Annotated in this window: 68 protein-coding genes and 4 pseudogenes; 31 read left to right on the top strand and 41 right to left on the bottom strand. The window is 63.3% G+C overall.

The features are described 5' to 3' along the window. The 4 genes and pseudogenes from QJT78_RS53160 to QJT78_RS14405 all read left to right on the top strand — a co-directional run. A pseudogene (locus tag QJT78_RS53160) lies at window positions 1-156 on the top strand (IS21-like element helper ATPase IstB); the annotation flags it as partial. 432 nt (window positions 157-588) lie between these two features. Next, window positions 589-1537, top strand: a pseudogene (locus tag QJT78_RS14415) (AraC family transcriptional regulator). Between the two features lie 52 nt (window positions 1538-1589). Beyond that, entirely contained in the window at window positions 1590-2540 is a 951-nt protein-coding gene (locus QJT78_RS14410; RefSeq protein ID WP_038944742.1) for an AraC family transcriptional regulator, read from the top strand. A gap of 101 nt (window positions 2541-2641) precedes the next feature. Beyond that, window positions 2642-2929 carry a hypothetical protein gene (locus QJT78_RS14405; RefSeq protein WP_038944743.1) on the top strand — a complete coding sequence of 96 codons (288 nt, stop codon included), beginning with the start codon at window positions 2642-2644 and terminating at the stop codon, window positions 2927-2929. Between the two features lie 29 nt (window positions 2930-2958). On the opposite strand, the gene QJT78_RS14400 is transcribed toward QJT78_RS14405, so the two are convergent. From QJT78_RS14400 to QJT78_RS14390, 3 genes are all read right to left on the bottom strand, one after another. After that, window positions 2959-3825 carry a PhzF family phenazine biosynthesis protein gene (locus tag QJT78_RS14400; protein ID WP_038944744.1) on the bottom strand — a complete coding sequence of 289 codons (867 nt, stop codon included), beginning with the start codon at window positions 3823-3825 and terminating at the stop codon, window positions 2959-2961. Between the two features lie 68 nt (window positions 3826-3893). Then, window positions 3894-4103 carry a hypothetical protein gene (locus tag QJT78_RS14395; RefSeq protein WP_038944745.1) on the bottom strand — a complete coding sequence of 70 codons (210 nt, stop codon included), beginning with the start codon at window positions 4101-4103 and terminating at the stop codon, window positions 3894-3896. Beyond that, the gene (locus tag QJT78_RS14390; protein ID WP_038944746.1) at window positions 4100-4942 is read right to left on the bottom strand and encodes an AraC family transcriptional regulator; all 843 of its coding nucleotides are present in this window, start codon (window positions 4940-4942) and stop codon (window positions 4100-4102) included. The genes QJT78_RS14395 and QJT78_RS14390 overlap by 4 nt, the downstream gene beginning before the upstream one ends. 452 nt (window positions 4943-5394) lie before the next feature. Here QJT78_RS14390 and QJT78_RS14385 point away from each other — a divergent pair, with 452 nt between their 5' ends. The 7 genes from QJT78_RS14385 to QJT78_RS14355 all read left to right on the top strand — a co-directional run bounded on the left by QJT78_RS14385 (window position 5395) and on the right by QJT78_RS14355 (window position 13287). Further along, on the top strand, window positions 5395-7272 hold the full coding sequence (locus tag QJT78_RS14385) for a PAS domain-containing sensor histidine kinase (RefSeq protein WP_240537724.1): 1878 nt from the start codon (window positions 5395-5397) through the stop codon (window positions 7270-7272). Then, window positions 7269-7940, top strand: coding sequence for a response regulator transcription factor (locus QJT78_RS14380; protein WP_038944749.1), 672 nt, complete (start codon window positions 7269-7271; stop codon window positions 7938-7940). The genes QJT78_RS14385 and QJT78_RS14380 overlap by 4 nt, the downstream gene beginning before the upstream one ends. A gap of 100 nt (window positions 7941-8040) precedes the next feature. Then, complete coding sequence (locus QJT78_RS14375; RefSeq protein WP_038944750.1) at window positions 8041-8421, top strand: response regulator; 381 nt, start codon at window positions 8041-8043, stop codon at window positions 8419-8421. A gap of 152 nt (window positions 8422-8573) precedes the next feature. Further along, the gene (locus tag QJT78_RS14370; protein ID WP_038944751.1) at window positions 8574-10475 is read left to right on the top strand and encodes an FUSC family protein; all 1902 of its coding nucleotides are present in this window, start codon (window positions 8574-8576) and stop codon (window positions 10473-10475) included. Further along, window positions 10472-10675 (top strand): DUF1656 domain-containing protein, encoded by a 204-nt coding sequence (locus tag QJT78_RS14365; RefSeq protein WP_038944752.1) that lies wholly within the window; start codon window positions 10472-10474, stop codon window positions 10673-10675. Before QJT78_RS14370 ends, QJT78_RS14365 begins: the two co-directional genes overlap by 4 nt. Window positions 10676-10685: 10 nt before the next feature. Beyond that, complete coding sequence (locus QJT78_RS14360; protein ID WP_038944753.1) at window positions 10686-11984, top strand: HlyD family secretion protein; 1299 nt, start codon at window positions 10686-10688, stop codon at window positions 11982-11984. A gap of 256 nt (window positions 11985-12240) precedes the next feature. Beyond that, complete coding sequence (locus QJT78_RS14355; RefSeq protein WP_038952556.1) at window positions 12241-13287, top strand: AraC family transcriptional regulator; 1047 nt, start codon at window positions 12241-12243, stop codon at window positions 13285-13287. A 196-nt stretch (window positions 13288-13483) separates the two neighbouring features. Here QJT78_RS14355 and QJT78_RS14350 read toward each other — a convergent pair whose 3' ends face one another. From QJT78_RS14350 to QJT78_RS14315, 8 genes are all read right to left on the bottom strand, one after another. Further along, on the bottom strand, window positions 13484-14422 hold the full coding sequence (locus QJT78_RS14350; protein ID WP_038944757.1) for an ACP S-malonyltransferase: 939 nt from the start codon (window positions 14420-14422) through the stop codon (window positions 13484-13486). Between the two features lie 9 nt (window positions 14423-14431). Continuing rightward, window positions 14432-15382, bottom strand: a complete 951-nt coding sequence (locus QJT78_RS14345) for an AEC family transporter (RefSeq protein ID WP_038944758.1) — start codon at window positions 15380-15382, stop codon at window positions 14432-14434. Beyond that, window positions 15379-16260, bottom strand: coding sequence for a triphosphoribosyl-dephospho-CoA synthase MdcB (gene mdcB / locus QJT78_RS14340; protein WP_038944759.1), 882 nt, complete (start codon window positions 16258-16260; stop codon window positions 15379-15381). The genes QJT78_RS14345 and mdcB overlap by 4 nt, the downstream gene beginning before the upstream one ends. After that, window positions 16257-16937 carry a malonate decarboxylase holo-[acyl-carrier-protein] synthase gene (gene mdcG, locus QJT78_RS14335; RefSeq protein WP_038944760.1) on the bottom strand — a complete coding sequence of 227 codons (681 nt, stop codon included), beginning with the start codon at window positions 16935-16937 and terminating at the stop codon, window positions 16257-16259. The genes mdcB and mdcG overlap by 4 nt, the downstream gene beginning before the upstream one ends. After that, window positions 16912-17634 (bottom strand): biotin-independent malonate decarboxylase subunit gamma, encoded by a 723-nt coding sequence (gene mdcE, locus QJT78_RS14330; protein WP_038944761.1) that lies wholly within the window; start codon window positions 17632-17634, stop codon window positions 16912-16914. Before mdcE ends, mdcG begins: the two co-directional genes overlap by 26 nt. Beyond that, the gene (locus tag QJT78_RS14325; RefSeq protein ID WP_038944762.1) at window positions 17621-18559 is read right to left on the bottom strand and encodes a biotin-independent malonate decarboxylase subunit beta; all 939 of its coding nucleotides are present in this window, start codon (window positions 18557-18559) and stop codon (window positions 17621-17623) included. The genes mdcE and QJT78_RS14325 overlap by 14 nt, the downstream gene beginning before the upstream one ends. Further along, a complete protein-coding gene (gene mdcA / locus QJT78_RS14320) occupies window positions 18556-20355 on the bottom strand; it encodes a malonate decarboxylase subunit alpha (protein ID WP_080586750.1) in 1800 nt (599 codons plus the stop codon). The genes QJT78_RS14325 and mdcA overlap by 4 nt, the downstream gene beginning before the upstream one ends. Window positions 20356-20520: 165 nt before the next feature. Next, the gene (locus QJT78_RS14315; protein WP_038944764.1) at window positions 20521-21306 is read right to left on the bottom strand and encodes an alpha/beta hydrolase; all 786 of its coding nucleotides are present in this window, start codon (window positions 21304-21306) and stop codon (window positions 20521-20523) included. A 271-nt stretch (window positions 21307-21577) separates the two neighbouring features. Here QJT78_RS14315 and QJT78_RS14310 point away from each other — a divergent pair, with 271 nt between their 5' ends. Continuing rightward, window positions 21578-21952 carry a hypothetical protein gene (locus tag QJT78_RS14310; RefSeq protein WP_240537725.1) on the top strand — a complete coding sequence of 125 codons (375 nt, stop codon included), beginning with the start codon at window positions 21578-21580 and terminating at the stop codon, window positions 21950-21952. 336 nt (window positions 21953-22288) lie between these two features. Here QJT78_RS14310 and QJT78_RS14305 read toward each other — a convergent pair whose 3' ends face one another. Further along, on the bottom strand, window positions 22289-22693 hold the full coding sequence (locus QJT78_RS14305) for a hypothetical protein (RefSeq protein ID WP_080586519.1): 405 nt from the start codon (window positions 22691-22693) through the stop codon (window positions 22289-22291). 22 nt (window positions 22694-22715) lie between these two features. On the opposite strand from QJT78_RS14305, the gene QJT78_RS14300 reads away from it, so the two are divergent. From QJT78_RS14300 to QJT78_RS14285, 4 genes are all read left to right on the top strand, one after another. Then, the gene (locus tag QJT78_RS14300) at window positions 22716-23888 is read left to right on the top strand and encodes an efflux RND transporter periplasmic adaptor subunit (protein WP_038942629.1); all 1173 of its coding nucleotides are present in this window, start codon (window positions 22716-22718) and stop codon (window positions 23886-23888) included. Further along, a complete protein-coding gene (locus tag QJT78_RS14295; RefSeq protein ID WP_038942628.1) occupies window positions 23885-27025 on the top strand; it encodes an efflux RND transporter permease subunit in 3141 nt (1046 codons plus the stop codon). The genes QJT78_RS14300 and QJT78_RS14295 overlap by 4 nt, the downstream gene beginning before the upstream one ends. Continuing rightward, window positions 27012-27428, top strand: coding sequence for a thioesterase family protein (locus tag QJT78_RS14290; protein WP_038942627.1), 417 nt, complete (start codon window positions 27012-27014; stop codon window positions 27426-27428). The genes QJT78_RS14295 and QJT78_RS14290 overlap by 14 nt, the downstream gene beginning before the upstream one ends. A 170-nt stretch (window positions 27429-27598) precedes the next feature. Beyond that, a complete protein-coding gene (locus tag QJT78_RS14285; RefSeq protein ID WP_080586518.1) occupies window positions 27599-29542 on the top strand; it encodes an ATP-binding protein in 1944 nt (647 codons plus the stop codon). Between the two features lie 29 nt (window positions 29543-29571). On the opposite strand, the pseudogene QJT78_RS14280 reads toward QJT78_RS14285, so the two are convergent. Further along, window positions 29572-31845, bottom strand: a pseudogene (locus QJT78_RS14280) (FdhF/YdeP family oxidoreductase); the annotation flags it as partial. Between the two features lie 236 nt (window positions 31846-32081). Here QJT78_RS14280 and QJT78_RS14275 point away from each other — a divergent pair. Continuing rightward, window positions 32082-33329, top strand: coding sequence for an oxalate decarboxylase family bicupin (locus QJT78_RS14275; protein ID WP_028153089.1), 1248 nt, complete (start codon window positions 32082-32084; stop codon window positions 33327-33329). Window positions 33330-33424: 95 nt separating this feature from the next. Here the strand turns inward: QJT78_RS14275 and cydB are convergent, their stop codons facing one another. From cydB to QJT78_RS14210, 13 genes are all read right to left on the bottom strand, one after another. Further along, on the bottom strand, window positions 33425-34411 hold the full coding sequence (gene cydB, locus QJT78_RS14270) for a cytochrome d ubiquinol oxidase subunit II (RefSeq protein WP_028153088.1): 987 nt from the start codon (window positions 34409-34411) through the stop codon (window positions 33425-33427). 2 nt (window positions 34412-34413) lie between these two features. Further along, the gene (locus QJT78_RS14265; RefSeq protein WP_028153087.1) at window positions 34414-35823 is read right to left on the bottom strand and encodes a cytochrome ubiquinol oxidase subunit I; all 1410 of its coding nucleotides are present in this window, start codon (window positions 35821-35823) and stop codon (window positions 34414-34416) included. A gap of 18 nt (window positions 35824-35841) precedes the next feature. Beyond that, window positions 35842-37380 (bottom strand): malate dehydrogenase (quinone), encoded by a 1539-nt coding sequence (gene mqo / locus QJT78_RS14260; protein WP_038942624.1) that lies wholly within the window; start codon window positions 37378-37380, stop codon window positions 35842-35844. 42 nt (window positions 37381-37422) lie between these two features. Next, entirely contained in the window at window positions 37423-37827 is a 405-nt protein-coding gene (locus QJT78_RS14255) for a hypothetical protein (protein ID WP_038942622.1), read from the bottom strand. Further along, on the bottom strand, window positions 37824-38249 hold the full coding sequence (locus QJT78_RS14250; protein WP_049807514.1) for a hypothetical protein: 426 nt from the start codon (window positions 38247-38249) through the stop codon (window positions 37824-37826). The genes QJT78_RS14255 and QJT78_RS14250 overlap by 4 nt, the downstream gene beginning before the upstream one ends. 14 nt (window positions 38250-38263) lie before the next feature. Continuing rightward, window positions 38264-39700, bottom strand: coding sequence for a class II fumarate hydratase (gene fumC / locus QJT78_RS14245; RefSeq protein ID WP_038942620.1), 1437 nt, complete (start codon window positions 39698-39700; stop codon window positions 38264-38266). Window positions 39701-39864: 164 nt separating this feature from the next. Further along, on the bottom strand, window positions 39865-40530 hold the full coding sequence (locus QJT78_RS14240) for a YoaK family protein (protein ID WP_038942618.1): 666 nt from the start codon (window positions 40528-40530) through the stop codon (window positions 39865-39867). An 18-nt stretch (window positions 40531-40548) separates the two neighbouring features. After that, window positions 40549-41385, bottom strand: coding sequence for a formate dehydrogenase accessory sulfurtransferase FdhD (fdhD, locus tag QJT78_RS14235; protein ID WP_038942616.1), 837 nt, complete (start codon window positions 41383-41385; stop codon window positions 40549-40551). Between the two features lie 3 nt (window positions 41386-41388). Then, window positions 41389-41988 (bottom strand): HdeD family acid-resistance protein, encoded by a 600-nt coding sequence (locus QJT78_RS14230; RefSeq protein ID WP_038942615.1) that lies wholly within the window; start codon window positions 41986-41988, stop codon window positions 41389-41391. A 137-nt stretch (window positions 41989-42125) separates the two neighbouring features. Beyond that, complete coding sequence (locus tag QJT78_RS14225) at window positions 42126-42749, bottom strand: histidine kinase dimerization/phosphoacceptor domain -containing protein (protein ID WP_049807513.1); 624 nt, start codon at window positions 42747-42749, stop codon at window positions 42126-42128. A 38-nt stretch (window positions 42750-42787) separates the two neighbouring features. Then, complete coding sequence (locus QJT78_RS14220) at window positions 42788-43288, bottom strand: DNA starvation/stationary phase protection protein (RefSeq protein ID WP_028153529.1); 501 nt, start codon at window positions 43286-43288, stop codon at window positions 42788-42790. 126 nt (window positions 43289-43414) lie between these two features. After that, window positions 43415-43978 carry a cytochrome b gene (locus QJT78_RS14215; protein ID WP_028153530.1) on the bottom strand — a complete coding sequence of 188 codons (564 nt, stop codon included), beginning with the start codon at window positions 43976-43978 and terminating at the stop codon, window positions 43415-43417. Then, window positions 43975-45027 carry a catalase family peroxidase gene (locus QJT78_RS14210; protein WP_038942613.1) on the bottom strand — a complete coding sequence of 351 codons (1053 nt, stop codon included), beginning with the start codon at window positions 45025-45027 and terminating at the stop codon, window positions 43975-43977. The genes QJT78_RS14215 and QJT78_RS14210 overlap by 4 nt, the downstream gene beginning before the upstream one ends. A gap of 357 nt (window positions 45028-45384) precedes the next feature. Here QJT78_RS14210 and QJT78_RS14205 point away from each other — a divergent pair, with 357 nt between their 5' ends. Both QJT78_RS14205 and QJT78_RS14200 read left to right on the top strand, forming a co-directional pair. After that, window positions 45385-46278 carry an SDR family NAD(P)-dependent oxidoreductase gene (locus QJT78_RS14205; RefSeq protein ID WP_028153532.1) on the top strand — a complete coding sequence of 298 codons (894 nt, stop codon included), beginning with the start codon at window positions 45385-45387 and terminating at the stop codon, window positions 46276-46278. Window positions 46279-46508: 230 nt separating this feature from the next. Beyond that, window positions 46509-49412: a winged helix-turn-helix domain-containing protein gene (locus QJT78_RS14200; RefSeq protein ID WP_028153533.1), complete on the top strand. Its 2904-nt coding sequence runs from the start codon at window positions 46509-46511 to the stop codon at window positions 49410-49412. A gap of 259 nt (window positions 49413-49671) precedes the next feature. Here the strand turns inward: QJT78_RS14200 and QJT78_RS14195 are convergent, their stop codons facing one another. Continuing rightward, window positions 49672-52527, bottom strand: coding sequence for a winged helix-turn-helix domain-containing protein (locus QJT78_RS14195; RefSeq protein WP_240537537.1), 2856 nt, complete (start codon window positions 52525-52527; stop codon window positions 49672-49674). 124 nt (window positions 52528-52651) lie between these two features. Further along, window positions 52652-52933, bottom strand: coding sequence for a hypothetical protein (locus tag QJT78_RS14190; RefSeq protein WP_028153535.1), 282 nt, complete (start codon window positions 52931-52933; stop codon window positions 52652-52654). 300 nt (window positions 52934-53233) lie between these two features. Here QJT78_RS14190 and QJT78_RS14185 point away from each other — a divergent pair, with 300 nt between their 5' ends. From QJT78_RS14185 to QJT78_RS14175, 3 genes are all read left to right on the top strand, one after another. Beyond that, window positions 53234-53488 carry a hypothetical protein gene (locus QJT78_RS14185; RefSeq protein WP_309248364.1) on the top strand — a complete coding sequence of 85 codons (255 nt, stop codon included), beginning with the start codon at window positions 53234-53236 and terminating at the stop codon, window positions 53486-53488. Between the two features lie 386 nt (window positions 53489-53874). Then, a complete protein-coding gene (locus tag QJT78_RS14180; RefSeq protein WP_240537536.1) occupies window positions 53875-55140 on the top strand; it encodes an ABC transporter substrate-binding protein in 1266 nt (421 codons plus the stop codon). Between the two features lie 131 nt (window positions 55141-55271). Next, complete coding sequence (locus QJT78_RS14175) at window positions 55272-55505, top strand: hypothetical protein (protein ID WP_028153537.1); 234 nt, start codon at window positions 55272-55274, stop codon at window positions 55503-55505. A gap of 318 nt (window positions 55506-55823) precedes the next feature. Here the strand turns inward: QJT78_RS14175 and QJT78_RS14170 are convergent, their stop codons facing one another. After that, window positions 55824-56714, bottom strand: coding sequence for a helix-turn-helix transcriptional regulator (locus tag QJT78_RS14170; protein WP_028153538.1), 891 nt, complete (start codon window positions 56712-56714; stop codon window positions 55824-55826). A gap of 579 nt (window positions 56715-57293) precedes the next feature. Here QJT78_RS14170 and QJT78_RS14165 point away from each other — a divergent pair. The 3 genes and pseudogenes from QJT78_RS14165 to QJT78_RS14155 form a co-directional block, all read left to right on the top strand. Then, a pseudogene (locus QJT78_RS14165) lies at window positions 57294-57533 on the top strand (winged helix-turn-helix domain-containing protein); the annotation flags it as partial. A 208-nt stretch (window positions 57534-57741) separates the two neighbouring features. Continuing rightward, window positions 57742-60195 (top strand): transcriptional regulator, encoded by a 2454-nt coding sequence (locus QJT78_RS14160; RefSeq protein WP_281460256.1) that lies wholly within the window; start codon window positions 57742-57744, stop codon window positions 60193-60195. Beyond that, window positions 60113-61483 carry an ABC transporter substrate-binding protein gene (locus QJT78_RS14155; protein ID WP_312016836.1) on the top strand — a complete coding sequence of 457 codons (1371 nt, stop codon included), beginning with the start codon at window positions 60113-60115 and terminating at the stop codon, window positions 61481-61483. The genes QJT78_RS14160 and QJT78_RS14155 overlap by 83 nt, the downstream gene beginning before the upstream one ends. A gap of 83 nt (window positions 61484-61566) precedes the next feature. On the opposite strand, the gene QJT78_RS14150 is transcribed toward QJT78_RS14155, so the two are convergent. From QJT78_RS14150 to QJT78_RS14120, 7 genes are all read right to left on the bottom strand, one after another. After that, window positions 61567-62268 carry a hypothetical protein gene (locus QJT78_RS14150; protein ID WP_028147275.1) on the bottom strand — a complete coding sequence of 234 codons (702 nt, stop codon included), beginning with the start codon at window positions 62266-62268 and terminating at the stop codon, window positions 61567-61569. 10 nt (window positions 62269-62278) lie between these two features. Continuing rightward, complete coding sequence (locus QJT78_RS14145) at window positions 62279-63550, bottom strand: efflux RND transporter periplasmic adaptor subunit (RefSeq protein WP_028147274.1); 1272 nt, start codon at window positions 63548-63550, stop codon at window positions 62279-62281. Beyond that, window positions 63547-66729 (bottom strand): efflux RND transporter permease subunit, encoded by a 3183-nt coding sequence (locus QJT78_RS14140; protein WP_028147273.1) that lies wholly within the window; start codon window positions 66727-66729, stop codon window positions 63547-63549. The genes QJT78_RS14145 and QJT78_RS14140 overlap by 4 nt, the downstream gene beginning before the upstream one ends. Before the next feature lie 139 nt (window positions 66730-66868). Further along, entirely contained in the window at window positions 66869-67789 is a 921-nt protein-coding gene (rpoH, locus tag QJT78_RS14135) for an RNA polymerase sigma factor RpoH (protein ID WP_162136475.1), read from the bottom strand. A 182-nt stretch (window positions 67790-67971) separates the two neighbouring features. Then, window positions 67972-69393, bottom strand: a complete 1422-nt coding sequence (locus QJT78_RS14130) for an ATP-binding protein (RefSeq protein WP_038942607.1) — start codon at window positions 69391-69393, stop codon at window positions 67972-67974. Window positions 69394-69452: 59 nt separating this feature from the next. After that, entirely contained in the window at window positions 69453-70133 is a 681-nt protein-coding gene (locus tag QJT78_RS14125) for a response regulator transcription factor (RefSeq protein ID WP_014496376.1), read from the bottom strand. Between the two features lie 77 nt (window positions 70134-70210). Beyond that, on the bottom strand, window positions 70211-70390 hold the full coding sequence (locus QJT78_RS14120) for a hypothetical protein (protein WP_028147269.1): 180 nt from the start codon (window positions 70388-70390) through the stop codon (window positions 70211-70213). A 232-nt stretch (window positions 70391-70622) separates the two neighbouring features. On the opposite strand from QJT78_RS14120, the gene QJT78_RS14115 reads away from it, so the two are divergent. Next, window positions 70623-70871, top strand: coding sequence for a hypothetical protein (locus QJT78_RS14115; protein ID WP_028147268.1), 249 nt, complete (start codon window positions 70623-70625; stop codon window positions 70869-70871). Between the two features lie 289 nt (window positions 70872-71160). Next, entirely contained in the window at window positions 71161-71559 is a 399-nt protein-coding gene (locus QJT78_RS14110) for a hypothetical protein (protein WP_038942606.1), read from the top strand. A 120-nt stretch (window positions 71560-71679) separates the two neighbouring features. On the opposite strand, the gene QJT78_RS14105 is transcribed toward QJT78_RS14110, so the two are convergent. The 3 genes from QJT78_RS14105 to QJT78_RS14095 all read right to left on the bottom strand — a co-directional run bounded on the left by QJT78_RS14105 (window position 71680) and on the right by QJT78_RS14095 (window position 75391). Further along, on the bottom strand, window positions 71680-71880 hold the full coding sequence (locus QJT78_RS14105; protein WP_155257706.1) for a hypothetical protein: 201 nt from the start codon (window positions 71878-71880) through the stop codon (window positions 71680-71682). Between the two features lie 412 nt (window positions 71881-72292). Continuing rightward, window positions 72293-74116: a glutamine--fructose-6-phosphate transaminase (isomerizing) gene (glmS, locus tag QJT78_RS14100; RefSeq protein ID WP_038942605.1), complete on the bottom strand. Its 1824-nt coding sequence runs from the start codon at window positions 74114-74116 to the stop codon at window positions 72293-72295. A gap of 288 nt (window positions 74117-74404) precedes the next feature. Beyond that, the gene (locus QJT78_RS14095) at window positions 74405-75391 is read right to left on the bottom strand and encodes an aldo/keto reductase (protein WP_038942604.1); all 987 of its coding nucleotides are present in this window, start codon (window positions 75389-75391) and stop codon (window positions 74405-74407) included. A 373-nt stretch (window positions 75392-75764) separates the two neighbouring features. Here QJT78_RS14095 and QJT78_RS14090 point away from each other — a divergent pair, with 373 nt between their 5' ends. Together QJT78_RS14090 and QJT78_RS14085 are read left to right on the top strand one after the other, a co-directional pair. Next, entirely contained in the window at window positions 75765-76772 is a 1008-nt protein-coding gene (locus QJT78_RS14090) for an NAD-dependent epimerase (RefSeq protein WP_038942603.1), read from the top strand. A gap of 390 nt (window positions 76773-77162) precedes the next feature. Next, window positions 77163-77399 (top strand): hypothetical protein, encoded by a 237-nt coding sequence (locus tag QJT78_RS14085; protein ID WP_028147263.1) that lies wholly within the window; start codon window positions 77163-77165, stop codon window positions 77397-77399. 115 nt (window positions 77400-77514) lie between these two features. Here the strand turns inward: QJT78_RS14085 and QJT78_RS14080 are convergent, their stop codons facing one another. Continuing rightward, window positions 77515-78207, bottom strand: a complete 693-nt coding sequence (locus QJT78_RS14080; RefSeq protein WP_080586515.1) for a response regulator transcription factor — start codon at window positions 78205-78207, stop codon at window positions 77515-77517. A 590-nt stretch (window positions 78208-78797) separates the two neighbouring features. Here QJT78_RS14080 and QJT78_RS14075 point away from each other — a divergent pair. Next, window positions 78798-79604: a response regulator transcription factor gene (locus tag QJT78_RS14075; RefSeq protein ID WP_049807512.1), complete on the top strand. Its 807-nt coding sequence runs from the start codon at window positions 78798-78800 to the stop codon at window positions 79602-79604. Window positions 79605-79918: 314 nt separating this feature from the next. Then, window positions 79919-81166 carry a hypothetical protein gene (locus QJT78_RS14070; RefSeq protein ID WP_038942600.1) on the top strand — a complete coding sequence of 416 codons (1248 nt, stop codon included), beginning with the start codon at window positions 79919-79921 and terminating at the stop codon, window positions 81164-81166. Window positions 81167-81184: 18 nt separating this feature from the next. On the opposite strand, the gene QJT78_RS14065 is transcribed toward QJT78_RS14070, so the two are convergent. Further along, window positions 81185-82183: a glycosyltransferase family 2 protein gene (locus QJT78_RS14065; RefSeq protein WP_028147261.1), complete on the bottom strand. Its 999-nt coding sequence runs from the start codon at window positions 82181-82183 to the stop codon at window positions 81185-81187. Window positions 82184-83190 lie beyond the last annotated feature (1007 nt).

The following is an 83190-nucleotide window of genomic DNA, read 5'->3' as shown; positions in this document are numbered from 1 at the left end:
CGATTCAAAAGCCGCGACGATGTTCAAACAACCCGCGCTCGCGCCGTCTCCGCAACCCCGACCAGCTCCGACGACCCGAGCGCTACCAGCAGAGCACGCCGATCAAAGGGGTCCCTTTTGGAGGCCGATAGGGGGTCCCAGTCAAACGCCGATTGACAGAATTTTGACCAGGCAACCCATCTGACTGCCGTCGCCCTGGAGGTCGGTAGCATTATCCGCTTCGGAGTACGGCGGTCCAGTCGCGTCGCGGCGTGATTTGCGATTGCGACGGGCCGCCGCGGTCGATTGTGGCAAGGCCATTTCGGAAGCGATTTCAATATCTAATGCGCAAATCGTGAACTTGATTCTCCGCAGTCGTCCGGGGATCGCCGATCACAAGATGTCGCGTCCAGGTGCTTTGAGCAGAATCAGGACAAGCACCGCGGTTTCAGGAAAGACCCCGTAGCCCTACGTGGCTAGAAACGCACACCGAGAACTCGCGGCGCGCCGCGGCACCCCTACGGGCGCAAAAGAAGCGATGGCTTCACGCCGGGCGCGCAAATCGCGCCCAGCGGCGCGAGTGCAAGGCCCCTGAAGCGAGCACCTCCAATGAGCAAACCGATCTCGCACAATTCTGCGCGTGAAAATCCTCCGGCCGCATCCGAGCCAAGCCAAGGCCGGTCGTCGGCGACCGGGCGGCGTGCCGCTGATGCCGAGATGGCGCGTGTGCTCCACACCGAACCATTTCGCGTGGCATTGGACTCCTCCGGTGCCGGGATCGCCCACTGGAAACACGAACCGTTGCACGACGTCGTCGAGCCCATGAGCCACCACGTCATCATGGCCTACAACGGCGCGGTGCAGCACATGGAGCGGCGCTCAGGACGGTCGGTTGCGATTGGAACGTTTCGTCGCGGGGTTGTGATCATCATTCCCGAAGGATCGAGCTCTCGATGGGATATTCCGAAGCCTGTCGACGTCGTTCAGCTCTATCTCCCTCACGCAACGCTGAAGTGCGTCGCCGACGAAGCCGCGAGCGGCACATCGAGCGAACTCCTGGAGCGAACGGCGCATCCTGATCCCATTACGTCCCGATTGATCCTGAGCGCGGTCAACACGCTGGAGAGCAATGCGGCCCTGGACACGCTGTTCAGGCATCAGTTGATCGACCTCCTGGCGATGCGTCTCCTGGTTGCCCATACCGGCTCGCAAGCCCCATTCCAGCCGACCATCGGTGGGCTTTCGCCCAAGGTCCTGGCCCGTGCCATCGAACGCTTGCGCTCGGACAGCGATACCGACGTCTCCCTCGATGCCCTCGCCTCCGATGCCGGTCTGTCGCGTTTCCACTTCTGCCGCGCATTCAAGGAAAGCACCGGGCTCTCGCCTCACGCCTGGCTGCGCCAATACCGGCTCGAGCAAGCCATGAACCTGCTTCGCGATACCGACGCATCGATCGCCCTGGTTGCGGCAGAGCTTGGTTATGCCTCGCAAACGGCCTTCGGCGTTCAAGCGATTGAACGGCGAAACGCCGAGCGATTGGCGACGACGCGTGCGTTAGCAGCAATCGCTCCGCAGGTCCCGAAGTGCCTTCCGAACGCGAGACTAACTCCATGGACAAGCCGATCCTGCACGATCCTTTGGGGGCTCTGCTTGCCGCACCCGGTGCGCGCCACAGCGACTCGCCGAACGTCGAGCGGCGGCGTGCCGATGTGGAGATGGCGCGCATCCTGAAGACCGCGCCGCTGCAGATGGCTTCGGACCCCTCCAATGGCGCCATCGCGCATTGGAAGCACGGCGCTCTGCACGACGTCGTCGAGCCCATGACCGACCACGTCATCATGACGTACCCCACAGGCGTTCAGCGCCTGGAGCGACGCGCCGGAAAATCGGTTGCGATTGGAACGGCCCGTTCCGGAGTCGTGACGATCATCCCGGCTGGTTCGAGCGCCAGATGGGATATTCCCGGTCCTGTCGATGTCGTCCAGCTGTATCTTCCGCACGCAACGCTCGAACGCGTCGCCCGCGAAGCCGACGCGCCCATTCCCGGTGATCTTCTGGAGCGAACCGGGCATCTCGACCCTGTCACATCCGGACTGCTGATGAGCGGGGCGGATGTGTTGGAGGGCAACGCGGTCCTGGATGCACTCTTCAGACAGCGACTGACCGATATCATCGCCACGCGCATCCTGGCCGCGCACATCGGCGAGCCAACCGCCATCGAGCCGATCATAGGCGGGCTGGCTCCCCATGCCCTGCGACGCGCGATCGAACGCTTGCGTTCGGATAGCGATTCCGACGTCTCTCTTGCGGCGCTCGCTTCGGACGCCGGCCTGTCTCGCTTCCACTTCTGTCGTGCTTTCAAGGAAAGCACCGGTCTTTCGCCGCATAGCTGGCTACGCCAGCACCGGCTCGAGCAGGCCATGAACACGCTGCGCGACACCGAAATCCCGATCGCCACGGTGGCGGCTGAGCTTGGCTATGCCTCTCAAACCGCCTTTGCCGCCGCGTTCAGGCGATTGACGGGAGAAACGCCGAGCGATTGGCGACGTCGCACGCGCTAAGCAGCAATCACTCTACAGGCCGAGCAATCGCTCTGGCGCAACCGCAGGTCCGCTCCGCTAAATGATCAGGGTGCCCTCGATCCAATAGACGGAGACGAACAATGACCTGGAAGAACTTCGTTAGTCCGGTCAAACTCGTGGCGCGACGAAGGATGGCCGCAGGCGCCATCATGTACGGACTTTCATTGGCCGTTCGCTTCACATCGGCAACCGGCGAGGAAGTGGAAATACCGGCGCAGTCCGTCCACAACGCAAGTCCGGTGATGCCCATCATCGACAGGGATGGCGGCCAGCTTCCGTACGCCGACTGGCGTCCGTACGCCATTGAGCCAATTTTCTTTCGTCACCGCTGGCCGCCGCCGATGGCTTCGACGCCAGGCTGCCCCTGAAGAATTGCAGCGCGGCAACGACCTACGGCTTAACCGGCAATCTCACCATCCACGCACGTAACGCAAGCGCCGCCAACGCTGATCTCGCTGTTCGCTTCGATCGCCAAGGCGATGCGGCCATCGCGCCCGACGCAGCGCCCCTGCGCCGCCGTGTAGCTCGTCCCGGCCTTGAGGAGACCGCGGTCGCGATGGAACACGGCGATGGCGCCGTTTCCACTGCCGCATACCGGGTCCTCGTCGACGCCGCATGATGGTGCAAACGACCGCACCTCGATAGCCGCCTCGCCACCAGCATGACGACCAAAAAGCGAGAGCCCGGTCACACCCAGGCGCTTCTCGAAGGCAGCCGAGCGCCGGAAGTCGGGCGTCAGCGCCAGAACCCTGTCCGCGTCGGCAAGTTGCGCGACGACCCAGACGGCCCCGACATCCACAATCGCTGGAGCCACTTCGCGAACGATCCGATGCCCGATGACTGCCTCCAGTTCGTCGACGTCTGCGACTGATAGAGCCGTTACCTTCGCTGGCGGCAAGGCAAGCGTCAGACGCCTCTCCGCGCCGTCGCCCTCCACGGCAATCCGCACCAGCCCGACACCGCATTCCTGGACGAGACGGCCGCCCCGGGGCATCACGCGGCCCGCCTCCAACACGGCATGGGCGCTGCCGAGCGTCGGATGCCCGGCAAACGGCAGTTCGCTGCAGGGGGTAAAAATGCGCAGGCGGTAGTCCGCCTCGGAACTCGTGGGCGGCAAGAGAAATGTCGTTTCCGACAGGTTCGTCCAGCGGGCAATTGCCTGCATTTCGGCCGTCGCCAGCCCCTCAGCGTCAAGGACGACTGCAACGGGGTTTCCCAGGAAGGGTTTGGAGGAGAAGGCGTCGACGACTTTGTAGGCTCTCATGACTCTCGCTCTGCGGTTTGCCATCGCTGGTTAACGCTTGACCAGCCCCGCTTGTAAAGGGCTGGAGGCTATCGCGCGAGCACCGTGACGATGGTTCGGCAGAAATCGAAAATGAACCGGCCATAGAGAGCGCCGGATCCCGGATCTGAGGATGCCAGGCGATAGGAGTTGCCGAGGGCACGGGCGATCTCCAGCACGCCCGTGACTTCATGCTGCGTCATCGCCAGGTGAATGCCGGCCAGCGGCAGCATCAGGGCCTCAATGCCGACACTGCTCATGACGGCCCCGCTTCGGCGCGAGGCAGCGGCAGGAATTGCGCAAGATAGGCGCTCCTCCATTGATAAGGCGTATCGCCGACGAAACGCTTGAATACTGTCGTGAAATGCGCCTGAGTCTGGAAACCGACGGTCAAGGCAACATCGACCAGCGAGACGTCGGCGCGCCTCAGCAGTTCCTGGGCGCGCTCGATCCGCCGTTTCAGCAGATAGTCGTGAGGCCGCATGCCGACGGCGACCCGGAACTGCGCAGCAAAGTGCATGCGGCTGAGGCCGGCGACCGCCGCCAGATTCTGCAAGGTGATCTTGCCAGCCAGATTCTCGTCGACATATTGCAGCACGCGCTTGAGGCGCCATTTCTGCAACGACCGCACAGACCGGCACCGCTCGTCGTCGACCTGATCGGTCTCGTTGCGCGCGACGGCCGTCGGCCGGCTGGCTCTGCGGGTCAGGATGGCAAGACGCAAGGCGTCCGCAAGGATGGCGGAGTGAGGATGATGGGCCGCTTCGGTTGCCGCGAGCGCATCGGAGAGGCTTCGCATCACCGGGTCCGGGAACTCGCCTGCACCGGCCTCCCGATCGGTCTCGACTGAGATGCGCGCGAGGCGTTTCGCCGATACCTTGAAGCTGGGGCCGTCGCCGGCGGATCGCCGCACACCCGGCGGGGGCGTCTCGATGGCCAGAGCAACATCGAGGTGAACGAGGGAAAGCGTCATCGCCTTTTCGCCGGCGCGATCCGGACGTTCCGCAAGCCCGGACTGGCAACCATCGATGGCCGAGACGCCGATCGAGCCGACGACATGATCCTTCGCGCCTAGCGGGTGTGACATCTGTAGCAACATCGTCGAACTCCTTGTCCCATTTTCGATCCGGCGAGACCCAATGGCTCGTCCGAATGTGGGAGCAGAGTAGTTCGGCGGTCCCCGCGCTCCATTCTACGCGCGGGTGCACCGGATAGGTTCTCGGGTTGATCGCGTCATACCTAGGTATGACCGCGGCGTCGCCGGCCGCGCGGACGTCCCGCTCGCAGCGATGGCGGAACTGGTCTCGCCCTGCGGTAAGTTGACGCGCTCGCCAATGGTCGGAAACTCACGCAAAACCCCTTTTTTGCCGGGGAATGTGCCTCGTCGGCACGCGCGCGGGATCGAACCGCGGCAACGTCTTTCAAGAGAGCACGAAAATCATGTTGCCGCATGTTGTCGGCCCGATCAAATCGCGGCATCAACGTGACCGAAAATGAGCAGAGCGACCACCAGCGACGATGACCAGTCTTGATCGGGCCACGGGTTCATCGATGAGCCGCGCCGGCTTGCGGTTCTGGTCTGCCGTCCTCGCTTTCGCGGTTTTCCTGGTCGATGTGCTGACGCCGCTCGAGGGCGCAGTCGCGGTTCTCTACGTCGTTGCGATCCTGCTCGCGGCGAGGACGCACCGGCGTAACGACATCATCGCCGCCGCGGTCGGCTGCAGCGTCCTGACCATAACCGCCTATCTGCTGTCGCACGATCTGGAGGAGATCGCCTCGCCTGCCCTTCGTGCGCTGGTGAGCCTCGCCGCCATCGGAATCACCACCTTGCTGGCGCTCCAGAATCAAGCGGCGACGAAGCGTCTCGCGGCGCAGGCGCGCCTGCTCAATCTCTCGCACGACATGATCTTCGTCAGGGATCGCGGCGGCGTGATCACGTTCTGGAACAGGGCCGCGGAACAGGCCTATGGCTGGTCGGCCGACGAGGCGCTCGGGCAACTCGCCGACGCGCTGCTGAGAACCAAATATCCCGACCGGCGAGAGGTCATCGAGGCCGGCCTGCTCGACATCGGCCGATGGGAAGGCAGGCTGGAGCAGCGGACGAAGGCCGGCGGCGCACTCACCGTCGATGCAAGATGGGCGCTCCAGCACGACCATCTCGGCAAACCCGTTGGAGTGCTTGAAACGCACACCGACGTCACGGACCGCGTGGCGGCACACAACGCGCTGGTGCAGAGCGAGCAGCGATACCGCCGGATGTTCGACGCAAGCCGGGTCGGCGTCGTCGAAGAGGACTGGAGCGCCGTGCGGTCCGCGCTGAATTCGCTGGAGACCGGAGGTGCCACCTTGCGGGACTATCTTGCACGAAATCCTGAATTCGTGCGGCATGCCCGCCGGCTCGCCAAAATCACCGACGTCAATCCGGCCCTCCAGAAGATGGCGGGAGCAAGCGGCTCTGCGGTCTTCATGGAAAACGCGGACAGGCTTCTGGGCGAGAACGACCGCAGTTTCCTCGGCGCGCTGGTCGCATTCGCGGAAGGAGAGCGGTTCCACGAAGGCGAGACCGATCTCGTAAGCCTCGACGGACGCAAGGTTCCCGTCCTGTTTACGATCACCTTTCCGGCCGAGCCCGACGGAGATCGCAACGTGCTCGCCTTCGTCATCGACATCACCGAGCGCAAGCAGGCACAGGATGCGCTGCTCGCGGCGCAGGCGGAGCTGGCGCATGCCGCGCGTGTCGCCACCCTCGGCGAGCTCAGCGCGTCCATTGCCCACGAGGTGAATCAGCCTCTGGCAGCGATCGTCACCAGCGGCGAGGCCGGCTTGCGGTGGCTGCGCCGCGACGTGCCCGATCTCAAGGAAGTTGCGACGACGATCGGTCACGTCGTTGCACAGGGCCGCCGCGCCAGCGAGATCGTGACCCGGATCCGGACTTTCCTGAAGAAGGCCCCTACCCAGCAGGATCTGCTGCAGATCAACGAGATCATCGAGGAAGCGACCCTCCTGGTCGCGCGCGAGCTCGTCAAGGACGACGTCACCCTTATCGTCAAGACGGAGCATGGCCTGCCGCCGGTTCGCGGCGACCGGGTCCAGCTTCAGCAGGTCCTTGTCAATCTTCTGATCAATGCCGGCCAGGCCATGTCAGGCCGGCCTGGTTCCCGCACCGTTACGCTGCGCGCCGGAACCGTGGACGGCGAAAACCTTGCCATCACGGTCGAGGACAGCGGCCCGGGCATCCGGCCTGACGACCTGCCGCGCCTGTTTGATCCGTTCTTCACCACCAAGGGCGGCGGCATGGGCATGGGACTTGCGATCTGCCGAACGACGGTGGAAGCTCACGGCGGCCGATTGTCCGTGGAGAGCTCTCCGGGCTCGGGCGCGACATTCCACCTGACACTGCCATTTAGCCAAGAACACGCCTTGCCATGACACGACCAAACCAAGTGCAACCGCCGGCCCAATCCTCCAGTTCAGTCGTCATCATCGTTGATGACGACGCGAGCATTCGTGCCTCGCTCGACAGCCTGTTCCGATCCGTCGGCCTCGAGACACGCCTGTTCGGCTCGCCGGCCGAGCTGCTTGGCGGCGTCATGCCCGACAAACCGGCCTGCATCGTGCTGGACGTCCGGCTCCCGGGCGTGAGCGGCCTCGATCTCCAGGGGCAACTGACCCGCCAGGGCATCAGATATCCGATCATCTTCATGACCGGTCATGGGGACATCCCAATGTCGGTGCGCGCCATGAAGGCTGGCGCCGTGGATTTCCTGTCCAAGCCGTTTCGCGATCAGGACATGCTCGACGCCGTGACGGCAGCCCTCGAGCGCGATGCGCAGCGCCGCGCGGAAGCCGCGACGAAGGAGGATATCCGCATCCAGTATGAGAGCCTGACGGCGCGCGAGCGCGAGGTGATGGGCCATGTGACCGCCGGCTTGATGAACAAGCAGGTGGCAGGCCTGATCGGCCTCAGCGAGATCACCGTCAAGATCCACCGCGGCAACGTCATGCGCAAGATGGAGGTCCGGTCGCTGGCCGACCTCGTTCGCAAGGCCGAAGCGCTCGGGATTTCCCAGAACCGAAAGACTACGGACCAAACCTGAGTATAATTCCGGCGGGACTGCCGCACGGTGCATAAGGCCCCATCGGCCGCCCAATGGGAGATATCCTCCCTGCGGAACACAGCGGTCAGGATGTGTGCCAATGGCCAAAACCCCGGTGATTGCGATCGTGGACGACGACGAAGGCGTGCGCGCGTCGCTGGCGAGCCTGGTGCGTTCGCTCGGCTATGAAGCCCACGCCTACGAGTCCGGCGTCGCCTTCCTGCGGGAACCGGCTGACGAAGATCCAGCCTGCATGATCGCCGACGTTCAGATGCCGGTCATAACCGGCGATGAATTGCAGGCGCGCCTAGTTGCCTCCGGCCGCCTTTTCCCAATCATTTTCATGACCGCTTTCCCGAGCGAACCCGTGCGCCAGCGCGTCATGGCGGCTGGCGCGCACTGCTATCTCGGCAAGCCGTCCAGCGGCGACGAGATCATCCGCCGCCTCGAAGAGGCCCTGGCGGGCCACGCGCCGCAATAGTCGGGCCGGGCTCGGGCAAAGTGCGCCTTCTCGGCGTGCGTTCCCGAAAGCAGGTTGATGGACCGAAAATACCGGTCGGCACAGCTCATGCTCCCCTTCGATTTCGCGACGCCGGCAGGCCGCGCGCTTTGCCGCGGATGGAGGGAGCATAATTGCCAGGGGACGCCACCAGCGCTGCCGACGACATCCGCCCGCGGGTCTTCGCCGGCTTCCCGGTGAGTTCCTGGGCATTCGCGCTGCGCGTCCTACTTGCAATGCTCCTCGCACTCTATGTGAGCTTCTGGCTCGAGCTCGAATCCCCCTCGTCGGCTGCCGTCACCGTGGCGATCCTGGCGCTGCCCACGCGCGCGCAGGGCATGGAAAAGGCAGGCTACCGGCTGCTCGCAACCGCCATCGGCGTGATCGCATCGATCGCCATTGCCGGCACGTTTTCCCAAACCGGCGCGCTCCTGCCCGCAGTGTTGGGGATCTGGGTCGGACTTTGCGTCTACGTCGCCGGGATGCTGGACGGCAATCGCGCTTATGCGGCGGCTCTCAGCTGCATCACCGTTGCCCTGATTGCCATCCAGCAGATCGACAGCCCGTTGCAAGTGTTTCCGACCGGCGTCGCCCGGGGCGCCGCCATCGCCATCGGCGTCCTCGCGGTCGCTCTGGTCAACGAGGTGCTCGCCGCGCCGGACTATCATCCGGTTCTGGCGAGCCGCCTCGAAACACTGCATCGCCGGGTCACGGAGTTCGCGCAACGCGCCGTCCGCGGTGAAGCTTCATCCGCGACGGCCGCTGCGGACATGTTGCGCGATGTCGCGGCCCTGCACCCGGAGATCGCGAGCCTCGTCACGGAGTCGATCAGCGGCCCGGCCAGAACCGCAGCCGCACGCTCCGCGATGGTGGGCCTCGTGAGCGAGCTGGCGCTCGCCCGTACGCTTGCCGCGCTGCCGGCCGCATCCGCGACATCTCGGGACGACCGAGATCCCGGCGCCTCCGGTCTGGTCGCGATCAGCCGGACCTATCTGCGCGATGCGATCATCCGCAGGAATGCAGACGTGCGCGACAGTCTCGAAGCACTGCGGGCCGGGAACCATCCACTCCGGCAATGGCGCGCGCCGCTTTACCGCTCGCCTCGCATTGCAGCGGCAGCCGGCGTCAGGGCCACGATCCACTTCATCCTCATTGCGATCATCTTCGTGATGGCGGGATGGCCGACCACCGCGCTCTGCCTCTCGCTTGCCGCAGTCATCATCGGCCTGAGCGCGACGGCTCCGGATCCGCGCGCCTTCACGACACTGGCGGTTTTTGCCATGCCGATCGCATGCCTGCTCGCCGGCATCCTGAAATACCTCGTCTTCAACGGCGTATCCGAGTTTCAACTGCTGGCGATCGGCCTTGCGCCTCTCGTGATCGGCGCAGCGCTGCTGATCACGCTTCCGAGCGGCATCCTGCCACCGCTCGGCCGGCTCTCCCTCGTGTTCACGCTTGTCATTCTCGCACCGAGCAATCCGCAGAGCTACGACCCCGACGTATTCCTTGTGACGTGTCTGTTTGCCCAGCTTTCCTCAGTTCTGGTCTTCGCGGCGCAGCTCCTGCTGCCGTCCTTGTCCGGCGAACGGAGGATCCGGCTGCTGCTGGACGAGGCCCATCGCGAGCTGAGCCGCCTCGATTCCGGGCGAGCCCGGCATCTCGCGCCGGAGGAAGCCGCGTTTCGCGATGCCGCCCGGATCGAGCAGATCCTGACGACGAATGGCGCCACGGCACCTCTCCCTCGGGTCGTCGCGGAAGCGCTGCGCTGCTTCGACGAGGCCGTGGTGCTGCGACGGTGCCATGCCGAACTGGACCGCCTGGCCGAGACCTCACTCGGCGAGGCGGTGCACGCCGCGCGAGCCGCGCTCACCCTACGGGATGGAGGCGCAATCCTGACGGCCGCCGAGGCGCTGCGCCAGACGGCTGCCCAAGGCAACCTGTCCGTCGAGCCGGTGCTCGCCGCGCTCGTTCCGGCCAGCATCGTCTTCGAACCATGGCAGAGTTTCGCCGGTTCCGGCCAGGGGGCGCATCCGTGACGAATACTTATCGTGAACTCGTCGTGGGCGGCGTGCTGATCGCCCCGATCGTGTCCTATGCGGCAACGGCGCTGCTCGCATTCCTGCTGCTCCGCCCGTTGCTGCGCTTCGTGGGATTTACAAGAATCTTCAGCAACCCGTCGCTGGCCGAGCTCTGCCTCTACGTGTCGATCTTCGGCCTGCTCGCGCTCTTTTGCTAGGGAGAAAGCCATGGACGCGGCTCTGCCTCGAGATGCGGCCTTTCCGCCCCACTCCGAATCTTCAACCGAAGCACGCGCGGACGCAGCCGACGCCGTCGCGTGTTCCAGCCCGACGGAGGCCGCGGCGCGCGCGACCAGCGACCACGCCGCGAACGACGGCGAAGCTTGCCGGCAGGCGACGCCATTGACGCGGTCGCCGCGCAAGGTCGCCGGGCGGTTCATGGCCGGCGTCGGCAAGCATTTCGCCACTCTTGCCATCGCCCTGGTCGCCATCCTGATATCGGTTGCAACCTGGCAGCACTATGTCACCGCGCCCTGGACGCGCAATGGCAGCGTGCGCGTGCAGGTCGCCAATGTCGCGCCGCAGATCGCGGGCAAAATCGTGGAGCTGCGGGTGGCCGACAACCAGTTCGTCCACAAGGGTGACGTGCTCTACGTCATCGATCCCTTCGACTTCGACGTAGCCGTCCGCATCGGTAAGGCCGTCGTCGACCAGCGGGCGGCGGACCTGGAGGTGAAGCAGGCCGAGTCCGACCGGCGCCGGCGTCTGTCCGACCTGGCGACGACGCCAGAGGAGCAGCAGATCTTCGCCGGCAATGCCTCGCAGGCGAAGGCCGCCTACGCAGCGGCCGCTCACCAGCTTGCACAGGCGGAATTGAACCTGAAGCGCACCAATGTGCTCAGCCCCGTCGACGGCTATGTCACCAATCTCCTGCTGCGCGTCGGCGACTATGCGCTGACCGGCGTCACCAACGTCTCCATCATCGATTCCAACAGCTTCTGGATCGACGGTTATTTCGAGGAAACCAAGATGGCGCATGTCTGCGTCGGCGATCGCGTCGAGGCACAGCTCATCGGCTACTCCAAGCCGATCCTGGGACATGTGAAAACCGTGACCCGCGGCATCAGCCCGTCAAACGCCGCGGCGGGCACGCAAGGTTTGCCCAACGTGGACCCGATCTACACCTGGGTGCGGCTTGCGCAGCGCATACCGGTTCGCGTCGCCATCGACACAGTGCCGCCGGGCGTGCCGCTCGTCTCCGGCATGACGGCCACGGTGACGATCCGGCAACCCAATGCGCTCGATCGCCAGACCTGGTCTCATCGGCTCCGCACGACCTTCGTGGACCCAATGTTCGATGTGTTCGGCGCAGGAGATCCGCCCCGCCCCAACTGCCTCCAATCCCCGTCCCAGCAGCCTCCCGGGGTGACGGCGCTTCCCTACGCGCGGGTGCCCGCAATTCCGCCGGCGGAGAAGATCGCGCCCGGCCTCACCCCTGGCATCGATGCCTCGCCACGCCTTCCCTGAACCCGGTCAGATCGCCCGACCTGAAGAGAGCTGCATCGCGCCGCAACATCGGAACTCACAGCGCAGGCCTTTGATTCTTCTTGCTGATTTCGGAGTTTCGCGACGTTCCGACGCACCTGCAGCTTTCGCAAAATCTAACACGATTTCAGCAACTCTAACGGGCCTTGTGGCGGCATCAGACATATCGTTCGAGCGTCAACCAATGGCATTCAGCGGCCGTCACTGCGGCAGCGGAATCCAAAAGACGGGACGAACGATGCTCACCGATATGCAAGCGGCCGGCGCCCGATTGACACATCAACCCGGCGCCCGCGAACCGGATTTCTCTCAGGGGGCACGCGCATTCCCCCACGAACGAAAATGGCGCCAGCCCGAGCAACGCGCGGGCGTCGCGCGCGAGGACATCACGATCTCGCGCTTTACCTATGCGCAGACGGCCGTCAGGCGCGAGGACGCAACGACGCCTCCCGACCGGTACTTCTTCGCCATCGCCCTGAAGAGCACACGTCTCAAGCTGACCAGAGGCAGTCAGACGATTTTCGACGGCGCCATGCCGGCAGGCACACTCTATGTCGGCGCGCCGTCGAAGCCGCTCCGCGCGCAGTTTCTTGCGCCGTGCGATTTCCTGCACTTCCACATCTCGGCCAATTGCTTTCCATCTCCACAGCAGGGAACGGAGCCGCTCGCGCCCGAATGCCTGAACGATCTCCTTCTGTTGCGCGACCCGTTCGCCGAGCAGCTCGCAAAGGCGCTGACCGAACAAGGCCATTCGGCCGATCGCGAATTTGCGTGCTGTATCGCCCAGACGCTGGTGATGCACGTCGCTCGACGCGAGCCCCCGCGTACGAAAGTCAACGCCTTGCCGAAATGGCGGCTCCGACGCGTCGAGGAGTATGTCAGGGCGCGCTTCGACCACTCCATCAGCCTGTCCGACCTCGCCGGCGTCGCGGGATTGTCCCGGATGCACTTTGCAGCGCAGTTTCGCGCCGCGACTGGATACCGGCCGCGCGAGTATCTCCTGCAACAGCGCATCGAGCATGCAAAATCTCTCCTGTCGAATACCGAGACGCCGCTGGTCGAGGCGGCGCTGGCCGTCGGTTTCTGCACGCAGGCGCATTTCTCGACCGTCTTCAAACGTCTGACAGGCGACACGCCGGCACGTTGGCGATGCACCAGCCGGAACGCATTGGCGTCACCCAGGCTCGCTGAATGCGACCCGGTTCCGTCACGCGAGCCGGTGTCTCATGTCCTGCCGGCGGACCTTCGTGAATCATGCGAAATGAGAAACAGCGTGGGGACGTGAAATACTTTGCACGCCGGATCGGCGATGCTGGCAGTGTTAGTGACTGAGTCCCCCAAGTCACGGCTCGAGCCTTCTCCTCCCAGGCATGCGAGCATTGGGCCGTCCTCCCCACAAGGACGGCCCCTTTTTTTTGCTTCGCCGCACGTCGATCCGGAGCGCGCCGTCCGTCCGATTCCGGAACGAAGCTGTTGCCATTTCAGTCGCTGAGATGCCGCGCAAGCCAGTCACGCACGCCCTGAAGACTCCTGAAATCGTCCAGGGACCGCACCGGAAGGCCGGGCTCGATACTCGCAACCATCCGGCTCAGTGCATGTCCAGGTCCAAATTCGAGAAATGCCGTGGCACCCGCTTCGAGACAGCTTTGCAGGCAATTTCCCCACTGCACGGTTTGCGAGATCTGCGCGGCGAGCTTGTCGTGGCCCGTCTCGGCGGAGACGACCGAACCGCCATCGATGCCACTCAGGATGCGCGCACCGGCGGCCGACGGGAACGCCACCGGCGCCGACCGCAAGACTTCGCGAAACACGACCGACGCCTCGGCGAGCCGTCCGGTGTGGGAGGCAACCCGAACCGGCAGTTCGACGATCCTTGTGGCGCGCATCGCCCTCGCCTCTCCGGCAATTCCGTTCAATGCCTCCCGGCCACCGCCGATCACGAAGGCATCGCCTGGATTGACGATGGCGATCGCCGCGCCGTGGCGCTCGCAAAGGCGGGTCATATCGTCACATGAAAGACCACGGACAAAGATCAGCCCGTCACCGGCGCAGGTGGCGGCGTCCATCGCTTCCGCGCGGCGCACTGCGAGGTCGAGCGTGAGGACCGGTTCGAACAGATCTCCCACGCCCCATGCCGCCACCTCACCGACGCTGTAGCCTGCGATGATGGCGCCATGTGGAATGATGTCCCTGAGCCCGGCAGCGGCGGCCAGTGCCTGCAACGTGCATAGAATCTGGCCGGACCGATTGCGATGCAGAGCCTCGTCAGATTCGTCGCGCACGAAATCGCGCGGATCCCTGCCGCCCAGCAACGTTGCCGCGTGAGCAAACAGATGCGTCGCTTCCGGCGCATCACCCGTCAGGGCGAACATGTCCCGATGCTGTCTGCCTTGTCCCGAGCACAGGATCGCAAGTGTCATGATCGCCGCCTAGTGCGGAAAGAGCACGGCGATCGCGACCGCCATGGTCGCGACGCTGAATCCGGTGCTCGAAATAACCATCGATCCGACCGCTGCGGAGTCCAGCCGGTAGTTGACTGCAAACAGGATGCCGAAAAAGCCGGAAGGCACCGCGGCGAGCAGAATAGCCGTCCTCGCTGTGTCGGGAGCGATTGGAAAGACGTGAGTGATTGCAACGGCTGCGAGCGGCCGAACCACGTCCGCGGCGACGGTTGCGGCCGCGATCTTCCAGTTCAGGCGGAACGACTGTGCCGACAGGATGGCTCCGGTGAGGAACAGTGCGACGCCGGCGGCCGAACTCCCGATCAGCGCGAGGCACGCATGAGCGAGCGCGTCGAGGCTCAGATCCGACACCGAAAACAGGATGCCGAACACGGGCGCGAGCACGACCGGCTTGGTGATCGCACGCCCCACTGCCGTCAGCATCTGCCGCGCCGCCATTTCCTCGCCACGGGCCCTGGCGGCGTCCATTTCCGCCATGATCAGGGTCACCGGGCTGATGAGGACCGAACCGGTTGCCAATGCGACGGCGACCGGAACGGCACCCGCCTGTCCCGCGACGGATGTCAGGATTGGAAGACCGACGCCGGCAAGATTTGGAAAGCCGACCGTGAGTGCCTGAATCGACGCATCGGGCCGCGACGCCTTGAACAACCTGCGCGCGGCAAGATACCAGGCGGCGTAGAGCAACGACATCGTTATGCCGAGCACCAGAAACAGCGGAACCTGCTCGATCATCTCGCTGCGCGACGCCGAAGCGGTCGCGGCGAACAGCGACGCCGGCACGGCGAAATCCATCACGAGTGCGTTGAGAGCATCGACATGGAGATTGTCGACGACATGAAACCTTCCGGCGGTGTATCCCAGCAGCAAAACGAAGAACACCGGCACCAGCGCCATCAGGATTGCATTGGACATCATGGCCCCGGCGCGTCGTGGGCATCGACGAAGAGCGACATCGCAAGCAGGTCAGCCGAGCCACCGGGACTGAGACGACGGGCGACGAAGCTTTCATGGATCCATCGCGCGCTGACGCGCCAGCCGGGAGCGCGCACGCCGCCGGCGTCGATGAAGCGACGTGCCGCGCGACGCGCAAAACGAAGCCCCTCGAGCCCGCCACGATGCAGCAGATTCGTGTCTTCCACCGACGCAATCAGGGCAAAGCACGCTTCGACCCGGGCCGCTTCCGCATCCTCGGGCGTGGCAGGCATTGTTCTCCGCAGGGCCGGCAAGCCGATCCGGTAGACGCTGGGAAACCCGCTCGCCGCCTCGATACGGGCTCCGCCTGCGCGAAAGCGGCGGCGAGCAGCACTACCATGGCTGTGCAGCAGCACCGGACCGTCGAGTATGCTGGCGCCCCAGAGGCGTGCCACGACGTCGCCGAGCGGACGCGCCGGATCGACCAGCCCGCCGGCCCTCGCACCGGCCGCCGCGCACAACAGGCCAAGACCGAAGATCGCGCCGCGATGCGTATTGACGCCCGAGGTCGCCTCGAGCATCGCATGTTCGGCCTCCAGGCCGATGACCCGCAGCACTCCCATGCCGCAGCCGAGCGCGCCCGCTTCGGCAAGACTTTGAAGGTAAGGCCTGATGGCCGCAGCGCTGCGACGAAACGTGCCGGCATCCATGTCGACGTGACTACCATTGTCGACATGGCTCACGAGCCCCGGCTTGGGCCAGGTTTCCAGCTCCATGGCAAGGCAATCGGCAGCGAAGCCGCCGATGGCCCGGACACCGGACGCCATCTGCCCCCGGCTGGAAACAAGCGGTTCAATGCTTCGCGCGGCCGCTGTGATCATGATCCCATCGCTCCCGAAATGAATCGATCCCTGTCGAGCAGGCCCACGCACCTGATGGTCTTGACCAGAAGCTGGTCCGTGCCGGCGTGGAATTCGCGCCAGTTCACCGCTGCACCATCCGCGCGCATCAATTCGCCATCGAGCCGCATCGGCGCATCGGTCTCGATCGCAGCCAATTCGGCGGCAAGACGATCCAGATCGGTTTCGCGGGGGAACGCGAACAGGACATCGAGGTCGGAACGAGCGGTCACGTAATCGAGCCCGGTCAGCGATTGCCATGCGAGGCTGCCGAACACGCGCACGTCCACCGAATGACGAAGCGCGAGCCCGTCGAGCCGATCGAGCGTCGGCCACCAATTGCGCGGCGCCGAGGCGCGCACCTGCCGCAGCGCGGGCGGCCTTGCGATCGAGGTGACGTGGTCGATATCCGCGAGAAACGACAGCCGCTTCTTGCCGGCGGAGGGCGGCAACGGCAGGCCGAGCGCAAGGCCGGTCGCTTCGCAAGGCAGAGCGCGCCGCCTGATCGTCGGCCATCCCATTTCGGACCAGCGCGACACCAGCGGGTCGGCTGCGAGATCGTCGCGCATCCCGATCATCGCGCGCCACCCCTGCGGGCTGACAAAGACGAGGTCGTGGCGACCGGCCGGCGGTTCACCGGGTTTGCAGGGCGAGATCACGAACGCGCTCCGCGATATCGGCGGCCTTCGGCCGGCCACCGCGCTCCTTGCCGAGCGCATCTCTTCGATCCCGCGCAGCCGGCATGTCGGCGAGCAGCGCATCCAGCTGGTCTGCGAGTGAGGTGGCGTCGCTCCATGTCATATGAACGGCACCCATCTGCTCGAGATTGGAGAGCCCCGGCGCGAACACCGGCGTCGATTTGGCTTTCTCCTCAAGAGCGGCCATCGACAATTTGGTGACCTTCGCCATCGACGGCAGATCCATCACCGCGGGAGAGGCGCCGGGCAATCCGACCAGCACGCGCGTTGCAAGGCCCGTCGCAAGCAGGGCCCCCGCCGCCGAGTGGCCGTAGAGTAGACCGATGGTGGGGCGGCCGTGCATGTCCGCGTGGATCAGCACTTTCGCCAGATGCGCGAGGAATTCGTTGAGCCCGAGCAGCTCGTCACGCTTGCTCATGCGCTGGCTGTCACTGTCGACGAGCACCATGATCGGCCCGCTCCCCCGGTCGATCGACTCCAGGACGTGCGCGGAAAGTCTGATCGCCTCGTCGACGCCAAGCGCAGTCCGATCAGCAACACCAATCACGAGTATCCTGCCGCCGGACCGCAGCGTCGCCGCGCCGGCAATGACGCCATTGTCGTTCCTGACCTCATGGCCGTCGGGAAACAGCGAGGCGAGAATGTCATCGAGCGTCACGGCTGCTCCTCCCGATCCTGTTAGCGAGCGCAATGAACTGGTCGGCCGGCAATTCCGGCACCGTTTCCGCATGCGCAACACCTTCGGCCGTCCAGATATCGACGGCGTCCTGGCAAGCGCCGAAGCGGCGCAACCTGTCGGCCAGACGCCCCTGCTCCGCCCTGAGCCGGTCGAGGCCGAAGGGGCCGATCAACCCGATCAGCTCGAGTGCGGCCTCGCGAAAGTCCTGCACGGTGTCATCGGCGAAGACGTCGGCCGCACCAAGCAGCCGCCGGTGCTTGCCGCCCATGGTGCGCCAGACCAGGGCACGGTCACGGGAGTCGAACTCCTCGACGCCGCGATTGGTCTCGATCACCTCGGGGCCCGAAACCGCGATGCGTCCCGCCTCCGACACGGCGAGCGCGGAGCAACAGCCTGCGATCAGGCCGCCGCCGCCATAGCAGCCCGAGCGCCCGCCGATCAGGCCGATGACCTTCACGCCGGCGCTACGCGCCTCCATCACCGCGCGCATGATCTCGGCGATGGCGAGCTCACCGGCATTGGCCTCCTGCAACCGGACTCCGCCGGTATCGAGCAGGATCAGAACGGGGATCGATCCGATCTCGCGCGCTGCGCGGAGCAGACCCAGCAGTTTGGCGCCGTGCACCTCGCCGAAGGCGCCGCCCATGAAACGTCCTTCCTGCGCGGCGACGAAGACCGGCGCGCCACCGAGCCGGCCATGGCCGACGACGATGCCGTCATCGAACTGCTCGGGAAGGCCGAATATCTCCAGATGCGGACTGACCTCGCGCTGTTCCGGCCCGATGAACTCGACCAGGCTGCCGGCATCAAGCAGCAGATCAAGCCTCGTCCGCGCCGATGCCTCGTTGAAGCTTGTGCTGCGGGCCCGTTCGGCCGGGGCGACGTGCTGGAGCGGCGCCGTCATTGCTCGCTCCCCGCGATCAATCGCACCGCCTGCGCCAGCCGAAGCGAGACCGTGTCGGGGCGCGCGCCGCCGTCATTGATGGAGAATTTCAGCCCGCCGGGCGAATAGCGCTCGACGAAATCGCCAATGACGGCGCTCCAGACTTCGCCGAAGCCCATCGCCGCGGTTTTGATCTCGACGGCGCATTCAGCATCCGGCAGGACGCGCTCGACCAGCACTTCCGCCGCCAGCATGTTGCGATCCGCATCGAGCGGATTGATGCCGATATCTTCCGGCCGCCGGATCACGCCGCGCTCGCGCAGCTGCGCGACCATGCTGCGATCCCGCCCGCGACCGACATCGGTGTATCCGGCGACGCCGCGGATCGCCTGCTCGCGTTCTTGCGCCGTACGGCACAACAGGAGGTTCGCCACGCCCTCCTCGGTGACGATGTGCGTGACGTCGTCGCCGTAGATCATCACCGGCGCGAGCTCGAGGTTCAGCTTCTCGGCGAGTTCGATCGCATCGAGCTTCTCGACGAACAACGGGACGTTCTTGTCGCCGAAAGTCTCGCCAATCTGCACCACCAGCTTGCGGCCTCGGCGCAGCGGCGCCGGGCTGTCCGGATCGGCCTCCGCGCCGGCCTTCAGCCAGGGCTCGCTCGGATGCCTGCGCCCGCGTGCGTCCGAGCCCATGTTCGGCGCGCCGCCGAACCCGGCGATGCGCGAGGTGGTGATGGTCGAGGAATTTCCCTGGAGATCGATCTGCAGCGTGGAGCCGATGAACATGTCGCAGGCATAGAGCCCGGCGGTCTGGCAAAACGCGCGGTTGGAGCGCAGCGAACCGTCGGGACCGGTGAAATAGACGTCGGATCGCGCCCGGATGTACTCGTCCATGCCGACCTCCGAGCCGAACGAGTGGATCTGCCGGACCCAACCGGACTCGATCGCGGGAATGAGCGCGGGATGCGGATTCAAGGCGAAATGGGTTGCGATTCTGCCCTTCAGGCCCAACCTCTCGCCGAACGTCGGTAGCAGGAGTTCGATCGCGGCCGTGCTGAAGCCGATCCCGTGATTGATCCGCTGCACGCCATAGGGCGCGTAGATCCCCTTGATCGCGAGCATCGCGGTCAGGATCTGCCCCTCGGTGATCGCCGCCGGATCGCGCGTGAACAGCGGCTCGACGAAGAACGGCTTGTCGGACTTGACGACGAAATGGACGCGGTCGGCCGGGATATCGACCCGCGGAACCGTCTCGACGATCTCGTTGACCTGGGCGATCACGACGCCGTCCTTGAACGCCGTTGCCTCCACCACGGTGGGCGTGTCCTCGGTGTTCGGACCGGTGTAGAGATTGCCGTCACGGTCGGCGCTGACGGCGGCGATCAGGGCGACGTGCGGGGTGAGATCGATGAAGTAGCGCGCGAACAGTTCGAGATAGGTGTGAACCGCACCCAGCTCGATCTTGCCGCCGAACAGCATGCGTGCGATGCGCGCCGATTGCGGCCCTGAATAGGCATAATCGAGCCGCTTCGCGACCCCGCGGTCGAACAGGTCCAGATGTTCGGGCAGAACGACGCCCGACTGCACCATGTGCAGATCGTTGACCTTGGACAGATCGACCGCCAGCAGCGCGCGGCTCAAGAGATCCGCCTGCTTCTGGTTATCGCCTTCGAGGCAAACCCGGTCACCCGGCCGGATCACGGCCTCCAGCAGACGCGTTGCGTCGGACGCTTCCACGACTTTGCCGCGGGCAAGTCCAGCACCGGCCGCGATGCGGGCATCGCGCGCGGCGCGGTTATTTTGCCAGCTCGTCACGACGTTTGCTCCTTTGTGGCGTTGGCTCCGCTCCAATCCGGAACTGTGCCGGTCGCCTCGGTTATGCTCATGGAACTCTCCAGAGGTGGAGTCGGGCCGGCGGGAGTGCTGTCTCTCCCGCCGTCCTTCCTTCTGCCGGCCGTGCGTCAGGACCGGCAAAACGCGTCAGCGGGTGGCCGGTTGATCGATGCTGCGAGCGGCACGGGTGATGATCTCCGCCACTTCCTTCGGATGCGACTCGTAGACCGAGTGGCTTGCACCCGGGATCACGGTGGTGTGGCTCTTGGCGCGCTCGTAATACCAGCGCTCGAGATCCGGATTGATGATCTGGTCGTTGCCGGCAACGATGCCCCAGCTCGGCTTGGTCTTCCACGCGGCCGCCGTCAGCGGCGTGCTGAACACCTGCGTCGCGGCCAGAACCTGGGAGCGTGATTCGAACTCCGCCTGCTCGCGCGGCAGATCGGGCGCGAACAGCTTGGGGAATTGCACGGGATCGAGATAGGTGAATTTGTCGGGCGTGACCTTGATGGCGCCTTCGGTCTTTCCAAGTACGCTCGGCGTCTTCTTGCCCAGCGCCGCTTCGTCCTCTCCGACGTCGGGCGCATGCGCAGCGACGTAGACCAGGCCGACGACATTGGGATGAACACCCGCCTCGGTGATGATCGAGCCGCCATAGCTGTGGCCGACCAGAAGCGTCGGGCCATTCTGGAGATCGAGCAGCCGCTTCGCCGCCGTGACATCATCGCCAAACGACGTCTCGGGCTCCTGCAGCATGCTGACGCGGAAGCCTTCCTTGGTCAGGATCTCGTAGACCGGCTTCCAGCCGGACGCATCGACCCAGGCGCCGTGCACCAGGACGATGTTCTTCGGGGGTTCAGCGCGCGCCGGGGCGACGGTCGCGAACAGGGAGAGAGCGGCAGCGAAGGCGAGGCCAGCGTTGAGGTGTTTCATGTCGGGATCACTCCGGGTTGGAATGGTGCGACAGTAGTGTCGACACTTGCCGGCGTATTTCGGCAAACAACGGCCCTTGCCACTTCGCACGTCGGGACATGCCGATCGAGACAGCGGCTCCTCGCGCATCCTCGGGACGCTGCCTAGCTAGGGCGCGCACTTCAAAACGCAGCTTATATGTCAGGCGTACAGACCTCTCATTACTGTGAACGGCCGGCGTTCATACGCGAAAGACGAACGATCCGCTTTGTCGTTCAAGAGGCCCCATCTGATGCTGCTTGAACTCCATGCATGGGATCGGACACATGACATCCACGGCAAATCTTCAGATCGCGCTTCTCATCCTGTTGTGCGCAGCTTCGCCCGCGCGTGCAGGCACCTGTGCGGACGACATAGCGAAACCCAGGTCCAACTGGATCGGGCCATCGAAAAAGACGCGGGCGCCCACGGCTGGCAGCGGGAAAGCCTCAGCGCACTACGCAGTTATCAACCGACGCCTCGCTCGATTGCAGGGGCCGAAGGCAGCCGCGGAGCCGTTTTCACGGATGCGCTTGATTCGCTTGATCGCGCGCGTACCGCCGATCAAAACGGCGACACAGGCACATGCAGCCGGGAACTCGCGCATGTGCGGGACATTCTGAAATAGCGAAATCGAACCAAAGCCAAGGCCGGCCAACGGCGCTGTCATCGGCGAGGCAACTCGGCGACGCGGCCGAACGAAGACGAATGGCCGCTCTCGACGCGTCGAATGCCCGTTGCCGTCGTGCTGCCGGGTAGCGGGACGTGCGTTCTGGAAATACCCCACCGTTCCGCACCTCTCTAGTGCTCGACAGCATTCAGCCGGAGCATTTTCCATGCGAGAGCAGCACTCATCGAACGACGTCGGCTCGGGAAGATCCAGCTCGCGCCGATTCACCCTGATGCAGCCCGCCGTGGCGCTCACGGCCGGCATGCTGTGGCTCGTCCCGGCTGCTACGATCGCTCAAACGACCATGCCGGGAACGCAGCCTTCCACCGGCATGCTGGCGACGTCGCCGCTCAATCCGCAATCCACGCGGCCCGTCGGCGTTCCACTGGGATCGACCGAGATCGCAACGCCCGGCATTTCGCCGCTTAATCCGGCGCAAAGCACGGCGGGTTGCGCCGGATCCGGCAATACCGCCTCGTCCGGAGCCTTGTTCGACGGCGGCGGACTGTCCGGGGGCCCATCCGTCACCTGCAACGGCAGCATCACGGCGGCGTCTCCGCTGCCTTCAGCATCGACGGTCGGACGCGTCGGGATACCGCTCGGAGCCACCGAGCTCGGCGGTGCCGGAATCAGTCCGTCCGTCCCGGTGCAAGGCCCTGCCGCAACGGACAGCACGACTTCGATGAGCGGCTCAAGCAATCCCTGACATCAGGACGATCTCATGAAACGAAATCTCGCCATCGCGCTTGTCGCTCTCGCCGCGATCCTCGTCGGAGCCGGCCTCTGGTTCTTCGCCGCGGACCGGAAGCCGGTCGTCGCCGCCGCGCCAGTGCCCGCGGCCGTACCGGTGGTCACCGCCGCGGTCATCGGCAAGGACGTTCCGATCTATCTGCGCGGCATCGGCACCGTGATCGCCTACAACACCGATGTCGTGCGCAGCCAGATTCAGGGACAGATCGTCAAGATCGCCTTCACCGAGGGACAGACCGTCAAGGCCGGCGATCTGCTCGCCCAGATCGACCCGCGTCCCTACGAGGCCCAGATCGAGCAATTGACGGCCAATCGCGACCGAGATCAGGCCCAACTCACCAATGCCGAAGCCAATCTCTCCCGCTACAATAAGCTCGGTGACAAGGGCTATGCGACCCCGCAGCTGATCGAGACGCAGACCGCGCAGGTGGCCCAACTCAAGGCCGCCGTGAAAGCGGACCAGGCGCAGATCGACGAGGCCAACGTCCAGCTCAGCTACACACGCCTGACATCGGCCATTCCCGGCATCACCGGCGTCCGCCAGATCGATGTCGGCAACGTGATTCATCCGACCGACCCGAACGGTCTCGTCGTCGTCACCCAGATCGAGCCGATTTCGCTGCTGTTCACCCTTCCGCAGACGGATCTGCCTGTGATCCAGGAACACGAAGCAAAAGGCCAGTTGAAAGTCATCGCCTACAGCCAGGACAACAAGATGAAGCTCGGCGAAGGCACGCTGCTGCTCGTCAACAACGAGATCGCAGGGACGACCGGCACCGTCCAGCTCAAGGCCGAGTTCGCCAATCACGATCACCGGCTGTGGCCGGGACAGTTGGTGAATGCCCGGCTGCTGCTGAAGATTGAGCAGGATGCGCTGACGGTCGCCGGCTCCGCAGTCCAGCAGGGCCCGAACGGCAGTTATGTCTATGTCATCTCTCCGAACCAGACCGCTTCCTTGCGTCCTGTTCACGTCGCGCAGATCAGCGAGGGGCAGGCCCTGATCGACCAGGGACTGAAATCAGGCGATACCGTCGTCGTCGACGGTCAGTATCGGCTGACGGAAGGAAGCCAGGTTCGGGAACTGCACGGCAAGGCCGCGCGCGAAGCCGACCTGCAAAGCTCCGTGCAGGACGCGCTCCCATGAACCTGTCCGCGCCCTTCATCCTGCGGCCGATTGCAACCGCTCTGCTGATGGCGGGCCTGCTGCTGTGCGGCCTCGCGGCCTATCCCCTGTTGCCGGTCGGCGCGCTGCCGAACGTCAATTACCCGACGATCCAGATCTCGGCGCAACTGCCCGGCGCCGACCCCGGAACCATCGCCTCGTCGGTTGCCACGCCACTCGAACAGCAGCTCAGCCAGATCCCCGGCGTCACGCAGCTCACCTCGTCCAGCGCACTCGGCGTCGCCCAGCTCACGGTCCAGTTCGAGTTGTCGCGCACGGTGGACAGCGCGGCGGTCGACGTGCTCTCCGCGATCAATGCCGCGAGCCCGTTCCTGCCGCAGAACATCCCCTACCCGCCGACGATCAGGAAGGTGAACCCGGCGGAAACGCCGATCATGCTGATCGCGCTGACGTCGGACTCGCTGCCGATGACCACGGTGGATGCCTACGCGGAAAACATCCTGCTGCCCAAGATTTCCCAAGTGCCGGGCGTGGGCCTGGTCGGTATCGGCGGCCAACAGAAGCCCGCGATCCGCATCCGCGTCAATCCGCAGGCGCTGGCCGCCCGCGGCATCGGCCTCGAAGACGTCCGCACCGTGATCGCCGGCGCCAATGTCGACCTGCCCAAGGGCACGCTCAACAGCCCGCGCGTGACCTATACGCTGAATACCAACGACCAGTTGCTGAAGCCCGCCGCCTATGAAAACCTCATCATCGCCTATCGCAACGGCTCGCCGGTGCGGCTGCGCGACATCGGCTCGGCGATCGAGGCGCCCGAAAACGACCTGCTGGCCGGCTGGTACGGCAAGGACCCCGCCATCATCCTGGCCGTCCAGCGCGTTCCCGGCGCCAACGTCATCGAAACCGTCGATCGCATCAAGAAACTGCTGCCGCAGCTGCAGGCCTCCGTTCCGCCGGCGATCAAGGTGACGATCGCCGCCGACCGCACCGCCACGATTCGCGCCGCGGTTTCCGATGTGCAATTCACGCTGATGTTGACCGTCGCCTTGGTGGTGATGGTGATATTCCTGTTCCTGAGGAATTTCTGGGCCACCGTCATCCCGGCGATCACGGTTCCCCTGGCGCTGATCGGCACCTTCGCGATCCTCTATGTGCTCGGCTACAGCCTCGACAACCTCTCGCTGATGGCCCTGTCGATCGCGGTCGGATTCGTGGTCGACGATGCCGTGGTGGTGATCGAGAACATCGTGCGCCATCTCGAGCAGGGCATGACCCCGATGGAGGCGGCGCTCAAAGGCTCCAGCGAGATCGGCTTCACGATCGTCTCCATCACCCTGTCGCTGATCGCGGTGTTCCTCCCGCTGTTCCTAATGGGCGGCTACGTCGGAAAACTGTTCCAGGAATTCGCCGTCACGATCACCGCATCGCTGCTGCTGTCGCTGGTCATCTCACTGACTTTGACCCCGATGATGTGCGCGCGCCTCTTGAAGGACGAATCGCGGAGAAAGCACGGCCGGCTCTATCTCCTGTTCGAGCGCGGCTTCGACGGCCTGCTTGCGCTGTACGCGCGCGGCCTGCGGGTCGTGTTGCGTCATCGCTTCGCGACGCTGCTCGTGATGCTCTCGACCATCGCGCTGACCGGCTATCTCTATGTGATCATCCCGAAAGGCTTCTTCCCGCAACAGGACACCGGACAGATCGTCGGCATCACCGAGGCTGCCCAGGACATTTCCTTCCCCGCCATGTCCGAACGCCAGCAAGCGATCGTCGACGTGCTGTCAAAGGATCCGGCAATCCAATCGGTGGCCAGCTATATCGGTCCAGGCGGGCCGACGGCGACCCTCAACCAGGGACGCATCTTCATCGTCCTGAAGCCGAAGCCCGAACGCAAGGCAAGCGCCGACCAGGTGATCGCGCGGCTGGAACCCCGGCTCGCCCATATCCAGGGCATCAAGCTTTACATGCAGTCGGCCCAGGACATCACGATCGGCGCACGCCTGTCGAAGACGCAGTATCAGTTCACGCTGACGGACGCCGATTCCAACGAACTCAACCACTGGTCGGCGATCTTCCTGGAGAAGCTCCGCTCGCTCGACCTCATCACCGACGTCGCCAGCGACCAGGCCAATGCCGGCCCGAGGCTGCAGGTCACCGTCAATCGCGAAGTCGCCTCGAGCTTCGGCATCCTGCCCACGACGATCGACAACACCCTCGACGACGCGTTCGGCCAGCGCATCGTCTCTACCATGTTCACCTCGCTGAACCAGTACCACGTGGTCATGGAGGTCGATCCAGCCTTCCAGTATGGGCCCGACGCGCTCAAGGACATCTATCTCAACTCGGCGACCGGCCAACAGGTCCCCCTGAGCACGCTAGTCCACAGCGTCATCATGCCGGCGCCGATTCTGATCAATCACCAGGGCCTGTTTCCCTCCGTCACGATCTCGTTCAACCTGCGGCCCGGCGTGGCGCTCGGCGATGCGGTGACGGCGATCCAGAAGATCGAGAAGGACACCGGCAAGCCCGCCTCGCTGTCGACCTCGTTCCAGGGCAACGCGCAAGCCTTCCAGTCTTCCCTGTCCGGCACACCGTTGCTGATCGGGGCGGCGCTGATCGTGATCTACATCATCCTCGGCGTCCTCTATGAGAGCCTGATCCATCCGATCACGATCCTGTCGACGCTGCCTTCCGCCGGCATCGGCGCGCTGCTGCTGCTCCTGGCAGTCCACATGGATCTCAGCGTCATCGCCATCATCGGCATCATCCTGCTGATCGGCATCGTCAAGAAGAATGGCATCATGCTGGTCGACTTCGCCCTCGAGGTGGAGCGCAAGCAAGGGCTGAGCCCTGAGGAAGCGATCTACCAGGCCTGCACGCTCCGCTTCCGTCCGATCCTGATGACGACCATGGCCGCGCTACTCGGCGGTGTGCCTCTGATGCTCGGCAACGGCACCGGCGCCGAACTGCGCCAGCCGCTCGGCTACACGATCGTCGGCGGCTTGATGCTCTCGCAGATCCTGACGCTCTACACCACGCCCGTGGTTTATCTCTATCTCGACCGGCTCGGCAATTGGCTGACCGGGCGCAAGCCGCGCGCGGCCGCGACACCCACTCCATCCACGAGCGAGGCAGATACGTTGAGCCATGAATCCGCTTGAGAAGTTGACCGCCGGCATGACGGCAGAGAAGCTGGTGACCGTCACGGCGGAGATGACGGTCGGCTACGTGGTCCCGGGAATGCCTGAAGTCTACGGCACGCCGATGATGATCCTACACATGGAGATGGCGGCGGGATCGGCGATCCAGCCGTCCCTGCCGACCGGCTATGTCAGCGTCGGGATGATGGTCGACGTCCGTCATCTGGCGGCGACGCCGGTCGGCCGCACCGTGCGCGCGGTCGCCCGGGTCGTCGCCGTCGAAGCCAGGAGCGTTCTGTTCGAAGTCGAGGCCTGGGACGGCGGCCGCAAGATCGGCGACGGGACCCATCGGCGCGGCGTTGTCGATGTCGCCGAGTTCGAACGGCGATTCGGGGTGACGAGGCCCACCGCGGCGTTGGCTTAAGGTCGCGGAATCCTTCCCGCGGCAATACCCCGGATCTGCGCGCAGGCTCGCATGGTGACGCCGTGCGTTTTGACAAAGGGTCCGCGAAAAAGCAAAAGACCGGTTTTCCACGGCGCGGTACATCGCTTGGGCATCCCGCGTCCGGACGTCCGGGCTCGGGAATTGGTCTCATGCCCGGCGAGTATCTCTTGGACCTCTTCAATCTGCTGGCCCAACCCGGACTCGCTCACGAATGCAAGGAACCCGCGACGGTCCGTCACACGGGGACGCTCTGTCGCGCATCGTGGCCCGACCATTCGCGCTACGCCCATCCCGCCCTTTGGGTCCTGGGAGGCGTTGCGCTCGGCGTGTTGTCAGTCGCTTGCTTCCTGCTCGGGATCGACCTCACCACCAGCGCCCTCGCCCTGCTGGCCGTCATTGTCGTATTGTCGCTGCTTGCGATCGCCGGCTTGGTCAGGCGGCAACACCGGCTCGAGCGAGAGGACATCTTGCGGCGGCGTCAGGTTGCCTATCTCGCCGAGGCCCAGAAGCTCAGCCACACCGGCAGCTTTGGCTGGAACGTCGCCAGCGGCGAGCTGTTCTGGTCCGAAGAGACGTTCAGGATCTTCGATCTCGAGCCGACCTTGCCGCCGTCGCTCGACACCATCCTGAAGCGTACGCATCCCGATGATCGCAATGCCGTACGCGACGCGCTCGATCGCGCCGCGAACGACAGGAACGACTTTTCCCTGGAACATCGGCTGATCCTGAACGATGGCTCGATCAGGCACATTCGCGTGGTCGCCCGTGGAACGTCGGAAGAGCATGGACAATTTCGATTCATCGGCGCGGTCATGGATATCACCGCCCAGAAGAAGGACCACACCGAGCTGGAGCGGAGCGAGCAGCGCTACCGCCACCTGTTCGGCCGCATGCCGATCGCCCTCCGTCAGCTCGACGCCAGCAGACTGGTGGTGCTGTTCCGAAAGCTGCGAGCCGAGGGCATCAAGGACCTCGGCAGCTATTTCGACAGCCATCCCGACTTTCTCCGGACCTGCATGGACGCGCTCTCGTTTCAGGAAGCCAACGAACGGGCCATCCAGATGTTCGGAGGGGGCGTCGACGGCTATGTCGGGCGTTCCATGTCCGACACCTGGAAGGCACGCCCGGATACGTTTCGGCGGGCCATGGAGTCCCGCTTTCGCGGTGAAACGAACTTCGAGGAAGAAACCAAGATGGTGACGTGGGACGGCCGCGTCGTCGACGTTCTCTTCACCACGGCCCGCGTCGGTCCAATCAATGACCTCGAAATAAGCCTGGTCGCGACGATCGACATCTCGCAACGCGTCCGCGCCCAAGAGAGACTTCGGCAGGTGCAGGCGGAGTTCGCGCATGCGGCGCGCGTCTCGATGCTCGGCGAGCTCACCGCCTCCATCGCGCACGAGGTCAACCAGCCTTTGGCCGCCATCGCGACCAACGCCGCTGCCGGTCTGCGCTGGCTGAACAGGCCGATTCCCGACATGGCCGAGGTCCGCAGTACAATCGAAAATATGGCCACGGATACGAAGCGGGCCGCGGACATCGTGGCGCGTGTTCACGGGATGGCTTCGCGCAAGGCGCCGGAACGTGCCGTTCTGTCGCTTGACGATGTCATTCGCGAGGCGCTTCTGTTCCTGCGCCACGAGATGGAATCCCGCGGCGTAACGATCCTGCACCGGCCCGATGCGAAAGCTGCACTCGTGCTCGGCGACCGCACCCAGCTCCAGCAGGTGATCGTCAATCTGGCCATCAACGCCGTGCAAGCGATGACTCAGGCGGGACGCCAGCATGGCAGGATCGTCATCACCACCGCCGCGCAGGACGCGACGACCCTGTGTTGCTCCGTGGAGGACAACGGTCCCGGCATCTCCGCCGAACATGCCGGCCGGCTGTTCGAAAGCTTTTTCACGACCAAGGAGTCCGGCATGGGCATGGGACTGCCGATCTGCCGGTCCATCGTCGAAGCGCATGGCGGCCGGATCGACGCCGAAGGACTTGGCACCGAAGGCCTTGGCACCGGCGCCCGGTTCTGGTTTACGCTGCCGATCGCGACGCCGGCGTCATCGCCGCCATCCGGTCGGGATGCCGACGCCTGACCCCGCCTGCTCTTATGCGCCGGAGCGGTCGAGCGCACCAGGCGGATCGGGATCCCTTTGAATGACGGCGTGAAGCTGAGGGGATCGCGGGCATAGAGCGGCACCAGCGGATTGGTCTCCGGATAGTACGCGGCACAGCAGCCGGTCGGAAACGAATACGCCACCACGCGGAAGTTGCGCACGATCCGCTCGGCGCCGTCGGTCGACTCCGTGATCAGGTCGACGCGATCGCCGTCCGCGAGCCCGCGCTTCTTCAGTTCATATTCGTTGAGGAAGACCACGTCGCGCTGGCCGAAGACGCCGCGATAGCGATCCGACAGCGAATAGAGCGTCGTGTTGTACTGGTCGTGGCTGCGTATCGTGCTGAGCCACAGAAAATCCGGATCGGCCTGCGGCGGGTCCTCGCCGCATCCCTCAAACACCAGGAAATTGGCCTTGCCGGACGGCGTTGCCCAGATGCGCTCCCGCGCGGTCGAGGTCAGGTGGAAGCCGCCGGGAATGCGGATACGGGCATTGTAGCTCTCGAAGATAGGGAAGACGGCCTCGATCGCATCCCGGATGCGATCGTAGTCGCCCACAAAGCCGTCCCAATCGACCACCGTGCGCTCGCCGAGCGTCGCCTTGGCGAGGCCTGCGATGATCGCGACCTCGCTGAGAAGATGCTCCGATGCCGGCTTGTTGCGACCGCCCGAGGCGTGGACCATCGACATCGAATCCTCGACCGTGATCGACTGCGGTCCCGATTCCTGAATGTCGATCTCGGTTCGCCCGAGGCACGGCAGGATCAGGGCGGCGCGGCCATGGATCAGATGGCTGCGGTTGAGCTTCGTGGAGACGTGGACGGTCAGATCGAGCTTGCGCAGCGCGGCCTGCGTCGCCTGCCAGTCGGGTATGGCCGCGGCAAAGTTGCCGCCCATCGCGAAAAAGGCCTTCACTTCGCCGCGGATCATTGCTTCCAATGCCGTCACGACGTTGTGTCCCGGCGCGCTCGGCGGCTTGAAGCCGAAGCGGTGCTCGAGGCGCTCGAGGAAATCCGCCTTGGGGATCTCCGTGATTCCCACGGTCCGGTCGCCCTGCACGTTGGAATGACCGCGAACCGGACAAACGCCGGCGCCGTCGCGTCCTACATTGCCGCGCAAGAGCGCAAGATTGGCGATCTGCTGCACGTTGTGCGCACCACACTGGTGCTGGGTAATGCCCATGCCGTAGACAATGATGGCGCGCTCCGCCTTCATATAGGCGCCCGCGGCATATTCCAGGTCCTCGCGCGTCAGGCCGGACTGGCGTTCGATGTCGGGCCATTGCGTTCGCTTGAGATCGCCGATCAGCGCTTCGATGCCGGCGGTGTGCCCGCGAATGAAATCCCAGTCCAGGATCTCCGGCTGCTCGGCCGCACGGGCGGCCTCGTCCGTTTCGACGAGGATCTTCATGATCCCCTTGAGGACGGCGACGTCGCCACCGACACGCACCTGGAAAAGCTTCGAGCTGATCGTCGTCGACGACAGCGTGATCATCTCAACCGGGCTCTGCGGCGCCTGGAAGCGCTCCAGCGCCCGCTCGCGGAACGGATTGAACGAGATGATCGAGGCCCCTCGGCGGGCCGCGTTGCGCAGGCTGGTCATCATCCGCGGGCTGTTGGTGCCCGGATTCTGGCCGAAGATGAAGATGCAATCAGCCTTGTCGAAATCCTCCAGCAGCACGGTGCCCTTGCCGACGCCGAGCGATTCCGGCAGGCCGACGCTGGTCGCCTCGTGGCACATGTTCGAGCAGTCGGGAAAGTTGTTGGTGCCGTACTCGCGCACGAACAGCTGATAGAGGAAGGCGGCTTCGTTCGAGGTTCGCCCGGACGTATAGAACTCCGCCATGTTCGGATCCGGCAGCGCATTGAGCTCGCGGCCGATCATGGCGAACGCTTCGCTCCACTGCACCGGGAGATAGCGGTCGGATGCGGCGTCATAGGCCATCGGATGGGCGAGCCGACCGACCATTTCGAGATCGTAATCGTTCCAGCTCGCGAGCTCCGTGACCGTGTGCTCGGCAAAGAATTCGGGCGTGCAGCGCTTCGATGTCGTCTCCCAGGCGATCGCCTTGCCGCCGTTCTCGCAGAATTCGAATGACGAGGTGTGCTTCGGATCGGGCCAGGCGCAGCCGGGGCAATCAAAGCCCTCCGGCTGATTCATCCTGCTGAGCGTCGCTGCGCCCTTCAGCGGCGCCCGCTGCACCAGAAGCGCCTCGCTCAGCGCCTTGAGTGCGCCCCAGCCGCCGGCGGGTTCACGGTAGGGACGAACCGATTTCGTGGTCATCTCGATATCTCGCGATATGGCATCCGGGCCAGTTAAGGATCGCGCGGGCCGAGCCGTCTTTTCAAAACGACGCCGAATTTCGCAATTGCACATGTTCGGAGCCGGCCGCAGCAGCCAGTGCGTTCCGGCAAAAAGAGCGCGTTCACGGAAGCTGAAACGGCGACCGGAAACTAGGTTTGTCAGTTGGAGCCCCGTCGCTACGGAGGGCTTTCGACATTTTTCAGGAGCGACCCAAGATGTTCTCAAGACGTGATTTGCTGGCCATGTCCGCGGCAGGCGCCGCCATGGTCGGCTCCAGCGCGCAGGCCGCAACGTTCGGCAATCCGGACGAGCCGCCGCAAGGCGCCGTGAACGCCAAGAGCCCCGGAAGCCTGTCCGATCCCGGTCCTCAAGATCCGGACCTTGCCAAGCACTTCCCCTCAGCCCAAACCCCGCCCCCGACGGATGTCGGCGGCCTGCCGATGGATTGGGCCTCGTTCAACAACGCGCCGAGGCGCATCCAGAATGGCGGCTGGGCCCGTCAGGTCACGGTCGAGGATTTCGCCATCTCGAAGGAGATCTCCGGCGTCAATATGCGGCTGGCTGCCGGCGGAATCCGCGAGCTGCATTGGCACCAGGCTGCCGAATGGGCGATCCTGACCTACGGCTCCTGCCGCGTCACCGTGCTCGACACGCAGGGGCGCCCCTATGTCGGCGACCTCAAAGTCGGCGACCTCTGGTATTTTCCGCCGGGCGCGCCGCATTCTCTGCAGGGCTTGGGCCCCGATGGTTGCGAGTTCGTGATCTGTTTCGACGACGGCCACGCCAATGAATTCAACACGCTCCTGGTAACCGACTGGTTCGCCCACACGCCGCCCGAGGTGCTGGCGAAGAACTTCGGTGTTCCGGCCGACGCGTTCGCAAAGATCCCGCTGCACAACCGCTGGATCTTCCAGGGGACCGTGCCCGGCGATCTCGCCGCCGATCGCGCAGCCGTTGCAAAGCACGCCGAAGCGCCGCCCTACCCCTTCATCCACTCGCTCGGCGGCTCGGCCCCGGTCAAGGAGAGCTCCGCCGGCAGCATCCGCGTCGCCGACAGCACCACCTTCAAGGTTGCCACCACCGTCGCTGCGGCGCTGGTGTCGATGCCGCCGGGGGCTGTCAGGGAGATGCACTGGCATCCGAATGCCGACGAGTGGCAGTACTATATCAAGGGCAAGGCGCGGATGACGGTGTTCGACACCGGCCCCAATGCGTTGACGACGGACTTCGCGGCCGGCGACATCGGCTATGTCCGGCGCAATCTCGGCCACTATGTCGAGAACGTCGGCGACACCGAGCTGCAGTTCGTCGGCGTGTTTCGGGCCCCTCGCTACGAGGAGGTGTCGCTCTCTTACTGGCTGACGCACACGCCACCCAAGCTGGTCGCCCAGCACTTCAACATCGACGAGAAGCTGATCGCCCAATGGCCGGACAACAGTCCCGGCGTCATGCCCAAATCCTGAACCAGCCTCGCAAGAGGTCTGAACGAGAAAGGCGCCGAAACCGGCGCCTTTCTCTTTATCCGTGACAGCTCACGGCAACTTCGGGCGTGCAGCCGTCAGTAGTGATCGGCAGCAGGGGCCGACTTGCCGCGGAAGACGCGGTAGCCGATCGCCACATAGAGCAGCATCAGCGGGAACACGAACAGGCCGGCGCCCCAGAACATGAATGCAAGACTTGCATGAGGCGCCGCGGCCTCGTCGATCGTGACGACGAACGGAATCATGTAGGGCCAGAACGACAGGGCGAGCGTGGCGAAAGCCGCGACGAAGATCAGGGCGACCATATGGAACGGCCAATAGTCGTCATGGCGCAGGATGCTCTTGGCCAGCACCGCGGCCGCACCGGCGCCGATCACGGGAAACACGAACAGATAGGGCCGGTCGGTCCAGCGCTGCAGAATCGGAAGATGTTCGACAAGCGCATATGCGAAGACGATGACCAGGAAGACCAGGACGCCGATCGCCAGCGGCGGGATCTGGCGCCGTGCGACATCCCGAACGGGACCGTCGCACTTCCGCACCAGCCAGCAGGCGCCGAGCAGCGAATAGCCGAAGCAGAGCCCGACCCCGCACAGGGCGGAAAAGGCGGTCAGCCAGCCGAGCGTTCCGCCGGTATAATCGCCGTTGGAGAACTGGAGCCCTTCGACCAGAGCGCCGACCATCGCGCCCTGCATGAAGCTGGCGGCAAACGAGCCCACGACGAAGCTGACGTCCCAGACCCAGCGCGAAGTGAGCGCCTTGCCGCGAAACTCGAACGCCACGCCGCGCAGGATCAATCCGAGCAGCATCACGAGAACAGGGATATAGAAGGCCGACATCACCATGGCGTAGACCACGGGAAACGAGCCCCACATGATCACGCCCGTGACGATCAGCCAGGTTTCATTGCCGTCCCAGACCGGAGCGACCGTGCTCAGCATGGCATCCCGTTGCGACTCGCCCCCGGCCGCCCCGAACAGCATGCCGACGCCAAGATCGAACCCGTCGAGGAGGAGATAGATCAGGATGCTGATGGCAAGAAGGGCAACCCAGTACATCACCATAGCTATTCTCCCGCCCCGAGATAGCTGCGTGCGGCCGGCACCTGATCGGCGAGCGACATCGGCCGATTGGGCACGGGAACGTGGAGCGGCCTGCCGCCGAGTCCCGCCGGGCCGGCACGCAGCAGCTTATAGATGTAATACGTCCCGAACGAGAAGATGAAGGCGTAGACCGCGACGAACAGGATCAAGGAAGTCATCGCAGCCGACGCGGTCAGGAACGGCGTCACGGCGTCTGCAGTCCGCAACACGCCATAGACCGTCCATGGCTGGCGCCCCACTTCCGCGGTGTACCAGCCGGTGAGGATCGCGACCCACGGCAGCGGGAAGCTGAGGAAGATGCCCCACAGCAAGAGGCGGTTCCGATCGAGCCGATGCTTGAGGCCGAGCCAGGTCCCGAGCCAGGCCAGCCCCAGCATCACGAAGCCGCAGCCGACCATGATGCGGAAGGCAAAGAACGGGATCAGCACCGGCGGGCGGTCCTGCGGCGCGAAGCTGGTGAGGCCGACCTCTTTCGACGTCAGGCTCATGCTACCGATGATGCTCCCGAGCACGGGAATCGATATCGCGTATCTGTTCGATTCGGTGCTCGAATCCGGGATCGCGATCAGCACCTCGGAGGCCGGTTGCTCGTTATGCCAGCGCGCCTCGATCGCGGCGAACTTGGCCGGCTGGTAATCGTGGACATAGTCGCCGACGAGATGCCCGATGAAGAGCTGAACCGGCAGCAGCACCGCCGCAAGCGCAAGGCCCATCCGCAGCATGACATGAGCCTCGGGGCGATAGGTCCGCCGCAGCAGATACCACGCGCCGGTTGCCGCCACGCAGAACGCGCCGGTCAGGTAGGACGCGAGCAGCATATGCGGAAACCGGACCCAGACCACGCGATTGAAGATGATCTGCGTCCAGTCATCAGGCACGAACTGGTCGTTCTGCAGGACGTAGCCGGTCGGCACCTGCATCCAGCTGTTGTTGACCATGATCCAGAACGCCGAAAGCGTCGTCCCGAGCGCGACCATCGCCGTCGAGAACAGGTAGAACCACGGCGGCACCCGGGGGCGACCGAAGATGAGGATGCCGAAAAAGCCCGCCTCCAGCATGAAGGCGGTGAACGTCTCGTAGGAGAGCAGCGGGCCCTGGATCGGGCCCGACATCTTCGAGAGCACGCTCCAGTTCGTTCCGAACTGGAACGCCATCACCACGCCCGATACGACCCCCATACCGAACGCCACGCCAAAGATCTTCAGCCAGAACGCGAACAGGGTCCGGTAGACGGGCTTGCCACTGTACTGGTGCATCGCTTCGAGCACGGTGAGCCAGGCGGCAAGCCCGATCGTGAACGCCGGGAAGATGATGTGGAACGAGATGGTGAAAGCGAATTGCAGCCGCGACAGAAGGAGCGCCGTCGGGTCCATCGAACATTCTCCGTTGGTTCACGCCCGCTTCGCGGCCGCCGGCGCGCGTGCGGCCGGCTGCGGAATGTTGTCGACCTTGAGGACCGCGGCCGTCGTTGCACGAATCTGGCGACAGAAATCCGCATCGTCGATCAGCGACACGCCATAGGACGGGATGATCTGCTTCAGCTTGGGCAGCCAGGCGCTTGCCGTCAGCTCCCCGGCGAAGCACTTCTCGAGCACGCTGATGGCGATGAACGCGGCGGTGGAAGCCCCCGGTGATGCGCCGAGCAGGGCCACCAGCGAATGGTCGTCCGCGCCGACGAGCTCGGTCCCGAACTCGAGCAACCCACCACGCTTGACATTGGGCTTGATGATCTGGACCCGCTGGCCCGCGACCTGCAATCTCCAGTCCTTCGGGTCGGCCTTCGGGAAATATTCGTCGAGCGCCGCGAGCCGGTGTCGCTCGGACTGCAGCACTTGCCCGACCAGGTATTCGGTGAGATCGAAATTGTCGCGCGCCACCGAAAGCAGCGGCTTGACGTTGGCGGGACGAATGGACTCGAAGAGATCCAGCAGCGAGCCGTGCTTGAGGAATTTGCTCGAGAAGCCGGCATAGGGACCGAACAACAACGAGTGCTGGCCGCCGATCACCCGTGTATCGAGATGCGGCACCGACATCGGCGGCGATCCGACCGCGGCCTTGCCGTACACCTTGGCATGGTGACGCTTGTTGATCTCGGGATCGTCGCAGCGCAGCCAGATCCCGCTGACCGGGAAACCGCCATAGCCGCGCCCCTCCGGGATGCCGGACTTCTCCAGCAGCGGCAGCGCACCACCGCCGGCACCGATGAAGACGAACTTTGCGCGCACCGATCGCGTCTCACCGCTCGCAGTATCCCGCACTTCGACGCGCCACCGGCCGCCCTGCTCCCGGTCAAGACCGGTGACGCAGCTGTTGTAGTGGACGGCGCAGCCGGGCTGGTTGACCAGATGCTTGACCAGAAGATGCGTCAACGAGCCGTAGTCGACGTCGGTGCCGGTGATGATCCGCGTTGCGGCAACCGGCTCGTCGCCACCCCGTCCGTCCATCACCAGCGGCGCCCATTCGGCAATCTTCCTGGGATCCTCGGTATGCTCCATGCCCTCATAGCAATGATGGGCCGACATCGCCTTGAACCGCTTCCGCAAGAATTCGACGTTCTCCGCGCCGTGCACGAAGCTCATATGCGGCACTGGATGGATGAAGGCCCGCGGATCCGCGATCGCTCCGCGCCCGATCAGGTAGGACCAGAACTGCCGGGACAGATCGAACTCGACGTTGACCTGGAGCGCCTTGGAGATGTCGATGCTGCCGTCGGGCCGCTGCGGCGTATAGTTCATCTCGCAATTTGCTGCGTGCCCGGTACCAGCATTGTTCCAGGAGTCGGAGCTTTCCTGCGCGCAATCCCCGAGAATCTCGCACATCTGGATCGACAGAGAGGGTTCGAGCTCCTTGAGAAAGACGCCGAGGGTCGCGCTCATGATGCCGGCGCCAATGAGGACGACATCGGTTTCGCGGTCGGAAGCTGCTGACATGGCTATTTCCTTCGTCGGGTGTTGCTGCTTTGGATGGCTCGATCAGGCCCGCACCGATTGCCGCGCCTTGGCGCGGAACGGCACATTCGCTCCCGGCTGCAGGATCACGTAGGCACGGCGCCAGGATGAATCGTCGGTCAATTTCCAGCTATGCCCCGAGCCAGCGGTGTCCTCGGCCAGCAGGACGTTGCCGGGGTGGAGCAGGAAGTGATGGCCGTCACGCGTCTGGAAATCGAGCGTTCCGCTGAGCGTGATCACCAGCTGCCGGATCGGCGCGGTGTGCCAGGCGAACGCTCCGCCCGATTCCGTTTCCTGAAAGGAGACGCTGGCGGCATCGATCTTTCCGGTCAGGAAGTCGCCACGCTGTCCCGCCTCCAGCTCGAGGAAGCCTTCCTCGAAATGCGAGTTGTTGTCCTCTCCGGTCCATAGACGCACACAGCGGATCATCGTGTCTCTCCTTGCATTGTGGTTGCGTCGCCTGCGCGGCGTTGTGAGGACCGGAACGGCACCTCGGCGCCCGGCTCGAGAACCGTGTAGAGGCGGCGCCATGGCTCCGCGTCCGTCATGATCCAATTGTGGCCCGTCCCGCTGGTATCCTCCGTGAACAGGACATCGCCCGGACGCAGCGTGACGCTTCCATCCGCCGTTTCGAACCGTAGCGTCCCGCTCAGGGACATGACGAGCTGGCGCGCCGCGTCGGGACGCCAGCCGAGTTTCGGATCTGCATCCGTTTCGTGGAACGAGGCGGCATCGATCCGAAGCTTTGCGCTGAGCGCATCGCCCCTCGCCCCGCGCGCAAGCTCGACGGCGCCTTCCTCGAAGTGCGACTTGCCATCCGCACCCGTCCAGAGTCTGACGCACCGGATCATTGCCGCCGCCCTCTTCAGCCGGCCTTCGCGCCGATTGCGAGCGGCACCTTGACCTCGGCCACATAGGGCTTGACCATCTTGGCGGGATCCACGATGCGGTCGAACTCCGGCTCGGTAACGAAACCGAGCTTGAGCGCCGCCGACTTCAGCGTGAGGTCGTTGTCCATCGCATAGTGCGCAATCCGCGACGCCTTGTCGTACCCGATCACGGGCGCCAGCGCCGTCACGAGCATCAGCGATCTCTCGACATACTCCTTGATCTTCCTATGGTTCGGCTCGGTGCCCTCGACGAGGAAGGTGCGGAAGTTGGTGCAACCATCGGTCAGGATGGTGACGGACTGCGCGATGTTGTGGATGATCAGCGGCTTGTAGACGTTCATTTCCAGATAGCCGCCGGCTCCGCCGAACCCGACGGCGACGTCGTTCGCCATCACCTGCACGGCGATCATCGTCAGCGCTTCGGCCTGCGTCGGGTTGACCTTGCCCGGCATGATCGACGAACCCGGCTCGTTCTCGGGGATCAGCAATTCGGCGAAGCCCGCGCGCGGGCCGCAGGACATCAGACGGATGTCGTTCGCGATCTTGTAGAGCGACCCCGCGAGCGTGCGGAGCGTGCCGGATAGCTGCACCAGCGCGTCATGCGCCCCCTGGACGGCAAACTTGTTCGGTGCGCTGACGAAGGGCAACCCCGTCAGCCGCGCGATTTCCGCAGCGACGGCCTCGGCGAAGCCCGGCGCGGCATTGATGCCGGTGCCGACGGCCGTGCCGCCCAGGGCGAGCCGGAAGACACCCTTGAGCGCGTCGTCGATGCGGGCCAGATCGTCGGCGAGCATGCCGGCGTAGCCGGACCATTCCTGCCCGAGCGTCAGCGGGGTCGCGTCCTGCATGTGGGTTCTGCCGATCTTGACGACGTCGTCCCACTGGCTCGATTTTTCCGCGATTGCGTCGTTCAACGCCTCGACCGCCGGAACGAGGCGTTCCGTCACGTTCATCGCGGCTGCGATATACATGGCCGAGGGAAAGCTGTCGTTCGAGGATTGCGACATATTGACGTGATCGTTCGGGTGAACCGGATGCTTGCTCCCGAGCGGCGTGCCCGCGAGCTGGCAGCATCGGTTCGAGATCACCTCGTTCACGTTCATGTTGAACTGCGTTCCGCTGCCCGTCATCCAGACGTGAAGCGGAAACATGTCCTGATGCTGGCCGGAGAGGATCTCGTCGCAGACATGCGCGATCAGCTTGTGGAGCTTGCCGTCGAGGCGGCCGCCGGCGCAATTGGCGTTCGCGGCCGCCTTCTTCAGGATCGCGTAGGACTGGATCATTTCGCGCGGCATCAGGTCCTTGCCGATGCTGAAATGCTCGAGCGAACGTTGCGTCTGCGCCCCCCAGAGCTTGTCCGCGGCAACGTCCACTTCACCCAGGCTGTCCGTCTCTTTGCGAAGGTTGTTCATCCGTGCCTCTTGGCAGTTGACGTCGAAAGGCCATCTCGGCGCTGTTAGAAAGTGTATGCACCGCATGACGCGCGCGCTTCCACGAATGAACGTCCTTTTGCCGAATGGCATGGTGCGCGCTCCGCACCGTCAACGAGCGAAATCACGAGACCTGGATCGACGGTTCAGCTTCGCAGTTGCGGCCGGCAGAGCCAAAGAACGCACACCGACGATGCGGTCGGTAGGACCAGGCTCCAGGCGTGCAGCCATTTCGTCACGCAGGCCCCGATGGCGGCCCCCGACAGGAACATCAGGCAGAGCAGAAGCATGACTGCGGTGCCGCGCGCCGCATCGCGATCGGTCGCAACTAGTTGATCGAGGGCACGGAGCATGTTGCCGGTGACGGTGACGGAGAGATATTTCCAGCGCTCGACCTGCCTGAAGCTGGCCGACTGCAGCGCGGCGCCAAAGGAGATTCCGAGGATCGTGATCATGTCCGGAATCCGATGATACAACAGCATCACCGCGACCAGGCAGACGATCTCTCCGGCGAGGCAGAGCAGCGGCGCCTTGAGGCGGATTGCCAGCGATGCGCCGAGCAGAAAGGCGGCAAGCGGAAGAAGATGATGGGTGGCCTGCCGCCACTGTCCGGACATGGCGTCAATGCCGAGGAAGATGACATTGCCGGTTTGCGAGCTTGCAAACACGCCGCCGAGCGAGAGCCATGTGAAGGCGTCGAGAAAGCCGCCCGTCATGCTCAGAAGAGACGCCACGAGAACTGATCGCTCCGGAGCATGGACGACGCTTCCGGTCTCGGCGACCGGCTCCGGAGATACGGCTTGCATCGCCATGTGCGCCGGCCCGCGAGGTCAACAGGCGGCGCGCGTTGCGGCCTGATCCGGCAGCAGAACGCGACGCGGGTGCGTGAATACGCCGTATCCGTCATCGCGCGCGACCGCCAGCAGCGTGATCCCCGCTTCATCCGCGGTCTTGATCGCGAGTGCGGTGGGTGCGGATACGGCCACGATGACCGGTGCGCCGAGCATCGCCGCTTTCTGCACCATCTCGACCGAAACCCGGCTGGTCAGCAGCACGGCGCCATCGCACGCCGATCTCCCCTCGCGTAAGATCGCACCGGCGAGCTTGTCGAGCGCATTGTGGCGGCCAACGTCCTCTCTGACCAGGCCGATGCCGGCCCGCGGATGCCAGAAGGCCGCCGCGTGGACGGCCCGCGTTTGCTGATTCAGAATTTGGTGCGGAGAAAGGGCCTGCATGGCGCCCAGCAGATCGCGCGCGTGAAAAACGATGCCCCGGCCTTTCACCCGCGCCGGCGCGCGGCGAGCCTGTTCGAGGCTCTCGATGCCGCATAGCCCGCAGCCAACGGGGCCGCTAATGGTTCGGCGCCGTGCAGCCAGGGATGCCGCGCGGTCGCCATCGAGCCACATCCGAACCTCGACACCGAGATCGTTCGGGATCAGCTCGATGCTGCTGATCTCGCTCGCGCGTTCGACGATCGCCTCGGTGAGGCTGAAGCCGATGCCGAAATCCTCCAGATCTCCCGGCGTGCCCATCATCACCGCATGGGTCGAGCCGTTATAGGTGAGCGCGATCGCGGTCTCCTCGGCAACCAGCCGCGAGGTCGACTTCGTCTGACCGCCGCGCCAGGCAATCTCCCAATGCCGGGTGAATGTCGAGCCTTTCGCCATGACTCATACCGTCGCCGGCTGGGACGAATGGCGCGACGCGCGGCTCCTGAGCGCGATCCCGAATGCGATGAATCCCCATCCCTGGAAGATCAGGTCGACGACCAGCATCACACCAAGCAGCCACAAACCGATGGCGGGCCAAGCCGCAACCAGCATGACACCGACGCAGAAGGTCAGGACGCCCGCAGCCACGATCCAACGCCAGCCCGCGGCCGGCCGGATATGGAAACCGGCCCAGATCCTTATCACCCCGGCTACGATCAGGAAGGCACACACTGCGAGAGACAGCGTGAACGAAGCCAGGATCGGATCGTAGAGTATGATGGCCCCGGCGGCCGTATAGACGATCCCCGCCAGTAGCCAAAGCAGGAATCCCCTCAAGCCGCGCACCGAAAACGCTTGCACGATCTGAAAAATGCCGGCGACCGCCATGGTGGCGCCGATGACCAGTACGGACGCGAGGCTCGCCGCCATCAGATTGGGAGATGCAACACCACCAAGGATCAGTTCGCCGACACCCAGCGCAACGAACCAGCCCCATTTTCCGGTGATGGCGTGGATGGCCCATCCGAGCGAGGCCTTCGAGTTCGACATGTCCGTCATGGCTTGACCCTTGTTCGCACGACGATCCGCAGATCATGAATAGGGCAAGCGTATCGAGATCTGTCCCAAGCCATCTTTCGAGGACGCAGCGATATTATTTGATCCGCACGATACGGATCGTTGCGCGCGGATCGCAACTAGCGCGGGATGGTCACGACGGTCCTGAACCCGTCGGGGCCGCTGCGGACGTCGACGGTCCCGTGCAGACGCGCCGCAAGCGTCTCGACGATGGAGCGGTCCTCTTCCCGGTATCTGCTCTCGTCGGACGAGCCGTTGTCCATGACGCTGCACGCGACAGACGTCGCCGTGAGCCACACTTCGAGACGAATGGCGCCTGCTCCGCAGTGGGACACGTGGCGTACCGCACCGGTGATCAGTTCGAAGACGATCATCCCCAGCAGCCAGCAGCGCTCGGAGCTCATCTGCAGCGGATGCAGCAGCAGCGAGAGCGCAATACCCTTGTCTTCGAGGCTCGAGCGGCTGATCGAGCGGCACAATTGCTGAAGATAGGCCGCCAGATCGACGGTGGTGGTGAACTGCGGCATTTGCAGCGCATGGTGAAGTTGCGCATGGCCTTCCAGCCGATCCTGCACGGAAGCGAGGGTCGCCCTCGCTTCGATGCCGTCGCAACGATCGGCCGCCTGCGCCACCAGATCAATCGCCGAGGCGAGCTCGTCGTCGATCCGATGCGCAAGCTCACGCAGCAGCAGGCGCTCCGCCTTGACGCCGCCATCCGGCAGGAATTCCGAGAGGCTGCTCATCCTTCACCCGTCTCCCGGCCCAACGGCGTGCTTGGCGCTTACGAGTTCTGGCCGCTTCGGCCGGTCTCGTAGAGGAACCAGATTCGCCGTTCCGTCTCGTCGATCCAGTTTTCCAGGACGCTCGCGGTGGCGACATCGCCGTATTCGTCGCAGAGCTCGTGGACCCGGCGCATTTCCCGCGTCAGCTGCTGGTTGTCGCTGCGCAGCTCGGCGAGCATGTCCTGCGGGTCGACATAGTCGGCATCGTTGTCGAGAATGCGCTGCTCGCGCGCGATGTGGCCGATCGAGCGTAGCGTCGTACCGCCGATCTTGCGTGCGCGTTCGGCGATGTCATCAGTCATGGCGAATATCTGGTCGGCCTGCTCGTCGAGCATAAGGTGGTAGTCGCGAAAGTGGCTGCCCGACACGTGCCAGTGGAAATTCTTGGTCTTCAGGTAGAGCGCGAAAACGTCGGCGAGCAGCGCTCGCAGCGCGGCTGGAACGTCCCGGTTCGCATTCGCTCCGAGATCCGTCGGGCTTTGGAGGTCTGCTTTGGTCATGGTCGGCATCCTTTGTGTTGGAGGTTGGAGAAATCTAACCGCGCGGCGCGCGAGGAATCTTTCCAGCGCGAAAGATCCTTTTGGGATCGCACGCCTGCGAGGGGCGCCCGCCGGCGCGCAGCGGGTTCATTTCGCTTGTGTCACCCTATCCCGCAGCGGCAGAAGCGACATCGATGCGAATACGCCATCGCGACGGATCAATGCGTGGAATAGCCCCGCCGCCAGATGCAGCAGCACGAGGGCAAAGAACGCGAAACCCAGATAGACGTGGGCATTCCAGAGCAGCGTGTGCATCTGGTCGCTCTGCGGCAGCAGCGCGGGAATTCGGATCCCGCCATACAGAACGACCGGATAGGCCCCGGCCCAGAGCATGCCGAGACCGAGCAACGGCATGACGATCATGAGGCCATACAGGAGCTGATGCGACAATCTTGCTCCAAACTTCATGGGTCTCGAAAGATCGGCCGGCAATGGCGGCGCACCGTAATGCAGCCGCAACGCCAGCCTGATCAGCACGAGGACCAGCAGGAGGACGCCGATTGTCTTGTGGACCAGGATGAGCGGCAGATATTTCGGCGTGACCGTGGAGACCATGCCGACGCCAATGAACAACATGGCGAGGATGCAGACCGCCATCAGCCAGTGCAGAACGCGCTGGATCAGGGTAAAACGATGAGGAGCGCTGGTCATGGCTTGGCGGTCTCGGTTCGCGGATAGTCCCCGGCTTCGGCCGCGCGCAGATCGTAGGATTTGCGGTAGACCGATGAGCGTGCAGCCGGGAATGGATCGTCCGACACCCGGATTCCCTGTGGCAGGACCGCCGGATCGAAATTGATGTCGCGGCATGGTCCATCGCGCTCCGGCTCGATCCGCTGCACGATCAGCGTTCCGACCGCCACCTTGCGACGGTTCTCCGGCCAGGCCTTGCTCGGATCCGCGGTCGGGTCGCCGGGATTGGCGACGGTCGTGACCATGGTCCATCGCAGCGGACCGGCGGTCCGGACCCGTTCGGTGATCTCCTGCTCGAGATAATCCGGCCCGCGCTTTTCGAGGTCGGCCTGCGAGATCGGAATGGGTTGCGTCGAGGGCAACAGCGACCATCGCACGGTGTGATCGCCGCCCCCGGCGTCCGTGAAGACGAAGCTGTTGAGGCCGTTATAGGGCTCCTCCGCATAACTGCCGGTCCAGGGCGCCGTCTTGGCCCAGGCCGCGAAGGGGCCGAACTCCGGGTTGGCCTGAATGAACGCCTTCATCGCCTCCGGATCCTTCTTGCCGGATGCGATCAGCAGGTCGTGAAATGCCTGCGGCGTGGAAACCGCAAAGATCGGTGGGTTGATCATCGCCATGCGCCATTCTTCGCCGTCTGCCGTCGTGATCTGCAATCCCAGGCCGCGGACGCGCACGGTCGCATCAACCGCGTTCGGATCGGCCGTGCCGAGATTGAAACGGCCCAAGGCCGGATAGCGCCCCTGCGCGAAGACCTTGGCCCGGGAGAGCTCCGCGCCGGTTCCATTCGCCTCGAATGTCCCGGTGAAACAGATTCCCTTGGCATGATTTCGCCGGTGCCCGAGCGGCGGGCCGCTCGGAGGCGTCAGCGCGGCGATCAACCGTTCCGGCGTCAGACGCCCCGGCGAGAGCCATCCCGCAGTGTATGCGAACGCAGCCGCGCCGCCGCCGACCACGGCCGCAATCAGGACGAGGGACCCAAGCCCCGAACGTGGTAGCTTGCCTTGGTTCATCCGGTCTCCTTTGCGATGCGCAGATCGCCTGGCGATCGGGTGCGCGCGACGCTCTTTCGAGCGACGCAGCCTCCTTGTAGCCGGCGGCCAAGGCCCGATCTTCTCGAACCCACCGCCAATTTCGCGAAGGCACGCCTGAACTGTCTTCGGCGTTCGCCGGACAGGATCCGGCTTCGGGCATTCTCGAACTTTTTCGTGTAATTTGACAATCGATCGTGATGCCCGAAAAGACCCACCCTGCGCCCCGCCCTATTCCAGATGCGCTTCGCACGATGGCGGCGGTCGACTCCCGAACGATGGACCGTGTCGCGACGGGGCCGCCAGCGCCACAGAGGCTGGAATGCGATTGGGAATCGAATGAGCAAAGTGATCATCGTCACAGGTGCTGCAAACAGCATCGGACGAACCACCTGCCGGCAACTGATGCAGGCAGGCCACACGGTCTACGTTTCAAGCCGGGAAATGAGTGGTCCTATTGCGCAAGGGATCGAGGAGACTGGATCAACTTCCGGCCAGCCCGGTTCCGATCTCCGCACGATCGAGTTCGACCTCTCTTCGGAATCCTCGGTGACCTCGGCCGTTGAGACCATCATCGCCGAAAACAGCCGCCTCGACGTGGTCGTGCACAATGCCCGGCAAGTCGTTTACGGACCCGCAGAAGCCTTCACGCCGGAGCAGCTCGCCGAGCTCTACGATACCAACGTCCTGATCGCACAGCGCCTCAATCGCGCGGCGTTGCCACAATTGCGCAAGCAGGGTCAGGGCTTGCTGATATGGATCACGTCGAGCAGCGCGCGGGGCAGCTCGGTTCCGTTCCTCGGCGCCTGTGCTTCAACGGAAGCCGCCCTGGATTCGCTGGCGCTCAGTTACGCCGGCGAACTCGCACGTTGGGGCGTCGAGACGACCATCATCGTTCCCAGCGCTCTCGGACCCGGCCACTATGTCCGATCCGGCCGGCCGCAGGATACTGTTCGAGCGGAAGAATACGCGGATGGTCCAACCGCCGACGTGAGTGAAATCGCGCTTGCGGGACTCGCGCAGCTTTCGCCGAAGGATACGGCTCCACAAGATGTCGCAAGCACAGTTGCGAATGTCGTGAACATGCCGTTCGGACAACGTCCGCTGAAAGTTCATTTCGGCCCGGATGACGATGGGGCGGCAGCTGTCGACGCCGTCGCCGACCGCGCTCGCACGGAACTGTTCGGCCGAATCGGCCTGGAGGATCTTCTCAAGCCGGTGTTGATCCGATGAGATCGTCCATTGGCGGAGATTTCCCCAATCGACGGTCGTTTCCTGAATAATCAGGACTCTCCCCGGAGTTCCCTACCCTTTGGACGAAAGTGATCGGCGACATCCATCGGTGGTCCTTTACCGCGATACTGCCGGATGTTACGTTTGAAGTTGCCACCGCGGTCACACGTTTCGGCCCGAGTTCAAGTCATAGAGTACGACGAGTTGGTCGTCGGATTTGATATTTCCAAATGGTCCACCGCTGGCAGAGCAACGCCACATCAGCCACGACCGGGCCCTCTCTCCAGGAGAGCTCCGCTCAAGAGATTTTCGTCTTTGGGCCGTTTCGTCTGGACGCCTCGCAGAGACGGATCGAGAAAGATGGCAATCCGGTCCAACTGTCGGCTCGCGCATTTGACCTTCTGCTGACACTGATCCGGCATGCGGGCGAAGTCGTCAGCAAGGGCGATCTGATCGCCAGGACATGGCCAGGCTCCAGCGTCGATGACAACAGCCTGCGCGTCCATATCGCAGCGCTCCGCAAGGCGCTCGGGGACGGCAATGCCGGCGCCAAATATCTGAGCACGGTCTCGGGACAGGGTTATTGTTTCGTCGGTTCGGCGGCGATCCCGGAGCAGAACCAACCTGCACCGACCAAGCCTGTTCGCGCGCACAACCTGCCGGCACATCCCTGGCAGATGGTGGGCCGCGAGCAAACCATCCAGGATATATCGGAAAGGCTCAAAGCCCAGCGTTTCATCACGGTCGTCGGCCCGGGCGGCATCGGCAAGACGACGGTCGCTGTTTCCGCGGGCCACGCCCTTCTCGCGGAATTCGCCGGCCAGGTTCACTTCGTCAGTCTCGGCGAGACCCGCGATGCCGCTCTGGTACCGGCCATTGCAGCATCTTCCCTCGGGCTGCGGGCGCGATCGGACGATCCCTCAAACAACCTTGTGGCATTCCTGCGCGACCGGCGGATGCTGCTCATTCTGGATTGCTGCGAGCATGTCGTCGACGCCGCGGCGGCGCTGGCCGAACGGCTCTACCAGGAAGCACCGCAGCTGCACATCATGGCCACGAGCCGGGAGCTGCTGCGGGTCGAAGGCGAGCACACATATCGCCTCTCGCCTCTGACAAGCCCGCCGGAAGATGCCGCTCTGACGGCCGAGAGCGCGATTGCCTACCCCTCCGTAAAGCTCTTCGTGGAGCGCGCGGCCGCAGCTGGAGGTGGGTTCGGATTGACGGATGCGAACGCGTCGGACGTCGGCAACCTCTGCTGTCGGCTCAATGGCATCCCGCTCGCGATCGAGCTCACCGCCGGCCATGTGACCGCCTACGGCGTCAAGGCGATGGTCCAACTCCTCGACAAGCACTTCAATCTGTTGTGGGAAGGACGACGCACGGCGCTGCCCCGGCACCGGACGCTTCGCGCAACCATCGAGTGGAGCTACGATCTTCTATCCGGGCCCGAACGGGTGGTTCTCAGCCAGCTATCCGTGTTCGTCGGCAGCTTCACCGCCGATGCCGCCCGAGCGATCGCCGGCAGCGATCCCACTAGCGACGACACGACCATGGCTGCGCTCGACAACCTCGTGGCCAAATCGATGCTTGCCCTGAACCAGGGCTCGCAATCGATTCGCTACAGGTTCGCGGACGCGACGCGGGCCTACGCGCAGGAGAAGCTCGCCGCCAGCACCGACGCCGAGATCGTGCGGCTACGCCACGCCTCCTACTTTCGGGATTTGCTTGAAAAGACCGCCGACGAGCCGAATGAAGGCCTGTCGTCGATGGCCGATCAATTCGGCGACATACGCAGTGCGCTGGCGTGGTGCTTCTCGGATCGAGGCGACCGCAGGACCGGCGTCGGCCTCGCTGCCGCAGCGATCCCCCTGTTCTTCAAGCTGTCGCTCTTCACCGAATGCCAGCTCTGGGTCACGCGCGCAATCGAAACGCTTCATGAGACGGGCGGAAGTGTCAGGCACGACCTCGCACTTCATGCCGCGTTAGCGTCGGCCCGGATGCTGACGGGACAAATCGACGAATTGGGCGTCGGCTATCTCGACAGAGCGGTCCGGTTGGCCGAGACAATTGGCGATGTCGCCGGCCAAATCCGTCTGATTGGCCGACTGCATCTGCTCCAACTGCTCGTCGGCAATTTTGACGATGCGCTGGCCACCGCTAAGCGCGGCGAAGCGATTGCCCTCGCCAGCAACGATTCCGTCGGGGTGGCGCGCATGCGCATGTTGCTCGGCACGTCGTGCCACTATCTGGGCGAGGTTGCCGCGTCTCGCTCGTACGTCGAAGCGGCGCTGTCCCATCCGGGCCTGGAAGGCGACTCCCGTGGCGGCCTGACGTCCGATTACCCGAGGCGTCCTCAAATCACCCTCGCCCGCATCTTGTGGCTCGAGGGACATCCCGATCAGGCCACGGCGACGGCGCGCCAAGCCATCTCCGATGTGATCGCCATCAACCATCCGACCATATTGTGCATAGCGCTGCCCTGGGCATTCGGCGTTTTCCTTTGGAACGGGGATGTGGGCGTGTGCGAAGAGCACATTGACAGGCTCCTCGTGGAAACCCGCAAGCACAATCTCGCCACGCTCCAGACGGTCGGCGACGCCATGAAAGGGATTGCGCTGTTGGCCCGCGGCGAGAGTGATATCGGGCTGGCCATGCTGAACGCCTCCGTCAAGAAGCTGCAGAGCCAGCGCTACGGCGCGGCGGCCGGACTTTGCGTGCCGCTCGCGGAAGCTCTGGCGGCGACAGGTCGTGGAGACGAAGCACTCGACATCCTCGATCAGGCGATTGCCCGGGGTCGGCGTCGCAACTTCATGGTGGAGATGCCGGACATGTTGCGGGCAAGGGCAGAAGTGCTGATCCGCAAGGACAATCCCGACTTCCTGGAGGCGGAGCGGAGCCTGGCGCAATCACTTGACCTTGCCCGACATCAGGGGGCGCTCGGTTTTGAGTTGCGCACGGCAATCGGTCTTGCAGGGCTATTGCAGCGGCGGGGCCGCCGCAGCGAAGCGCAAGACGTGCTTGCACCCATCTATGGACGATTCACCGAGGGGTTCAATACGCCCGTCCTGAAAGCGGCCGGCGAATTGCTGGCCGAATTGGCGTCTCCACCTTCGGGCTCGCTCGCCGCGAGTTGATAGCCCCGACACACTCGCGTGGGGGGCGCGAACCCGCAGTGGCCCAGGTCGTGCGGCTGGCGGCGATGCCGTGCAATCCGGATAGAAGCGCGCGGCGTGGAAAGACCGCGGCAAGGAGCCGGCGCATTCTTGGTCCGGCAATAGGACTTCGAAGCCAACGTTCTGGAGCACGGGGGATGCGGCGCTCGCCGAGGCCGCACATGCGTCCGATGACATGTATCGGACGCCGCCCCCGGGGCATCCTGTAGCACCGCCCGTACTATGAGGTCGAAAACTCCGTCATCATCGCTCTCGCGAGCCTGAGATCCGCGGTCTCGAAACCTTCGGTGAATTGGCCGTAAACGAAAGCCAGGATTTGGTGTGCATCGGCGGGACGGCCCTGACTCGCCCTCAACCGTGCCAGGCTGATGGCCGCCCTCAGCTCCCAGAACAGCGCACCTTGGCCGCGCGCCACTTCGTACGCCTTGTCGAAGCACTGCTCGGCAGCGATAGCCGAGCGATGCTCGCCGGGATGCCGGAGCAACTCGCCCTTGATGCGCCAGAGCTCGGCCGCGTACCACCGCTCATCCCTCGCCTCGCAGCGCGCAAGCGCCTCGTCCGCGGTCGCAAGCCCCAGCGATACTTCGCCGACCTCTCCGAGACATGCCGCCAGTTCGCCGAGAGGAAGCAGGAAGCGCGGCAGGAAACGCGCCTCGCCCGCCAGCTCGAGCGCCTTGCGCAGCAACGTCAGTCCGGCGGCGATATCGCCACGTCGCGCCATCACCATGCCCCTGAAGGCGCGCGCCCATACGTTCCACAGTCGGATCGGATGACGTTCGGTGTGCTCGAGCAGCATGGTGCAATAGCCTTCCGCGGCATCGAGATCGCCGGCCAGGAAAGCAACCGGACAGGCTCCCTGGCCAAGCACGCTGCAGAAGGTCAGAGCATGACCACTCGCACGGCCCTCCTCGACATTGCGCTCGACGACGTTCAGTGCCTGATCCGCCAACCCGAGAAGCCACAGGATGCGCGCCTGGAAATAGCGCGCCGAGGCTCGCAGGTCGAACCTGAAACGGATCACCTGCGGCTTCGTCGCCAGATCGGAAAGGCGGGACAAGGTCCGCCCAATGTGATGATGCGCCAGCCGCTGGTCGCCGAGGTAGTGCAGCGTGGTGGCAAGCAGGCGATCGCCCATCATCCGGTCGACGGAATTGCTGGAATCGGCCACGATATCCGCGAAGCGGTGCGCGAATTCCAACGCCTTGCGGAACTCGCCGTTGTTGAATTGATCGATGCACAGCCCCCAAAGCGCGCGCAGGAGATAGTCGCTGTCGCCGAGCTGCTCGGCCAGCTGCAGGGTCGCAGCCCAGGCCGGACCGGCCTCCCGAGCCCTGCCAACGCCGTACATCAGTGACCAGCCAAGCGCGGCCGACAATTGCATGCGGAGCCGCAATGCGCCTGCGGCGCTGTCGTCGAGGCTGGCCAACGCCAGTTCGGTCCGCTCGCGGCACTCGGCGAGGAGCGACAATTGTACCCATAACGGAACGGCCCCGGCGGTCAGCGCCACTCCGATCTGCGCATCTCCGCCGGGCGAGAAAGCCCAATCGAGGCTGGATCGTACGTTGTCGATGTGCTGGCCATAGAAGCCGAGCCACTCCGCCTGCGGCGTCACTTCGCTGTCAGTTTCCGCATTCGCAAAGAACCCGTAATAGTATCCGGCCTGGCGGCGCGCTACGCCGGAAAATTCGCCGCTGGCGTGAAGCTTTTCGAGCGCATAGGCGCGCGTGGTGTCCTGCAGGCGATAGTACGGGCGCTCGCCGCGAATATCCGCAAGGACGAGCGACTTTGCCACCAGGTTGGCAAGCTCCGCGGTAACATCGCCCATCCCTTCGCTCGCGACCGCGATCACGGCATCGAGCAGAAACTCTCCGGCAAACACGCCGAGCCGCCGCAGAACCCGCGCCTCTGCGTCCGACAGTAGATCATAGCTCCAGTCGAGCGTCGCACGAAGCGTTTGCTGCCTTGGCAACGCAGTACGGCGGCCAGTCGTCAGAAATTTGAACCTGTCGTCGAGAAGTGCCGCGATCTTCGGCGGACTGAGCATCACGGCGCGTGCCGCCGCGAACTCGATCGCGAGCGGAATGCCATCCAGCCGGCGGCAGATGGCTGCGACGGCATCGAGATTCTCTTCGTCGAGCGCGAAGCTGGAGCCCAGCGCTTTCGCCCTGGTCGTGAACAATTGCACTGCCGTGTAGGCCGATGCGGCGTCAGACCCGAGCCGGACTTCGGGCGGCACGCCCAGGGGCGGAACACGATAGACTTGTTCGCCGTCAATGCGCAGCGCTTCGCGACTTGTCGCCAGGACGGTCGTTCCGGGACAGTGGCTGACGATCGTCTCGGCCAGTTGGGCCACGGTATCAACGACGTGCTCGCAATTGTCGAGAATGAGCAACAACTGCCTGGCGCCAATCGCGCGCGCTATGGAATCCGGGGTGATCTCCTCCCCTTCGAGCTTGATACCGAGCATGCTGGCGACGGCCGAGCACACGAGCTTGGGATCGGGCAGCGAGGCCAATTCGACCAGCAACCGGTCGGCCGCAAAACCGGTTGGCGGCGTCCTGGCGGCCTGTAGTGCAAGTGCCGTCTTGCCAATCCCGCCAGGCCCGACGAGGCTCACGACGCGATAAGCCGACAGAAGCTCCCACAAGCGCGCGAGCGCGATGGTGCGGCCGATGAGAACGAATGATGCATTGGGAATGTTGGTCGACGGCAGCGGCTGGGGTGCGGCAGATTGTAGCGGGGCATCCATCTGCCGGGTCCGCCATGAACCCAGCAGGCGATAGCCCCGGCCGACCGTTGTCGCCAGCATGTCACGATCCGAACCAAAGGCCTTCCGGATCGCCGCGATATGGACCCGAAGCGCACTCTCCTCGACGAAGACGCCGCGCCAGACACGCTCCGTCAGGTCATTCTTGGTGACCAGCCCGCCTTCGGCCTGAGCCAATTCCGCAAGAATCTCAAAGGCACGACCGCCCAGAGGAACGGCCTCTCCCATCGAGCGCAGTTCGCGTCTGGCAAGATCGATCTCCCATTCAGCGCAGGCGTAGACGGGGCGCTGGTTTGGCTCGGCCATCATCGGCATAGCCCCAGGCGGTTGCTTGATCTTGCGCCCAGCGTATCACCACCGCTTTCAAAATACACAACGTGTCCGGCGACCAAGGCCGCCAGACACTCGCCGCAAATATCGCAATGCTCGCGCGTCAGCAGCCGCGACAGATGGATCCTTCCAGCATCTTCTCGACCCGCGCGTCCTCCTTGTCGATGGTCGCATCCGAGCCGAGCAGCGGTCCCTTCGTCGGGTGACCAACTCCCTCCGATGACGGAAGCGCGGTGCCGAGCGAGTTCGTTCCCGGCGCAGCAGCGCTGGTACCGAGCGCGCCGCCGCTCTCCATCGACATGTGGGATCCCATGCCGCCGCGGGCAGATGCAACGCCCGAGAGCGCAAGGCTGGCGACGACGCAGAGAAACCAGAGCAGTCTCATGGCTCACACTCCTCATGTTGTATGACCTGCACCTTGAACTGGGCGTCGCACACGATTCGACCATGCACGATCGCGCGAGCAACTCTGACAATTGTGACAGAGTTCGGCTTCGAAGACGCATCAGACCTTGGTAACCGCGCGCACTGCCTGATATTCCCGTGATCTTCTCGCAAGAGTGATGCACAGCAAGCGGGGTTTTCCGGCCGGACTGCCTACATAGCCCGGTATAGAAAACAATTCCGGAAACGCCATCAGCGGAGCAGCGACCATCGCCAAGCGACTCTCCGCACGTCACCAGCAATGGAGAATCGCTATGAGTGCATTCAAAACCCTGATCGCCGCAGTGCTGCTCTCAACGGCAACGATATCTTCCGCCTCGCCGCCTGGTCCTATGCCGATCAGGAGCCCGCCGCATTTGCATCAATGTATCCCAATCGCGACGTGCTGAATGGCGGCGCATTGACGCCGGCAGGGCGAATGGGTCTCGAGCGGTCCGGTGGCGCGGCTCCGGTGTTCGGAGCGGGCCACATCTACAACCGCCACGGGCATCGGTAAGCGGCGGCAACACGCAAAAGTAAATTGCCGCGTAACCATGCCTGTCTGCGACCCCGCTCGGAGTGCGACCGCGCCATGCGGCGCACCCCGCGGGTCCGGAGCCTCGATCGATATCATCGGCTCCGAACGTTTGTTCGCGACGACGAGGGGACGGCGTCGAGGCAGCGCAAATCAGGCGCCGGTGACGGGCCAATTCGACGCACACCATTGTAAAACTTCACAGTTCTTCAGCTACTGTAATCCGGCTCGCGGCGGGTCCCGCGCTACACTCCAGCTATCGACTGTTGGACGAGCAGGCCCTCCATTGGCGCCATACCGCCGCCCGGCAGGCACGATGACCAGCAACGCTATGGAGGCATCGCTTGATCACCGGTGGAAGTGGCCATTTGAGTCCGGACATTGCGAGGCGCCTGCGAAAACTGGCGATCGTCGCCGTCATATTTGCGGCCGGCGCAGCCAGCGCCTCTGCGCAACAGCGATACGATCCCGGTGCGAGTGACACCGAGATCAGGATCGGCAACATCATGCCCTATAGCGGCCCGGCATCGGCTTACGGCATCATCGGCAGGACGATGAGTGCGTATTTTCGCATGGTCAACGACAATGGCGGCATCAACGGCCGGACACTCAAGTTCATCTCCTACGACGATGGCTACAATCCGTCCCGAGCGGTCGAGCAGGCACGGCGGCTCGTCGAGGACGACGAAGTACTCGCGATCTTCGCCCCCTTCGGTACCGCGAGCAACGCCGCCATTCAAAGGTACATGAACAATCGCCACGTGCCGCAATTATTCGCCATATCGGGAGCATCTCGCTGGGCTGATCCCGTCCACTTTCCGTGGACGATCGGCTGGCTACCGAGCTACCGAACCGAGGCACGCATCTACGCGGACTATATCCTGACGCATCACCCTGGCGCCAGGATCGGCATCCTCTACCAGAACGACGACTTCGGACGCGATTATCTGGCTGGCCTGAAGGACGTGCTGCAAGACAGGTACGCGCAAATGGTGGTTGCGAGCCTGCCATATGAAATCAGCGAGCCGACAATCGACTCGCAAATCGTGTCGATCAAGGCGGCCGCCCCCGACATTTTCATCAATGTCGCCACGCCAAAATTCGCGGCTCAGGCGATCAGGAAGCTCGCCGAGCTGGACTGGCATCCCGTCCACATCATGACGAACGTCTCGGTTTCGGTCGGCTCAGTGTTGAAGCTCGCAGGACTGGACAACGCGAAGGGAGTTCTGAGTGCCGGGTACCAGATGGACGTGACCGACCCGCAGTGGGACTCATACCCGGGCATGCAGCACTTTCGCGCGTTCATGACGAAATACTATCCGGACGCAGATCGATCCGAAAGCGGCCCGCTGGTGGCGTTCAATATGTCGAGCGCGCTCGTTGAGGTGCTTAGGCACTGTGGCGACGATCTCACGCGCGAGAGGATCATGCAGGTGGCGACGAATCTCGACATCGAGGGGGCGGCCTATATTCCCGGCGTCCGGGTCAAGACATCGCCGACGGACTTTCGCCCGATCGAGCATCTCCAAATGATGCGCTTCACCGGCGAGAAGTGGGAATGGTTCGGTCCGCTCATGAATGGCCATGCGGACCAGATAACGCTTTCACCTAGCGAGCAATCGCTTTCGAGATGAAGCGCGGGCGACGACTTCGTGCAAAGGCGAAAACGATCGTTCAATTGATACTGCTCATCCGACACATGCGTACACATGTCTGGCAGGCGAGCCGAGGCGTTCCCGGCGTCGCTTTGTCAAGGAGACGTGCAATGACTACACTGAAGCTCTTGTCGGCCGGACTGATGGTTGCGGCCATGATCGCCTCCCCCGCGATGGCTCGCGAAGGCAACAACCAAGCGCGCCGGACCAATGCCGACGCCTATGCGTCGGTTCAGCGCGTTCCGGTGACGTCCATGCGCAACTGTGTTCGCGCTCCCGACGTCGGCGCATACGCGAGCGACCCCTACCGTCGGCCTCCGTGCGAACCCACGTCGGGCTATTGAGCACCCCAAACGGGGCGAGCCCCCTTGCCGCGAGGCAATCGTCAGCGCTGACTTGAAGAGGTTCATCTTGGCGTTTGGCTTCCGTCTCACGGACGTGACTGGAGGAAGAATGGCGGCCCTATGAAGCCCCGTTCTTCCGACCGGCCATGTCCGAGGCGCATTGATCCGTACCAACAGCGTAGCCTCGGCATCTGCCGCGTATACGATAAAAATGTGGAATGATGGATGGCGAAGCCAGCTCCATCGCGGACTCCACCAACCTCGCCATTGCCGTCTCAGACCCCACGAGGACAGGCCTACTCGCTCGAGGCAAGGGCATCAAAGATCGAATCCAGCCGCAGCGGCATCTCGCCATCGACTCGGCGTGTCACCCGCGAAGCGCCTGAACGTCGTCGTGAAGTGGGCCTGGCTCTGAAAACCCACTGTGAGCGCGACCTCAACAATCGGCATCTCGCAGTCCCGCAGCAGATCCTTGGAGCGCTGTATCCGGTGCCGCAAGATATATTCGTGCGGCCTGCAACCCGTTGCGGCGCGGAACTGGGCGGCGAAATGCATCCGGCTCAGGCCGGCGGCCGCGGCAAGATCCGCCAGCACGATTTTCTTGCGGAAGTGAGTCTCGATATAGTCGAGCACCCGCTTGAGCCGCCACTTCTGCAATCCCTGGGCCGGCCTTTCAGAAGTGCATTGGCCGACGCGGGCTCGCTCGTCGAACCTCGGCTGCGCCTCGGAACTCAAGGCAAGGAGCCGGGCAATGACGGCAAATCGCAGAGCGTCGACGCAAAGGGCGCTATCGGTGGCCTTCAATCGCTCCATCGCGACGAGAGCTTCGGACAGGCGCTGAACAACCGGATCGTCGTTACAAATGGGCGCCGTTGTCACAGAGCTAGGTGCAGTCATGGCCGCGCCTTGCCACGGGATTTCGATGCGCAGCCAGCCGGTGTCGCGCGCCGGATTACGCGGGCATATGCCGGAGCTGCGCCGTGGCTGCCCTCCGATCGCAATGACCAGACGGAGCCGCTCGAAGGCAATCGTCGTTGCGTCAAGGGGGGACAGATCGTCCCTGCGCGAAACGGTGGTAGGCGCGATAACCTTCGGAAGCGGCGCGATCGAGGCCATTGCGATGGCCGAGCGGAAATCTGTTTCGTCCGCGGTGACGGTCGCCTGGGTGTAGCCATGCTTCGGTTGTCGCGACGATATTGGCTGAGACATGATCTTACTCTGGCAAGGATAATCCCAACGATGACGCCCCATTCCGGCGAAGCGCATCGATCGAAGAGTAAGGTAGCAAGCTATGGCCCGATCGCGAGTGAAGAGGCGCAAAATCAGGAAACTTCAGGCTCTCCGTCGTCGACATGCCGACACCGTCGAAGTGATGCGTCGTGCCATCGCTTCAAGCGAGATGCCGCGCGATATCCTGCAACCCGCGATGTGAGCATGTGTCGCTTCGACCGCTCGATAACGAAGAGACCAAGCGGGCCGCCGAGCTTCTGAACCGTCGCGACGCGAGATCCCCTGCCCTGTGTTGCTGCCGGGATGTGCTGCGCGCTCCTTCCGGCCCGCTCTCCCATTTTGGCACTCCCATTGGTCCTCACGAACTCGTGTAGCAGGCAACGAGCTAGCCATTGCGAACAGCCGGCTACTGAGAAGGTCGTCTTGACACCCCAACGGCCTCCCCTGTAGGACACCCGGGCATACTGACGCTTTCAGAATCTTGCAGGGGCGGTGATCTTTGGGGGTCTCGTCACTCTCCTAGATTGCGGCAGTGAGGCTGATCCACGGACCCCCCTTATGTCGCCTTCGCCCGCTGTACGAACCTACTCTTTCGGTAACTGGCTCATCGATTGCCAGCGGAGAGAGCTGAAGTGCGACAACATCACGGTCCCGATCGGAAGCCGCGCATTCGAGATTCTCGAGAAACTGGCGGGTTGCGCCGGTCACCTGGTGACCAAGGATGATTTGATCGGAAGTGTCTGGTCAGGCCTGGCCGTCGAGGACAACACGCTACAGGTCCATATCTCCGCCGTTCGCAAGGCGCTGGGCAAAGATCGCGATCTCCTCAAGACGATCTCGGGCCGTGGATACACCCTCGCCGGGACCTGGCGGAGCGGGCATTTGGATCAGCCCGCAGCGACATCGGTATCTGTCCCGGCCATCGAATCCTTTTCGAATAACCTGCCGAACAACGCGCGCTCCTCTTATCGGGCGCGAGGATTGCCTGAGCGAAATTGCCGAACTTATGTTCGCATATCGAGCCGTGACTTTGGTCGGCCCGGGAGGCATCGGGAAAACAAAGCTGGCCATCGAACTTGCGCGCCTGGTCGCATCCTCATTCGATGGTGCGGTGGCGCTGGTCGAGCTCGCGACCTTGCATGATCCGGCACTTGCGACATCGACCACCGCGCGTGCGCTCAAGCTGGCCTTGAGTGACAAGGAGGTTTCGGCCGCCTGTATCGCGCAGGCTATCGGGTCACGGCGTCTGCTTCTCATCTTGGACAATTGCGAGCATGTCATCGACGTCGCTGCACAGATCGCGAGTGCTGCACTTCGCTATTGTCCCAATGTCACTATTCTTTCGACCAGTCGGGAAGGCCTCCGCATCGATGGCGAATACGTCGCGGCCATCCCGCCGCTGTCGGTTCCGGACTCTGGTTTGCGTGATCCCGGTTTGCTGTTGCAGGCAAGCGCCGTGCAGCTCTTCGTCGCTCGCACACAGGCGCTACGCGCGAACTTCTCTCCAGGCGCAGACGATCTGCTCAAAGTGGCTGCCATCTGTCGCCGGCTCGACGGAATTCCGCTCGCGCTGGAATTCGCCGCGGCTCAGACCGCGAATCTTGGGGTAGACACCGTCTTGCTTCGCCTGGACAGGCGAATGGAGTTGCTGAGCGGCGGCCGCAGGGACCAACTGCCGCGGCACCAGACCCTGCGAGCGACGCTGGACTGGAGCTACGATCTGTTGTCGCCCGACGAGCAAAGGCTGTTGTGCTGGCTCGCGGTGTTTCCGGCAGGGTTCACACTCGATGCGGCCATTGCAATGATGGACGACGCGTTGTCCCGGTCGGACGTCATCGAAACACTGTTCAATCTGGTCGGAAAATCGCTGGTCTCGCTCGATCCCTCCTTCGAAGGGCGGTGGCGTCTGCTGGAGACCACCCGCGCTTACGCCCTCGAGAAGCTGGCAGAAGCAGGACTGTGCGAGCAGGCCAGCAGACGGCATGCGAGCTTTCTCAGGCAGCTCATCATGCCACCTGGCGATGCCTCCCCCGCCTCCGACGATCTCACCCGCCTTGCGCAGGAAATTGGAAACGTGCATGCGGCGCTCGACTGGGCCTTCGCGCCCGGCGGCGATGCCGCGCTCGGCGTAGAGCTGACGGCCGGCTTTGTGCCGGTGTGGATGCAACTGCTGTCCTTCATGGAATGCTCGACCCGGATCGAGCACGCTCTCGCCCATCTTGACGGAGAGCTGACCTGCAATCCAAGGCTCAAGGCGCAGCTCTATGTCGCGCTGGGGTTCGCGCTTCTCAATACGACGGGCTCGGCGGATCGCATGAAGGCGGCCCTGAACATCGGCCTTGCGCTCGGCGAAGAGCTGTCCGATCTCGAGCTTCAGCTCAAGGCTGTTTGGACGCTGTGGAGCTATAATCTCAACTCGGGCCAATACGACGCGGCCAAGAATGTCGGAGAGCGATATCTGGAGATCGCCCTTCGCACGGGAAACCCCGCCAACGAGACGGTCGGCCGCCGCCTGATCGGCGCCGCCACCCATTTTTACGGCGCGCAGGAGGAAGCTCGACGCGAACTGACCCTCTCCCTGGACCACTCGGCTCACGGATTGAAGGACGGCACGAACCAGATGTGGTTCCTGCTCAACCAGAGCGTCCTGGCAAAGGCCATGTTAGCCCGCGTGCTGCTGCTCCAGGGAAAGATCGCCCAGAGCAGATCCCTGGCCGCGGAATGCCTCGAGGAGGCGCAGCGTGAGAAGGACAAGCTCGCGATCGCTTACGCGCTGCGGAACGCCGTGTGCCCCATTGCGCTGATGACGCATGATGTCGCCACTGCCGATCAGGCGATCGCGTCTCTCCTCGAGCTCGTCACGCGCGAGGGAATAGCTTTCTGGACGAGCTGGACGTCCTGCCTGAAGGGGCAGTTGCTCGTCCTGCAGGGCAGACATCACGATGGAATAGAGCTGCTGCACAGCGGGCTGAAAGCGCGGGCCGAGAATGGCTGGCTGATGCGCAATCCCGAATTTCTCGGATCGCTCGCCGAAGGACTGTTCGCGGCCGGCGAGACTGCGCAGGCCCTGGCCGCCGTGGAAGATGCCCTGACCATCTCCCGGCAAGGCCAGCAATTGTGGTGCCTTGCTGATCTGCTGCGGATCAAGGGCGAGATCCTGCTTGCCGATGGCTCGTCAGATCGGTCCCGCTCGGAAGTCCTGTTCTCCGAGGGCCTGTCCGTTGCCAGAGAGCAGCAATGCCGCTTCTACGAGCTGAAGGTCGCGGCAGCGTGGGCAAGGATCATGGCGGCGTCCGACCGCCAGCAGACCGCGCTTGATCTCGTCGGTCCGGTCAGCGCGCTGTTCGATCGGGAGGTCGATCTTCCCGCGCTCGCCTTTGCGCGCGGTCTCGCTGCAAGTCCCGGCATCTCGATCTCGACATGCGGCGACGACCGGCCCCCGTCCTGCACCTGCCACTAGGTTGCTGATCTTTCGACCGGCACGACATGTCCTGCAGCGCTGGACCAGCCCTCGCACTCAATCCTCCGGATCGCACCAGATGAGCATCTCTCGACGACAGGTCTTAGGCAGTGTTGGCGCGTCGATGTTCTCGCCCGGCATCATCCGCGCCCAGGGCACGAGACCGATCAGGATCGGCGAGATCAACTCCTATAGCAGCGCGCCCGCGTTTACCCTGCCCTATCGTCGCGGCTGGCAGTTGGCGGTCGAACAGCTGAATGCGAGCGGTGGCCTGCTCGGGCGAGAGCTGCAGCTCATCAGCCGGGACGATGAAGGCAAGCCGAGCGTCGCGCTGCGTGCCGCCGAAGAACTGGTGCGACGGAATGACGTCGATCTTCTGGCAGGCGCATATCTGTCGAATGTCGGACTGGCGATCAGCGACTTCGCCCGGCAAAACCGGATCCTCTTCGTGGCGAGCGAACCGCTCACCGACGCCCTCGTTTGGGAGCAAGGACATCGATACTGTTACCGGCTCCGCCCCTCGACATACATGCTGGCAGCCATGCTGGTGGACGAGGCAGCTCAATTGAAGGCGACGCGGTGGGCGACGATTGCCCCGAACTACGAATACGGGCAGTCGGCCGTAAGATGGTTCACGCAGCTTCTGAGCCGCCGCCGTCCCGACGTCGAGTTCATCAACAGTCAGTGGCCGCCGCTGGGTGCCATTGATGCCGGCGTGGTCGTCAACGCCCTCGCGCAGCAGAAGCCCGAAGCGATCCTCAACGCCACCTTCGGACCCGATCTCGCCAGATTTGTCCGGCAAGGCAATGACCGCGGCCTGTTCGAAGGGCGACACGTCGTGTCGTTCACGACCGGCGAACCCGAATACCTTCTTCCCCTCGGGCAGGACGCGCCGGAAGGATGGATCGTGACCGGCTATCCGGTGACCGAGGTCCAGGATCACGCCAACAACGCCTTCGTCTCGGCCTATTCCGCACGATATGGCGAGGCTCCCACGATGGGATCCGTGGTCGGTCACGCCTTGATCAGCTCCATCGTGGCGCCGATCGCGAAGCTCGGGAAATTCGATACCGAGGCGATGGCCGACGGCTTTGGCAACGTCGGCTTCGAAACGCCATTCGGCCCGGCGATTTGGCGTTCCATCGACCATCAGAGCACCATGGGGACCTTCGTCGGCCGCACCACTGTACGGGGCAACAAGGGTGTGATGGTGGACTGGAAATACCGGGACGGTGGAACGATGCTACCGCCCGACGCCGAAGTCTTGAAGCTACGCCCGGCAACGTGAAGCGCTGGTGCGCCCCGGCTATGCCAGCCGACGTGTCGTCCCCCGATCCGCACGCGGTACGAGAGTCCTGTCGCGGCGACGCCTCAGCATCCCGGCGGCAAGATCGGCGACACTCCCGGCGTTGGCGCCGCGCCTGAGGCGTTGGCTGGCAACACGGTCGCAGGCGCTGCGAGGTTCATCGAGACGCCTTCCGCGCAGGCCGTGCTGTTCGGGCTCGGCATGACGGCGGCATTTGGATCGATGCCGGTACCGCCCGCCGCGCTGGTGTCCGCCAGGATCGTGCCGGGCGCGAGACTGGACGGCACCTGCGGGATCGAGAGCGGCAGGGACGCAGCGCTTGTCGCGAGCCCTCCCGGCGTCGAGCTGCATGCGACCGTCGTCCCCGTTCCCGCCGGTGCCGCTGCGGGAAGCGTTCCGGTGGAGCTGCCAGTTTGGCCCGTGACCGGCAATAGCGGAGCGCCGATGCCTGACGCTGACGAGCCGATGCTCGATACGATCGGGGTCGCCGGCACCGGCATCGGGGACGTCGATGGCGTGGCGCAGACGACGACCGTGCCTGGCGTCGTCGGATCCGAGGCGAGCGGAACAGGCGCCAGCGTCGTGTCGGGAACGCCAGGCTCGGTTGTTGCGGAAAACGGCCCCGGACTGTTGAGCGGCGACGTCACGATCGCTCCCGGTACGGTTGGAAGGCCCATCGCCGTGGTGCCCATCGTTGAGACCTGCGCCTCACTCGAAGAACAGCCCAACAGCAGGGCGATCGTTGTTGCGAGCACGATTCGGATCATCTCTATGCTCCTAACTGACCTCGACCTTGCGAATGGTGACCTTGCTGCCCTCCGCCAGGTTCACCGCCGGATTGAGCACGACCTGGTCGCCGGGCTGTAAGCCCTCGCGCACTTCAATTGTGGTGCCGAGGTCCCGTGCGATCGAGATGTGCTGCAAATGAACGGTGCCATTCCGCACGACCGCGACATGAAGACCGTTTTGGTCGAAGACGAGCGCATCGGACGAGACGGTCATCGACGGCGTCTTGCGCGGGATCGACAGCTCGACCGTGCAGTAGATACCGGGACTTAAGGCACCGTCCGGATTGGGCACGTCGATCTCGGTAAGCAGAGTCCGGCTTCCCGGCTGCAATGCGCTTGCGATGCGCGTGACCTTCCCCGGAAACGTCCGTCCCGGAATCTCGGGGACGCGAATATCCGCATCGACGCCCGGCGCGACCCCGAAGGCCTCGTCCTGCGGCACGAAGACCTGGGTTCGGATCACGTTGGGATGCATCAGCGTGAACATGAAAGTCGACCCGGCCTGCACCAGGCTGCCATTATCCACGTTGCGCTGTGTGATCACGCCGTCGAACGGCGCCACCACGCGCTGATAGGCCTTCTCCTGCTGGAGGACCCGAATCTGGGCCTCCTGCGCCGTGATGTTCGACTGGGCGACGCCCACGGCCGCCTGCTGTGCTCGCAGGGTGAGACGATCGTTGTCCCCCTGCTGTGCCGTCAGCCAGCCTTGCTTGACCAGATTGCTGTCGCGCGCATTGGTGACGTCGGCAAGCTCCCGGCTCGCTTGCGCCTGCTGCAAGGCGGCCTGGTTTTGCGCCAGCGTCGCCTGGGCCTGGGCGATCTGCTGGTCGAGTTCCGGAGCGGTGATTTCCGCGAGAAGATCGCCTTTCTTGACCCGGTCGCCGATATCCACAAAGCGCTTTTCGATATAGCCACTGGTCCGCGCGAAGATATTGGCTGCCTCGAACGCCGTCGTCGTCGCCGGCAAGGTAACCTTCATCAGGTCACCGCTGGGCCGGACCGCCGCCACTCGCACTTCCGGAATGGCGGTTCTCACCTGCTCCGCCACTGCAGCGACCTCACGCGCCGCCTGATAGTGCCGCCAGCCGCCAATGCCGAGACCGCCCACGAGCAGCAGAAGCATCCCTCCTCCGAGCAGCGCGCCGCCGTAACGGCGTTCGGATGGCGCGGCCTTGCCGGGGAGCTCGACGATGCGGCGGCTCTCCGCATCGGGCGGGTCCCTCGCCTCGTCGTCTTTGGTCCGCACACGAACGTCGCTCATTCCGGTTGCTCCTCGAATACGCCGTGGTGAGGCTTGCCATCGTTGCCTTTGCGCAGCATGGCAAAGAGGTACGGCACGATCAGCAATGTCGTCGGGGTTGCGAACAGCAGTCCGCCGATCACTGCGCGCGCGAGCGCGGCGTTCTGCTCCTCGCCCGGACCTCCGAGCGCCATCGGGATCATGCCCACGATCATCGCGGCAGCAGTCATCAGGACCGGACGGATCCTGGTGCGGCCCGCGCTCAGCGCGGCCTGGAACGCGGAATGTCCCTTCAATTGCTCATCACGCGCGAACGTTACGAGCAGGATCGAATTCGCGGAGGCAACGCCGACCGCCATGATCGCCCCCATCAACGAAGGCACGTTCAGTGTCGTTCCGGTGATGAACAGCATCGTCACGATGCCGCACAGGGTCGCTGGCAGCGCCAGGATGACGACGAAGGGATCGCCGAAGTTCTGGTAGTTCACGACCATCAGCAGGTAGACCAGGATGGCGGCAAACAGCAGGCCGATTCCGAGATTGCGGAACGACTGATTCATGCTCTGGATCTGTCCCAGGACCTGGATCGAATTACCCGGCTGGAGCTGCTTCTGGAGTGTGGACGTGACCTTGTTGATATCGGCCGCGACGCCGCCGAGATCGCGACCCTGGACGCTCGCATAGACGTCAAACACCGGCTGGACGTTGGCCTGGTTCGAATTGGTGGGGACACTCCCCCGCTTGAACGTCGCGACATTGCTGAGGAGGCCGGGCACCGTCTGCCCGCTCGCGGCAAGCGAGGCCGACACCGGCGTGTTTCCCAGTGCGTTCAGAGAATTGGCCCTGTATTCGGGCGTCTGTACGGCCAGATAATACGGGATTCCCGACGTCGGATCGGTCCAGAAGTTCGGTGAGACCTGCGCCGACGAGCTGAGGCTGACATTGATATTGGTCGCCACCGTGCTGGCGTTGAGCCCGAGCTGCGCAGCCCGCGTGCGATCGATGTCGGCATAGAACGCCGGAGCATCGACTTCCTGCTGCAGATGCGCATCGACGACACCGGGGATCGCCGCGAGGCTCTTCTGCAGTTCCTTGGCCACGGCCAGATTGTTGGCGCCGTAGCCAACCGTGCGGACATCGATCTGCGCCGGAAGGCCGAAGTTCAGGATCTGCGTCACGATGTCGGCCGCCTGGAAGTAGAACGTGTCCTCCGGGAACGCCTTCGGCAGCACCTGGCGCAGTTTCCTGACGTAGTCTGCGGTCGGCTTGTGCCCGTCCTTGAGCGACACGAGAATGGTGCCGTCGTTCACGCCAATCGTCGAGCCGTCGGTGAATGCGAGATTGTAGGGACGCGCCGGAAGCCCGATATTGTCGACGATCAGCGCCCGGTCCCGCTCCGGAATCACTTCGCGGATCTTGTCTTCGACCGCCTGGAAGATCGCTTCCGTCTTCTCGATGCGGGTGCCCGCGGGCGCGCGAACGTGGAGCTGGATCTGGCCGCCGTCGATCAGGGGATAGAAGTCCCTGCCGACATAGACGAACATGGTGGCCCCGAGCGCCAGCACCAGGACCGCGACGACCGGCACGACGACGCGACGCCGAAGCAACGTCAACAGCAGGTCGGAATAGCCGTTGCGCAGACGTTCGAACCCACGCTCGAACATCGCCGAGGCGCGACCGAAGATTCCCGACGGGATTCCGCCCTCGCCATGGCGCCGTTCGCCTTTCAGCAGCAGGCCGATGGTGATCGGAGTCAGTGTTCGCGACAACGCATACGATGCCAGCATGGCGAACACCACCGCCAGACCCAGCGGGGTGAAGAGGTACTTGGCGGGTCCTTCCAGAAAGACGACCGAGGTGAACACACAGCTGATGGCGAGCGTGGAGACGAGCGTCGGCACCGCGATTTCAGCCGCCCCGTGCAGCGTCGCATCGGGCAACGGCATGCCTTCCTCGGTCCAGAGCCGGTGCGTGTTCTCGATCGTCACCGTGGAATCGTCGACCAGGATACCGACCGCGAGCGCAAGTCCGCCGAGCGTCATCGTGTTCAAGGTCTCGCCGAGACAATACAGCACGACCAGCGAAGACAGCATCGCCAGCGGGATCGAGATCAAGACGACCAGTGTCGATCGCCACGATCCCAGAAACAGCAGGATCATCAGTGCCGTGAGGCCGGCCGCGATCGCGCCCTCGCGCAGCACGCCATCGACCGAATGGGTGACGAAGACCGACTGATCGAACAGCTCGTTGATCTTCATCCCTGCAGGAGCCGACGCGCGAATCGAACTCAAGGCCTTCTTCACCCCGTTGACGACAGCGAGCGTCGAGGCATTTCCGTTCTTGATCACGCTGAGCAGGACGGCGCGATGACCGTCCTCGCGCACGATGTTCTGCTGGACCTGGGAGCCGTCCCGGACCTGGGCCACGTCCTTCAGGAAGATCGTGGCCCCGTTCACGAACTTGACCGGGATCATGTTGAGATCCTTGATCGAGGCTGGCGTGGCGTTGGTTCGAACGGTGTACTGGGTGTCTCCGATTTTCGTCGTGCCGGTGGGCAGCGTCAGATTCTGGGTGTTCACCGCATTGACGATGTCGAGTGGCGTCAATCCGCGCGACAGGAGCTTGTTCGGATCGATGTCGACCATGATCTGGCGGTACTTGCCGCCGGCAGGCGTGGGCAGCGTCACGCCCGGAACAGGCGCCAATTGCTGCCGGATACGGTAGATGCCGAAATCGTATAATTGCTGCTCGTTCAGACTATTGGACTCGAGGCTGAGCTGCAGCACCGGCACGCTCGATGCATTGAACTGCACGATGATCGGCGGCTGAATGCCCGGCGGCATCAGGGCGCGGATGGCGTTGGTTGCCGAGACGATCTGCGAGATCGCGAGGTCGAGATTGACGTCCGGCTGAAAGTAGATCTTCTGAACCGACAGGCCGTTCAGGGTTTGCGCCTCGATGTTCTTGATGCCGCTGACATTGGCGCTGATCGAATACTGGCTGTAGGTGCTGACCCGCTGCTCCATCTCGGGCGTCGACAGGCCGGTGTAGCTCCACACCACCGTGACGACGGGGATGCGGATCTCCGGAAAAATGTCCGTCGGCATCGACCAGATCGCGATGCCGCCGAGGAACAGGATCAGCGCCGCAAGCACATAGAACGTGTGCGGAAACCGCAGCGCGAAGCGAACAATTCCCATGGTAATTCTGCCTGAAGCAAGTTGCGCGGGATCATTGAACAGATGAGGACGGGAGAGCATCCGTTCAAATGAAAACGAATTCAGATGCTCCGTGGCATGACAGACATCATTCGTACCGGCATCACCGCTTCTCGATCGCTCATGGAGCGGTGAGCTCCCGCGGCCGTGAGCCGGAGGCACCGTCGGGGCGCTTGCGTGCCGCATCCTGCACGGCAAGAATTGCGGCTCGCCTGACCTTGGCAAAGGCGCGGATCTCGATCTGCCGAACCCGCTCGCTGGAGATCGAAAGCTCGAATCCGAGTTGGTCCAGCGTAACCGGGCATTCCGCCAGCCGCCTCGCCTCCAGAATATGACGCTCGCGCGCCGTCAGCATGCCCAGCGCAACGCGCAAGGCGTTGGTACGGCGCTCCGTCTGCTCATGATCGGCGAGCACTGTCTCCGCGTCGATCGCCTGATCGACCAGCAACGCTTCCCACTCGGTTCCTTGCTCGTCGTCGCCAACGCGCGCATTCAGCGACATGTCACCGTTCAGGCGGGAATCCATCTCGATCACCTCACGCGCCGTGACGTCGAGCCTTTCCGCGATCGTCTCGGCGACATCGGGCGTGAGCGCCGCCATCGCGCCGCCCGCAGCTTTCCTCATCTCGCTGCGGAGCTTGAAGAACAGCTTCTTCTGCGCTGCCGTCGTGCCGATCCTGACCAGAGACCAGGACCGCAGGATGTATTCGTGAACCGAGGCCTTGATCCACCACACCGCATAGGTGGAGAACCGCGCACCGCGGCCGGGTTCGAAGCGTGACGCCGCGATGACGAGGCCGAGATTTGCCTCCGCAATCACATCGGCCAAGGGCAGACCGTACCCCTTGTAGCCGCGCGCCACCTTGGCTGCGAGCCGGAGATGGCTCGTGACGAGCGCGTTCACGGCACCACGGTCCCGCGTCTCGCGCCAGCGGCGCGCAAGCTGCTGCTCGTGACCGGGCTCGAGCAGTTCATAGCGCTTGATGGCCGCGGAATAGGCGCTGAGGAATGAGGGCGATGGAGCTCCGGCCGCGACGGCCATGACACTATTCCTCGCTACTTCCAGGCGGATCTGCATCTGTCACTCCCACATACGAAACCGGCGAGCGGACTCTAGGAAGCCTCCGAAGGCGGCGGCCACTGAATTGAGCGTAACAAACCTGAATTCGCCTTCAGACATTCGGCATGTCCTGGCATCGAGAACATCACGCATCATGAGGGGCATCACATCTGATTGACGGTTGCGAGAGTTGGGGTCCGGGACCGGCATGTGGCGGCTTTGCTCGCCCTCCCGGTCCAGGCAAGGATCTCGATCTGCCCGCCGGGAGCCGGACCGATGATCAATCGAAAGCCATGCAGCTTGACGATGGCAGCCACCAGGCTCAGTCCAAGCCCAACCCCCGGCGTGTTGCGCATCTTGTCGGAACGATAAAATCGCCGCAGCACCGCTTCGCGCTCCTGCGTGCTGATGCCGGGTCCGGTGTCACTTACCCGCACGAGCGCGGTGTCATCTTCCGACACCAGTTCGAGCCTCACCTGGCCGCCGGGCGGCGTGAACTTGACGGCATTGTCGACGAGATTGGCCATCGCTTCGAACAACAGGTCTCGATCGCCCCACACCAGCACATTGCGATCGATGACGACGCCAAGCCCGATGCCCTTGTCTTCGGCGATGGGCTCATAGACGTCGCACACCTCGCGCAGGATCTCGTCGAGCGCAACGTTACCGAAGCCGGCGGTGCGGCGGCTGTTCTCGATCTCGGTGAGGCGCAGCAATGCGGTGACGATCGCGAGCGACTGATCGATTCCGGCCATTGCCTTGTCCGTGACCTCCTGGAGCTGCTCCAGGGTGGTCGCATGCGTTCGGCCGCGCTCCAGCGCCAAGCGTGCGCGCGTGAGCGGCGTCCTGAGATCATGGGCGATATCGTTGCCGACGCCGGCAAGCGCGTTGATCATGGTCTCCATCTCGGCGAGCATGCCGTTGACGATGCTGGCCAGTCGCGCGAACGGATCGTCGGAATTGTCCTCCGGAAGCCGCTCGCGCAACTCCCCGGCCACGATCCGCTGCACCCGCTGGTTCACCTCTTCCACGCGCCTCTGGGCGCGAACGCTCAGCCACGCGCCGGCCAGCAGACAGAGGCAGAACGCCGGCAGCAGGCCGAGCGCGAGCGCCTGCCCCACGACACTCGAGATCTCGTGCGTCTCATCGACATTCCGTCCCATCACCAGGACATCGCCGTTCTCAAGACGCCTGCCCACGACCCTGATGACCGGTCCGTGGACCGCCGATTTCTCAATGAGGTCGAGCCGCACACCCTGCGCCGCTCCGCCGAGATCGAGTGCGCGCGGCAAGCTGTCGATGTTGCCGGCAAGCCGGGTGCCGGCACCATTGAAAAGTCCCGCGTACTGCACGCCCCTGGAATCCTGCTCGAGATGATCGGAGATCGCTCCGATGCGGCGCGCCGACGGCAAATCGGCGATGAAACTGATCCGGGTCATGATCATGCGGTCGGATCGCGCGATCAGATAGTCGTCGAGCTTCCAATAGGTGAACGCGAACAGCCCGACCACGAACAGCGCAAATGCGGCCGCCACCGCCAGGGCCCAGAGGAACGTGTTCGAACGGATGAACTGAATCTGGCGCATCGAACCGGCACTCGATATTCGTCCGAGATGTGCTCCGCGAGCCCCTGGGTTTCGCGTCTCTATGCGCGCGAACGCAGAATGAAGCCGGAGCCGCGAACATTGTGGATGAGCTGGGTGTCGCCGGGACCATCGACCTTGTGGCGCAGCCGGCCCATATGCACGTCGATCAGATTCGTCGTTGCCGGAACGAACTTATAGTTCCAGACCTCTTCGAGCAGCATCGCGCGCGTGAGCAACTGATCGCTCCGGCGCATCATGTATTCGAGCAGGCGGAACTCACGCGGCAACAGGTCGATCTCGCGCTCGTCGCGTCGCGCGGTCCGCTCGATCAAATCGAGCTCCAGCGGCCCGACATGCAACGTGGTCTCGCGGCTGTCCATCGGACGGCGCAGCAATGCCTCTATGCGTGCGACGAGCTCGATGATCGCGAACGGCTTGGTGAGATAGTCGTCTCCCCCCATGCGCAATCCGCGTACCCGATCGTCCACGGCGCCGAGCGCACTCAGAACCAGCACCGGTGTCCCGACCCGATCCTTGCGCAGGGCCTCGATGACGGTCAGCCCGTCCATTCCGGGCAGCATGCGATCGACGATCATGGCATCCGGACACGCCGCGCGCGCCCGATCGAGACCGTCGACGCCGTCAGGGGCCCATTGGACCTCAAAACCGCGATCGGCGAGTTCGGCGACGATCACCTCGGCGGTTTCGGCATCATCTTCGATCAGAAGAATCCGCGTCATGATCCTGCTCCCACGTTCTGCGAGGCGTTTCGGCCTGCGGCGGAGGAGCACGGGCTCGGCGGTCCGGAGCGTCATGTTCAATGCCCGCCCGCTCTGAACGCGCGGCGCCGCGCCAGCCTGCCATAGGCCACTCGTTGTCTGACGAGATAGTCCTGCGGAGCATGGGGCACCACTAAATAGCGATTCAGGAAGCGCGCCGAGCCCGTCGCCAACAGGGCCAGCGCGATGGCCATAAGTCTCGCTGTCGTCGTGATCATCTTCCGCCTCCATTCTGAACTGCGCTTTCATCAACATATGCCTGCGATGCGCTCCCCGTTACTCTCAAGGCAACGGATGTTGCGCATTCGCACGATCGTGCTTGCAACGCCGCGCCGGCTCACAGGCCGTTGAAATCCGGTGAGCAATTCGTGCATTTGGACGACGCCCGGCCGTCCACACGTTGATGCGGAGCCGCTTGGTCGGCCTGATGTCATCAAAGGAGAAGCCGAAATGACCACTCTCAAACTCTTGTCGACGGGATTGATTGCAGCCGCCGTGCTCGGGGGACCCGTCATGGCGCGCGAGCACCATGCCGTCGTGCGACAGCCCGCGATGACAACCGATGCGGCCGCATCGGATGCGCCCTTCTATCAGCAGGGAGGCCGCGTCTGCGTTCCTGCGCCGCGCGTCGGCGCTTTCGCGACAGCGCCGTGGACCGGCAACAACGTGCCTTGCGAGCCCGGCACGGGCAGCTTCTGATTACGGCATTTCCCTGGCCGGCCGGGCGCCTCGGTCGGCCGCTCCTCATCGAACGACGTGGGCGGGCTGGAACGTTCAGCCCGCCCCTTCTGTGGGCCGCGGCCCCCGCGGCGGGATCATCTTCCCTACCGGCGCGCCTCGTTCCTGAAGTCGAATTTAGTGGGATTGCCGCGCATCGCTCCTACCTCTCCTTTCATCACGAGCCTTGTCATCAGGAGCTTCGGCGACGGCACGACGCGGGAGCGGACTGCATGGATGACCAGGCAGATCGACACGAAAGGAGTGTCCCATGAAACGAGCAATCATGATTTTGGCAACGGCGGCGCTTGCCTCGACCCTGGCCATCGGCGCGGCCGAGGCGCACGGCGGTGGCGGTGGCGGCGGCCACGGTGGTGGCTTTGGCGGTGGCGGCCACGCCAGTTTTGGCGGTGGTGGCTTTGGCGGCGGACATATGGGCTTCGGCGGCGGCGGCGCGCATTTCGGCGGCATGGCGCGTGATGGAGGCTTTGGCGGCGAACATCTCGGATTCGGCGGTCATGCCGGCGCCGGCGGCATCGGCCTGCGCCAACATGCGTTCCACCGCTTTGGTCGCTATCGACCCGGATACGGATTCTACGGCGCCTATCCAGATTGCTACGATTGGTACGAGTTGCACCCCGACCAGCCGTTGCCGCTGAGCTGCAGCTAGTCTGCACACACAGCGCTCCGCCGTCGGTCCAGACCTACCGCGGAGGTTGCGTCGCCGGCCCACTCACGACTTGGCCGAGCCTGGCTCGGCCATTTTGCGATGCTGCTTCGCCAATAAGCTCTAGGAGGGGCGGAAGCCCGGAGGCATCGTTCGCCAGACTTTGTCTTTGAGGCAATAGGCACGGGCGCCCTCGGGAATATCTTCGGCGGCGCCGCCCTCATGTTGCTCGTAAAGGAGCGCCGGGAACAGCCTCCCCTTGATGACTTTAATCATATCACCGCGTCGAATGTTCGCGCCGGCTGTTCCCGTCAAAACCGACATGATCCCTCGCGAAGCGCACGTAGGATGCTAAACGAGCTCGTCGACCGGACGGGCTTGCCTGAAGCTATCTCGAAGCAGAACAGTCTTCCAATAACCCGAAAGGACTACTCCCTGATCGGGCTGCCCTTGCGGCCTGATGCCGAAGAGTCTGCGAGGAGAAGCAGCCCCCAGGTCCTAGCTCGTTTCTTGGCAGCAGCGGCCCCGCCAACGCGGTTACAATATAGCGGGGCCGCCTGCCCTGCGGACGTCGGTGCTTAACCTGGGCCCGAAGGCCACCAGGTTTTACCCCGAGCCGCCGAGACCGCGGACTGGTCGAAAGAGGCACCCATTTCGGAGCGCCCCTGTCTGTTAGACCAGCATCCTGCTTTCGACAGCACCTCCTTCTGAAGCGCATGCGGCGCGACCGGACCGACTATTCGACGGTCACCGACTTCGCGAGATTCCGCGGCTGATCCACGTCGGTCCCCATAATCGCGGCACTGTGATACGCAAGGAGCTGTAGCGGCACCGCGAGAGCCAGCGGCGCCACGATCGGGGGCATATCCGGTAAGGCCAGGACCGAGCAACCACTGGACGCGGCGAGTGAAGCACCTCTCTGGTCGGTCAAGAGGATAATGCGGCCCCCACGGGCGATCACCTCCTGCATGTTCGACATGGTCTTTTCGAACGTCGCGTCGTACGGCGCAATGACGATGACCGGCAGGCCCTTGTCGATCAGCGCGATCGGTCCATGTTTGAGCTCACCGGCCGCATAGCCCTCTGCGTGAATGTAAGTGACCTCCTTGAGCTTGAGGGCTCCCTCCAATGCCAGCGGATAATTGGTGCCCCGGCCTATGAACAGAGCGTCTCTGGCCCTGGCGATCTCACGCGCGAGCTCATGGACTTTCGGCTCCAGTTCGAGCGCGCGGGCCATATAGTCTGGAATCTCAGCAAGGGCCCGGACGAGCGAGCGCTCGCCTTCGGCTGAGAGCACACCGCGACTGCGACCGGCCGCGATTGCAATGCAGAGCAAGATTGCCAGCTGACAGGTGAACGCCTTTGTCGATGCGACCCCTATTTCCGGACCGGCCAATGTGGGCATTACGATGTGGCTCGAACGAGCCATCGTCGAAGTTTGCACGTTGACGACAGCGAGAACGCGCTGGCCGTGGGTCTTGGCGAACTCCAACGAAGCGAGCGTGTCGGCCGTTTCGCCGGATTGCGACACGAAAATCGCCAGATTGCCCGCGCCGAACGGAACGTCGCGATAACGGAACTCCGATGCAATATCGATTTCAACCGGAAGCCTGGCGTAGCGCTCGAACCAGTACTTCGCAATCAGACCGGCGTAGAAGGAGGTCCCGCAAGCTACAATCGACACACGATCGACTGTCCCGAAGTCCACATCCACGCCCGCCGGCAACCTGATTGTCCCGTCGCGCGCGATATATTGCGCAAGCGTCTGCCCAACCACCTTCGGCTGCTCGTGAATCTCCTTCGCCATGAAGTGGCGATGCTCGCCCTTGTGAACAATCACGGCTGCACCAGCGATTTTGGCCGACGTACGGCGGAGGCTCGCGCCGTTCACGTCGATAAACTCGATCTGCTCTCGGGTCACGACGGCGAGATCGCCGTCCTCAAGGTAGGCGACAATGTCCGTCAGAGGCGCGAGCGCCATCGCATCCGAACCCAGGAACATTTCGCCGCAACCGTAGCCGACAGCAAGCGGCGAGCCCTTTCGGGCACCGATCAGGAGATTGTCGTGCCCTTCGAACAGGAAGGCGAGCGCAAACGTTCCGTTCAAGCGCGGGAGCACCTTACGCACCGCTGCGACCGGCTCGTATCCGTTCTTCCGCTCGCGGCTAACGAGATGCGCAACCACTTCGGAGTCGGTTTCGGTCGCAAAATGTGCACCGGCCGCTTTGAGATCATTGCGCAACTCTCGATGGTTTTCGATGATCCCATTGTGCACGATCGCCACGCCGTCAACCATGTGGGGATGCGCATTCGTCTCATCGGGACGGCCGTGCGTTGCCCAGCGGGTGTGACCAATTCCGATCCGCCCGGCAAGCGGCTCCGAGTCGAGCCTGCTCTTGAGGTTTGCGAGCTTTCCGACCGCACGACGTCGCGTCAGCGAGCCGTCCTCGAGAGTGGCAATACCGGCCGAGTCATATCCGCGATATTCGAGCCGCTTCAGCGCATCCAAAAGAAGAGCAGAGGCTGGGCCCCGCCCGACGACACCAACAATTCCGCACATGGTCTCTCTCCGAGCATCTATCAACGGGCCCACCAAGCGCAACCGCGATTGCGGGCAATCTCCTAACGCGACGGCAGCGGCCTGGCCCCCTCACCTTTGGCCTGCCCTGCTGCGCAGGCCTCGGCGAGACGATCACACTAGCCGCGTCGTGGCCGTCCGCGCGCCAGTCGAATATCGTCGACAACATTGGCGAGTAGTATCGTGGGACGTGAATTCTAGCACGCGCAGCCGCCGATTGTATGATGATGACGGAGTAGACCTCATGCCCATAAGCTCCGCACTTGATCGCTACACCGACGCGCGCACGACCAACCGTTCGGTTTCCCGCGGTCCGTTCGAGAGATCGGCGACGATGCGATTGAGCTGATGAAGCGCCGGGATTTGCGCTGACCGGCGCAGATTGAACGCGAGATGCTCTTTCCGAAACATCGAAAACAATGAGACTCCTTCCGAGTTCGTTGCCAGCGCATAATCTACGACAAAGGCAGCAGCGATCTCGGTGAGGTCGCCCCGGTATCCCATCTCGTAAAGGCCGTTCAGTATTTCTTTCTCCGATCCTAGCCTTGCGACGAGCGGATCGACGCTCGAGAATGATCCATAGGTGACAAACGTCCTGCGTCGCGCAATCTCGGTCGATCTCTGAAGATTCGGCTCGAGCGGATTATTCGCGATCTGAATCAGCCGGTATGGTAGCGATTCATGGAGGTCGTCAATTCCGCCTTCGTTATTGCCCGCAATCGAAATTGCGCGGGCCTTCCCGTCCTGGACGACGCGCTCGACCGCTCGAATGATGTCTTCGCGAACGACCTCTTCGCGGGTGGGACGGTGGAGCGCAAGCACGTCGACATAATCCGTGCGAAGCCGCCTCAAGCTATCCTCGATGCTCGTCCTGATCAGCTCGGCCGATAGCGGCACTTTGAAGGGCTTCGACTTCATTGCGGAGAGGCGCGGTTGGATCCCGGGAAACACCGCAAGAGCGGCGCGCGCTACCGGCTTCAGGATCCGCTTAACGGCGGAGGTATCACGTGGGCGCATCCCGACCTTTGTGCAGATATGGACGCTGCCGCGCTTCCTGGATACGAACTGGCCCAAAATAGACTCGGCCGTCCCATCGCCATACGAAGGCGCCACGTCGTACCAGGTTATTCCGGCGTCGTATGCGCGCTCGAGCCCCTCGATCCCCCTGCGAGCCCCAACGCGCCCCCCGAGCGACGCGCAGCCGAAACCGATGCTCGATACATTCGCGCCGAGGGCGTCAACACGGACCATCTTCATCGCAAACACCCCTGACCACGCCGTTTGCGCTCAAGTCACCGACGTCGATCGTTCGACAGCGCGTACTCCAAGCCGACGGCCAAGTCGGGCAAGCCCGCCGCTGAGACAACTCTGCAGGTTTGTCTGGCTTCATCTTCATGCAAATGGATGATGACGCGGTTCGCTCGAACATTACATACGCTACGCCCCTGGAATTTGAGACAGGCGAGGATGCACGGAGTAATCCGTTCGAGCGGCTGCTGGCAGCTCGGCTCCGCCGCCATCGTCAGGTGCGCTCATTTGCGCAATCGAGATGCGGCGCGATTGAGAGTTAACTTTCTGCGATCGATGGCGCCTTCTTCGCCGTTCGAACTCCATCTAACTTGGACAGCGAATGTCATCTCGCTCAGAGCAAGTTGCCGACGACGTTCTGGTGACCGGAGCTGCTGGCTTCATCGGTTTTCATGTTGCCCGTCGACTGCTCGATGAAGGGCGCCGGGTCGTCGGATTGGACAACATCAACAACTACTACGACCCAGCCCTCAAGCGCGCGCGTCTCGACATTCTGCGCCGCGATCCGCGTTTCTCCTTCGTGCAGATCGATCTTGGACATCGGTCGACGATGGCCGAGCTGTTCGCAAAACATCGTTTTGCGAGAGTGGTCCATTTAGCCGCTCAGGCCGGCGTCCGGCATTCGATCGATCAGCCGCACGCCTATGTCGACGCCAATCTTGAGGGATTCCTCAACGTCCTCGAAGGCTGCAGGCATAACGCCTGTGGTCATTTGATCTACGCATCATCATCGTCCGTGTACGGCGCCAATGCCGAGTTGCCATTTTCAACCCGGCATAGGGCCGACCACCCCGTCAGCTTCTATGCCGCGACGAAGAAAGCCAACGAGCTGATGGCCCATTCGTACAGCCACCTGTACCGACTCCCGGTCACCGGCTTACGGTTCTTTACGATCTACGGCCCGTGGGGCCGGCCCGACATGGCGATATTCCTGTTCGCCGACGCGATAGTCAAAGGCAGGCCGATCAAGCTCTTCAACCATGGCAGGATGCGGCGCGACTTCACCTATGTCGACGACGTCACGCGCGTCATCTCGCGGCTGATCGAGCGCGCTCCGGAGGACAACGCCGATGCGGCGGGCGCACCGGCCAAGCTCTACAATGTAGGCAATAACCGCCCGGAAGCGCTGATGCACGTCCTCGAATTGATCGAGAAAGAGCTGGGACGAACCACAGCGAAGGAAATGCTGCCAATGCAACCTGGAGATGTCCCGGAAACGTTTGCCGACGTTGGCGATCTCATGCGCGATACCGGGTTTTCGCCCTCCACCCCCATCGAAACCGGTATATCCAATTTCGTCCGCTGGTATCGCGACTACTACGCGATATGACCTTTTCGAGATGATGTCCCCCAAAGTCAAACCGTCCGCTCCCAACCGATCGGAGTGTCGATTGCAATTTCTGCGCGGCGGTGATGGACCACCTGACGAGACTTGCGAAAAGGGCGCGGCCCCGGCGGGGGCATTGGGGATTCGCAGGGCCGGGGCCGCAGCGCTGCGCCGAAGTGGGCTCCGTCGACGCAACATCATCGTAGTCCTCGAGAAGCAATTGTTCATTCTGAATTCGTGGTCATGCAGATCAACGTCGGGGTACCCATCAATGATGATTGAGCCCTCCTAGAATAGCCGCTTGCTATGCGCGCCCCTGCGATGCGAAATCTTGACAGTGATGCGGGGGGCTCGCTGCAGTCATCGGAATGTTCGCGTTGTCCGGAGACATCCATGCCGCGGTATTTCTTTCATATCCACGACGGTCATTCAGTGCTCGACGATGTCGGACTTGATCTCCCCGACATTTCCGCGGCGCGGACCACTGCGATCGAACTGAGCGGCGAGATCCTCAAGCACGACGTGATGGACCCACTCCTGCATTACATTTCCTGGCAGGTGGAAGTCAGCGACAGCCCCGAGCTTGGCGGCCGGTCGCTGTTCGTTCTTCAGTTCTCCATCGAGGGATAGGAGATCGAAAACGCAGCTTTGCCGGCGCTTGCACAATCTGAAGGTGCAACGGTCGCTCGGCTGAGCTTCGGTGAAATGCCCGCATATCGCACTGCAAACAGTGCGATATGATGTCTTAGCGCTCCCCGGGCACCGGATCCGATCCAGCATGCGCCGGTTTGTCCTGCGCCGAATTGGCGCGGTCATCCTGCGAGATAGCGAGGGCCGCAAGCGCAGTGCGATTGCCGATTTCAAGCTTCTGAAAAATGTTGTGGAGGTGAACCTTGATGGTGCCGTCTGCAATGTTGAGCCGGCGGCCGATTTCCTTGTTGGACAGACCACGAGAGACCAGGCGCATGATCTGCCGCTCGCGCTCGGTGAGTACCGCGAGCGCGCTTTCCGGATTCGGACTGTGCTCGCGAGGCGCGGCCTGATCGGTGGGCGATAACGGAACAACGGTCTGGCCGTTGGCAATGTCTCGCAAGCCTTGCACCACGGCTTGGCCCGTCATCTCCTTCAGAAGGACACTGTACCCGGCCGGGGCGCCCGCCAACACAAGATCGCAGTCCTCGCTCGGCGCGAAGAACACAAACCGCGTTGGTCGGCTGTCCGAATGGCTGAGTGAATTGTTCATCAGCGCGGTCAGCTCCGGCATTGCCGCGTCCATGATCGCTATGTCGGGCGCAAGCGTCAAAATTGCCTGGATGCAGCTCGCAGCATCGCCGCAGGATGCAACGACCTCGAAATCGGATTCTGAACCAAGAACACTTGCGAGACCCTGCAAAACCATTGGGTGTCGGTCTGCAATCACTACAGTCGCACGACGCATCGGGCGCTCCCTAACCTGCCGCCCCCAAAATTCCCGCGATTGAAGCTAGAGGCCCCCGCCCTTGCCGCTCCAACATCAATTGATCACCAACAAATAAACTTCGAGCAATTCCCTAAAGTATCATTTGGCGTAGCGGACCTATGAGGCAAATAACCGCACGAGTCTGTGATCGCAATATACATCAAGTTCGCCGGATCAAAGGGCCGTATGAACCCGGTGGTCTCGGCTCACAACCGCTGGCGAGCGGTCTATCCATTTGCCACTTGGCAAGCTCGAAAGCATCGCGATGGAGCAAGGCTTTCGCGAACGGATTCACCCGCTCACGGCGAACATTCAAAGGTTGAATCAGCATTCTATTTCGCCCCCAAGTCAATCTCCGACGGCCGTTCACCAAGAGCTTGGGGACCCATCGGCCTATAACGAAAGGTATATAGGCAAAATCGAAAGATCGAATCTAACCTTCAGCAATTATTAACTAAACGGTGCCCGGCTTCTGCAAATCAGAAAAAACGGGCCACGAGGCGCTTTTGTTCCTTTTCCTGCGTGTTTTTCATTCAAGTTGTGTCATTGCGTTGGTTGCGGAGGGTAAGATGAGGAGGCGGCAATCCTGCAAAGTTGTTTTGATCGGACGAAATATTTTGCTGCGAGAGGGAATTTCTCAAATACTGCATGCGGCAGATTTTCAAATTGCGGTGTCGGCCTCGAGCACCGATGAAGTTACAAGCACACTCCAGGCACATCAGCAGCTCCTGTTTGTGATTATCCACAGCACCGGCGAATTCGATGCAGCCATGAAGCACATCGGGTTTGTAAGAGAGCAGTATCCGGACGCGCGCGTAGCGATCGTTTCGGACCACTACCGGCCGGATGAGTTGATCGCGGCCTACAAGGCCGGTGCCAGCGGCTATTTCGTCGACGTCAATTCATGCGACGCTTTCATCAAGTCCATCGAGCTCGTGACAATGGGCGAGACGGTGTTTCCACCGGCTTTCCTGTCATTCGTGCTCGATAGCGGTTTCGATCGCGAGCCTCAACTTCAGCCAGCGATCGAAGAGCGATCAAATCTCCTCGTTGCGGCCGAAGAACGGATAGCACCTCATCTGTCACCGCGAGAGCGGGCGATTCTCTCCTATCTGATCGAGGGCAATTCCAACAAGTGCATTGCGCGAAAGATCGATATTGCCGAGGCGACCGTGAAGGTCCACGTCAAGGCGATCCTGCGCAAGATACGGGTCCAGAACAGGACGCAGGCCGCAATTTGGGGAATGAACAACGGATCACTGGTGCGGGTCTCGAATGGTCACGCGCTGCCGTTGTCAATGGATCGGGAACCTACGCTCAGCCTTGTGTCAAGCGACCGCGGACGTCACGAAATCGGCGCCGCAGAGCCGGACTAGCCTGGCCGATCGGCCTGACGCCCATCAAGCCCTCAACAAATGCCGGGCGGCGCCTATACGCGCCGCCCGGCTAACCGCGCCGGACTGATCTATCGATCGAGAGGATCAGAACCTGCCCGTGGATCCGCAACATTTCGCGGGGCGTCTCCTGCATTCAAATGATGCGCGCTGGGCCCGAGCAGCTAGAACGCATCGTCGAACCAATAGTCCTGGTCCCCGCGGGAGCCTGGTGACCGGCAAGCATCGAACCTCATATCGATCGCTTGCCCACCCGGATGATCCGAGCCCCCTGCTTGCCATGGAGCATGATACGGATGTCTCCGTCCCACTACACGCGAATTGGCCTGGCCGGCGCCGTGGCCGTCGTGCTTGCATTGGCGGGCATCGCCGCCGCACAGACGCTTGCAAAGACCAAGCTCTCGACTGCCAGCAGCATGAACTTGCCCGACTATCTCGTTCCGGTCACCGATCCCGACACCGGTGCCACGATCGTCCGGATAACGACCCCGGGGCCCTTGGGTGCTGGCCTGGCCTGTCAACGAGCCTATTGCACCCACCGATATTCGAGCGCGCAGGCCTGGAACGCCGACCAGACTCTGCTTCTGATCGCCAACGGTTGTAACGGGCTCTGCTTTCTGGACGGACGGACATACGTTCCGCTGTTCCGCCGGCAACGCGAAGACGAGTGCGAGTGGCACCCGCGCGATCCCGAACGCATGATATGCGCGATCGGGCGCAAGATCTCGCTCTGGACGCCGCGAACCAATGCCGAAGAGATCATGCTGATGGCCGAGGGCTATCGCGGCCTTCAGTTCGGGCCGGGCAAGGGCAATCCCTCTCAGGACGGCCGGCGCATCGCCGTGCGAGGCACGCGCGCCGACGGCGTCGTCGTCGCATTCGCGTTTGACCTCGTGAGCCGACAGAAGTTTCCGGATATCGAAGTGGGGAAACTGCCCGGGCGAGACGGCGTTTGCGAGATATCTGCCCTGGGCAGCTACATCAGATGCAGCCGATGGGTCGACGGAAAGGATGAGGCATTCATCTTTACCGTCGCAGGCGATCTGGTGCAAAGCTGGACCGAACATCATCGTCCGAGTCATGGCGACATGGCCGTGGACGCCGACGGACGCGAGGTATACGTCGGAATCAGCAAATCTGATCCCGACATATACCAGGTGATCAAGCGCCGGCTGGATGACGGCGTGGTTACCGCCCTGGCTCCGCGTGGTGAGGCCTCGCATGCGTCCACGCGCGCGATCCACTGGCCCGGCTGGGTGATTCTAAGCTATGGTGGCGATCCGGCCGAGATCGCCCGGCTACCAAAGTTTGCGCCCTTCGCTCGGGAAGTCATTGCCCTGCGAATTGACGGCAGTGGCGAATTCCGACGCATTGCGTACACACGCAACGTCCCGCACGACTACTGGAGCGAGACTCACGGCTCGCCGTCGCCCGACGGTTCCCAAGTGATCTGGTCGAGCAATTGGGGGGTAGCGGGCGGCCCCGTGTTCGACTTCGTAACACGCCTCGATGCCCCCGATCGGACCAGCGCCTTGTCCCGATAATGGTCAGCGGCGGCCCCGTCAGGCGTGACCCACGCGAGCTAATGAGCCCGCTGCCGATGTACGCGCTCGCGCCCGGATCGCCTTGTTGGCTGCCTTGATAACCGAGGGACGCAGGATCTGGAGCGCGTCCCGGATCGTTGCGCCCCAGGACTGGTGGCGAAATCTTCCGCGCAATCTTGCAACCCGCAATGCACGCACGACCGTTTCGGGGTCTGGTAGCCCTTGCTTGTCCTCGACCAGGCTCCAGGTCAGATTCTTGAGATCAAGGGTCTCCTCATCGATCTGAGAGAACGATTTGGAACCGGTAATATTCGCGTGGTCCGTCATATCGTAGAAGATCAGGCCGTCGTCGATCGCCACCATGTCGCCATGACAGGCGAGGTCGACGAAGAACAATTGGTCCACCCCCCACCTGATCGACTTGTAGTTTCGCATCAGACAACCTGCCTGGATGACCTCGCTGTTGATCAGCAGGGTCGACGGAACAATTCCCAGCACGCGGGTCTTGCCGACCAAATAGAGATCCGTCAGGCACTGCTGGCTCGAATACAGCGTGACGTGCCCTCCCCGGCGGTATTTTATGCCTTCATCCTGAACGAGATGAGATGTGGAGGTCATGAACGCAGCGGTGGGGTACGTCCTCGCCAATTCCGCAAAAGTCTCGAGCGATCCCGGCACCAGCCAGTCGTCGTCATGCAACACTTTGATCCAATGACCGCGACATGCGAGCATCGCGCTGTTCGTATTCTCAACCTGGCCCCGTCCTCGGTGGTTCTGGACAATTCGAATACGGGAATCGCTCCGAGCGTATTCAGACAGAATGCTCCAACTGACGCCTTTTGGACCTTCGTCGTCGCTGATCACCATTTCCCAGTCGGCGTAATTCTGCTGCAGCACGCTTTCAATCGTACGGCGTATCATATCCGGTCGACGGAAGGTTGGTATGGCCACCGAAATCATGGGGCGGGCGTCCGGATCTCGAATGCCCTCCGACCCGTCGTTCTGCAACAGGTTCATCGCTTTTCCCTCAAGCTCAGTTCATGTCATTCAAGCAGTCGACCCTGACGAGCCCGCAATCGGCTCCGCAGAAAACCGACCTCATCGCGTTGCACCGCGTCCTTCTTGATGAGCTGTGAACGTCAAGACCGACCGAATTACACACGACGAACGCTAGGTAGCGGCATGGGACTGGTCATCCTTCATTCGCATGACGATGATTATACCCAGACGCGAGGTCTCGAAGCGGTCAGCTCGGTCGGCAGGATCACGGCGCGACCGGGATCTCCAGACTCGACCGATCGATACCATCATGCAAACGAAGGACGGCCGGGCGTTCCGGTCAGCCTACGCTCTACCGAGCAGCTAACCGCTAGAGATGGATGGCCCCTTGCAAAAAATTGCATCAACCGCTCGCTCGAATTCAAGAGGAGCTCGACAAGGCCCGGTTCCTGCTATCGCGCGGACTGTGGGTGAGCGGACTGTGCCGCTTCATCACCTTCGGCTTTCCTGCCGGATACAGTCCGCGCATCTGAAAATACCTGCTGGGCAACATTCGCCTGAACGGATTGACGTCAATGACGCCGCGGTGGTGGCTGATCTGCGGTTGGTACTGGCCGACTTCGATCAGGTGAGAGCCGAGATGGACGCAACGATCGCCGAACGGTCCGGCGTGAGCGCACTTGCGAGTTCGAGCGCTAAGACAGCCCTGGACGACGTCATGCAAATGAATGATGACGGAATTGGTTCGAGACTCCTACGCTGCTCAGCAGCACAGACTCTCTTTCGACGATACTTGTCGCGTTGGGTCTGCGGTGCGAAATGAAAGTCGAGTCCGGAAATCCAGCTCTCGGCACCGGCTGCTCACTACCGAGGGCAGGCGTACTAGTTGAGAACAACAGCCTTCTAGACGAATGCCCCGCGGGTCACTTCAAATTCCTCCGGGTGTGGTCAGTCAAATTCCTCCACCCGCGAGGCAGGACAAGGGACTGTTAGTTTGAGTTTGTTTCCCGGGCAAGAGCTTCAGC

Source organism: Bradyrhizobium sp. Mp27 (genome assembly GCF_029953005.1).
In the GTDB taxonomy this organism is placed as follows: Bacteria; Pseudomonadota; Alphaproteobacteria; order Rhizobiales; family Xanthobacteraceae; genus Bradyrhizobium; species Bradyrhizobium barranii.
Note: the sequence above shows the minus strand (reverse complement) of the source record. Positions and strands in the feature narration are given on the sequence as shown.

Bases quoted from the DNA above. Each gene is read 5' to 3' on its own strand.
- QJT78_RS14410 (WP_038944742.1), top strand. From the start codon at position 1,590: ATGGACAAGCCGATCCTGCACGATCCTTTGGGGGCTCTGCTTGCCGCA.
- QJT78_RS14405 (WP_038944743.1), top strand. From the start codon at position 2,642: ATGACCTGGAAGAACTTCGTTAGTCCGGTCAAACTCGTGGCGCGACGA.
- QJT78_RS14400 (WP_038944744.1), bottom strand. From the start codon at position 3,825: ATGAGAGCCTACAAAGTCGTCGACGCCTTCTCCTCCAAACCCTTCCTG.
- QJT78_RS14395 (WP_038944745.1), bottom strand. From the start codon at position 4,103: ATGAGCAGTGTCGGCATTGAGGCCCTGATGCTGCCGCTGGCCGGCATT.
- QJT78_RS14390 (WP_038944746.1), bottom strand. From the start codon at position 4,942: ATGTTGCTACAGATGTCACACCCGCTAGGCGCGAAGGATCATGTCGTC.
- QJT78_RS14385 (WP_240537724.1), top strand. From the start codon at position 5,395: ATGAGCCGCGCCGGCTTGCGGTTCTGGTCTGCCGTCCTCGCTTTCGCG.
- QJT78_RS14380 (WP_038944749.1), top strand. From the start codon at position 7,269: ATGACACGACCAAACCAAGTGCAACCGCCGGCCCAATCCTCCAGTTCA.
- QJT78_RS14375 (WP_038944750.1), top strand. From the start codon at position 8,041: ATGGCCAAAACCCCGGTGATTGCGATCGTGGACGACGACGAAGGCGTG.
- QJT78_RS14360 (WP_038944753.1), top strand. From the start codon at position 10,686: ATGGACGCGGCTCTGCCTCGAGATGCGGCCTTTCCGCCCCACTCCGAA.
- QJT78_RS14355 (WP_038952556.1), top strand. From the start codon at position 12,241: ATGCTCACCGATATGCAAGCGGCCGGCGCCCGATTGACACATCAACCC.
- QJT78_RS14350 (WP_038944757.1), bottom strand. From the start codon at position 14,422: ATGACACTTGCGATCCTGTGCTCGGGACAAGGCAGACAGCATCGGGAC.
- QJT78_RS14345 (WP_038944758.1), bottom strand. From the start codon at position 15,382: ATGATGTCCAATGCAATCCTGATGGCGCTGGTGCCGGTGTTCTTCGTT.
- mdcB (WP_038944759.1), bottom strand. From the start codon at position 16,260: ATGATCACAGCGGCCGCGCGAAGCATTGAACCGCTTGTTTCCAGCCGG.
- QJT78_RS14325 (WP_038944762.1), bottom strand. From the start codon at position 18,559: ATGACGGCGCCGCTCCAGCACGTCGCCCCGGCCGAACGGGCCCGCAGC.
- QJT78_RS14315 (WP_038944764.1), bottom strand. From the start codon at position 21,306: ATGAAACACCTCAACGCTGGCCTCGCCTTCGCTGCCGCTCTCTCCCTG.
- QJT78_RS14310 (WP_240537725.1), top strand. From the start codon at position 21,578: ATGCTGCTTGAACTCCATGCATGGGATCGGACACATGACATCCACGGC.
- QJT78_RS14300 (WP_038942629.1), top strand. From the start codon at position 22,716: ATGAAACGAAATCTCGCCATCGCGCTTGTCGCTCTCGCCGCGATCCTC.
- QJT78_RS14295 (WP_038942628.1), top strand. From the start codon at position 23,885: ATGAACCTGTCCGCGCCCTTCATCCTGCGGCCGATTGCAACCGCTCTG.
- QJT78_RS14290 (WP_038942627.1), top strand. From the start codon at position 27,012: ATGAATCCGCTTGAGAAGTTGACCGCCGGCATGACGGCAGAGAAGCTG.
- QJT78_RS14285 (WP_080586518.1), top strand. From the start codon at position 27,599: ATGCCCGGCGAGTATCTCTTGGACCTCTTCAATCTGCTGGCCCAACCC.
- QJT78_RS14275 (WP_028153089.1), top strand. From the start codon at position 32,082: ATGTTCTCAAGACGTGATTTGCTGGCCATGTCCGCGGCAGGCGCCGCC.
- cydB (WP_028153088.1), bottom strand. From the start codon at position 34,411: ATGGTGATGTACTGGGTTGCCCTTCTTGCCATCAGCATCCTGATCTAT.
- QJT78_RS14265 (WP_028153087.1), bottom strand. From the start codon at position 35,823: ATGGACCCGACGGCGCTCCTTCTGTCGCGGCTGCAATTCGCTTTCACC.
- mqo (WP_038942624.1), bottom strand. From the start codon at position 37,380: ATGTCAGCAGCTTCCGACCGCGAAACCGATGTCGTCCTCATTGGCGCC.
- QJT78_RS14255 (WP_038942622.1), bottom strand. From the start codon at position 37,827: ATGATCCGCTGTGTGCGTCTATGGACCGGAGAGGACAACAACTCGCAT.
- QJT78_RS14250 (WP_049807514.1), bottom strand. From the start codon at position 38,249: ATGATCCGGTGCGTCAGACTCTGGACGGGTGCGGATGGCAAGTCGCAC.
- fumC (WP_038942620.1), bottom strand. From the start codon at position 39,700: ATGAACAACCTTCGCAAAGAGACGGACAGCCTGGGTGAAGTGGACGTT.
- QJT78_RS14240 (WP_038942618.1), bottom strand. From the start codon at position 40,530: ATGGCGATGCAAGCCGTATCTCCGGAGCCGGTCGCCGAGACCGGAAGC.
- fdhD (WP_038942616.1), bottom strand. From the start codon at position 41,385: ATGGCGAAAGGCTCGACATTCACCCGGCATTGGGAGATTGCCTGGCGC.
- QJT78_RS14230 (WP_038942615.1), bottom strand. From the start codon at position 41,988: ATGACGGACATGTCGAACTCGAAGGCCTCGCTCGGATGGGCCATCCAC.
- QJT78_RS14225 (WP_049807513.1), bottom strand. From the start codon at position 42,749: ATGAGCAGCCTCTCGGAATTCCTGCCGGATGGCGGCGTCAAGGCGGAG.
- QJT78_RS14220 (WP_028153529.1), bottom strand. From the start codon at position 43,288: ATGACCAAAGCAGACCTCCAAAGCCCGACGGATCTCGGAGCGAATGCG.
- QJT78_RS14215 (WP_028153530.1), bottom strand. From the start codon at position 43,978: ATGACCAGCGCTCCTCATCGTTTTACCCTGATCCAGCGCGTTCTGCAC.
- QJT78_RS14210 (WP_038942613.1), bottom strand. From the start codon at position 45,027: ATGAACCAAGGCAAGCTACCACGTTCGGGGCTTGGGTCCCTCGTCCTG.
- QJT78_RS14205 (WP_028153532.1), top strand. From the start codon at position 45,385: ATGAGCAAAGTGATCATCGTCACAGGTGCTGCAAACAGCATCGGACGA.
- QJT78_RS14200 (WP_028153533.1), top strand. From the start codon at position 46,509: ATGGTCCACCGCTGGCAGAGCAACGCCACATCAGCCACGACCGGGCCC.
- QJT78_RS14195 (WP_240537537.1), bottom strand. From the start codon at position 52,527: ATGATGGCCGAGCCAAACCAGCGCCCCGTCTACGCCTGCGCTGAATGG.
- QJT78_RS14190 (WP_028153535.1), bottom strand. From the start codon at position 52,933: ATGAGACTGCTCTGGTTTCTCTGCGTCGTCGCCAGCCTTGCGCTCTCG.
- QJT78_RS14185 (WP_309248364.1), top strand. From the start codon at position 53,234: ATGGAGAATCGCTATGAGTGCATTCAAAACCCTGATCGCCGCAGTGCT.
- QJT78_RS14175 (WP_028153537.1), top strand. From the start codon at position 55,272: ATGACTACACTGAAGCTCTTGTCGGCCGGACTGATGGTTGCGGCCATG.
- QJT78_RS14170 (WP_028153538.1), bottom strand. From the start codon at position 56,714: ATGTCTCAGCCAATATCGTCGCGACAACCGAAGCATGGCTACACCCAG.
- QJT78_RS14160 (WP_281460256.1), top strand. From the start codon at position 57,742: ATGTTCGCATATCGAGCCGTGACTTTGGTCGGCCCGGGAGGCATCGGG.
- QJT78_RS14150 (WP_028147275.1), bottom strand. From the start codon at position 62,268: ATGATCCGAATCGTGCTCGCAACAACGATCGCCCTGCTGTTGGGCTGT.
- QJT78_RS14145 (WP_028147274.1), bottom strand. From the start codon at position 63,550: ATGAGCGACGTTCGTGTGCGGACCAAAGACGACGAGGCGAGGGACCCG.
- QJT78_RS14140 (WP_028147273.1), bottom strand. From the start codon at position 66,729: ATGGGAATTGTTCGCTTCGCGCTGCGGTTTCCGCACACGTTCTATGTG.
- rpoH (WP_162136475.1), bottom strand. From the start codon at position 67,789: ATGGCCGTCGCGGCCGGAGCTCCATCGCCCTCATTCCTCAGCGCCTAT.
- QJT78_RS14130 (WP_038942607.1), bottom strand. From the start codon at position 69,393: ATGCGCCAGATTCAGTTCATCCGTTCGAACACGTTCCTCTGGGCCCTG.
- QJT78_RS14125 (WP_014496376.1), bottom strand. From the start codon at position 70,133: ATGACGCGGATTCTTCTGATCGAAGATGATGCCGAAACCGCCGAGGTG.
- QJT78_RS14120 (WP_028147269.1), bottom strand. From the start codon at position 70,390: ATGATCACGACGACAGCGAGACTTATGGCCATCGCGCTGGCCCTGTTG.
- QJT78_RS14115 (WP_028147268.1), top strand. From the start codon at position 70,623: ATGACCACTCTCAAACTCTTGTCGACGGGATTGATTGCAGCCGCCGTG.
- QJT78_RS14110 (WP_038942606.1), top strand. From the start codon at position 71,161: ATGAAACGAGCAATCATGATTTTGGCAACGGCGGCGCTTGCCTCGACC.
- QJT78_RS14105 (WP_155257706.1), bottom strand. From the start codon at position 71,880: ATGTCGGTTTTGACGGGAACAGCCGGCGCGAACATTCGACGCGGTGAT.
- glmS (WP_038942605.1), bottom strand. From the start codon at position 74,116: ATGTGCGGAATTGTTGGTGTCGTCGGGCGGGGCCCAGCCTCTGCTCTT.
- QJT78_RS14095 (WP_038942604.1), bottom strand. From the start codon at position 75,391: ATGAAGATGGTCCGTGTTGACGCCCTCGGCGCGAATGTATCGAGCATC.
- QJT78_RS14090 (WP_038942603.1), top strand. From the start codon at position 75,765: ATGTCATCTCGCTCAGAGCAAGTTGCCGACGACGTTCTGGTGACCGGA.
- QJT78_RS14085 (WP_028147263.1), top strand. From the start codon at position 77,163: ATGCCGCGGTATTTCTTTCATATCCACGACGGTCATTCAGTGCTCGAC.
- QJT78_RS14080 (WP_080586515.1), bottom strand. From the start codon at position 78,207: ATGCGTCGTGCGACTGTAGTGATTGCAGACCGACACCCAATGGTTTTG.
- QJT78_RS14075 (WP_049807512.1), top strand. From the start codon at position 78,798: ATGAGGAGGCGGCAATCCTGCAAAGTTGTTTTGATCGGACGAAATATT.
- QJT78_RS14070 (WP_038942600.1), top strand. From the start codon at position 79,919: ATGTCTCCGTCCCACTACACGCGAATTGGCCTGGCCGGCGCCGTGGCC.
- QJT78_RS14065 (WP_028147261.1), bottom strand. From the start codon at position 82,183: ATGAACCTGTTGCAGAACGACGGGTCGGAGGGCATTCGAGATCCGGAC.